General features: G+C 63.6%; 105 protein-coding genes, 1 tRNA gene and 2 pseudogenes. 73 read left to right on the forward strand and 35 right to left on the reverse strand.

Annotated features, from left to right (window positions below; translation table 11 throughout):
- Both ACT3UA_RS02515 and ACT3UA_RS02520 read right to left on the reverse strand, forming a co-directional pair.
- Window positions 1–223 (reverse strand): annotated as a pseudogene (locus tag ACT3UA_RS02515) (IS110 family transposase); the annotation flags it as partial.
- Window positions 224–533: 310 nt separating this feature from the next.
- Entirely contained in the window at window positions 534–1,034 is a 501-nt protein-coding gene (locus ACT3UA_RS02520; RefSeq protein ID WP_444615443.1) for a hypothetical protein, read from the reverse strand.
- A gap of 406 nt (window positions 1,035–1,440) precedes the next feature.
- Here ACT3UA_RS02520 and ACT3UA_RS02525 point away from each other — a divergent pair, with 406 nt between their 5' ends.
- Complete coding sequence (locus tag ACT3UA_RS02525; RefSeq protein ID WP_444615445.1) at window positions 1,441–1,920, forward strand: DUF2568 domain-containing protein; 480 nt, start codon at window positions 1,441–1,443, stop codon at window positions 1,918–1,920.
- A gap of 69 nt (window positions 1,921–1,989) precedes the next feature.
- Here the strand turns inward: ACT3UA_RS02525 and ACT3UA_RS02530 are convergent, their stop codons facing one another.
- The 6 genes from ACT3UA_RS02530 to aroA are packed head-to-tail and all read right to left on the reverse strand — an operon-like array spanning window position 1,990 to window position 6,653.
- Window positions 1,990–2,400 carry a fluoride efflux transporter FluC gene (locus ACT3UA_RS02530; RefSeq protein ID WP_444615446.1) on the reverse strand — a complete coding sequence of 137 codons (411 nt, stop codon included), beginning with the start codon at window positions 2,398–2,400 and terminating at the stop codon, window positions 1,990–1,992.
- A complete protein-coding gene (locus ACT3UA_RS02535; protein ID WP_444615447.1) occupies window positions 2,397–2,789 on the reverse strand; it encodes a FluC/FEX family fluoride channel in 393 nt (130 codons plus the stop codon). The genes ACT3UA_RS02530 and ACT3UA_RS02535 overlap by 4 nt, the downstream gene beginning before the upstream one ends.
- A complete protein-coding gene (locus ACT3UA_RS02540; RefSeq protein WP_096283957.1) occupies window positions 2,786–3,409 on the reverse strand; it encodes a metal-dependent transcriptional regulator in 624 nt (207 codons plus the stop codon). Before ACT3UA_RS02540 ends, ACT3UA_RS02535 begins: the two co-directional genes overlap by 4 nt.
- A 2-nt stretch (window positions 3,410–3,411) precedes the next feature.
- Window positions 3,412–4,206: an inositol monophosphatase family protein gene (locus tag ACT3UA_RS02545; RefSeq protein WP_444615448.1), complete on the reverse strand. Its 795-nt coding sequence runs from the start codon at window positions 4,204–4,206 to the stop codon at window positions 3,412–3,414.
- A gap of 12 nt (window positions 4,207–4,218) precedes the next feature.
- Window positions 4,219–5,313: a ribosome small subunit-dependent GTPase A gene (gene rsgA / locus ACT3UA_RS02550; protein ID WP_105554293.1), complete on the reverse strand. Its 1,095-nt coding sequence runs from the start codon at window positions 5,311–5,313 to the stop codon at window positions 4,219–4,221.
- Complete coding sequence (gene aroA / locus ACT3UA_RS02555; protein WP_444615449.1) at window positions 5,313–6,653, reverse strand: 3-phosphoshikimate 1-carboxyvinyltransferase; 1,341 nt, start codon at window positions 6,651–6,653, stop codon at window positions 5,313–5,315. Before aroA ends, rsgA begins: the two co-directional genes overlap by 1 nt.
- A gap of 202 nt (window positions 6,654–6,855) precedes the next feature.
- On the opposite strand from aroA, the gene ACT3UA_RS02560 reads away from it, so the two are divergent.
- Both ACT3UA_RS02560 and rsrA read left to right on the forward strand, forming a co-directional pair.
- Window positions 6,856–7,506 carry a sigma-70 family RNA polymerase sigma factor gene (locus ACT3UA_RS02560; RefSeq protein WP_096284260.1) on the forward strand — a complete coding sequence of 217 codons (651 nt, stop codon included), beginning with the start codon at window positions 6,856–6,858 and terminating at the stop codon, window positions 7,504–7,506.
- A 2-nt stretch (window positions 7,507–7,508) separates the two neighbouring features.
- Entirely contained in the window at window positions 7,509–7,769 is a 261-nt protein-coding gene (gene rsrA, locus ACT3UA_RS02565; RefSeq protein WP_096283949.1) for a mycothiol system anti-sigma-R factor, read from the forward strand.
- 109 nt (window positions 7,770–7,878) lie between these two features.
- Here the strand turns inward: rsrA and ACT3UA_RS02570 are convergent, their stop codons facing one another.
- From ACT3UA_RS02570 to ACT3UA_RS02580, 3 genes are all read right to left on the reverse strand, one after another.
- Window positions 7,879–7,953, reverse strand: coding sequence for a 50S ribosomal protein bL37 (locus ACT3UA_RS02570; protein WP_374954809.1), 75 nt, complete (start codon window positions 7,951–7,953; stop codon window positions 7,879–7,881).
- Window positions 7,954–8,074: 121 nt separating this feature from the next.
- The gene (locus tag ACT3UA_RS02575; protein ID WP_096283947.1) at window positions 8,075–8,680 is read right to left on the reverse strand and encodes a GDSL-type esterase/lipase family protein; all 606 of its coding nucleotides are present in this window, start codon (window positions 8,678–8,680) and stop codon (window positions 8,075–8,077) included.
- A 165-nt stretch (window positions 8,681–8,845) separates the two neighbouring features.
- A complete protein-coding gene (locus tag ACT3UA_RS02580; protein WP_444615450.1) occupies window positions 8,846–12,604 on the reverse strand; it encodes a multifunctional oxoglutarate decarboxylase/oxoglutarate dehydrogenase thiamine pyrophosphate-binding subunit/dihydrolipoyllysine-residue succinyltransferase subunit in 3,759 nt (1,252 codons plus the stop codon).
- A 431-nt stretch (window positions 12,605–13,035) separates the two neighbouring features.
- On the opposite strand from ACT3UA_RS02580, the gene ACT3UA_RS02585 reads away from it, so the two are divergent.
- The 4 genes from ACT3UA_RS02585 (at window position 13,036) to ACT3UA_RS02600 (ending at window position 17,223) form a co-directional block, all read left to right on the forward strand.
- Complete coding sequence (locus ACT3UA_RS02585; protein ID WP_444615451.1) at window positions 13,036–14,358, forward strand: hemolysin family protein; 1,323 nt, start codon at window positions 13,036–13,038, stop codon at window positions 14,356–14,358.
- Entirely contained in the window at window positions 14,351–15,421 is a 1,071-nt protein-coding gene (locus ACT3UA_RS02590) for a hemolysin family protein (RefSeq protein ID WP_096283941.1), read from the forward strand. The genes ACT3UA_RS02585 and ACT3UA_RS02590 overlap by 8 nt, the downstream gene beginning before the upstream one ends.
- Before the next feature lie 103 nt (window positions 15,422–15,524).
- Window positions 15,525–16,358, forward strand: coding sequence for a metal ABC transporter ATP-binding protein (locus tag ACT3UA_RS02595; protein ID WP_444615452.1), 834 nt, complete (start codon window positions 15,525–15,527; stop codon window positions 16,356–16,358).
- 7 nt (window positions 16,359–16,365) lie between these two features.
- Window positions 16,366–17,223, forward strand: coding sequence for a metal ABC transporter permease (locus ACT3UA_RS02600; protein WP_096283937.1), 858 nt, complete (start codon window positions 16,366–16,368; stop codon window positions 17,221–17,223).
- Between the two features lie 83 nt (window positions 17,224–17,306).
- Here the strand turns inward: ACT3UA_RS02600 and ACT3UA_RS02605 are convergent, their stop codons facing one another.
- The gene (locus ACT3UA_RS02605; RefSeq protein ID WP_444615453.1) at window positions 17,307–17,711 is read right to left on the reverse strand and encodes a Fur family transcriptional regulator; all 405 of its coding nucleotides are present in this window, start codon (window positions 17,709–17,711) and stop codon (window positions 17,307–17,309) included.
- Window positions 17,712–17,848: 137 nt separating this feature from the next.
- On the opposite strand from ACT3UA_RS02605, the gene ACT3UA_RS02610 reads away from it, so the two are divergent.
- The 4 genes from ACT3UA_RS02610 to ACT3UA_RS02625 are packed head-to-tail and all read left to right on the forward strand — an operon-like array spanning window position 17,849 to window position 20,235.
- Window positions 17,849–18,568 carry an MBL fold metallo-hydrolase gene (locus tag ACT3UA_RS02610; protein WP_444615454.1) on the forward strand — a complete coding sequence of 240 codons (720 nt, stop codon included), beginning with the start codon at window positions 17,849–17,851 and terminating at the stop codon, window positions 18,566–18,568.
- Complete coding sequence (locus ACT3UA_RS02615; protein ID WP_444615455.1) at window positions 18,565–19,398, forward strand: sulfurtransferase; 834 nt, start codon at window positions 18,565–18,567, stop codon at window positions 19,396–19,398. The genes ACT3UA_RS02610 and ACT3UA_RS02615 overlap by 4 nt, the downstream gene beginning before the upstream one ends.
- Window positions 19,399–19,418: 20 nt before the next feature.
- Complete coding sequence (locus ACT3UA_RS02620) at window positions 19,419–19,847, forward strand: HIT family protein (protein WP_105554283.1); 429 nt, start codon at window positions 19,419–19,421, stop codon at window positions 19,845–19,847.
- Window positions 19,848–19,878: 31 nt separating this feature from the next.
- Window positions 19,879–20,235: a hypothetical protein gene (locus ACT3UA_RS02625; protein WP_444615456.1), complete on the forward strand. Its 357-nt coding sequence runs from the start codon at window positions 19,879–19,881 to the stop codon at window positions 20,233–20,235.
- Here ACT3UA_RS02625 and hrpA read toward each other — a convergent pair.
- Entirely contained in the window at window positions 20,232–24,173 is a 3,942-nt protein-coding gene (gene hrpA, locus ACT3UA_RS02630) for an ATP-dependent RNA helicase HrpA (protein ID WP_444615457.1), read from the reverse strand. The genes ACT3UA_RS02625 and hrpA overlap by 4 nt on opposite strands.
- A gap of 422 nt (window positions 24,174–24,595) precedes the next feature.
- Here hrpA and ACT3UA_RS02635 point away from each other — a divergent pair, with 422 nt between their 5' ends.
- The 4 genes from ACT3UA_RS02635 (at window position 24,596) to ACT3UA_RS02650 (ending at window position 28,624) form a co-directional block, all read left to right on the forward strand.
- Window positions 24,596–25,603, forward strand: coding sequence for an ABC transporter substrate-binding protein (locus tag ACT3UA_RS02635; protein ID WP_444615458.1), 1,008 nt, complete (start codon window positions 24,596–24,598; stop codon window positions 25,601–25,603).
- 99 nt (window positions 25,604–25,702) lie between these two features.
- The gene (locus ACT3UA_RS02640; RefSeq protein ID WP_141393459.1) at window positions 25,703–26,623 is read left to right on the forward strand and encodes an ABC transporter permease; all 921 of its coding nucleotides are present in this window, start codon (window positions 25,703–25,705) and stop codon (window positions 26,621–26,623) included.
- Window positions 26,616–27,407, forward strand: coding sequence for an ABC transporter ATP-binding protein (locus ACT3UA_RS02645; protein WP_096283923.1), 792 nt, complete (start codon window positions 26,616–26,618; stop codon window positions 27,405–27,407). Before ACT3UA_RS02640 ends, ACT3UA_RS02645 begins: the two co-directional genes overlap by 8 nt.
- Before the next feature lie 188 nt (window positions 27,408–27,595).
- Window positions 27,596–28,624: a CobW family GTP-binding protein gene (locus tag ACT3UA_RS02650; RefSeq protein WP_444615459.1), complete on the forward strand. Its 1,029-nt coding sequence runs from the start codon at window positions 27,596–27,598 to the stop codon at window positions 28,622–28,624.
- A 79-nt stretch (window positions 28,625–28,703) separates the two neighbouring features.
- On the opposite strand, the gene ACT3UA_RS02655 is transcribed toward ACT3UA_RS02650, so the two are convergent.
- A tRNA-Arg gene (locus ACT3UA_RS02655) sits at window positions 28,704–28,779 on the reverse strand.
- 153 nt (window positions 28,780–28,932) lie between these two features.
- On the opposite strand from ACT3UA_RS02655, the gene argS reads away from it, so the two are divergent.
- From argS to ACT3UA_RS02755, 20 genes are all read left to right on the forward strand, one after another.
- The gene (gene argS, locus ACT3UA_RS02660; protein WP_096283919.1) at window positions 28,933–30,573 is read left to right on the forward strand and encodes an arginine--tRNA ligase; all 1,641 of its coding nucleotides are present in this window, start codon (window positions 28,933–28,935) and stop codon (window positions 30,571–30,573) included.
- Window positions 30,574–30,578: 5 nt separating this feature from the next.
- Window positions 30,579–32,000: a diaminopimelate decarboxylase gene (gene lysA, locus ACT3UA_RS02665; RefSeq protein ID WP_444615460.1), complete on the forward strand. Its 1,422-nt coding sequence runs from the start codon at window positions 30,579–30,581 to the stop codon at window positions 31,998–32,000.
- Complete coding sequence (locus tag ACT3UA_RS02670) at window positions 32,001–33,290, forward strand: homoserine dehydrogenase (protein WP_096283915.1); 1,290 nt, start codon at window positions 32,001–32,003, stop codon at window positions 33,288–33,290.
- Window positions 33,291–34,391: a threonine synthase gene (thrC, locus tag ACT3UA_RS02675; protein ID WP_444615461.1), complete on the forward strand. Its 1,101-nt coding sequence runs from the start codon at window positions 33,291–33,293 to the stop codon at window positions 34,389–34,391.
- Between the two features lie 104 nt (window positions 34,392–34,495).
- Entirely contained in the window at window positions 34,496–35,428 is a 933-nt protein-coding gene (thrB, locus tag ACT3UA_RS02680) for a homoserine kinase (protein WP_096283911.1), read from the forward strand.
- A 330-nt stretch (window positions 35,429–35,758) separates the two neighbouring features.
- Window positions 35,759–38,080: a transcription termination factor Rho gene (rho, locus tag ACT3UA_RS02685; RefSeq protein ID WP_096283909.1), complete on the forward strand. Its 2,322-nt coding sequence runs from the start codon at window positions 35,759–35,761 to the stop codon at window positions 38,078–38,080.
- A 148-nt stretch (window positions 38,081–38,228) separates the two neighbouring features.
- Window positions 38,229–39,305, forward strand: a complete 1,077-nt coding sequence (gene prfA, locus ACT3UA_RS02690; RefSeq protein ID WP_096283907.1) for a peptide chain release factor 1 — start codon at window positions 38,229–38,231, stop codon at window positions 39,303–39,305.
- Between the two features lie 18 nt (window positions 39,306–39,323).
- Window positions 39,324–40,196, forward strand: coding sequence for a peptide chain release factor N(5)-glutamine methyltransferase (gene prmC / locus ACT3UA_RS02695; RefSeq protein WP_444615462.1), 873 nt, complete (start codon window positions 39,324–39,326; stop codon window positions 40,194–40,196).
- A gap of 4 nt (window positions 40,197–40,200) precedes the next feature.
- The gene (locus ACT3UA_RS02700; protein WP_444615463.1) at window positions 40,201–40,890 is read left to right on the forward strand and encodes an L-threonylcarbamoyladenylate synthase; all 690 of its coding nucleotides are present in this window, start codon (window positions 40,201–40,203) and stop codon (window positions 40,888–40,890) included.
- Window positions 40,887–42,005 (forward strand): MraY family glycosyltransferase, encoded by a 1,119-nt coding sequence (locus ACT3UA_RS02705; protein ID WP_444615464.1) that lies wholly within the window; start codon window positions 40,887–40,889, stop codon window positions 42,003–42,005. Before ACT3UA_RS02700 ends, ACT3UA_RS02705 begins: the two co-directional genes overlap by 4 nt.
- Window positions 42,006–42,150: 145 nt before the next feature.
- Complete coding sequence (locus ACT3UA_RS02710; protein ID WP_096283898.1) at window positions 42,151–42,585, forward strand: hypothetical protein; 435 nt, start codon at window positions 42,151–42,153, stop codon at window positions 42,583–42,585.
- Between the two features lie 286 nt (window positions 42,586–42,871).
- Window positions 42,872–43,663 (forward strand): F0F1 ATP synthase subunit A, encoded by a 792-nt coding sequence (gene atpB / locus ACT3UA_RS02715; RefSeq protein WP_105554267.1) that lies wholly within the window; start codon window positions 42,872–42,874, stop codon window positions 43,661–43,663.
- Window positions 43,664–43,766: 103 nt separating this feature from the next.
- Window positions 43,767–43,979 (forward strand): ATP synthase subunit C, encoded by a 213-nt coding sequence (locus ACT3UA_RS02720; protein ID WP_013348621.1) that lies wholly within the window; start codon window positions 43,767–43,769, stop codon window positions 43,977–43,979.
- Window positions 43,980–44,061: 82 nt separating this feature from the next.
- Window positions 44,062–44,616 carry a F0F1 ATP synthase subunit B gene (locus ACT3UA_RS02725; protein ID WP_096283894.1) on the forward strand — a complete coding sequence of 185 codons (555 nt, stop codon included), beginning with the start codon at window positions 44,062–44,064 and terminating at the stop codon, window positions 44,614–44,616.
- Window positions 44,616–45,428, forward strand: coding sequence for a F0F1 ATP synthase subunit delta (locus tag ACT3UA_RS02730; protein ID WP_096283892.1), 813 nt, complete (start codon window positions 44,616–44,618; stop codon window positions 45,426–45,428). The genes ACT3UA_RS02725 and ACT3UA_RS02730 overlap by 1 nt, the downstream gene beginning before the upstream one ends.
- 126 nt (window positions 45,429–45,554) lie before the next feature.
- On the forward strand, window positions 45,555–47,192 hold the full coding sequence (gene atpA, locus ACT3UA_RS02735; RefSeq protein WP_096283890.1) for a F0F1 ATP synthase subunit alpha: 1,638 nt from the start codon (window positions 45,555–45,557) through the stop codon (window positions 47,190–47,192).
- Between the two features lie 75 nt (window positions 47,193–47,267).
- Window positions 47,268–48,161 carry a F0F1 ATP synthase subunit gamma gene (locus ACT3UA_RS02740; protein ID WP_096283888.1) on the forward strand — a complete coding sequence of 298 codons (894 nt, stop codon included), beginning with the start codon at window positions 47,268–47,270 and terminating at the stop codon, window positions 48,159–48,161.
- Between the two features lie 37 nt (window positions 48,162–48,198).
- Window positions 48,199–49,644 carry a F0F1 ATP synthase subunit beta gene (gene atpD / locus ACT3UA_RS02745; protein ID WP_096283886.1) on the forward strand — a complete coding sequence of 482 codons (1,446 nt, stop codon included), beginning with the start codon at window positions 48,199–48,201 and terminating at the stop codon, window positions 49,642–49,644.
- Window positions 49,645–49,646: 2 nt separating this feature from the next.
- Window positions 49,647–49,916 (forward strand): F0F1 ATP synthase subunit epsilon, encoded by a 270-nt coding sequence (locus ACT3UA_RS02750; protein WP_096283884.1) that lies wholly within the window; start codon window positions 49,647–49,649, stop codon window positions 49,914–49,916.
- Window positions 49,917–49,924: 8 nt separating this feature from the next.
- A complete protein-coding gene (locus ACT3UA_RS02755; protein ID WP_444615465.1) occupies window positions 49,925–50,353 on the forward strand; it encodes a DUF2550 domain-containing protein in 429 nt (142 codons plus the stop codon).
- Window positions 50,354–50,435: 82 nt separating this feature from the next.
- On the opposite strand, the gene ACT3UA_RS02760 is transcribed toward ACT3UA_RS02755, so the two are convergent.
- Both ACT3UA_RS02760 and nucS read right to left on the reverse strand, forming a co-directional pair.
- The gene (locus ACT3UA_RS02760; RefSeq protein ID WP_444615466.1) at window positions 50,436–51,644 is read right to left on the reverse strand and encodes an N-acetylglucosamine-6-phosphate deacetylase; all 1,209 of its coding nucleotides are present in this window, start codon (window positions 51,642–51,644) and stop codon (window positions 50,436–50,438) included.
- Between the two features lie 9 nt (window positions 51,645–51,653).
- Entirely contained in the window at window positions 51,654–52,349 is a 696-nt protein-coding gene (gene nucS / locus ACT3UA_RS02765; RefSeq protein ID WP_444615467.1) for an endonuclease NucS, read from the reverse strand.
- A gap of 55 nt (window positions 52,350–52,404) precedes the next feature.
- On the opposite strand from nucS, the gene ACT3UA_RS02770 reads away from it, so the two are divergent.
- A complete protein-coding gene (locus ACT3UA_RS02770) occupies window positions 52,405–52,746 on the forward strand; it encodes an ATP/GTP-binding protein (RefSeq protein ID WP_444615468.1) in 342 nt (113 codons plus the stop codon).
- On the opposite strand, the gene ACT3UA_RS02775 is transcribed toward ACT3UA_RS02770, so the two are convergent.
- Window positions 52,743–54,017, reverse strand: a complete 1,275-nt coding sequence (locus ACT3UA_RS02775; protein ID WP_255248347.1) for an AI-2E family transporter — start codon at window positions 54,015–54,017, stop codon at window positions 52,743–52,745. The two genes, ACT3UA_RS02770 and ACT3UA_RS02775, sit on opposite strands and share 4 nt — an antisense overlap.
- Window positions 54,018–54,176: 159 nt before the next feature.
- On the opposite strand from ACT3UA_RS02775, the gene ACT3UA_RS02780 reads away from it, so the two are divergent.
- From ACT3UA_RS02780 to ACT3UA_RS02795, 4 genes are all read left to right on the forward strand, one after another.
- Entirely contained in the window at window positions 54,177–55,943 is a 1,767-nt protein-coding gene (locus ACT3UA_RS02780) for a hypothetical protein (RefSeq protein ID WP_141393458.1), read from the forward strand.
- A complete protein-coding gene (locus ACT3UA_RS02785) occupies window positions 55,943–56,851 on the forward strand; it encodes a tetratricopeptide repeat protein (RefSeq protein ID WP_444615470.1) in 909 nt (302 codons plus the stop codon). Before ACT3UA_RS02780 ends, ACT3UA_RS02785 begins: the two co-directional genes overlap by 1 nt.
- A gap of 152 nt (window positions 56,852–57,003) precedes the next feature.
- Window positions 57,004–57,762, forward strand: coding sequence for an ABC transporter ATP-binding protein (locus tag ACT3UA_RS02790; RefSeq protein ID WP_096283870.1), 759 nt, complete (start codon window positions 57,004–57,006; stop codon window positions 57,760–57,762).
- Window positions 57,744–59,309 carry a transporter gene (locus tag ACT3UA_RS02795; RefSeq protein ID WP_444615471.1) on the forward strand — a complete coding sequence of 522 codons (1,566 nt, stop codon included), beginning with the start codon at window positions 57,744–57,746 and terminating at the stop codon, window positions 59,307–59,309. Before ACT3UA_RS02790 ends, ACT3UA_RS02795 begins: the two co-directional genes overlap by 19 nt.
- A 122-nt stretch (window positions 59,310–59,431) precedes the next feature.
- On the opposite strand, the gene ACT3UA_RS02800 is transcribed toward ACT3UA_RS02795, so the two are convergent.
- Window positions 59,432–61,117, reverse strand: a complete 1,686-nt coding sequence (locus ACT3UA_RS02800) for an HNH endonuclease signature motif containing protein (protein WP_176484086.1) — start codon at window positions 61,115–61,117, stop codon at window positions 59,432–59,434.
- A 265-nt stretch (window positions 61,118–61,382) separates the two neighbouring features.
- Here ACT3UA_RS02800 and ACT3UA_RS02805 point away from each other — a divergent pair, with 265 nt between their 5' ends.
- On the forward strand, window positions 61,383–61,634 hold the full coding sequence (locus ACT3UA_RS02805; protein WP_096283864.1) for a DUF3039 domain-containing protein: 252 nt from the start codon (window positions 61,383–61,385) through the stop codon (window positions 61,632–61,634).
- Window positions 61,635–61,673: 39 nt separating this feature from the next.
- Window positions 61,674–63,440, forward strand: coding sequence for a DEAD/DEAH box helicase (locus ACT3UA_RS02810; RefSeq protein ID WP_096283862.1), 1,767 nt, complete (start codon window positions 61,674–61,676; stop codon window positions 63,438–63,440).
- 62 nt (window positions 63,441–63,502) lie between these two features.
- Here the strand turns inward: ACT3UA_RS02810 and ACT3UA_RS02815 are convergent, their stop codons facing one another.
- Window positions 63,503–64,120: an isochorismatase family protein gene (locus ACT3UA_RS02815; RefSeq protein WP_444615472.1), complete on the reverse strand. Its 618-nt coding sequence runs from the start codon at window positions 64,118–64,120 to the stop codon at window positions 63,503–63,505.
- A 58-nt stretch (window positions 64,121–64,178) separates the two neighbouring features.
- Entirely contained in the window at window positions 64,179–65,477 is a 1,299-nt protein-coding gene (locus ACT3UA_RS02820; RefSeq protein ID WP_096283858.1) for a nicotinate phosphoribosyltransferase, read from the reverse strand.
- Between the two features lie 117 nt (window positions 65,478–65,594).
- Here ACT3UA_RS02820 and clpS point away from each other — a divergent pair, with 117 nt between their 5' ends.
- The 11 genes and pseudogenes from clpS (at window position 65,595) to ACT3UA_RS02875 (ending at window position 73,141) form a co-directional block, all read left to right on the forward strand.
- Window positions 65,595–65,879, forward strand: a complete 285-nt coding sequence (gene clpS, locus ACT3UA_RS02825) for an ATP-dependent Clp protease adapter ClpS (RefSeq protein ID WP_176484085.1) — start codon at window positions 65,595–65,597, stop codon at window positions 65,877–65,879.
- A 5-nt stretch (window positions 65,880–65,884) separates the two neighbouring features.
- The gene (locus ACT3UA_RS02830; RefSeq protein WP_096283854.1) at window positions 65,885–66,463 is read left to right on the forward strand and encodes a DUF2017 domain-containing protein; all 579 of its coding nucleotides are present in this window, start codon (window positions 65,885–65,887) and stop codon (window positions 66,461–66,463) included.
- A 3-nt stretch (window positions 66,464–66,466) separates the two neighbouring features.
- Window positions 66,467–67,390 carry a glutamate racemase gene (murI, locus tag ACT3UA_RS02835; protein WP_096283852.1) on the forward strand — a complete coding sequence of 308 codons (924 nt, stop codon included), beginning with the start codon at window positions 66,467–66,469 and terminating at the stop codon, window positions 67,388–67,390.
- Window positions 67,387–68,181: pseudogene (locus ACT3UA_RS02840) on the forward strand (MBL fold metallo-hydrolase); the annotation flags it as partial. The gene murI and the pseudogene ACT3UA_RS02840, both read left to right, overlap by 4 nt.
- A gap of 295 nt (window positions 68,182–68,476) precedes the next feature.
- On the forward strand, window positions 68,477–68,809 hold the full coding sequence (locus ACT3UA_RS02845; protein WP_444615473.1) for a carboxymuconolactone decarboxylase family protein: 333 nt from the start codon (window positions 68,477–68,479) through the stop codon (window positions 68,807–68,809).
- 196 nt (window positions 68,810–69,005) lie between these two features.
- Window positions 69,006–69,446 (forward strand): PACE efflux transporter, encoded by a 441-nt coding sequence (locus ACT3UA_RS02850; protein WP_444615475.1) that lies wholly within the window; start codon window positions 69,006–69,008, stop codon window positions 69,444–69,446.
- A 106-nt stretch (window positions 69,447–69,552) separates the two neighbouring features.
- Window positions 69,553–70,287 carry a ribonuclease PH gene (gene rph, locus ACT3UA_RS02855; RefSeq protein WP_096283846.1) on the forward strand — a complete coding sequence of 245 codons (735 nt, stop codon included), beginning with the start codon at window positions 69,553–69,555 and terminating at the stop codon, window positions 70,285–70,287.
- Window positions 70,284–70,919: an RdgB/HAM1 family non-canonical purine NTP pyrophosphatase gene (gene rdgB, locus ACT3UA_RS02860; RefSeq protein WP_096283844.1), complete on the forward strand. Its 636-nt coding sequence runs from the start codon at window positions 70,284–70,286 to the stop codon at window positions 70,917–70,919. Before rph ends, rdgB begins: the two co-directional genes overlap by 4 nt.
- Before the next feature lie 224 nt (window positions 70,920–71,143).
- Complete coding sequence (locus ACT3UA_RS02865; protein ID WP_255248346.1) at window positions 71,144–71,533, forward strand: GntR family transcriptional regulator; 390 nt, start codon at window positions 71,144–71,146, stop codon at window positions 71,531–71,533.
- A complete protein-coding gene (locus ACT3UA_RS02870) occupies window positions 71,526–72,455 on the forward strand; it encodes an ABC transporter ATP-binding protein (protein ID WP_444615476.1) in 930 nt (309 codons plus the stop codon). Before ACT3UA_RS02865 ends, ACT3UA_RS02870 begins: the two co-directional genes overlap by 8 nt.
- Window positions 72,443–73,141, forward strand: a complete 699-nt coding sequence (locus ACT3UA_RS02875; RefSeq protein WP_444615477.1) for a hypothetical protein — start codon at window positions 72,443–72,445, stop codon at window positions 73,139–73,141. The genes ACT3UA_RS02870 and ACT3UA_RS02875 overlap by 13 nt, the downstream gene beginning before the upstream one ends.
- A gap of 79 nt (window positions 73,142–73,220) precedes the next feature.
- Here ACT3UA_RS02875 and ACT3UA_RS02880 read toward each other — a convergent pair whose 3' ends face one another.
- The 3 genes from ACT3UA_RS02880 to ACT3UA_RS02890 form a co-directional block, all read right to left on the reverse strand.
- The gene (locus ACT3UA_RS02880; RefSeq protein ID WP_217990337.1) at window positions 73,221–73,322 is read right to left on the reverse strand and encodes a mycothiol transferase; all 102 of its coding nucleotides are present in this window, start codon (window positions 73,320–73,322) and stop codon (window positions 73,221–73,223) included.
- Between the two features lie 24 nt (window positions 73,323–73,346).
- Entirely contained in the window at window positions 73,347–73,475 is a 129-nt protein-coding gene (locus tag ACT3UA_RS02885; protein WP_255248345.1) for a hypothetical protein, read from the reverse strand.
- A gap of 67 nt (window positions 73,476–73,542) precedes the next feature.
- Entirely contained in the window at window positions 73,543–73,692 is a 150-nt protein-coding gene (locus tag ACT3UA_RS02890) for a DinB family protein (RefSeq protein WP_217990336.1), read from the reverse strand.
- A 295-nt stretch (window positions 73,693–73,987) separates the two neighbouring features.
- Here ACT3UA_RS02890 and ACT3UA_RS02895 point away from each other — a divergent pair, with 295 nt between their 5' ends.
- The 3 genes from ACT3UA_RS02895 (at window position 73,988) to ACT3UA_RS02905 (ending at window position 76,478) form a co-directional block, all read left to right on the forward strand.
- A complete protein-coding gene (locus ACT3UA_RS02895; protein WP_444615479.1) occupies window positions 73,988–74,497 on the forward strand; it encodes an SRPBCC domain-containing protein in 510 nt (169 codons plus the stop codon).
- A gap of 424 nt (window positions 74,498–74,921) precedes the next feature.
- On the forward strand, window positions 74,922–75,929 hold the full coding sequence (locus ACT3UA_RS02900; RefSeq protein ID WP_096283836.1) for an exonuclease domain-containing protein: 1,008 nt from the start codon (window positions 74,922–74,924) through the stop codon (window positions 75,927–75,929).
- Between the two features lie 51 nt (window positions 75,930–75,980).
- Window positions 75,981–76,478 (forward strand): GtrA family protein, encoded by a 498-nt coding sequence (locus ACT3UA_RS02905; RefSeq protein ID WP_444615480.1) that lies wholly within the window; start codon window positions 75,981–75,983, stop codon window positions 76,476–76,478.
- A gap of 111 nt (window positions 76,479–76,589) precedes the next feature.
- Here the strand turns inward: ACT3UA_RS02905 and ACT3UA_RS02910 are convergent, their stop codons facing one another.
- Entirely contained in the window at window positions 76,590–77,531 is a 942-nt protein-coding gene (locus tag ACT3UA_RS02910) for an ADP-ribosylglycohydrolase family protein (protein WP_444615481.1), read from the reverse strand.
- A gap of 51 nt (window positions 77,532–77,582) precedes the next feature.
- On the opposite strand from ACT3UA_RS02910, the gene ACT3UA_RS02915 reads away from it, so the two are divergent.
- From ACT3UA_RS02915 to ACT3UA_RS02925, 3 genes are all read left to right on the forward strand, one after another.
- Window positions 77,583–78,746 (forward strand): exonuclease SbcCD subunit D, encoded by a 1,164-nt coding sequence (locus ACT3UA_RS02915; protein ID WP_096283830.1) that lies wholly within the window; start codon window positions 77,583–77,585, stop codon window positions 78,744–78,746.
- Window positions 78,743–81,808, forward strand: a complete 3,066-nt coding sequence (locus tag ACT3UA_RS02920) for an AAA family ATPase (RefSeq protein ID WP_444615482.1) — start codon at window positions 78,743–78,745, stop codon at window positions 81,806–81,808. Before ACT3UA_RS02915 ends, ACT3UA_RS02920 begins: the two co-directional genes overlap by 4 nt.
- A 124-nt stretch (window positions 81,809–81,932) precedes the next feature.
- Complete coding sequence (locus ACT3UA_RS02925; protein WP_444615483.1) at window positions 81,933–83,195, forward strand: MFS transporter; 1,263 nt, start codon at window positions 81,933–81,935, stop codon at window positions 83,193–83,195.
- A 77-nt stretch (window positions 83,196–83,272) separates the two neighbouring features.
- On the opposite strand, the gene ACT3UA_RS02930 is transcribed toward ACT3UA_RS02925, so the two are convergent.
- Window positions 83,273–84,007, reverse strand: coding sequence for an IclR family transcriptional regulator (locus tag ACT3UA_RS02930; RefSeq protein WP_255248343.1), 735 nt, complete (start codon window positions 84,005–84,007; stop codon window positions 83,273–83,275).
- A 242-nt stretch (window positions 84,008–84,249) separates the two neighbouring features.
- Here ACT3UA_RS02930 and ACT3UA_RS02935 point away from each other — a divergent pair, with 242 nt between their 5' ends.
- From ACT3UA_RS02935 to ACT3UA_RS02950, 4 genes are all read left to right on the forward strand, one after another.
- Complete coding sequence (locus ACT3UA_RS02935; RefSeq protein WP_096283824.1) at window positions 84,250–85,590, forward strand: MFS transporter; 1,341 nt, start codon at window positions 84,250–84,252, stop codon at window positions 85,588–85,590.
- 15 nt (window positions 85,591–85,605) lie between these two features.
- Window positions 85,606–85,761 carry a hypothetical protein gene (locus tag ACT3UA_RS02940; RefSeq protein WP_176484082.1) on the forward strand — a complete coding sequence of 52 codons (156 nt, stop codon included), beginning with the start codon at window positions 85,606–85,608 and terminating at the stop codon, window positions 85,759–85,761.
- Between the two features lie 611 nt (window positions 85,762–86,372).
- Window positions 86,373–87,014 carry a hypothetical protein gene (locus ACT3UA_RS02945; RefSeq protein WP_141393455.1) on the forward strand — a complete coding sequence of 214 codons (642 nt, stop codon included), beginning with the start codon at window positions 86,373–86,375 and terminating at the stop codon, window positions 87,012–87,014.
- Window positions 87,015–87,033: 19 nt separating this feature from the next.
- Entirely contained in the window at window positions 87,034–87,285 is a 252-nt protein-coding gene (locus ACT3UA_RS02950; protein WP_096283820.1) for a hypothetical protein, read from the forward strand.
- A gap of 192 nt (window positions 87,286–87,477) precedes the next feature.
- Here the strand turns inward: ACT3UA_RS02950 and ACT3UA_RS02955 are convergent, their stop codons facing one another.
- Complete coding sequence (locus ACT3UA_RS02955; RefSeq protein WP_096283818.1) at window positions 87,478–88,485, reverse strand: LacI family DNA-binding transcriptional regulator; 1,008 nt, start codon at window positions 88,483–88,485, stop codon at window positions 87,478–87,480.
- Window positions 88,486–88,597: 112 nt separating this feature from the next.
- Window positions 88,598–90,286, reverse strand: coding sequence for a glycoside hydrolase family 13 protein (locus ACT3UA_RS02960; protein WP_255248342.1), 1,689 nt, complete (start codon window positions 90,284–90,286; stop codon window positions 88,598–88,600).
- Window positions 90,287–90,553: 267 nt separating this feature from the next.
- On the opposite strand from ACT3UA_RS02960, the gene ACT3UA_RS02965 reads away from it, so the two are divergent.
- The 6 genes from ACT3UA_RS02965 (at window position 90,554) to ACT3UA_RS02990 (ending at window position 97,896) form a co-directional block, all read left to right on the forward strand.
- Entirely contained in the window at window positions 90,554–91,822 is a 1,269-nt protein-coding gene (locus ACT3UA_RS02965) for a sugar ABC transporter substrate-binding protein (protein ID WP_444615484.1), read from the forward strand.
- 116 nt (window positions 91,823–91,938) lie between these two features.
- A complete protein-coding gene (locus ACT3UA_RS02970; RefSeq protein ID WP_444615485.1) occupies window positions 91,939–93,534 on the forward strand; it encodes an ABC transporter permease subunit in 1,596 nt (531 codons plus the stop codon).
- On the forward strand, window positions 93,534–94,448 hold the full coding sequence (locus ACT3UA_RS02975) for a sugar ABC transporter permease (RefSeq protein ID WP_096283814.1): 915 nt from the start codon (window positions 93,534–93,536) through the stop codon (window positions 94,446–94,448). Before ACT3UA_RS02970 ends, ACT3UA_RS02975 begins: the two co-directional genes overlap by 1 nt.
- Window positions 94,449–94,557: 109 nt before the next feature.
- A complete protein-coding gene (locus ACT3UA_RS02980) occupies window positions 94,558–95,544 on the forward strand; it encodes a hypothetical protein (protein WP_141393454.1) in 987 nt (328 codons plus the stop codon).
- A 75-nt stretch (window positions 95,545–95,619) separates the two neighbouring features.
- Window positions 95,620–96,363 carry a TetR/AcrR family transcriptional regulator gene (locus ACT3UA_RS02985; protein WP_096283810.1) on the forward strand — a complete coding sequence of 248 codons (744 nt, stop codon included), beginning with the start codon at window positions 95,620–95,622 and terminating at the stop codon, window positions 96,361–96,363.
- Between the two features lie 90 nt (window positions 96,364–96,453).
- Complete coding sequence (locus tag ACT3UA_RS02990; protein WP_096283808.1) at window positions 96,454–97,896, forward strand: MFS transporter; 1,443 nt, start codon at window positions 96,454–96,456, stop codon at window positions 97,894–97,896.
- Window positions 97,897–98,004: 108 nt separating this feature from the next.
- On the opposite strand, the gene ACT3UA_RS02995 is transcribed toward ACT3UA_RS02990, so the two are convergent.
- Window positions 98,005–98,667, reverse strand: coding sequence for a phosphoribosyltransferase (locus ACT3UA_RS02995; protein WP_096283806.1), 663 nt, complete (start codon window positions 98,665–98,667; stop codon window positions 98,005–98,007).
- Window positions 98,668–98,846: 179 nt separating this feature from the next.
- Between ACT3UA_RS02995 and ACT3UA_RS03000 the strand changes: the two genes are divergently transcribed.
- Entirely contained in the window at window positions 98,847–99,212 is a 366-nt protein-coding gene (locus tag ACT3UA_RS03000) for an META domain-containing protein (protein ID WP_096283804.1), read from the forward strand.
- A gap of 83 nt (window positions 99,213–99,295) precedes the next feature.
- On the opposite strand, the gene ACT3UA_RS03005 is transcribed toward ACT3UA_RS03000, so the two are convergent.
- The 3 genes from ACT3UA_RS03005 to ACT3UA_RS03015 form a co-directional block, all read right to left on the reverse strand.
- The gene (locus ACT3UA_RS03005) at window positions 99,296–100,393 is read right to left on the reverse strand and encodes a fatty acid desaturase family protein (RefSeq protein WP_096283802.1); all 1,098 of its coding nucleotides are present in this window, start codon (window positions 100,391–100,393) and stop codon (window positions 99,296–99,298) included.
- A gap of 175 nt (window positions 100,394–100,568) precedes the next feature.
- A complete protein-coding gene (locus tag ACT3UA_RS03010; protein WP_096283800.1) occupies window positions 100,569–102,209 on the reverse strand; it encodes an ABC-F family ATP-binding cassette domain-containing protein in 1,641 nt (546 codons plus the stop codon).
- A gap of 44 nt (window positions 102,210–102,253) precedes the next feature.
- The gene (locus ACT3UA_RS03015; protein ID WP_096283798.1) at window positions 102,254–102,898 is read right to left on the reverse strand and encodes an IclR family transcriptional regulator; all 645 of its coding nucleotides are present in this window, start codon (window positions 102,896–102,898) and stop codon (window positions 102,254–102,256) included.
- A gap of 219 nt (window positions 102,899–103,117) precedes the next feature.
- Between ACT3UA_RS03015 and ACT3UA_RS03020 the strand changes: the two genes are divergently transcribed.
- Both ACT3UA_RS03020 and ACT3UA_RS03025 read left to right on the forward strand, forming a co-directional pair.
- On the forward strand, window positions 103,118–104,215 hold the full coding sequence (locus ACT3UA_RS03020; RefSeq protein WP_096283796.1) for an isocitrate/isopropylmalate dehydrogenase family protein: 1,098 nt from the start codon (window positions 103,118–103,120) through the stop codon (window positions 104,213–104,215).
- 13 nt (window positions 104,216–104,228) lie between these two features.
- Entirely contained in the window at window positions 104,229–105,218 is a 990-nt protein-coding gene (locus ACT3UA_RS03025) for an NAD(P)-dependent oxidoreductase (RefSeq protein ID WP_096283794.1), read from the forward strand.
- A gap of 99 nt (window positions 105,219–105,317) precedes the next feature.
- On the opposite strand, the gene ACT3UA_RS03030 is transcribed toward ACT3UA_RS03025, so the two are convergent.
- From ACT3UA_RS03030 to betC, 3 genes are all read right to left on the reverse strand, one after another.
- Entirely contained in the window at window positions 105,318–106,883 is a 1,566-nt protein-coding gene (locus tag ACT3UA_RS03030) for a GMC family oxidoreductase (protein ID WP_444615486.1), read from the reverse strand.
- 23 nt (window positions 106,884–106,906) lie between these two features.
- Complete coding sequence (locus ACT3UA_RS03035; RefSeq protein ID WP_444615487.1) at window positions 106,907–108,451, reverse strand: aldehyde dehydrogenase family protein; 1,545 nt, start codon at window positions 108,449–108,451, stop codon at window positions 106,907–106,909.
- Between the two features lie 63 nt (window positions 108,452–108,514).
- Window positions 108,515–110,050: a choline-sulfatase gene (betC, locus tag ACT3UA_RS03040; RefSeq protein ID WP_096284680.1), complete on the reverse strand. Its 1,536-nt coding sequence runs from the start codon at window positions 110,048–110,050 to the stop codon at window positions 108,515–108,517.
- Between the two features lie 40 nt (window positions 110,051–110,090).
- Here betC and ACT3UA_RS03045 point away from each other — a divergent pair, with 40 nt between their 5' ends.
- Window positions 110,091–111,005 (forward strand): formylglycine-generating enzyme family protein, encoded by a 915-nt coding sequence (locus ACT3UA_RS03045; RefSeq protein WP_444615488.1) that lies wholly within the window; start codon window positions 110,091–110,093, stop codon window positions 111,003–111,005.
- A gap of 21 nt (window positions 111,006–111,026) precedes the next feature.
- Here ACT3UA_RS03045 and ACT3UA_RS03050 read toward each other — a convergent pair whose 3' ends face one another.
- A complete protein-coding gene (locus tag ACT3UA_RS03050) occupies window positions 111,027–113,003 on the reverse strand; it encodes a BCCT family transporter (RefSeq protein ID WP_444615489.1) in 1,977 nt (658 codons plus the stop codon).
- Between the last annotated feature and the right edge of the window lie 64 nt (window positions 113,004–113,067).

The following is a 113,067-nucleotide window of genomic DNA, read 5'->3' on the forward strand; positions in this document are numbered from 1 at the left end:
ACGCTGCCCCCTCGATGACCCAGAGAGTGTCGGCGTCGGCGTTGGAGCGGCGAGCGACCCATTTGATGGCCCGATTGATACCGGCCGCGGTGGTCGGGAATGACTGCGTATCCAGTAACGCGCCGTTGGCGGCGTCGAGGATGGCGTAAACATGGTTGCGTGCGTGAGTGTCGACACCCACGACAAATGGGTGGCAATGAGAGACGATAGACAAAGCGGTCACCGTGCTTTTCCTCTTGAGATGGACTTGGTTGGTGGCCGTTATTGGCCGGTACCAGTCCGGGTAGGAATCACGACGGAACAGAACTGTGAGGGGTCACGCCCGTGAGGGCGGACAATCTTCTAATCAAGCTACCGTGGTGGGCCGGACGGGTACCGGCTGCCCACCCCCGCGAACGGACAAGTCGATTCAATGACACCGTGAGGGTCAGTCCCGTAAAGAGTCACATTCGAGGGGCGGAACGGCCAGTACCTATCCTGCCAGCCAGTCCCAGACCAGCTACAAACAAGCCTCACAGTTCCGTTAGTTTCTTTCAATACAGGCCCGGGACATCCTCGCGAAGAATGGTAACGCTATTGCTACCATCCTGCGTTGTCAACGTGACGCGTTGCAGCTCCGGCGACTCATATCCCACCCCCGACATCACGGCCTCGGCGTATGCATGCGCGGCTTGAAGGTTGACCCAGAAGGCGTCCTGGACGGTGATCACGAGTAAACCTGTCTCCGGTGATTCCCAGCCGATGGTTCCGTGCTGCGGAGTCCAGCCCTTGAAAGCCGCGAAACTTCGAGCTCCCTGACCATTGAGATACTGGTTTATTTTCTCGTCGGCCCATTTCTGCGGGTCCTCCGGCGTGGTGAGCTCATTGGCGTAGTAGCGCAGCTCGGTGGAATCGGTGCTAGCTTCGGGTCTCTTCTCGACGGCGGGCATCGTCCGCGGTCCCGGGGTTACTTCATATGCGGTGCAGCCGGCGAGGGACAAGGCAACTACCAAGGGGAGCGGAGCTAATTTCTTCACGAGTTCTTCAGTAGACATCGACACGAGTGTATCGGTCGGGGACGACAATTAGTGCCCGGAGTTGCAGTACCTTAACCAACTTCTCAGAGGTTTCGTGGGCAACGCATTCGGCCGACAATTCCTGCGATCAATATACCAGCGGATAGGGCGGACGAATACCGGTCACCTATGGACTGCAATCGCGCGGAACATAGCAGTGACCAGAGTGATGATCGTTGATTGCGCAACGTTTACAACACCGAAAACTCCTGTCGCCAGCAGTCGTCGAAACACCGCTTCCAGGGCCCCTGCCATGTGTGGTTAAGATAGGTAACAAGGAGCCTTGCGAGCGAGTCATGTCGCGGGGCTATGGTTTAGCACTTAGACTTAAACAGAACGGCCAAGCCGACGGCCAGATCGCTGAAACGGAGTGAGATCGAAAACGATGGGTAAAAACGGTTCCCAGCGGGTATCACCGGTAATTTCGGCACTCTATGCTGTGGCCGCATTCCTCCTCGAAGTTGGTTTGCTTTTCGCCGCTGCGCTGGCCGCCATTGCTTTCATTCCGTGGCCGACGATTCCATCGATCCTCGTGGTCGTAGTGCCGTTGTTGATCATCTGGGCGCTGTTCTTCTCGCCTAAGGCGAAGTTCCGGCTCCGCTTGCGCACACGCTTGATGCTCATTCATCTGTTCTACCTGGTCGGTGCCTACGTGCTCTGGCTGAGCGTGGATCATTCATTCACCGATCAATCGCAAATCTGGGCGATCGCGATGCTGTCGTTGACCGGCATTAGCGCAATCCTGATCCTGGCCACCGGCGGATACGTGGTTCCACATGACCGCGAGAAGCGCGGTCCGGCCACCCCGCCCCCTGTGCAGGATGCCAAGCGCAGCCAAAATCGTGGACGCCGCGCGGCACGCTAAGTTTTCACGGCTAGTAATGAGGGGCTCGGTCAACTGACCGGGCCCTTGCTCGTACCCGCCAGGCGAGGTTTAGACGTTCAGCAACCAGCCCAGCAGCCCGGCGATTCCGGCAAATACCAGCGTGCCTAACAGGAACATGATGGCGCGGGCGCGGTTTACCTCGTAGAGCAGGTGGAAGCCGACGAAGAGGGTGCTTGCAGTGGTCAGCGAACCGCAGAACCCGGCAGTCAGCAACCATAAACGGTCCGCGGCAGATAAGGTGCCAGCGAAGCTGTCCCGGGTGAGCTCTAGTCCGTGAGCGTGCGCATAGCCAAGGAAAAGGCCCAGCGCGAAGGTGCCGATGATGTTGGCGGTGAGGATTCCCAGCGGCCAGCCACGCCAGAGGCTGTGGGTATCGTCATGGGTGGCGGGAAGCGCTCGGTCAAGCAGGTATCGTCCCACCGCGCCTAGCGCCCCAGCCAGCAGCAAGAGTCCGATCATGGGCGGCCCTTGGATGCTGGTACCAGACGGAGCATCACTCGGTGGGTGGTGAAGACCGCGGCAAGGCACAGCGTGACGGTCAGGGCCAAATAGCCCAGGTAGCCGGTGGCGCTCATCGCGGTGAAGAGCAGCAGCACGGTGGACAGGGTGGTGAATGCGCCAAAGAAACCGGTACCGGCGGCCAGCTGGAGCAGCGGATTCAATGGCCTGCGGGCGCCGTAGGCGCTCAGCCCGGCCAGGGCGGTGCTGCCCAGCACATTGACCAGCAAGGTCGACGCGGCCCACTCGTTGGCTGGCAGGAGCATGTCCATCCCGACCCGGGCGTAGGCTCCGAGTGCGCCGCCAATTGCTACCGCAAAGAGCCGGTAGACGGTCTGCCTGCGGATCACAGTTCGCGAACCCAGATCAGCGATGCCGAGATGTAATCCAAGCCGTGCGGAATCTCGATAACCGCTCCGGGGACGAGTCCCAGGTCCTTGGCGCGGCGCAGGAATTCCGGGTCCTCGTCGCTGACCCGGCAGATGACCGCGCGCGGTCCGTCGAAGCGGTCCAGCCGTTGCGCATCGCGTGCTGCGAGCACACCGGCGGCCGAGGGAATTGCGTCTCCGTGCGGGTCTACCGCCGGGTGGCCCAGCCGTGCGTGCAGTGCGTCGATGAATCGGTCGGTGACGGTATGCTCGAGCTGTTCGGCCTCGTCGTGGACCTCATCCCAGCCATAGCCGAGCTCATCGCGCAGGAAGGTCTCCAGGATGCGGTGCCGGCGCACCATGCGCAGCGCTTCGCGCCGCCCGGTGGCGCGAAGCGAGATGGCCCCGCGCGGGATATGGTCCACCAGGTTCTTAGCCGCCAGCTTCTGCACCATCGCGGTGGCCGAGGCGGGGGATAGGCCCAGCTGGTCGGCCAGCGCACCGGTGCCGACCGGGGTCTCTTCCCACTCGGTGAGCAGGTACAGCGCCTTGAGGTAGTCTTCCTCGCTGGTGGTCAGCTTGCGCGGATCATATCCGGGCATGGCTAGCCGCGGTTCAGGTAGGGCAGGATCGCGTCGTGCAATTTCGCGTTGCTGGCCAGCGCATTGCCGTCGTGGCAGCCCTCTACGCCGGCGATGGAGGTGAAGCGGCCGCCGGCCTCGCGCACGACGGGGACCAGCGCGGCCATGTCGTAGAGTTCCAGTTCCGGTTCGAAGGCGGCGTCCACCGCGCCCTCGGCGACCAGCGCGTAGGACAGGAAGTCGCCGTAGCCGCGGGTGCGCCAGGCCGTCCCAAGCAGTTCGAGCAGGCCATCGAGCTTGCCGCGTTCCTTCCAGCCGTTCAGCGAGGCGTAGGACAGCGAGGCGTCGGGCAGTTCGGCCACCGCCGAGACCGCCAAGCGGCGTTGGCCTTCGCTGCCCGGCTCGGTGACGAATGCCCCCAGCCCGGTGGCCGCATGCCAGCGGCGGGATAGCGCCGGAGCGGAAACCACGCCGAGCACCGGCTCGTCGTCGATGAGCAGCGCGATCAGCGTCGCCCACACCGGCACGCGGCGCACGAAGTTCTTCGTCCCGTCGATCGGGTCGATGACCCAGCGCCGGGACCCGGTGCCGTGCACCCCGAATTCCTCGCCGAGCACCGAATCTTCGGGGCGGTGCGCGGCGAGCTCTGCGAGGATCAGTTCCTCGGCGCCGCGGTCCGCGTCGGAGACCGGGGTCATATCGGGTTTGGTTTCCACCCGCAGGTCGTTGGAACCGTAGCGGGCCAAGGTGAGCGCATCGACCTTATCGGCCATCGCCAAGGCGAATTCAAGGTCTTGCTGCAAGGTGTATTCGGCCATGGTGTGGTGGCGCTAGAGCGCGCCCAGCTCCTTCTCGTGCGTGGTGTCCTCGGTGGTGATCAGTCGGCGGTAGGAAGCCAGCCGGGAGGCGGCGGCCGGAGGCGTTTGCGGATCCTGCACCCAGGCTTCCAGCGCGCAGCCGGCGGCGTTGGCCTGGTGGTTGCAGCCGCGCGGGCAGCCGGTGGCGATATCTGCCAGCTCCTCGAAAGCGCCCAGGATATTGTCCGGATCCACCAGGCCCAGCCCGAAGGACCGGATGCCGGGGGTGTCGATCAGCCAGCCGCCGGCGGCCTCGCCCAGGCGCAGCGCCAGCGCATTCGATGAGGTGTGCCGGCCGCGGCCGGTCACCGAGTTCACCTGCCCGGTGGCACGGGTGGACCCGGTCAGCGCGTTGACCAGCGTGGACTTGCCCACCCCGGAATGGCCGAGCACCACCGAAACGCAGCCCGAGAGCAGTTCTTCGAGTTCCTCCAGCGCGCCGACCGCGAGCCGGGCGCTGGATCCGTCGGCACCGCGCGCATCCACGCCGGTGGCCTCATCCCCGGTGGTGCGCGAGATGACTACCGGCAGTGCCAGCCCCTCGTAGTGGCCCAGGAATTCGGCAGGGTCCTTCACATCGGCTTTGGTCACGCAGAGCACCGGCTGGATGCCCGCGTCATAGGCGGCCACCAGGGCGCGGTCCACGAAGCCGGTGCGCGGCTCGGGGTTGGCGGCGGCGACCACGATCACCAGCTTGTCGACATTCGCCACGACCACCCGCGCGGTCGCGTCGGTGTCATCGGCGCTGCGGCGCAGCAGCGTGGTGCGTTCCTCGATGCGCACCAGCCGTGCCAGGGTGTCCGGCTTGCCGCTGGTGTCGCCGACCAGCGCCACCAGATCCCCGGGCACCACCGCCTGGCGGCGCAGCTCGCGGGCGCGCGCGGCGACCACGATCCGCTCCTCGGGCGTGTCCTCGTCCAGGATCGCCGTGTAGCGGCCGCGGTCCACGGTGATGATGCGTCCGATGACCGCCTTCTCGTAGGCCGGGCGCTCCTTGGTGCGCGGGCGGGAGCCCTTCTTGTTGGGCCGGACCCGCACCGTGAAATCGTCGTATTCGCTGTAGCTCATCAGCCTGCCTGACCCGGTGCGCCGGGCGCTGCGGTGCCGGCCATCTGCGCCCAGAGCTGCGGGAAATCGGGCATGGTTTTTGCGGTGGTGGCGATGTTCTCCACGCGCACCCCGTCGATGGCCAGACCCAGCAGCGCGCCGGCGGTGGCCATCCGGTGATCCTCATAGCTGTGCAGATCCGCCGCCTGCAGCGCCCCGGGTTCGATGCGCAGCCCATCCTCGGTGGCGCGCACCCGGGCGCCCACCTTGGACAGCTCGGTTTCCAGCGCGGCGAGCCGGTCGGTTTCGTGGCCGCGCAGATGCCCGATGCCGTGCAGCGTACTCGGCGCATCGGCCAGCACGCACAGCGCCGCCAGGGTGGGAGCCAGCTCGGAGGCGTCCGCGTAGTCGATCCCGTGGATGGTTCCGGAACCGCGCACCGAGAGCACCCCGTCCGCGGAGCGCGAGACCTCGGCGCCCATGGCGCTAAGGATCTGCACCCATTTGCCCCCGACCTGGGTGGTGTTTTCGGGCCAGAAAGGCACCCGTACGGTGCCCGCGGTGGCCAGCGCCGCGGCCAGGAACGGTCCGGCATTGGACAGGTCGGGTTCCACGGTGACGGTGAAGCCGGCGATGGCGCCGGGGGCGATCTGCCAGCCGCGCCCGTCGGCGTCTTCCGAGACCGCAACGCCTAGCTCGCGCAGCGTGGCCACGGTCATCAGGATGTGGTCGGGGCTGGCGATATGCCCTGCGGCGGCCCGCAGGTGCAGCCCGCCGGGCAGCGCATGCCCGATGAGCAGCATCGCGGAAATGAATTGGGAGCTGGCCGAAGCGTCGATGGTGACCGATTCGCGCGCGGCCACCGCGGAGGCATCCATGGTGAAGGGCAGCATGGAGGGCTGTGCGTGGAAATCGAATTCGACGCCGAGCGCGGCCAGCGCGTCGAGCACCGGGGCCATCGGGCGCACCCGGGCGGCGGGGTCCCCGTCAAAGTGGACCTTCGCCCCGGTGACTGCCGCCAGTGCGGGCACAAAGCGCATCACGGTGCCGGCCAACCCGCAGTCCACGCGCGGGGTTTCGGCGCCCGCGGGGCCACCGGGGGTGAGCACCACCGTGGTGGAGCCGTCCTCCTGCGCGGTTCGCTGAACGCGCACGCCGAACTGCTCCAGAGCACGCAGCATCAGTTCCGTATCGCGGCTGATCAGCGTGTTGTGGATCGTGGAGGGTGAATCTGCCAGCGCGGCCAACACCAGATACCGGTTGGTCAAGGATTTCGACGCCGGAACGCTCACCGTCGCATCCAGCGCGCCGGAGGCAAAAGGTGCCTCCCACCAGTTCAGCTCGCTTCCATGAGTGCTCACAGAGATAATCGCACTTCCTTCAAATCAGCCGTCGGACTCTTGGCACAATTCTAGCCGAGAGCGTGGCGGGAATATCCGCATAGCTACCGCGGTTGAGATAAGTGTGACGACGATTGAAGACATTCAGACGCAGCAGACGGCTTGCCCCGGTGTGAGCCGCACCCTGTCCAGCCATCGGGCCAAGCGCGTAGACTCTGTGGTGATGACTGATAACACCGTGGACACGGACTTGCCCGATGTGAGCAAGGAGACCGATCAACAACGTCGCGAGCGCTTCGAACGCGATGCGCTGGGCTATGTCGACCAGCTGTACTCGGCGGCGCTGCGCATGGCGCGCAACCCGTCGGACGCCGAAGATTTGGTGCAGGAGGCCTTCACGAAGGCCTACTCGGCATTCCATCAGTACAAGCCCGGCACGAATCTGAAGGCTTGGCTGTACCGGATTCTGACGAACACCTACATCAACCTGTACCGCAAGCGGCAGCGCGAGCCGCAACGCACCTCCACCGACACGGTCGAGGACTGGCAGATGGCCGCCGCGATGGAGCATTCCTCCACCGGGTTGCGCTCCGCCGAGGCCGAGGCCTTGGACCACCTGCCGGACTCCGATGTGAAGGCTGCGCTGCAGTCCATCGGCGAGGACTTCAGGATGGCTGTCTACTTCGTGGACGTCGAGGGCTTCAGCTACAAGGAAGCGGCCGAAATCCTCGGGGTGCCGATCGGCACGGTGATGTCCCGGCTGCATCGCGGACGCAAGTCGTTGCGTGAACTACTCGCAGATTATGCAGCCGACCGCGGCATCAAGCCGGCGGAGAGCAAAACCAAGGCCACAGCGAAGAAAGCAGAGAAGTAGCGATGGACTGTAACTCATTGGGGGATTGCGCCGATGACCGCATGGTGCGCATCTATGAATACCTGGACGGCGCGTTGACGCTGAATGACCTCAAAGACGTCAAGGCACACCTGGATCACTGCCCGGAATGCACCGAGCAGTACGACCTGGAATGCATTATCCGTTCGGTGGTGCGCCGCAGCTGCCAGGAGCATGCCCCGCAGCAGCTGAAGGCGAATATCATCACGCGTATTTCGCAGATTCGGATCGAATCCGGACACTGATTGTCGCGCTTTTGCCGCCGGCGCGAGGCGCAGGCGGCCAAGGGCATAAGAAAAACCCCGTATCCTTCGAAAACTTCGAATGCTACGGGGTTCTTTTTACTCGCATCGCTTAGCTGTTTGGGCGCTTGCCATGGTTGGCACCGCCACGCTTGCGATCTTTACGCTTACGCGAACGCTTCGACATGGTGACTCCTTTGCGCGATCAATATTTCTCTTCCCGATCTCCCGGGTCGGCTAGTAGTCTTTCACACCTTGATGTGATTTCCCTAACCAGAGGCATGGGCCGCGATCTGCTGCCCGACGGCTTAGCTGGCGTCGGGTTCGGGCAACTCCAGCCAGGAGTACCAGCCGCGGTGCAGCACCAGCCACGCCATCAGCCCATAGCCGGCCTGTCCGGGCACTCCGCCGGAAGCCGTCAGGTCGCTGCGCCACTGCGAGTGCGCCCGCAAGGGCGTGAAGGTGTCGATGTAGTGGTGGTTGCGGCGCAGGGCCACATCCGAATAGACCCGGTTCAGTTCCGCGACGCGTTCGTTGCGTGCATCATCCAAGCCCGGGGCCGGGCCGACGAGCAAGGCCTTGATGCTCATCTGCGAGGCCGAGTCGAGAATGTTTGCCAGGTTCAGCCGGCTGCGCGCGGTGGTCAGCCCGAGGTCGACGTCGCGATCGGAGAGCGCGATGACCAGACGGTTTTCCACCTGATCGCCGAAACGGCGGGAGGCTTCCCCCATCCAGCGTTCGGCCAGGGCCTCGGAACCTTCGGCGGGGCTGGCGAGCACGAAGGACTGCAAACGCAATGCCGGGTCCTGGGTCCGAGCCATCACGCGGCCAAACCAGCCCAGCGCACGCGGGTCACCATGTCCTGCAAGTAGCTCATCGCCGATGGCGGTGATGCGGATGGTGCGAAACTCCAACTTGGCGACCTTTCGTTGGGAAATCTGAATCTTCGTCAACCTTAGCAGTGTTGACTTGCCGGATCGGGGAGGACAAAGCGGGTTAAATGCCACAGCCGGCGAACCCGGCTCCGTGATGACGGGGTCGGGTTCGCCGGCTGTGCGCCGTTGAACCGAGCGTGTCGGCTAGCGGGCGAAGGCCTGCTTCAGCAGCACCGCGGCTTCGGCATCGTGGCGCTTGGCGGTACCGGCAGAGGTCGCGGCCGAGGCCGGACGCGAGACCAGGGTGACCTTCTTCTCCAGCTCCGGGGCGACGTACAGGCCGAAGAACGGCCATGGGCCCTGGTTGGCTGGTTCGTCCTGAACCCACGAAACCGTGGCGTTCGGGTACTTGGCCAGCTCGGCAGCGATCTGCTCGGCCGGAGCCGGGTAGAGCTGCTCGACGCGGACGATCGCGACCTTCTCATCCTGCGCCTTGGTGCGCGCGGCGAGCAGATCGTAGTACAGGCGACCGGAAACCAGCAGCACCTTCTCCACGGCCTCCGCATTGGCGATCGACTTGTCGCCGATGACCTCCTGGAAGCCGCCGGTGGTGAAGTCCTCCACCGAGGTGGCCGCGGCCTTCAGGCGCAGCAGCTGCTTCGGGGTGAAGACGATCAGCGGCTTGCGTGGCCGGGCGTAGGCCTGGCGGCGCAGCAGGTGGAAGTGGTTGGCACCGTTCGAAGGCTGGGCGACCACCATGTTGTTCTCCGCGCACATCTGCAAGAAGCGTTCGATGCGCGCCGAGGAGTGGTCCGGGCCCTGGCCTTCGTAGCCGTGCGGCAGCAGCATCACCAGGGAGGTGGACTGCGACCACTTCTGCTCGGCCGAGGAGATGAACTCGTCGATCACGGTCTGCGCGCCGTTGACGAAGTCGCCGAACTGCGCTTCCCACAAGACCAATGCATTCGGGCGTTCCACCGAGTAGCCGTATTCGAAGCCGAGGGCCGCGTATTCGGAAAGCAGCGAGTCGTAGATCCACAGCGGTGCCTGGTCATCGCTCAGGTGGTGCAGCGGGTACCACTCGTTGTCGTTCTCGCGGTCGTGGAAGACCGAGTGGCGCTGCACGAAGGTGCCGCGGCGCGAGTCCTGGCCTGCCAGGCGAACCGGCACGCCTTCCATGGACAGCGAGCCGAGGGCCGCCAGCTCGGCGAAGCCCCAGTCGATGCCGCCTTCGCGGGACATCTTCTCGCGGCGTTCGAGCAGTGCCTTGAGCTTGGTGTGCATGGTGAAGTCTTCGGGCACCGCCAGGTGGGCCGCGCCGATCTTCGCCAGCGTCTGCTCGCTGATCGCCGAACCGCGGGCGCCATCGACGGTGTTCTCGTCGGCGGCCTGCGCGAAAGGCTTCTCCAGGTCGTTGATGGTCGAACCCGGGGTGATGATCGGGATCGGGGAGGTCTGGGCGGCATGCGTCTCGGAGAAGATGCGCTCCAGATTCTCCTTGTATTCGGCCAGCACGTTTTCGGCTTCTTCCTGCGTGATGTCACCGCGGCCGACCAGGGCCTCGGTGTACAGCTTGCGGGTGGAGCGCTTCGCTTCGATCAGGTTGTACATGATCGGCTGGGTCATCGAGGGATCGTCGCCCTCGTTGTGGCCGCGGCGGCGGTAGCAGATGAGGTCGATGACCACGTCCTTGCCGAACTTCTGGCGGTACTCGAAGGCCATCTGGCCCACGTGCACCACTGCCTCCGGGTCATCCCCGTTGACGTGGAAGATCGGTGCCTGCACGGTGCGTGCCACATCGGTGGCGTACACCGAAGAGCGCGAAGAACTCGGAGCGGTGGTGAAGCCGATCTGGTTGTTCACGATCACGTGCACGGTGCCGCCGGTCTTGTAGCCCGGCAGCTGGCTCATCGCGAGCACCTCGGAGACGACGCCCTGGCCGGCGAAGGCCGCGTCGCCGTGCACCAGGATCGGCAGCACGTTGTTCTTCGAGCCCATGCGGTCCAGCTTCGCGCGGGTGATGCCCTCGAGCACCGGATCCACGGCTTCCAGGTGCGATGGGTTGGCCGCCAGATAGACCTTGGTGGCGTTGCCGGCGTCCGAGGTGTAGGAACCCTCGGTGCCCAGGTGGTACTTCACATCGCCCGAACCCTGGACGGAGCCCGGGGTTGCGGTGCCCTCGAATTCGCGGAAGACCTGCGCGTAGGTCTTGCCGGCGATGTTGGTCAGCACGTTCAGCCGGCCGCGGTGCGCCATGCCGATCGCGACCTCGTCCAGCTGCTCGTCGGCCGCGTCGGAAATGATCGCATCGAGCAATGGAATCAGCGATTCACCGCCCTCCAGGGAGAAGCGCTTCTGGCCGACGAACTTGGTCTGCAAGAAGGTTTCGAAGGCCTCGGCGGCGTTCAGCTTGGAGAGGATGCGCAGCTGTTCGTCGCGGGTCGGCTTCGCGTAGCCGGACTCCAGCTTCGCCTGGAACCACTCGCGTTCTTCCGGGTTCTGCAGGTGCATGTACTCGGTGCCGGTGGTGCGGCAGTAGGCGTCGCGCAGGATGCCCAGCACGTCGCGCAGCAGCGCGCGGTTCTTGCCGCCCAGTCCGCCGGCAACCCATTCGCGATCCAGATCCCACAGGGTCAGCCCATAGGTCTGGATGTCCAGGTCCGGGTGCTTGCGCTGGATGTATTCCAGCGGGTTGGTATCGGCCATCAGGTGGCCGCGCACGCGGTAGGAGTTGATCAGGTGCTGGATGCGGGCGACCTTGTTGACCGCCAGGTCGACGTCGACCTGGTTGTCGATGGCCCAGCGCACCGGCTCGTAAGGGATGCGCAGCTGCTCGAAGATCTCATCGTAGAAGCCCTGCTCGCCGAGCAGCAGCGCCTCGACCAGCTTCAGGAATTCGCCCGAACCGGCACCCTGGATGACGCGGTGGTCATAGGTGGAGGTCAGCGTGATGTGCTTGCCGATGCCCAGGGACGCGACGGTCTTCTCGGATGATCCGCGGTACTCGGCCGGGTATTCCAGCGCGCCGACGCCGATGATCGCGGCCTGGCCCTTGGACAGGCGCGGCACCGAGTGCACGGTGCCGATGCCGCCGGGGTTGGTCAGCGACACGGTGGTGCCGGAGTAGTCGTCGGCGGTCAGCTTGTTATTGCGGGCGCGCTTGATCAGGTCTTCGTAGGTGGCCCAGAACTCGTTGAAGCTCAGGGTCTCGGCGACCTTGATATTCGGGACCGCGAGCATGCGCGAGCCGTCCGGCTTTGGCATGTCGATCGCGATGCCGAAGTTCACGTGGGCCGGCTGGACGGCGGTCGGCTTCTTGTCGATCACGTCGTAGGTGACGTTCATCGACGGGATCTGCTTCAGCGCGCGAATCACGGCGAAGCCGATCAGGTGGGTGAAGGAGATCTTGCCGCCGCGGGCGCGCTTGAGGTGGTTGTTGATGACGATGCGGTTATCGATCATCACCTTGGCCGGAACCGCGCGCACGGTGGTGGCGGTCGGCACGGTGAGCGAAGCATCCATATTGGTTGCGATGGCCTTCATTGGCCCGCGCAACGGGGTGCGCTTCTCCTCGCCGTACAGCTCGGTGGAAGGCGTAGCCTTCGGAGCCTGGGCCGGAATCGGAGCAGTCTTCGGCGCTGCTTCCTTTGCTGCTGGTTCGGCTTTGGCCGCGGCTGGCGCGGGAGCCGATTCGGTGCTGCGCGCCTCGGCCGCGGCGCGTGGCGCGCCCTGGCCGTTGGCTGCAGGAGCAGGTTTCGCCGCTGCCGCCGGCGGCGCGCTCGGCGCGGCCTTGGCCGCTGGTGCTGCCGGTGCGTTGTTTTCGGTGGTGAGGGACTCGAAAATGTCCCACCATTTCTTATCGACCGAGTTCTTATCGACGAGATACTGCTGGTACAGCTCGTCTACTAGCCACTCGTTTCCACCAAACTCTTCAGTAAGTCGGTGGTGTGCTTGCTCTGGCACGTGCAACGCCTCTTCCCTGATTTCTACGTTGTTCTAGCTTGAGCCGGTGGTAGCCCGAGGACGTGAATAATGGCCACCGATACTCACAAGATTTCTAGACCTGCGCCCCAGTCTAGTGACTTTTCCAAGGGATTTGCCACGAGTCGTCAGGAATCTCACGAAAGTGGCGCTTAACACTGCCCATTTAGCTTGTTTCCCGTGCCGCTGGTCGTGCGTGCGTGGCTATTGTGCGCGAAGCAGGATCATTGGATAGAATGAGTCGCACTATGGAATCTCATTCTCCTAGCCGGACCGCCGCCCGCGGGCGCAGTGCCGGCCACCTTTGCCATCGTCCCGAAGGCTCCGCCTCCCAATTGGAGCCTTCTAGTTGCCGCTTACGGCAAATTAGACGCAACTTAACCCATCCAGCCCCGGGGCGTGGTTAGCCGCCCATGGAATGGATCTACATACTTTTCGGCCTGCTGCTGATTCTGGGCACCGGCTTCTTCGTGGCCGTGGAATTCTCCCTCGTTGCCCTCGATAAAAGCACCGTTCAACAGGCCATCGATCGCGGCGAACGCGGTTCCAAAGCTCTTTTGCAGTGCCTGACCTCGCTCTCCACCCAGCTTTCCAGCTGCCAGCTGGGCATCACCCTGACCACCCTGCTCACCGGCTATGTGCTCGAACCGGCGATGAGCAAGCTCCTGGCCCCGGTGCTCGAGAACCTCGGCGTGGTGGGAGCCAGCTCCAAGGCGATCTCGGTGGTCATCTCCATGGTGATCGCCACGCTGCTCTCGATGCTGATCGGCGAGCTGGTGCCCAAGAACCTGGCCATCGCGAAGGCCATGGCCGTGGGCAAGGCGCTGGCCCGCCCGCAGCTGATCTTCACCGCCATCTTCAAGCCCGCCATTGTGCTGCTCAACGGCTTTTCGAACTCGGTGCTGCGCAAATTCTTCGGGCTGGAGGCCAAGGAAGAAATTTCGGCCGCCCGCAGCGCCCAGGAGCTCGCCTCGCTGGTGCGCCGTTCGGCGGAACTCGGCACGCTGGACATCCAAACCGCGCGCTTCGTGGAATCGACCATCGAATTCTCCGAACGCACCGCGGCCGATGTGATGACCCCACGCACCTCGATGTCCACCATCGAGTCCGAGGCGGCACTATCCGAACTGATCCTGATGAGCGCGGACACCGGGTTCTCCCGGTTCCCGGTCACCGAGGGATCGAGCGATGACATCCAGGGCATCTGCCATGTCAAGGCCGTGGTCTCGGTGCCGCGCGAACGCCGCGCGGCGCTGCAGGTCGGCGAATTTGCGCGCGATGCGCTCTACGTGCCGGAAACCATCCACCTAGACGTGCTGCTCGAGCAGCTGCGCGCCGCGGAATTCCAGGTGGCCATCGTGATGGACGAGTACGGCGGAACCGCCGGGCTGGTCACCCTGGAAGATCTGGTCGAAGAGATCGTCGGAGAGGTCTCCGATGAGCACGACGAGGACGAGGAAGAGGCGGTCACCCAGCCGGACGGCAAGTGGCTGTTCCCCGGCATGTACCGCCCGGACCAGGTCAACGAACACTTCGCGAGCGATATCATCGCCGACGATTCGGCCTACGACACCATCGGCGGGTTCATGCTCTCCGAGCTGGGGCGTTTGGCCGAACTGAACGATGCGGTGCAAACCGAGGCGGGAATTTTCACGGTGACCGAGCTCGATGGCCGCCGGATCGCCCAGGTGCGCTTCGAACCTGCCACGCACACCAAGGAGGAGACCAATGAGTGACTTCATCGGGCTGGCCTGGCTGGTCGTGCTGCTGGCGGTCAATGCGTTTTTCGTCGCCGGCGAATTTGCGGTGATGTCCGCGCGCCGCTCGCAGATCGAGCCGCTGGCCGACGAGGGAAATAAGCGGGCGAAGATCGCGCTGTATGCGATGGAGCACGTCTCGATCATGCTCGCGGTCTGCCAGCTGGGCATCACCGTCTGCTCGCTGCTGATCCTGAACATCTCCGAACCGGCGCTGCACCACCTGCTGGAGGTGCCGATGACGGCGCTGGGCATGCCGGAGCAGATCGCGGACACCGCCGCCTTCCTCATCGCGCTGGTGCTGGTGACCTTCCTGCACGTGACCTTCGGCGAGATGGTGCCGAAGAACATCTCGGTCTCCGTCGCCGACAAGGCGGTGCTGGTGCTTGCCATGCCGCTGGTGGGCGTGGCCAAGGTGCTCAAGCCGATCATCTCGATGCTCAACGGCGCGGCGAACCTGTTCCTGAAGCTCTTCGGCGTCGAGCCGCAGGATGAGGTGACCAGTTCCTACACCGCAGCGGAGGTCCGCTCGATCATCGACACCTCCTCCCAGGAGGGCACGCTGCGCAACGAGCATGCGCTGCGGCTGACCAAGGCGCTGGAATTCTCCACCGTCACGGCCGCCTCCTGCATGGTTCAGGTCGATGACCTGTTCACCCTGGAGTGGGGGCAGACCACCGCGCGCGAATTCGAGAAGAAGGTCGGCAAGACCGGCTACTCGCGCATGCTGATCACCCGCGACGAGGTGCCGGTGGGCTACTGGCATGTCAAGGACGTGATGCTGATCGACGACGCGCACTCCACCGCGCCGCTGCGCGACCTGCCGCTGCACCCGCTGGGCGTGGTCAAGCAGGACGCGGAAATCGAGGAGGCGCTGGAGAGCATGCGCCAGGAGGGCAACCACCTCTCGGCCGTGGTCGACGAGGCGGGGCACACCATCGGCGTGCTGTTCCTGGAGGACATCATCGAGGTGCTGGTCGGCGAGATCAGCGACTCGACGCAGAAGCGCCACGCTCCACCGAGCAAGGCGAACGGCAATTAGTCTCACAGCCAAACGCGTAATGCGAACCAGTCGCAACTGGTAGGATTGACTGCGGCACCGCTTCAGCGGTGCCGCAGTCTTCTTTAAGCGCGAAAGCCGGTTCATGAGCACATCCCCGATTGTCACCTTCGACGCCGCACGCCTGGCCTTCGGGTCCCGGGTGCTGTGGGAGGGGCTGGACTTGCAAGTGCAGCCCGGGGAGTTCTTGGCGGTGCTCGGGCCCAACGGCTCGGGCAAAACCAGCTTCATCAACACCATGCTCGGCACCACGGCCCTGAATGCCGGTACCGTGTCCATCGCCGGGGACCCGGTGCGCCGCGGCTCGGAGCTGGTGGGCCTGATCCCGCAGCAACGCCCCTTCGGCGACAACGTGCCCCTGCGCGCCCGCGACCTGGTGGCCCTGGGCGTGGACGGCAACCGCCCCGGCATCCGGCTGGCCCGCCGAAAGGTTCACGCGAAGGTGGACGAACTGCTCGAGCTGGTCGGCGCGCAGGACTACGCGCACCGCCCGGTCTCCGATCTTTCCGGCGGCGAACAGCAGCGCCTGCGCGCCGCGCAGGCGCTCGCAGGGGATCCGCGCGTGCTGCTCTGCGACGAGCCGCTGCTCTCCCTGGACCTGCACCACCAGCAGGCGATCAGCGAGGTGATCCACCGCCAGGCCGTGCAGCACGGGGCCGCGGTCATCTTCGTCACCCACGAGATCAACCCGATCCTGCCCTATGTGGACCGGGTGCTCTATCTGGCCGAGGGCAAATTCCACCTGGGCAGCGTCGACGAGGTGATGCAATCCGAGGTGCTGAGCGCGCTCTATGGCGCCCCGGTGCAGGTATTGCGCGTGAACGGGCGGATCGTGGTGGTCAGCGGCGACGGAAACCGGGCGCTGCCGCCGGATGGGCATGAGCACCCCGAAGACCACGAACTAGAGACCGGAAGGTAGGCGCGCGATGAATTTCGCAGACTTCCTGGAGCGCACGCTGAATTTCGAGGACTACGCGCAGCTGCTGCCGCTGGTGACCAACTCGCTGATCGCCGGGGCGGCGCTGGGCATCGTCGGCGGGCTGATCGGCATCTTCATCATGATGCGCGATATGGCCTTCGCGGTGCACGGCATCGCCGAGCTCTCCTTCGCCGGGGCGGCCTTCGCGCTGCTCATCGGCGTGGATGTGGTCACCGGCTCGGTGTTCGGCTCGCTGGTCGCGGCGCTGGTGCTCGGCGTGCTGGGTACCCGGGCCAAGGACCGCAACTCCATCACCGGGGTGCTGATGCCCTTCGGCCTGGGACTCGGGATCCTGTTCCTCTCGCTCTACGAGGGGCGCAGCGCCAATAAGTTCGGCCTGCTCACCGGGCAGATCGTCGCGGTGGACGATGTGCAGCTTTCCGGCATGCTGGCGCTATGCGCGGTGGTGGTGCTCGCGCTGCTGGTCGTCTGGCGGCCGCTGACCTTCGCCTCGGTGGACCCGGTGCTGGCCAACGCCCGCGGGGTGCGCACCGGCGGGCTGTCGATAATCTTCATGGTGATCCTCGCCCTGGCGGTGGCCGTGGCCATCCAGGTGGTGGGCGCGCTGCTGGTGCTGGCGCTGCTGATCACCCCGGCCGCCGCGGCCCTGCGGATCAGCTCCAACCCGGGGCTCACGGTGTTCCTGGCGATTCTCTTCGCCGAGATTTCGGTGCTCGGCGGGATCCTGCTGGCGCTGGCCGGCTCGCTGCCGATCAGCCCGTATGTGACCACCATATCCTTCGTGATCTACCTGGTCTGCCGGGGGATCGAGGCGCTGCGTTCCCCGCGCAAGCACCTGGTCTAGTCCACCGGCCCGCTCGGCGCAGCGCGAAGGCCGCCCACCGTAAATGGCGGGCGGCCTTCGCATTTGGGGTTCGATGGAGCCGTTCAGCTGGCCTTGCGGCGGCACTCTTCGCAGAGCCCGTAGATTTCCACGGTGTGCTCCGGGTCGGTGAAGCCGTTTTCCTCCGCGACGCGCGCGGCCCAGCGCTCCACCGCCGGGGCGAGCACCTCCACGGTCTTCGAGCACACCCGGCAGACCAAGTGGTGGTGGTGCACCTCGGTGAGGCACTGGCGGAAGCGCGCCTCGCCGTCGCCGCTGCGCAGCACATCCACCAGCCCGTCGTCGGCCATGGACTGCAGGAGCCGGTAGACGGTGGCCAGCGAGACCTTCTTCTGCGTATCCACCAGCCAGCGGTGCAGTTCCTGGGCGGTCGCAAAATCATCGACCTCGCCCAGGGCCTCGGCCACCGCGAGCCGCTGCTTGGTGACGCGGGTTTCTGGCTGCACCATCGACTTGCACCATTCCTTCTGAAAAGCTGTTGCGGGCGAAACGCGTTCGGCCCCGTTCCACCCAATTTTAGCCAACTTTTCGGCCGAGTGCGTGTCAGTGGCTGGCCGAGGGCGCGCCGTCGGCCTAGGCTGAAGCTATGCGCATCACATTACGCGGGCATTCCTGCTTGGAAGTCACCACCATCGACGGTTCGCTGCTGCTGGATCCGGGCAGCTTTTCGCAGCTTCAGGGGGCCTTCGCCGGTGTCAGCGCCGTGCTGCTCACCCACCAGCACCCCGACCATGCGGACCAGCGCCAGATCCTCGCCGCGGTGCAGGACAGCTCGCTGCTGCGCGTGTATGCCCCCGAGGCGCTGGCCCAGATCCTGCGCGAGCAGCTGCCGGCGCCCAAGCGGGCGCAGATTCTCACGGTGGCCGCGGGGGAGGACTTCGTGGTCGGCGGCATCCGGGTGCGCACCTTCGGCGGAACCCACGCCAGAATCCACGGCTCGATCGAGCTGGTGGCCAACGTCGGCTACCTGCTGGGCGACGAGCAGCTCTTCCACCCGGGGGACAGCTACCAGGTGCCGATCGGGATCCGCCCGCAGGTATTGCTGCTGCCGCTGATGGCCCCGTGGGCGAGGATCGGGCAGACCATGGACTTCGCCACCGCGCTGAACGCGCCGGTCTGGGTGCCGATCCACGACGGGCTGCTCAACGAACGCGGGCTGAACCTCTTCGACACCATGCTCGGCGCCCGCGCCGAAGCCACCGGCAGCGTGCTGCGCCGGCTGGAGGCCGGCACCACCCACCTGCTCGACGAGCTGGCCGAAGGCAGCGGGCAGAATTCCGGAACACCGGCGGGAGACCGAAAATGAAACCGCTGATCAGCGCCGGAGAACTCACCGCCAGGCTAGCCGATGAAAGCCTGGTGCTGCTCGATGTGCGCTGGGTGCTCGGCCGCAAGGACGGGCAGGAGCACTACGCCTCCGGGCATATCCCCGGCGCGGTGTTCGTCGAGCTGGAGACCGAGCTTTCGGGGGCGGCCGGAGCGCATACCGGCCGCCACCCGCTGCCCGACCCGGCCGACTTCGAGGCGGCCGCGCGCCGCTGGGGGATCGGAGGGGATTCCTTCGTAGTCGCCTACGACGATTCCGGGGCGCTGGCCGCCGCCCGCGCCTGGTGGCTGCTGCGCCATGCCGGCTTTGAGAACGTGGCCGTGCTCGACGGCGGGCTGGATGCGTGGAAGGAACGCGGCGGCCACCTGGCCACCGGGATCGAGACCAGGGAGCCGTCGGAGGTGGCGCTGAGCTGGGGCGGGATGCCGGTGCTCGAATACCAGGAGCTGACCAGCTACTCCGGCACGCTCATCGACTCGCGCGCCACCGCCCGCTACCTGGGCATCCAGGAGCCGATCGACCCGGTAGCCGGGCATATCCCCGGGGCGCGCAACCGGCCGACCACCGACAACCTCGACGCGCAGGCCAGATTCTTTTCCGCCGAGCGGCTCGCGGCGGCCTTCGCCAAAATCGCGCCGGAGAACCTTCCGCTGGCGGCCTATTGCGGCTCCGGGGTCACCGCCGCGCACCAGGTGCTCGCCGCCGAGCACGCGGGCCGCACGGCCGCCCTCTACCCGGGCAGCTGGTCGCAATACTGCTCCTACCCGCAGTCTCCGATCGCCACGAGCGATGAACAACACCGTCACTAACCGAGCCGAGAAAGGCCGCCATGAGCACGCTCTTCACCAAAATTATCGACGGCGAGATCCCCGGACGCTTCATCTGGTCCGATGAGAGCTGCGTCGCGTTCCTGTCCATCGGACCGCTGACCGACGGGCACACCCTGGTGGTCCCGCGCGCGGAGATCGACGAATTCACCGACGCCGACGAGGCGCTGCTCAGCCACCTGAACCTGGTGGCCGCGAAGATCGGCCGCGCGCAGAAACGCGCCTTCAACGCGCAGCGCGCCGGGCTGATGATCGCCGGTTTTGAGGTGCCGCACCTGCACGTGCATGTATGGCCGACGAACTCGCTGGCCGATTTCGACCTGTCCAACGCGATGCTGAACCCGGAGGCGGCACGCATGGACGCGAGCGCGGCCAAGCTGCGTGCGGCCCTGCGCGAAGACGGGCACAGCGAATTTGTGCCCGCCGATTGAGCCTGCGCGGTTCATCCGCTACCAGTCGCTGGTGCCCAATCAACGCGGGGTGCACCCCGGCATTTTCGCGCTGGTCAACAAGCTGGGCGCACAGGGGGAACTGAGCCCGGCCGAGCACGCGCGCTGGCGGGCCGGAAACGACTGGTACAACGCGGCCTACCCGAATCCGAGCCTCAGCGACCCGCAGGTCTACGACCGGGCGCTCAACCCGGGCGCGGCCGCCTGGTTCAAGCACGGCGCCGTGCACCTGCTGGCGCGCGTGGAGCCCTACCTGCTGCTGCTCGATGCGCACCAGATCCGTTGGGAACGGCTGGAAACTGCCGATCCGGGCCGCATCGTCTACGAGGACCCGGTGCAGGTGATCGCCGCCGGCGGGCCCCGCGGCTAGAGCGCCGCGAGCCCGTCCTTGATGGCCTTGCGGATGCGCTTCTCGCTGACCGAATAGGCGGTGCCCAGCTCCTGGGCGAACAGCGAGATGCGCATCTCCTCGAGCATCCACTTCACCTCGCGCAGCCCGGCCGGGGTGCGCGCGCCCTCCGGCACCCGCCCCAGCGCGCCGTCGTAGTCGTCCTCCAGCTTCTGGATCACCGTCAGCGACTGCCCGTCGCGGGTGACCGCCCCGGAATTGAGCTTCACCAACCGCGATTCGATGCCCGCCAGGTAGCGCGGCAGGCGCATCAGGTGCGCGGCCCCGGTGGCGGCGATGAACCCGGGGTAGATCAGCTGCTCCAGCTGCGAGCGGATGTCGCTGACCGCGGCGTACATCGCCAGCGACTTGGTGGACTTCAGCGCATTCGCCACCCGGGTCGCGGCGCCGAACACCTGGGAGATCACCGAGGTGATCGAGAAGACCGTGTCGATCTGCTCGGCGCGCACGGTTTCGAAGAGCTTCTCGTAGCCCGCCTCATCCATCGGTAGCGCCTCGGGCACCAGCTTGTCCACCGCGGCCATGGTGCAGTCGGCGATCAGCTCGTCGATCGACCCGTGCGGGTTCTGGCTGAACGCCAGCCGCTCGGCATTGCTCAGGTGCCCGATGACGAACTTCGCCGCCGGGGGCAGGCGCAGCATCAGCAGCCGGATGATCCCGGCCCGGTGCGCGGCATCGCGTTCGGCCGCGGTGCGGTAGACGCTCAGCGCCGCATCCTTGCCGGCGTCGTGCAGCCCCGGATAGGCGGTGATCTCCTGGCCCATCACCGTGGTGGTGACCTGGGCCGGCAGCGCGTTCCCGGCCGTGTGCAGCTTCGGCCAGCCGGTCAGCCCGCGCTGGTCCCACTGCCCGGAGCCGGGCGCCGACTTCGGAGCCTTGGCCGGCGGGGTGCCCTTGGATCCCTTCGCGCCCTTGGCCTGCGCCGGGGCCGCGGCGCGCACGGTGGCGGGGGAGTTGACCTGGCTGGACAGCGCGGCCCGGTTCGCCGCGGCCAGCTTGTACTGCAGGGCGGCGAGGTCATCGCCGTGCCCCAGCGGCTTGCCCGCGGCGTCCACCACCTCGAAGCCGAAGCGCAGGTGCGCGGGCAGCGCGGAGAAGTCGAAGATCGCCGGGTCCACCACGATGCCGCGCAGCCGGCGCAGCACCAGTGCCAGGGAGTCGGCGAGGTCGTCGCTGCCCGGATCGAAGTCCGCGTCGAGCATGGCCAGCGCCTGGCCTGCCACATCCGGGGCGGGCACGAAGTTCTTGCGGATCGCCTTGGGCATGGAGCGGATCAGCGCGGTGAGCAGCTCGTGGCGCAGCCCCGGGATCAGCCAGGCGAAGCGCGCCGGATCGAGCTGGTTGAGGAACACCACCGGCACCTGCAGGCTCACCCCGTCCCCTTCGGCGTCGGCGGCGGCCGGGTTGTACTCGTAGCTCAGCGGCAGCGCGATGGACCCGTGGGACCAGGTGCGCGGGAACGCGGTCTCATCGAGCTGCTGTGCGTCGCCGGCGAGCACCGCGGCCGGATCGAAGTCCAGCAGGCCCGGATCCTTGGCCGCCGCGCGTTTGAACCAGCGGTCGAAGTGCCGCTCGGAGACGACCTCTTCGCCCAGCCGCGCATCGTAGAAGTCGAACAGGTCTTCGTCGGAGATGCGCAGATCGTGGCGGCGCATCCGGGTTTCGAGCTCCTCCACCTCGGCGAGCACCGCCCGGTTGCGCTCGAAGAACTTGTGGTGGGTGCGCCAGTCGCCCTCCACCAGCGCGTGCCGGATGAACAGCTCGCGGGCCAGCGGCTTATCCACCCGCCAGTAGTGCATGCGGCGCTTGAGCACGATCGGCAGCCCGAAGAGCGTGACCTTCTCGTAGCCCATCACCGAGCCCATTTTCTTGGACCAATGCGGCTCGGAGTAGCTGCGCTTGAGCAGATTCGGGGCGAGCTCCTCCACCCAGGCGGGGTCGATGACCGCCGCGGTGCGCGCCCAGAGCCGGGAGGTCTCCACCAGCTCGGCGGCCATCACCCAGGTCGGGGACTTCTTGAACAGCGCGGAGCCGGGGAAAATCGAAAAGCGCCCGCCGCGCGCGCCCTGGTAGTCGCGTTTGCGCTCGTCATAGAGCCCGATATGCCCCAGCAGCCCGGAGAGCAGTGACTTGTGCACCGCATCCTCGTTGGCCGCCGGGTCCACCGGGGCCGCGGCGACGGTGATGTCCAGCGACTTGGACAGTTGGCGCAGCTGGGTGAACAGGTCCTGCCATTCGCGCACCCGCAGGTAGTTGATGTGCTCGGCCTTGCACAGCCGGCGGAAGGCGGAGGAGGACAGCTCCTTCTGCTGCTCCTGCAGGTAGGCCCAAAGATTCAGCAGCCCGATGAAGTCGGACTTCTCGTCGGCGAAGCGCTTATGCAGTTCGGCGGCGCGTTCGCGCTGCCCGGTGTCCTCGCTGGGCCGCTCGCGCGGGTCCTGGATGCTCAGCGCGGCGGCGAGCACCATCAGTTCCTTCGCCACGCCGCGCTCCGCGGACTCCAGGATCATCCGGCCCAGGCGCACATCCAGCGGCAGTTGGGCGAGCTTGCGGCCGATCTGCGTGACCTGGGCGCGCTTGTCTTCGCCCAGCGCGCCCAGTTCGCGCAGCAGATTCACCCCGTCGGAGATCGCCCGCGCGTCCGGCGGCTGCACAAAGCCGAAGTCGGCCACGTCGGCGGCGGTGGCCACCACGCCCATGGAGATCATCTGCAGGATCACGCTGGCCAGCGAGGTGCGCAGGATCTCGGGGTCGGTGAATTCCGGGCGCGCGGCGTAGTCCTCTTCGGAATACAGCCGGATCGCGATGCCCTCCGAGACGCGCCCGCAGCGGCCCGAACGCTGGTTCGCGCTGGCCTGCGAGACCCGCTCGATGGGCAGGCGCTGGACCTTGGTGCGGTGCGAATAGCGCGAAATGCGCGCGGTGCCGGTGTCGATCACGTACTTGATGCCCGGCACGGTCAGCGAGGTTTCGGCCACGTTGGTGGCCAGGATCAGCCGCGGCGCGGACCCCGGATGGAAGACCCGGTGCTGTTCGGCCAGCGAGAGCCGGGCGAACAGCGGCAGCACCTCGTAGCGCGGCAGCCGCTTGTTGCCGGCCACCATCGCGCGCAGGGCGTCGGCGGCGTCGCGGATCTCGCGCTCCCCGGAGAAGAAGATCAGGATGTCTCCGGGCTCCTCGGCGGACAGCTCGCGCACCGCGTCGGTCACCGCATCCAGCGGGTCGCGCTCCTCTTCCAGCGCGTTCGCATCCGCCTCGTCCGGCTCTTCACCGCCGGCCTCCAGCGGCCGGTAGCGGATCTCCACCGGGAAGGTGCGCCCGGAGACCTCGAGGATCGGCGCGGGCACCAGCGCACCTGCAGCGTCCCGGGTGCCGAAGTGCGCGGCGAAGCGTTCGGGGTCGATGGTTGCGGAGGTGATGATGATCTTCAGCTCCGGGCGCTGGACCATGATCTGCTTGAGGTAGCCGAGCAGGAAGTCGATGTTCAGGCTGCGCTCGTGCGCCTCGTCGATGATGATCGCCGAGTACTTCTTCAGCAGCCGGTCGCGCTGGATTTCGGCGAGCAGGATGCCGTCGGTCATCACCTTCAGCTTCGTGTTGCGCGAGACCTCCCCGGTGAAGCGCACATGGAAGCCCACCTCGTCGCCGATGCTCGTGCCCAGCTCCTCGGCGATGCGCTCGGCCACGGTGCGCGCGGCCAGCCGGCGCGGCTGGGTGTGCCCGATCATGCCGTGCTTGGCCAACCCGAGCTCGAGCAGCATCTTGGGCAGCTGGGTGGTCTTGCCGGACCCCGTTTCACCGGCGATGATCACCACCTGGTTCTTGCGCACCGCATCGAGGATGTCGGCGCGGCGGGCGGAAACGGGAAGGGCTTCGGGATAAGAAATGGTGAGGGCCATGATGAGCCCATTCTATTCCGGCCAGACAGCTGCCGGCAGACACCGCGACTCACCACGCCCGCGGGGGCGCAAAACCGGCCACGCGCCGGCAAAATCCCTTGATTTGCGTCACAGCATGGCGATGTCAATTTTTTAATCCGTCCACCGAAAGGCCGGCAGCCTCTCGCCCCCGAATACGGATGTGCGCCCGAGAGCACGCCAAATGCCCACTTGTGTCCGGCATTGGCCGTTTCAAGGGGCAAACGTCTTTGGCATCACCGGGTTCATGGGCGAAGTGAGGTCTTTCACATGTAAGATCGTGGGTAATCACCTGCACGTGGTTCGGGCAGTTCCCGGTTCGCTTGTCTTCGCCGATGAGCTGGCTACCGGGCCACCGTGCACGGGGACATCACTCGCACAGGGAACTTGTTGAAAGGATCACCATGAAGCGATTCACCGCTTTGAAATTAGCCGCAGTGGCCGCCACCGGCGCGCTGGCATTGACCGCTTGCGGAGGGGGCACCGGCAGCGAGGGTTCCGGCGACGGCGGAGCCGCCGCCGAAGGCCCGGTCAAGATCGGCATTTTCCAGTATGTCTCGCACCCATCCCTTGACGCCGTCACCAAGGGCTTCAAGCAGGGCATGGAAGACGCCGGCTACACCGGGGACAAGATTTCCTACGACGACAATAACGCGCAGGGCGACCAGGCCACCAACGCCTCGATCGCCGGCAAGCTCGCGGCCGACAGCGACATCGACCTGGTCTTGGCGATCGCCACCCCGTCGGCGCAGGCCGCGGCCCAGTCGATCACCAGCATTCCGGTGCTCTTCTCCGCGGTCACCGATCCGGTGGACGCGAAGCTTGTGGCCTCCAACGAGGCTCCGGGCGCCAACGTCACCGGCACCTCGGACAAGAACCCGGTCAAGGAGCAGCTGGAACTGCTCAAGACGCTCTCCCCGGATGCGAAGAAGGTCGGCATCGTCTACTCCTCGGGCGAGGCGAACTCCGCCATCCAGGTCCAGTGGGCCGAGGAAGCCGCCGGCGAGCTCGGCCTGAGCATCGAGAAGTCCGCCATCTCCGCGCCTTCCGAGGTGCAGCAGGCGGCCAACTCGCTGGACGTCGACGCCTACTACGTGCCGACCGACAACGCGGTCGTCTCCGCGCTGGAAGGCCTGCTGCAGACCGCGCAGGGCAAGAAGGTCCCGGTGATCGCCGCCGATGGTGACTCCGTAAAGCGTGGCGCCACCGCCACCTACGGCATCAACTACGAGAAGCTCGGCGAGCAGACCGCGGTGATGGCGGACAAGCTGCTCAAGGGCGAGGCGGAACCGGCCACTATGCCGGTGGAAACCCTCACCGAGGTGGAGCTGTACCTGAACGAAACCGCCGCGACGAAGATCGGCATCGAGTTCTCCGAGGAACTGAAGTCCGAGGCGGTCGAAACCTACTAGGGCCAAAGCACCACCCACCTGCGAGGAAGGCGAGGCGAGCACGTAGACGCCTCGCCTTCCTCGTGACCAAGAACCTTCTCACAACTCAAGGATCCAATTATGATCACAGCGGTTGAACTCGGGCTCATCTACGCCCTGATGGCGCTCGGGGTATATCTGACGTTCCGCATCCTGGATTTCCCGGACCTCACCGTCGACGGCAGCTTCACCACCGGTGCCGCCGTCGCCTCGGTGGGCATCGTGAACGGGATGAACCCCTGGCTGGCCACGCTGCTCGCCTTCTTCGCCGGCATGGTCGCCGGCGCGATCACCGGCCTGCTGCATACCAAGGGCAAGATCGACGGCCTGCTCGCCGGTATTCTGACGATGATCGCCCTCTACTCGATCAACCTGCGCATTATGGGCAAGGCGAATACGCCGCTGCTGGGCGAGGACACGCTGATCAGCCCGCTGCGCACGGCGGGAATTCTCGGCTCCGCGGGCTCGATCCTCATCCTCTTCGCGGTCGCCTTGGTCTTCGTGGCCGCGATCGTCTGGTTCCTGCACACCGAAATGGGCATGGCGATGCGCGCCACGGGGGACAACCACGAGATGATCCGCTCCTTCGGGGTGAGCACCGATAGCCAGAAGATCCTGGGCCTGGCCCTGTCCAACGGCTTTGTCGCCCTCTCCGGCGCGGCGATCGCCCAGTACCAGGGCTTCGCCGATGTGGGCATGGGCATCGGCGTGATCCTGATCGGGCTGGCCTCGGTGATCGTCGGCCAGGCCATCTTCACCCAGCGCTACATCTGGCTGGCCGCTCTGGCCGTCGTCTTCGGTGCGGTCATCTACCGGCTGGTCATCCAGTTCGCGCTGGTCGCCGGGCTGGAGGTCAACGACATGAAGCTGATCTCCGCGGTGCTCGTGGTGGTGGCGCTGCTGCTGCCGAAATGGAAGGGCTTCCAGAAGATCGTGAAAACCTTCAAACGCAAGGATTCGGACGCCGCGCCGATCCAGGAAGAGGTGCGCAGCCATGCTTGAAATTTCCAACCTCTCACGGACCTTCTTCCCGGGAACCGTCAACGAGCGCAAGGCGCTGCGCAATATCAACCTGAACCTCGGGCCCGGCGAATTCGTCACCGTCATCGGTTCCAACGGCGCGGGCAAGTCCACGGTGCTGAATATGGTCGCCGGCAAGCTCTTCCCGGATACCGGGACGGTCACCGTCGACGGCAAGAACGTCACCAAGATGGCCGACTACACCCGCGCCAGGTACATCGGCCGGGTCTTCCAGGATCCGATGGCCGGCACCGCGCCGACGATGACCATCGAGGAGAATATGGCCCTGGCCCACGCCCGCGGCCGCTTCCGCGGTTTGGGCATGGGGGTGGGTGCCAAGCGCCGGAAGCTGTTCGTCGAGGAGCTCAAGTCCCTGGAGCTGGGGCTGGAAAATCGCTTGAAGACAAAGGTCGGGCTGCTCTCGGGTGGCCAGCGCCAGGCGCTCAGCCTGCTGATGGCCACCTTCTCCAAGCCGAAGATCCTGCTGCTCGATGAGCACACCGCCGCGCTGGATCCGCAGCGCGCGGCCTTGGTCTCGCGGCTGACCAACGAGATCGTGCAGCGCCATGCGCTGACCACGCTGATGGTCACGCACAATATGGAACAGGCGCTGGCCCTGGGCACCAGGCTGATAATGATGCATGACGGGCAGATCATCCTGGACCTGGACCAGGAGGCGAAGAGCAAGATGACGGTCAAGGGCCTGCTGGGCGAATTCGAGAAGATCAAGGGCGCGCAGCTCGACGATCGTACGATGCTGCAGTAGCTTTTGCCGCTTTGCCTTTCCGCTGGCCGCCGGCTCTCCCCGTATTCCGGGGTTCGCCGGCGGCCATCGGTGCTTTAACCGGACAACGCGGCGGCGCGCGGCGTACTAGGGTGGGAGCGGTTGAAGAATTTCCCGCTCGCGGCTTCCGCAGCACCGGCGAGCACCGCATGAAAGGTCCAGGTGGATAGATGGCACGCAGGCAGATTCCGGTGATCGCGCTGACCGGATACTTGGGGGCCGGCAAAACCACCGTGCTCAACCACCTGCTGCGCACCCCGGGGGCGCGGATCGGGGTGGTGGTCAACGATTTCGGGGCCATCAATGTCGACGCCGGGCTGATCACCGGGCAGGTGGACGCCGCGCAATCCATCACTGGCGGCTGCGTGTGCTGCCTGGACGATTCCGGGGGACTGGACGAGGCCCTGGCCAGGCTCGCCGCGCCGCGGCTGCGGCTGGACGTGATCATCATCGAGGCCAGCGGGGTGGCCGAACCGCTGTCCCTGGCCCGGCTGATCCGCTTCAGCCAGGCGAAGAACATCCGGCCCGCCGGGCTGATCGAGGTGGTGGATGCGGCGAACTACTTCGAGACCGTGGACACCCATGCCGATCCGCCGGCGCGATTCGAGGCCGCCTCGCTGGTGGTGCTGAACAAGCTCGACCAGCTCGGACAGGAAGCTCACCCGGGCGAGGATAAAGCCGACGTCCTGGCGCGCATCGCAGAGCGCATCGCACTGCGCAATCCGCGCGTTCCGCTGGTGCGCGCGGTGCGCGGGGCCATCGACCCGGAGCTGGTATTCGACGTGGCCCTGGCCGAAGACCCCGAAGACCAGCTGCCGCTCGGCGCGCTGATGCGGGCCGAGCACGGCTCGCATACCCACCAGCATGCCGCCTCGGTGAGCGTGGCCGCCGCCGCTCCCATCGCGGCCGGCGCGCTGCTGGACCTGCTCGAGCGCCCGCCGTCCGGGGTCTACCGGCTGAAGGGGGTCGTCCAGGTGGCCACGGCCCGCGGCGCGAAATCCTGGGCGGTGAACCTGGTCGGGCGCCATATCCACGTGGCCGCGCATGCTTCAGGCGAGGCAGCGGGGCTGGTGGCCATCGGCGTCGGGATCGACGAACATCTGGTGCGCGGGGCACTGGAAGAAACGGTGCAGCCAGCACCGGGTCCGGACGCGGAGGGGATGCGCCGGCTGCAGCGCCACGCCCGGCTGAGCGGCTGAGCGCCAGCCTCGGCGGCGGGGCAGCGACCCGGCACCGCGGGGAAAAGAAAAAGGCCCCGCAACTGCGGAACCTTTTTGCTGGTGCCCCTGAAAGGAATCGAACCTTCGGCCTTCTGCTCCGGAGGCAGACGCTCTATCCACTGAGCTACAGAGGCAAGTTGCTGGGCAACAGGAAAAATACTATCAGGTGAAAGCGCCATCTGCGCAATTGGCCCGGCGGCGCGCCAGCGCGGGGGATGCCTGCAGCATCACAGGGTGCAAAGTCATCAATGCCGAAGATGCCTGCGAAAAACCGCTATTCTTGAACGGTGACTCCTGAAGAACTCTCCGCTGCCATATCCGCATGCCTGACGCAGGCCGTAGCCGCCGGCGAAATCGCCGTCGAGGTACCCGACACCGTGCGCGTCGAGCGACCCAAAAGCCGTGAGCACGGCGACTGGGCGACCAACATCGCGCTGCAACTGGGCAAGAAGGCCGGCATGGCCCCGCGCGACTTCGCGCAGATGCTGGTGCGACGGCTTTCCGAAGTCCCGGGCGTCGGCGCGGTGGAGATCGCCGGACCCGGCTTCCTGAACATCACCCTGGACGCGGCCGCCGCCGGCGAGCTGGCCCGCTCCATCGTCGAGGCCGGGGCGAGCTTCGGGCACAACCAGGCGCTGGCCGGGCACGTGGTCAACATGGAATTCGTCTCCGCCAACCCCACCGGCCCGCTGCATATCGGCCACACCCGCTGGGCGGCGCTGGGAGACGCGATCGCCCGCGTGCTGCGCGCCTCGGGCGCCGAGGTGACCAGCGAGTACTACATCAACGACGCCGGCAACCAGATGAACGTGTTCGCCCGCTCGGTGTACAACCGCATGCATGGCCTGCCGGTCCCCGAGGGCGGCTACCCGGGGGAGTACATCAAGGAGCTGGCCGACATCGTGCAGGGCGCCGCCCCGGAACTTGCCGAGCAGGACGAGGCCACCGCGCTGCCTAAGCTGCGCGAACTGGCGTACACCGCGCAGCTGGCGGACATCAAGTCCACGCTGGCGGACTTCGGCGTGCACTTCGATGTGTTCTACTCCGAATCCACCCTGCATGACGGTGGCGCGGTGGCGGACGCCGTCGCCCGGCTGCGCGAACAGGGGCATATCTTCGATCTGGAGGGCGCGGTCTGGCTGCGCACCACCGACTTCGGCGACGACAAGGACCGGGTGCTGATCCGCGCCAACGGGGAACCGACCTACTTCGCCGCCGATGCGGCCTACTACCTGTCCAAGAAGGACCGCGGCTTCAGCGAGAAGATCTACCTGCTCGGAGCCGACCACCACGGCTACGTCAACCGGCTGAAGGCCATCGCCGCCTGCGCCGGGGATGACAAGGACAAGAACATCGAGGTGCTGATCGGCCAGCTGATTTCCGTCAACGGTGCGAAGCTCTCCAAGCGCGCGGGCAATATCATCGAGCTGCGCGATTTGATCAACTGGATCGGCGCCGACGCGCTGCGCTACTCGCTGGCCCGCTACCCGGCCGATTCCCCGATCGCACTGGATCCGGAGCAGCTGAAGAAGAACACCAACGACAACCCGGTGTTCTACGTGCAGTACGCCCATGCGCGCTCCTTCGGCGCCTCGGCGAATGCGGTCGCCAAGGGCGTCACCCGCGAGAGCTTCGACGCGGCGCTGCTCACCGACCCGAGCGAGAACGAACTGCTGGCCGTGCTCGGCCAGTTCCCCTCGGTGGTCGCCGGGGCCGCGCAGTCGCGCGAACCGCACCGCATTGCCCGCTACCTGGAACAGGTCGCCGGGGCCTACCACTCCTGGTATGCGGCCACCCGCGTCACCCCGCTGGGCGACGACCCGGTGCAGGAAGTGCACCACACCCGGCTGTGGCTGAACGACGCCACCACCCAGGTGCTGGCCAACGGACTCGGATTGCTGGGCGTTTCGGCCCCGGAGAGGATGTAATTCTTATGACCGCTTCACCACTGGCTCCGGCCTGGCTCAGTTTCCCCGCCGACCCCAACGCGCTGCGCGAAGTGCAGTGGGCCTCCGGAGTTTCCCGCGATGCCCACGGCGAAGTGGCCGTGCAGGGCGTGCCGGTCTCGGAGCTCGCCAGGGAATTCGGCACCCCGCTGTTCGTGCTGGACGAAAACGATTTCCGCGCCCGCGCCCGCGGCTTCAAGACCGCCTTCGACGCCGCCTTCGCGCAGCTGTGCGGCGAGGTGGACGTGTACTACGCCGGCAAGGCGTTCTTGTGCACCGAGGTGGCCCGCTGGGTCACCGCCGAGGGTTTGCGCCTGGACACCTGCTCCGGCGGCGAGCTCGCGGTGGCCCAGGCCGCCGGCGTGCCCGGGGCGAATCTGTCGCTGCACGGGAACAACAAGTCCGTGCCGGAGATCTCCCGCGCCCTGCGCATGGGCGTGGGACGCATCGTCATCGACTCGCTGGACGAGCTGGAACGCGTGATCTTGGTCGCAGCCGCGGAGGGGATCGCGGCGCAGGTGATGCTGCGCCTGACCCCCGGGGTGCACGCCTCCACCCACGAGGCCATCGCCACCGCGCACGAGGACCAGAAGTTCGGGCTGTCCATCCAGCCCGGGCCCACCGGCACCTCCCCGGCGCTGGCGGCCATCGCCCGCGCCCTGGAAGCCCCGGGCATCAACCTGCTCGGCCTGCACGCGCATATCGGCTCGCAGATCTTCGACGCGGAGGGCTTCGCCATCGTCGCGCGCACGATGCTCGGCATCCTCGCCGAGGTGCGCGAACGCCACGGGGTCACGCTGCCCGAACTGGACCTGGGCGGCGGCTACGGCATCGCCTACACCGAGGCCGACCGCCCCTCCACCCCGGCGAAGCTCGCCGGGCAGATGGCCGAGGTGGTCGCCGCGACCTGCGCGCAGCTGGGCATCGACTGCCCGCGGCTTTCCATTGAACCGGGCCGCGCCATCGCCGGGCCTTCGACCTTCACCCTCTACGAGGTGGGCGTGCGCAAGGACGTGTTCGTCGAAGACGGGGCCGGGGGCACGGCGCCGCGGCGCTACGTGTCGGTGGACGGCGGGATGAGCGACAACGCCCGTCCGGTGCTCTACGACGCGGACTACAGCGCCGTGCTGGCCAACCGTGTGACGCAAAGCGACGCGATTATTTCTCGCGTAGTTGGGAAACACTGCGAGTCGGGTGACATAGTCGTGAATGACGTTTACCTGCCCGAGGACGTAGCCGCCGCCGATTTGCTGGCGGTTCCGGGCACCGGCGCCTATTGCTGGGCGCTGTCGAGCAACTACAACTACCTGACCCGTCCGGCGGTGGTTGCGGTGCGCGACGGCCAAGCCCGTCTGATCGTGCGCAGGGAAACCGAATCCGATTTGTTGGCCCGTGACATGGGAGTTTAAGTGAGCGGTGAAAAAAGCCTGAAGGTCGCCCTGCTGGGTTGCGGCACGGTAGGTGCCCAGGTGGCACGAATCCTGATCGAAGACAGCGGCGCCCTGGCGGCCCGCTCCGGCGCGAGTCTGGAACTGACCGGGATTGCCGTGCGCAACCTGGAAGCCAAGCGCGATGTGCAGCTCGACCAGCAATTGTTCACCACCGATGCCAACGCGCTGATCGATGGCGCCGACGTGGTGATCGAGCTGCTCGGCGGCATGGAGCCGGCCGGGGAGTACATCTCCCGGGCCTTGGCCCGCGGGGCCAGCGTGATCACCGGGAACAAGGCGCTGATCGCCGCCCGGGGCGCCGAACTGAACGCGCTGGCCGCCGCCTCCGGCGCCCAGCTGCGCTACGAGGCCGCGGTGGCCGGGGCGATTCCGATCCTGCGCCCGATCGCCGATTCGCTGGCCGGGGACCACATCACCAAGGTGATGGGCATCGTCAACGGCACCACCAACTTCATCCTCGACGCGATGGACACCACCGGCGCCGCCTTCGACGATGTGCTCGCCGAAGCCCAGGCGCTCGGCTATGCCGAGGCGGATCCAACCGCCGACGTGGGCGGGCACGATGCCGCCGCGAAGGCCGCGATCTTAGCCTCGCTGGCCTTCCACACCACAGTCTCCTCGGACCAGGTGCACACCGAGGGCATCACCGAGGTGTCCGCCGCCGATGTATCCGCCGCCGCCGCGGCCGGCTACGTGATCAAGCTGCTGGCCATCGCCGAGAAATCCAAGCAGGGCATTTCGGTGCGCGTCTACCCCGCGCTGGTCAACCGCAGCCACCCGCTGGCCACCGTGCACGGTGCGTTCAACGCGGTGTTCGTCCAGGCGCAGAACGCCGGGGACCTGATGTTCTACGGCGCCGGGGCCGGCGGCAACGCGACCGCATCGGCGGTGATGGGCGACGTTATCGCCGTCACCCGCCAGCTGGCCGCCGGGGCCCCGCTGCCCAATGGCTCCGCGGATGCCGCCGCGAACCTGATGGACTTCTCCGCGATCACCACCCGCTACTGGATCGGGTTGACCGTCTCCGACGAGCCCGGAGTGCTCGCGCGCATCGCCGCGATCTTCGGCGAGCATGGGGTCTCCATCGAATCCATGAACCAGCAGGCGGCGCAGCCGGATGCGGCGGCCCAGCTGCGCATCCTCACCCACCAGGGCACCGAGGCCGCGCTCAGCTCCACCGTGGCGGCGCTCACCGCGCTGGACGCGGTGGATTCAGTCCTATCCGTAATGCGAGTTGAAGGAAACTAAGTGGCGCATCAGTGGCGTGGAGTCATCCGCGAATATGCCGACCGACTGCCGGTCGATGAGAACACCCAGGTCATCACGCTCGGCGAAGGCGGGACCCCGCTGGTCTTCGCTCCGGCGCTGAGCGAATTGACCGGATCGAGCGTCTACCTCAAGGTCGAGGGAATGAACCCGACCGGATCCTTCAAGGACCGCGGCATGACCATGGCGATGACCGCCGCGGTGGCCGCCGGCGCCAAGGCCGTGGTCTGCGCCTCCACCGGCAACACCTCCGCCTCCGCCGCGGCCTACGCCACGCAGGCCGGGCTGAAGTGCGCGGTGCTCGTCCCGGAGGGCAAGATCTCCATGGGCAAGATGTCCCAGGCGATTGCGCACGGGGCCGACATCATCCAGATCGACGGCAACTTCGACAACTGCCTGGACGTGGCGCGCAAGCTGAGCGAGAACTACCCGGTGTTCCTGGTGAACTCGGTGAATCCGGCGCGCATCGAAGGCCAGAAGACCGGCGCGTTCGAGGTCGTCGACTTCCTCGGCGACGCCCCGGACTACCATGTGCTTCCCGTCGGGAACGCGGGCAATATCACCGCCTACTGGAAGGGCTACAAGGAGTACGCATCCGAGTACACCAACCAGGCCGGCGGCAAGCTCGCGGCGGTCTCCACGAAGACCCCGATCATGTGGGGCTTCCAGGCTGCCGGCGCCGCGCCGATCGTGCTGGGCCACCCGGTGACCGAACCGGACACCATCGCCACCGCGATCCGCATCGGCAACCCGGCCAGCTGGGAGCAGGCCGAGGCCGCGCGCGATGAATCCGGCGGACAGATCGATTCGGTGACCGACGAGGAAATCCTCGCCGCGCACCGCTGGCTCTCCTCCCGCGAGGGCGTGTTCGTGGAACCTGGTTCCGCCGCCGGGGTTGCCGGGCTGCTCAAGCACCACGGCGCCGGAAACGTGCCGAAGGGCAAGAAGATCGTCATCACCGTCACCGGCCACGGCCTGAAGGACCCGAACTGGGCCCTGCAGAACCCGGACGGCACACAGGTGGAACCGACCAAGGTCGGCTTCGACGTGGTCGAAGTCGCCACCGCCCTGGGCCTGGCCTAAAAAATGCAGCATCGGCCCGCCGCATCATCTTTCGATGCGGCGGGCCGAGCACTATCCGAGCCAAGATTGATACGCCGATGAACCCCGAACTTCTCGAAGGAACCATGACGCAGCAGATCGCCCTGGGCCAGCACCTCATCGTGGCCCCGCCGGCCACCAGTGCAAACCTCGGCCCGGGCTTCGACTCGCTGGGCCTGGCGCTGGAATACCGCGACCGCCTCGAAATCCGCACGGCCGAGCAGAGCTCCGTGACGCTCACCGGGCAGGGCGCCGACACGCTGCCCACGGACGAGTCGCACCTGATCATCGCGCAGATGCACGGCTACTGGAAGGCGCGCGGTTTCGCTCCGGTGGGCATCGAGCTGAACGCGGAGAACAATATCGAGCATGCCCGCGGCATGGGCTCCTCCGCCGCGGCCATCGTTGCCGCCTTCGCCGCCGCCGACGCCTTGCTCCCGGAAGAAGCGCGCGGCGGGATCGACGCCATTTTCCAGGCCGCCGCCGCCTGGGAGGGGCACCCGGATAACGTGGCCCCGGCCGTGTACGGGGGATTGAGCATTTCCACCACCGATGCGGCAGGTAGCTTCAGCACCGTGGCCGTGCCGCTGCATCCGGCGGTGCGCGCGGTGCTCGCCGTGCCCTCGAATGGGCTTTCCACCGAGGCCGCCCGCGGGGTGCTGCCCGCGCAGATCGACCACGCGCAGGCCTCGGCGAATTCCGCCAGCGCCGCGCTGCTCATCCACGCGCTGAGCAATGACCCAAGCCAGCTGCTCGGCGGCACCCGGGACTACCTGCACCAGGACTACCGGGCGGTGGCCATGCCCGAAAGCGCCGCGCTGCTGCGCGCCTTGCGCGGGAATTCTCTGGCCGCGGTGGTCTCCGGGGCCGGTCCCACGATCTTGACCTTGGTCTCCGATGAGGCCCAGCTGCAGGCCGCCCGCGCGGTAATCGAGTCATTCGCCACAGGATCTTCGGTGTCGTGGAGCATTAAAGTGCCCGAACTGGCCAAGAACGGTGTTACAGTAGAAGTGCTGTAACACTCACGGCAGACCGGATTGCTGAGCGCATTGCGCAGTAGTGAATCCACTTGGCCAGTGTTGATCGGGCGAAATCGGTTTACCGTACTTTCGTTCGTCCAGCCGTTCCGGATCTTTTCTGCAGTTCGCAGCACCTCTGATATCCCACGTTTGTGCACTCCTCGTGCCGTCGAGATATCAACCTTTTAAGTCCAGCGTTTGCCTTACACAATCTTTTAGCGTGAGCGGCCTGGATGGCGTGATGACCATCGAATCTCGGTCGTGACGCCTATACATACGGCACAGTGGGTTGCTTGAACCAGCCCATCCTACGAGTCAGAAGGAACTTTCGTGACCGAAACCACAAGCCTCAACGAAGGCGTGGACACCAAGACTTCCGAAACCAAGAGCGCCGGCCTGGCCTCTTTGAAGATGACCCAGCTCCAGCAGCTGGCCTCCCAGCTAGGTATTACCGGCGGATCGCGCATGCGCAAGGCCGATCTGGTGAAATCCATTGGCGATCATCAGCGCGGTGGCTCTGTAGCTTCCAAGGAAACCGGCAAGGAATCCGCCAAGGCAGCTAAGGCTCCGGCCAAGGAGCAGAGCGAAACCGCGGAAAAGGCTCCTGCGAAGAAGGCGGCAGCCAAGGCCCCGCGCGGTCGTCGCGCACCTAAGGCCGAGGCCGAGGCGCCAGCTCAGGGCGAGGCTTCGACCCAGGCGGCAGCTCCGGCTGCTGCAGAGCCGAAGACCGAGCAGACAGAAAAGCCTGTGCGGGCACGTCGCACCTCGCGTCGCGTCACCGATTCGGGCAAGGTCACCGCTCCGGCAGCCGAAGGCGGCGAAACTCCTCAGCCAGCGGCCGAGCAGGCTCCGGCCGCGAAGGCAGAGCAGACGCAGGCTCCGCGCCAGCGACGCAACTCGCGTGCCAAGGCCGAACCGGTCGCCGCGGAGAACACCGAAACCGCTGCGGAAGCCAAAGCAGATGCTGGCGCATCGGCCCCGGCCGCCGAGGGCGAAAACCAGCCAGAGGCCCGCGAAGAGCGGCGCGAACGCGGCAACCGCCGCGAACGCAATTCCAATCGTCGCGAGCGCAACGCCGATCGTGGCGAGCGCGCTGAGCGCAGCGAGGCCGACACCGATCGTGAAGAGCGCGGCAACAACCGCAACGATCGTGAAGAGCGCGGCAACAACCGCAACGATCGCGAAGAGCGCGGCAACGACCGCAATGACCGGCGTGAGCGCAACAACGACCGCAATAGCGACCGCAACAACGAGCGCAACGACGAGCAGGGCGCAAACGACTCCGAGGACCGCAATGAGCGTTCCAACGATCGCAACGACCGCAATGCCGAGCGCAGCGAACGCAACCGCAACCGCCGCGAACGTAACCGCGGGGATCGCAACGATCGCAACGACCGCAGCGATCGTAACGACCGTAATGATCGTAGCGACCGCAATGATCGCAACGACCGGAACAACCGCAACCGCCGCAACCGCCGTGATGACCTGGACGAGCCACAGCTGAGCGAAGACGATGTCTTGCTGCCGGTGGCTGGCATCCTGGACGTGCTGGAGAACTACGCGTTCGTCCGCACCTCCGGTTACCTGCCGGGCCAGAACGACATCTACGTCACGCTGGGCCAGGTCAAGAAGTACAACCTGCGCAAGGGCGACGCGATCGTCGGTGCGGTCCGCGCTCCACGCGATGGCGAAACCCCGAACCCGCGCCAGAAGTTCAACGCCCTGGTGCAGCTGACTTCGGTGAACGGCAAGAAGCCCGAAGACAACAAGGAGCGCGTCGAGTTCAACAAGCTCGTTCCGCTGTACCCGACCGAGCGCCTGCGCCTGGAAACCGATCCGAAGCTGGTCGGCCCACGTGTGATCGACCTGGTCGCCCCGATCGGCAAGGGCCAGCGTGGCCTGATCGTCTCGCCTCCAAAGGCCGGCAAGACGCTGATCCTGCAGGCCATCGCGAACGCGATCACCATCAACAACCCAGAAGTGCACCTGATGATGGTGCTCGTTGATGAGCGTCCCGAAGAAGTCACCGACATGCAGCGCACCGTGAAGGGTGAGGTTATCGCCTCCACCTTCGACCGCCCGGCAGATGACCACACCACCGTCGCAGAGCTCGCCATCGAGCGCGCCAAGCGCCTGGTGGAAATGGGCATGGACGTCGTGGTCTTGCTTGACTCGATGACCCGTCTGGGCCGTGCGTACAACTTGGCTGCTCCGGCCTCCGGACGTATCCTGTCCGGCGGTGTGGATTCGGCCGCGCTGTACCCGCCGAAGCGCTTCTTCGGTGCCGCCCGCAATATCGAGAACGGCGGCTCGCTGACTATTCTGGCTACCGCGCTGGTGGAGACCGGGTCCAAGATGGACGAGGTCATCTTCGAGGAGTTCAAGGGCACCGGCAACATGGAGCTGCGCCTTTCGCGCAAGCTCGCCGACAAGCGCATCTTCCCGGCGGTCGACGTCAACGAGTCCTCCACTCGCCGCGAAGAGCAGCTGATGAGCGCCGAAGAGGTGCGCATCATGTGGCGTCTGCGCCGGATGCTCTCGGGCATCGATCCGCAGCAGGCCCTCGAGGTGCTCACCGGCAAGATTCGCGAAACCGAATCGAACGCCGAATTCTTGATGCTGGTCAATAAGACCACTCCCAACAAGGATTAGCACCCCTGACCGCCATGGCGTCCAGGCAGTTGGCATTTCACGCCGACCGCCTGGACGCCATCGGCGCGTCACACGACATAGACTTTGACTACAGCGCGCGACGCACGATCCGTGAGCCGGGCAACGCATAACAGGAAGAACAGCCAACATGTTTGAATCCGTCAAGACGCTACTTGAGGAGCACGCCGCGATTCAGGCGGAGCTTTCAGACCCAGCGGTCTACGCCGACCAGGCCAAGGCCCGCAAGCTCGGACGACGTTCGGCTCAGCTCAAGGGCATCGTCGACGCGTACAACAAGTGGAAGCAGGCCACCGAGGATCTGGAAGCCGCGCAGGAAATGGCCGATGAGGATCCGGAGTTCGCCGAAGAGGTCGAAACCCTCAAGGCGGACCTGCCCGAGCTGGAGGAGAAGCTGCGCCGCCTGCTGATCCCGCGCGACCCGAACGACGCGCGCGACGTGATCCTGGAGGTCAAGGGGGGCGAAGGCGGCGACGAGGCGGCCCTGTTCGCCGCGGACCTGCTGCGCATGTACACCCGCTTCGCCGAGCACAAGGGCTGGAAGGTGGAGATGATCTCCTTCAACGAGTCCGATCTGGGCGGCTACAAGGATGCCCAGGTGGCGATCAAGGGCAAGTCGAACGACCCGGCCGAAGGCGTTTACGCGCAGCTGAAGTTCGAGGGCGGGGTGCACCGTGTGCAGCGCGTCCCGCAGACCGAATCCCAGGGCCGCATCCACACCTCGGCCGCCGGCGTGCTGGTGCTGCCCGAGGTGGACGAGCCCGAAGAGGTGGACATCCACGCGAACGATCTGAAGGTCGACGTGTACCGTTCTTCCGGCCCCGGCGGGCAGTCCGTGAACACCACCGACTCCGCGGTGCGCCTGACCCACATCCCCACCGGCATCGTGGTTGCCATGCAGAACGAGAAGTCGCAGATCCAGAACCGTGAAGCCGCGATGCGCGTGCTGCGCTCGCGTCTGCTGGCCCACCAGCAGGCCATCATCGACGAGGAGAACTCGGCGGTGCGCGCCAGCCAGATCCGCACCATGGACCGTTCCGAGCGCATCCGCACCTACAACTACCCGGAAAACCGCGTCGCGGACCACCGCACCGGCTACAAGGCGTACAACCTGGACGCGGTGATGGACGGCGAGTTGGCTCCGGTGATCGAATCCTGCATCCAGCTCGATGAAGAAGAGCGCCTGGCGGCGCTGGGCGAACGCTAAGCGGCAAAGAGCCATAGCGTGGAGCAGCTCAATACCGCGCGGCGGGACGCCGCCGCGGTTCTCTCCGGCGCCGGGGTGCCAAGCCCCGGCGTCGATGCCGACCTCTTGCTGTGCTTCGTCACCGGGGACAGCCGTGCCGAGCTCAAATTGCGTGAGCTGCGCGGGGAGAACCTCGACGAGGCACAGTACGCACAATATCTGGACCTTGTAGCCCGACGGGCGCGGCGCATCCCGCTGCAGCACCTGACCGGCGAAGGCCATTTCCGCTACCTGACCCTAAAGGTCGGGCCCGGGGTGTTCTCTCCGCGTCCGGAAACCGAGTCGGTGGTGCAGGTGGGCCTGGATTTCCTCGGCTCGCTACAAGGTTCACGTTGTGTAGACCTGTGCTCCGGGTCCGGGGCGATCGCCGCCGCGCTGGCCACCGAACTGCCCGCATCCACCGTATGGGCGGTGGAACTCTCCGCCGAGGCGATCGGCTATACCCGGGCGAACTGCGAACCGCTGGGCGTGCACGTCCTGCACCAGGACGCGGCACGGCTGCCCGCAGCCCTGCACGGAACCATCGACCTGGTAATTTCGAACCCGCCGTACATCCCGCCGAACGCCATCCCGCGCGAGGCCGAGGTGCGTGAGCACGACCCGCAGATGGCGCTGTACGGGCTGGGCAGCGACGGGCTGCAGATCCCGCGGGCGGTTTCCGCCGAAGCCCTGCGCCTGCTGCGCCCGGGTGGCATGTACGTGATGGAACACGCGGAGGTGCAAGCCGAAAGCGCCGCCGCGATGCTCGCCGCACTGGGTTTCGAGGCGGTCACCGGGCACCAGGATCTCACCGGACGGGCACGAGCCACCAGCGGCCTTGCCCCGTTATCCACCGACCGCATGAAAGAATAAACCCGTGAGCACAACATTTGATGTCAGCAACGCAGAGCAGCGCGCCGCAGCGATCACCGCAGCCAAGGAAACCCTCGGCGAGAAGCGCTGCATCGTCCTACCCACCGACACCGTCTACGGGATCGGCGCCGACGCATTCAGCCCGCAGGGCGTCGCCATGCTGATGGCCTCCAAGGGCCGCTCGCGCAATATGCCGCCTCCCGTGCTGATCGCCCAGGTCGCCACCATGGACGGGCTCGCCCGGGACATCCCCGATGAAGCCCGCAAGCTCGCCGAGGCCTTCTGGCCCGGCGCACTGACCCTCATCCTGCAGGCACAGCCCTCGCTGACCTGGGATCTGGGGGAGACCCGCGGCACCGTCGCGCTGCGCGTGCCCAACGACGACACCGCGCTGGAACTGCTCGGCGCCACCGGACCGCTGGCCGTCTCCTCGGCCAACCGCACCGGCCAGCCGGCGGCGACCACCGTGGACGAGGCGATCGCGCAGCTCGGCGAGAGCGTGGACGTGTACCTCGACGGCGGCGCGCGCGGCAGCTCCGATGGCGGCGCCACCCTGCCTTCGACCATCGTCGACGCCACCGGCGAGACCCTCCGCGTGGTCCGCGCCGGCGCCATCGACATCGGCGAACTGCGCGTCGTGGTCCCGAACATCATGGATGTGGAGGAGCCCCAAGCTCCGAGCCAGGACGCATGAGAAGCTACGTCCTGCTGATCGCGTTCAGCTTCGCCACCTCCTTTTTGCTGACCCCGATCATCCGTTCGATCGGCCACCGCTTCACCCGCAGCCAAATGGTGCGCGAACGCGACCAGCACAATGCGCCGATCGTGAAATTCGGCGGGCTGGCCATCATGATCGCCTTCGGCGCCGGGCTCTGGCTGGCCAGCCACTTCAGCTTCTTCGCCGGGGTCTTCGAAAACGGCCTGACCATTCGCGGCATCGCCATCGCCCTGGTGATGATCGCGCTGCTCGGGCTGTGGGATGACGTGGGCGACCTGCGCTGGTACTACAAGGCGGCAGGCCAGGTGGCCATCGGCGCGGTGATCGCCGGACACGGCATCCTCATCCGCTCGCTGCCGGTTGGCACCTGGCGGATCGAGGAGCCCTGGGCGCAGGGAGCCCTGACGGTGTTCCTGGTCGTGCTGACCATGAACGCCATCAACTTCTCCGACGGGCTCGACGGGCTCGCCGCGGGTCTGGCCGCTATTGGTGCGGCCACCTTCTTCCTCTACTCCTACATCCTGGCCACGCATGTGAGCGCCGATGACTACGCGAATGTCGGCGCGCTGCTTTGCGCTCTGTTACTCGGTGCATGTGTGGGATTCCTGCCACATAATTTCAACCCGGCGAACATCTTCATGGGGGAGACCGGGGTGCTGACCATCGGGCTGATCCTGTCGGTTTCGGCCATCGCGGTCACTGGCGACGTGCAGGGGCTCGATGCGCATCGTTTCCGCAATGTGCCGGCCTACATGCCGATGGTGCTGCCGATGGTGATCGTCTTCCTGCCGGTGCTCGATCTGAGCCTTTCGGTGGTGCGCCGCCTGCTCAACAAGCGCTCGCCCTTCTCCCCGGACTCCAAGCACATCCACCACCGCATGCTCTCCCAGGGCCATTCGGTGCGCAAAAGTGTGGTGTTGCTCTACATCTGGGCGGCGCTGGTGGCCGCTACGGTCGTATCGATCGCCTTCATACCCCTGGTCATCCTGATTCCGGTCATCGTGATTCTGGTTATCGGAGCCGCCTTGCTCACCTGGTGGCCGCTGGTCTCGGTACGTTTCGCCAACCTTCGAGCCAAGCTTGGGAAGTAACCAGAACCCAAGCAGTTTCTATCTCGTGTAGAATTCATGATGGATCATCTCCCACGCGGGCAATAACCGCGCGGGGGAAATGAGTATCATCAGCATCATCCGGTGCCCGATGGATCGTCGAAAGTGAACAGAGGAGGATGCGGAGATGAATTCACGTTCTGACCGCATAACCGCCTCTGCCGCTCCGAAGTCCATCTGGCTGCCAATTCTTGGTATCTCCTTGCTGTACTCGTTGATCGCAACGGCCGCATTTTTCCTGATTTCGTGGCTGCTTGCTGATTTGCGATATGCACTTTCCGGGGCGTTTGCCGCCGGCTTAGTGATCGGCTTCTTCGCCGTCAGCATCTTGATTGCTGAGGCTGCCGGACGAATCCGCAGCACGTGGGCGATGCCCGCGTTTCTGGGAACATTCGTCATCAAGGTATTTGGCATTGCCTTCGTGCTGTTGAACCTGGGGTTGCCCGAATGGGTCAACCGTCAGGGATTCGTGCTCGCAGCTGCGGTCTCACTCGTTGCCTGGCAGGTCGGCGAGGTTCGCGCCTTCATGAAGACGCGCCTTGCCATCTACAACGAGTCATAGACATATAGCCCGCGACGTTTATGTCATGGGTGAGCTGTGAGTTTGATAGGCTTACTACGGGTCATTTTCGGCAATTCGTTTAAATGCGAGGGGCCGTCTCCGAAAGGCATCTTCAGGGGATCCTGAGGGTGGCACTTCATCAACGTCGATGTGCTATGCAGAAGCGCTGATGGAACCCGTTTGATTTTTTCTTCACAAGGTGAGAGGCAGTTACCGCCAGTCACCGCCTTTTGCCCGTGACCGTTACTGCAGAGAGGACAGCGCGTTGTTCGCGTTTGCGCTCCCAATGGCCTCAGAAGAAGGCGGATTCATTCCGCCATCCGTATCCGATACCCACCTCCCAGATATTTTCCCTTGGATGGTTGAGTACGGCACCGGTTTCGGCAAGCAGATGCTCATGATCGTACTTTCGATCGTGCTCATTACTTGGTTCTTCACCGCGGCCATCAAGAACCCGAAGCTGGTTCCAAGCAAGACGCAGTACCTCGCCGAGTCCGGCTACGCCTTCGTGCGTAACGGAATTGGCCGCGACATCATTGGTGAGAAGAACTTCCGTCCTTGGATTCCTCTGCTGTTCGCGACCTTCTTCTTCGTCCTGCTGAACAACCTCTTCGGAGCAATTCCGTTCCTGCAGATTCCATCGTTCTCACACGCTGGTTCTGCATACGCGATGGCCATCATCATCTACGGCACCTGGATTGCCGTGGGTTTGAAGAATCATGGTATTCGCTACTTCAAGTTGGCCGTCGTTCCATCCGGTGTTCCGGGCTGGATCATGCCACTGATGATTCCACTGGAAATCATCTCTAACTTCATCGTTCGCCCACTGACGCACTCGCTGCGTTTGATGGCAACGATGCTGGCCGGTCACATGATCGTGATGCTGGCAGCTGCCGGCGCACGTCACCTGATCGTTGTTCAGGATTCCTTGGCTATGAATGGTCTTGGCATCTTGGTCATCCTCGGATCGGTCGCAATGTACTTCCTGGAACTGCTGATCATGGTGCTGCAGGCGTTCGTTTTCGCCTTGCTCACCGCGATCTACCTCCAGGGTGCAATTGAAGCCGACGCCCACTAAGGCCAACACTTCTTCTAACCACTAAAGATCTTCCTTGAGTCGCTCAAGGAATACCTCACAACCTACCGGCAAAAGTCCGGTATCTTGAAAGGAACATAATCACATGTTGCATGGCTCCCTGAATATGATCGGCTACGGCCTGGCTGCAATCGGTTCGGCAATTGGCGTGGGCTTGATCTTCGCTGCTTACATCAATGGTGTTGCACGCCAGCCAGAAGCTCAGCGCATCCTGCAGCCAATCGCAATGCTTGGCTTCGCACTTGCCGAAGCACTTGCAATTTTGGGCCTGGTTTTCGCTTTCGTTATCGGCGCCTAGTCTTTTCGCGACTGTAGTAGTGGCCTCGCCACTGTTGCGAGGCGTACACACATGCGGAAACTAGTAGATAGGAATAGTGAGAATGAACAGCACTGAATTCATCCTCGCTGCGGGCGAATCGGTTAACCCGCTGTTGCCGAACCCGTGGGAGATTCTCGTCACGGGCGTTGGCTTCGCGGTATTGCTCTTCATCGTCATCAAGGTGATTGCTCCGAAGTTCGAGCAGTCCTATGAAGATCGCGTCACCGCGATCGAAGGTGGACTTGAGAAGGCTGAGGCCGCTCAGAAAGAAGCAGAGGAGACCTTGGCTCAGTACAAGGCCCAGCTTCTGGAAGCGCGCACCGAAGCTAACCGCATCCGTGAGGAAGCACGTAGTGAAGGTGCACAGATCCTTGCCGATCTGAAGACCAAAGCAACCGATGAGGCTACTCGTATCACCGAGCAGGCTCAGCGTCAGATCGAAGCAGAGCGCACCAGCGCCCTTGCTTCGCTTCGCAGCGATGTTGGCTCTTTGGCCACCGAGCTTGCAAGCAAGATTGTTGACGAAGCTCTGCAGGACGATACCCGTGCACAGCGCGTGGTTAATTCGTTCCTGACCGATTTGGAAGCTCAGCAGAATGCAGGTGCATCGAACTAATGGCAAGTGTATCGAGCGAGTCATTGGCAAAGGCCTTGGAGTTCTTGGAACCAAAGCTGGCGCAGGCATCTGTTGATCTGCCGAAGGATCTGTTCGCGGTCCTGGAAGTACTGGATGCAAATGCCGGTCTTCGCCGCGCATTGACTGATCCAGCACGTGAAGCTGCCGCTAAGGCAGGCCTTCTGGCCCAGCTGTTGCACGGAAAGGTTTCGGCTGACGCCGAAGCAATCGTCGCAGAGCTGGCTTCGTACCGCTGGAGCTCGGAACGCGACATTAGCGATGCGCTCGAAACGCTGGCAGTCACCGCGGTAACCGCGGTGGCAGAGCAGCAGGACGGCGCTTCGGGGCTGGCCAAGCTGGAGCAGGATCTGTTCTCCTTCATCGAGGTAGTTCGTTCTAACCATGAACTACAGCGTGCGTTGGATGAGGCGCAGGCCCCAGCCGAAGCAAAGAGCGCCCTGGCGCTCAAGCTCGTGCCTAACGCGTCGCGAACCTCGAAGGTATTGATCCAGCAAGCGGTGGCAGCTCCTCGTGGGCTCAAGCCAATGGCCTTGGTGGAACGTTTCGTTGAGTTGGTGGCCAAGCGCCAGCAGCGCTGGATCGCTACGGTGACCAGCTCTGTCCAGCTTTCCGAGACTCAGCTTCAGCGACTTCAGCAGGGCTTGAACAAGTTCTACGCTCGCGAGCTGAACCTCAACACCTCCATCGACCCAAAGTTGGTCGGCGGTTTGGTGGTCAAGGTTGGCGACGAAGTTGTCGACGCTTCCGTGGCATCACGCGTGGCCGATTTGCGCCGCGCACTGGCTAGCTAGGAATTTTCGGTGGGGGAGCGATCCCCGCACCGAAGTCCTAGCTAACCAGGACCACAACAGACTTCATTCATATTCGATTCGTAGTCTTTTTCTACGGATCACAATTTAGGAGAGCAGGGACTGCAGATGGCCGATTTGACCATCAATGCCGACGACGTCCGTAATGCCCTAAACGAGTTCGCTACTTCCTACGAACCGGGTAAGGCAGAGCGTACCGAGGTGGGACGCGTCGTCAGCGCGAGCGACGGCATCGCCAAGGTGGAGGGTCTTCCTTCCGTCATGGCCAACGAGTTGCTCAAGTTCGAAGACGGAACTCTGGGCCTGGCCCAGAACCTAGACACCCGCGAAATCGGTGTTGTCGTGCTTGGTGACTTCACCGGCATCGAAGAGGGCCAGAAGGTTGAGCGCACCGGCGAGATCCTTTCGGTTCCAGTAGGCGACGCCTTCCTGGGCCGCGTGGTTGACCCATTGGGTGAGCCAATGGATAACCTGGGCCCAATCGAGGCCGAGAGCCGCCGTGCACTGGAACTCCAGGCACCAGGCGTCACCGAGCGCAAGAGCGTGCACGAGCCAATGCAGACCGGTCTGAAGGCTATCGACGCCATGATCCCGATCGGCCGTGGCCAGCGTCAGCTGATCATTGGTGACCGCCAGACCGGTAAGACCGCTATCGCGGTTGACACCATCTTGAACCAGCGCGCCAACTGGGCCACCGGGGATGAGACCAAGCAGGTTCGCTGCATCTACGTAGCGGTTGGACAGAAGGCATCGACCATCGCTGCCGTACGTCAGACCCTCGAAGAGGCGGGCGCTTTGGAGTACACCACCATCGTGGCCTCCCCGGCATCCGACCCAGCTGGCTTCAAGTACCTCGCCCCATACGCAGGCTCGGCCATCGGCCAGCACTGGATGTACGGTGGCAAGCACGTGCTGGTCGTCTTTGACGATCTGTCCAAGCAGGCCGAAGCATACCGCGCCGTGTCGCTGTTGCTGCGCCGTCCACCAGGACGCGAAGCCTACCCGGGCGACGTGTTCTACCTACACTCCCGCCTGCTTGAGCGTTGTGCCAAGCTCTCCGACGAACTCGGTGCAGGTTCGATGACCGGTCTGCCGATCATCGAGACCAAGGCAAACGACGTGGGCGCGTTCATCCCGACCAACGTGATCTCGATCACCGATGGTCAGATCTTCTTGCAGTCGGACCTGTTCAACGCCAACCAGCGTCCGGCCGTCGACGTGGGTATCTCCGTATCCCGCGTGGGTGGTTCGGCACAGGTCAAGGCCATGAAGAAGGTCTCCGGTACGCTGAAGCTCGAATTGGCCCAGTACCGCGACATGGCGGCCTTCGCCATGTTCGCTTCGGACCTGGATGCCGCTTCCAAGCAGCAGCTCACCCGTGGTGCACGTCTGATGGAACTGCTCAAGCAGGGCCAGTACCAGCCGTACCCCGTGGAAGATCAGGTTGTATCGGTTTGGGCCGGCACCAACGGCTACCTGGACGATGTTCCAGTGGAAGACGTTCGCCGCTTCGAGACCGAGTTCATCGATTACCTGCGTCACCGCACTCAGGTGCTGACCGTTATCGGCCAGACTGGCAAGCTGGAGAACGAGACCGTGGAAGCCATGAAGGCTGCCGTAGTCGACTTCAAGGCTGGCTTCTTCGGTGAAGGCGATGACCAGCTGGTTGCAGCCGGCCACGAAGAGCATGACGCTCTGAACGCCGAGTCCGTCGACCAGGAAAAGATCGTCAAGCAGAAGCGCTGACATTTTCTTTACGCAGGGGTGGGGCGCTGCTAGCGGCGCCACGCCCCGATCGTAAGGAATAAGGAAAGGACACACATGGGAGCCCAGATTCGGGTCTACCGCCAGAAGATCGGTTCGACTTCGTCGATGCGCAAGATCTTCAAGGCGATGGAACTGATCGCTGCATCCCGCATCGGCAAGGCACGTGCGCGTGTTTCGGCTTCACTGCCGTATGCCAATGCGATTACCCGTGCAGTAACCGCCGTCGCGTCCCAGGCCGATGTCGATCACCCATTGACCACCGAGCCGGCGCAAGTTCGCCGCGCCGCGGTCTTGGTTATGACGTCGGACCGAGGCCTCGCCGGGTCCTACTCCGCCAGCGTTCTGAAGCAGGCAGAGCATCTCGTGGAACTCCTGCGTGAGGAAGGCAAGGAAGTCAAGACCTATTTGGTCGGCCGCAAGGCTCAGGCTTACTTCGATTTCCGTTCGCGCGAGTACGCCCGAGTGTGGACCGGGGACACCGATTCCCCGCGTTTCGAAACCGCACGCGAGCTGCGCGAAATCCTCCTAGAGGACTTCGCTACCGATTACGAGCAGGGCGGTGTGGAGGAGATCCACGTCGTATACACCCAGTTCAAGTCGATGGTCACGCAGGAACCGACGGTCATCCGTCTGTTGCCGTTGGAGGTAGTCGAGGATGAGACCGAGACGCCAACCGACGAGTTGTTGCCACTGTACGAATTTGAGCCATCGCCGGAGGAAGTGCTTGACGCGCTGCTTCCGCGGTACATCGATTCGCGATTGTTCAACGCCCAGCTGCAGTCCGCAGCCTCGGAGCTCGCTGCTCGTCAGCGTGCGATGAAGGCTGCCGGCGACAATGCTGGCGAACTAATCAAGAAGTACAAGCGATTGCTCAACAATGCCCGTCAGGCTGAAATCACCCAGGAGCTTTCGGAAATTATTGCCGGCGCTGACGCGCTGAACAGCTAGTTTCCGAATTACTCCGACCAGACAAGAAGTGAGAAAGATGACTGCCCAACTCAACGAGCAGGTTACCGCAGGGGCCACCGGTCGTATTGCCCGCGTGATTGGCCCGGTCGTGGACGTCGAGTTCCCTGCCGATGCACTGCCTTCAATCTACAACGCCCTCACCGCCGAGCTAACCCTCGCCGGTGTAACCAAGACCATTACCTTCGAGACCAGCCAGCACCTCGGTGACAACATGGTCCGCGCGGTATCCCTCCAGGCCACTGACGGCCTGGTACGCGGTACCCAGGTAATCGACACCGGCGCTTCGATTTCCGTCCCTGTTGGCGACGGCGTCAAGGGCCACATCTTCAACGTTTTGGGCGAAGCCCTGGACGTTGACAACTCGGAGATCCAGGTCACCGAGCGCTGGCCAATCCACCGCCAGCCACCTAAGTTCGCAGACCTTGAGGGCTCGACCGAGATGCTGGAAACCGGCATCAAGTCGATCGACCTTCTCACCCCTTACATCAAGGGTGGCAAGATTGGTCTGTTCGGTGGTGCAGGTGTGGGTAAGACCGTGCTGATCCAGGAAATGATCACCCGTGTGGCACGTAACTTCGGCGGTACCTCGGTATTCGCCGGTGTGGGCGAGCGCACCCGTGAAGGCAACGACCTCTGGGTCGAAATGGAAGAAGCCAACGTTCTGAAGGACACCGCCCTGGTGTTCGGCCAGATGGATGAGCCACCTGGAACTCGTTTGCGCGTGGCGCTGTCGGCACTGACCATGGCGGAGTACTTCCGCGATGTGCAGAACCAGGACGTGCTGCTGTTCATCGACAACATCTTCCGCTTCACCCAGGCCGGTTCCGAGGTGTCGACCCTGTTGGGCCGCATGCCTTCGGCCGTGGGTTACCAGCCGAACTTGGCCGATGAGATGGGCCTGCTGCAGGAACGCATCACCTCGACGAAGGGCCGCTCGATCACCTCGATGCAGGCTGTTTACGTCCCGGCCGATGACTACACCGACCCGGCTCCAGCTGCAACCTTCGCTCACTTGGATGCAACCACCGAACTGTCGCGTGAAATCGCGTCGCGTGGCCTGTACCCGGCGATCGATCCGTTGACCTCGACCTCGCGAATCCTGGATCCGCAGTACATTGGTCAGGCTCACTACGACACTGCCATCCGCGTGAAGGCTATTCTGCAGAAGAACAAGGAACTGCAGGACATCATCGCGATCCTCGGCATTGACGAACTGGGCGAAGAGGACAAGATCGTCGTGTCGCGTGCACGCCGCATCCAGCAGTTCCTCTCGCAGAACACCTACACCGCAAAGCAGTTCACCGGTGTCGAGGGTTCGACCGTTGAAATCAAGGACACCATCGAAGGCTTCACGGCCATTTGCGATGGCGACCTGGACCACATCGCAGAGCAGGCGTTCTTCAACATCGGCGGTCTTGATGACGTCGAGCGCCAGTGGGCCGAAATCCAGAAGGCCAGCTAATTATGGCCGAGCTTCAGGTCGAAATCGTCGCGGCGGACCACTTCGTGTGGTCCGGCGCAGCGAAGCTGGTCAAAGCACGTTCGGTTGACGGCGAGATCGGCGTTCTGCCCGGTCACGTCCCGATGCTGTCGGTGCTTGCCGCTGGGGATCTGGAAATCGATCCAGTTTCCGAAGCGCGCTTCTCGGTGCAGATCGACGGTGGCTTCTGCTCCGTCGATTCGGATCGCGTAGTGATCGTCGCCGATAACGCTGTGATTGGTACCGCAGCGTAGGCATTGAATTGATCGAGATAACCGCACCAGTTCTGATAGCGCTGCTGGTACTAACCTGCATCGTGTTGTTCTTTGGTGCCATGGGGGTGCGCCGCATTCAATTGCGGCGCACCCTGGGCACCTTCGACACCTCCATCCGCACGCCCAAGGGCCGCTGGATGATGGCGATCGGCCGCTACGGCGGGGGACATCTGGACCTGTTGCGGTTTTTCTCTGTCTCCCCGGTGCCCAGCTACGTGCTGCAGCGCCGCGGACTGGAGATGAACGGGTGGCGTCGGCCCAGCGAGGATGAAGCGATGCAGATTCCTCCGGGGTTCGTCATCGTGCAGCTCACCCAATCGGGCGAAGAGCAGCTGCTGGCGATGGACTACCGCGACTACACGGGTTTCTCCGCCTGGCTTGAAGCCGGGCCGATCGCCGGTAGTTGGCAAATCTGAGCCAGCACCGCAAAAAGCGCATCCCGCCGCTTCCACCCATTGGGTGGACACGGCGGGATGCGCTGTTTAAACCGGGTGCGGGCTAGAGGACCTGCCCGTTGCGGATCACCTGCTGCAGCTGCAGCTTCGGATCCAGCATCACCACGTCGGCGCAGAAGCCATAGTGGAGGCTGCCGACCTCGTCGGCCAGGCCGATCAGCGCGGCGGGGATGGAGGTGGCGGACTCGATCGCCCGGGTCAGCGGGATGCCCGCATCGACCGTGCAGCGCAGCACCTCTAGCAAGGTGCTGGTGCCTCCGGCCAGCGAACCGTCGGCCAGGCGGGCCTGCGAGTCCTTGACCTCAACCTGCGCCGGGCCCAGCGAGTAGTGCCCGTCGCTGAGCCCCGTGGCGGCCATCGAATCGCTGACCAGCACCACATGGCGCCCGCCGATCAGGTTGAATACCAGGCGGACCGTATCGGGGGACAGATGCACATCATCGGCGATGAGTTCCACGAAGGCGTTGCCGCGCGAGGCCTCCTCCAGGCAGGCGGCCACCGGACCGGGCTCCCGGTGATGCAGCGGAGGCATGCCGTTGAACAGGTGGGTGACGGTGGGCTTCTCGGTGAAGCCGTCCACCCCGGCGTTGCTCAGCTGGTCGCGGGCGTAGCGCAGGGAGGCGGCGGTGACCTCGGCGCTGGCATTCGTGTGGCCCAGGGAGGGCACGACGCCGAGGATCACGAGCTGTTCGATCAGCTCCTCGCAGCCGGCCAGCTCCGGGGCGTAGGTCATGGTGCGCAGCTGGCCGCGGCTGGCGGCCACGAGCTCCTCGACGAATCCGGGATCCGGGTCGGTGAGGTAGCGCGGATCTTGCGCCCCGCAGCGCGCCGCGGACAGGAACGGGCCTTCGGCGTGGATGCCGGCGATCTGGCCCGCCTCGGCGAACTCGGCCAGAATTTCTGCCGCCCGAGTCATTTCGCCCTGCTCGGCGGTGACCAGCGAGGCGAGCAGGGTGGTAGTGCCGGCGCGGTGCAGGTACTCCAGGGCGTCGGTGACCTGCCCGTGTTCCGGGGCGGCGAAATCGGCGCCGAGGGCCCCGTGGCAGTGCAAATCGATCAGCCCGGGGATGAGGATGGTGCCTTCGGGCACCGGATAGTCGGTGAATTCTTCCGCCTCGGGCAGGGCGAGCCAGTCGTCGCGGTTGCCCGCGAAACGGATTCGATCGTCCTCGATGGCCAGAACACCATCGCTGACTTCCTGTCCATCGGAGACGAGAGTGGCGAAAATGGCGTAACGCGAAGCGGTATTCATGTACCTAGCTTAGAAGAGTCTGCCCGCAGAGTCATCGACTCCGCGCATTGCATCGTAATCCAGGGTCAGGCAGCGGATCCCGCGGTCCTCGGCCAGGGTGCGCGCCTGCGGCTTGATCTGCTGCGCGGCGAACACGCCGGTCACCGGTTTGAGCAGCGGATCGCGGTTGAGCAGCTCCAGATAGCGGGTGAGCTGCTCGACACCATCGATGTCGCCGCGGCGCTTGAGTTCCACCGCCACTGCGGCGCCGGAGGCGTCGCGTGCCAGGATGTCCACCGGGCCGATGGCGGTCATGTATTCGCGGCGCACCAGCCGGTGACCGTCGCCGAGCAGCCCGATCTGCTCCGCCAGCAGGCGCTGCAGATCGGCCTCCACGCCGTCCTTGATCAGCCCCGGGTCCACGCCGAGCTCATGAGCCGAATCGTGCTCGATCGAATGGAAGCTGATGGTCAACTTGTCATCGGTCTTCGCGCTGGCCACATGCCAGACGCTGAGCGCGCCGAGGGCGGCGGCGTCCTCATCGGGACTCGCCTCACGCAATACCAGCGGCGGATTCATCCAGTTCAACGGCTTGTAACTGCCGCCGTCCGAATGGATCAGCACCGAACCATCGGCCTTGACCATGATCAGCCGGGTAGCTAGGGGGAGGTGGGCTCGAAGACGGCCCTCGTAATCTACTGAACACTTTGCAACCACTAAACGCACCCGACCCACTTTACCGGTTCGTGCCGCCGGTGCGCGATACGGCATGATTAAAGGCATGCCACGTTCGAACCGCCCGCGCCGCAAATCAGGATCCGCACCGAATGCTCGGTCGCGGTCCAACGCGCCCCAAGGCAATGACGAAGATTGGATGCAGCGCGCCCGCTATGGGGTGGTGCGCCTGCAGGACGCCCCGGACGGCCAATGGCATGTGCGCAAGGTGTCTCCGCTGAACGCGGTGAAAACCTACACCTGCCCGGGCTGCCACCGAATGATCACCCCGGGCGTGGCGCACCTGGTGACCTGGCGGGCCGATCATTGGTCCGGGGACGATGCGGCCGCCGCCAATCGCCGGCACTGGCATCCGAACTGCTGGGAATCGCGCTCCTACCGCTACTAGAGCCGGTCCTGGCGGGCGATGAACACCTCGCGCAGCAGGATCATCGCCGAGGCGGCGACCGGGATGGCCATCAGCGCCCCGGTGATCCCCACCAGCGTGCCGCCGGCGATCACCGAGATCACCGCGACGGCCCCGGGCACCGCGACGGCCTTGTTCATAATGCGCGGGGAGACGAAGTAGGCCTCCAGCTGCAGGTAGCCGAAGTAGCAGACCGCGTAGATCAGCGCCGTCTGCCAGCCCAGGGTGAGGGTGACCAGGGTGACCAGCACCCCGGCGATCACCGCGCCGACCAGCGGAATGAAGGCCAGCATCGCGACCAGCAAGGTCAGCAACGCCGCGAAGGGGACCTCCAGCAGGGTCATCAGCGCCAGCGCCACGAGCGCGTTGAGCACCGCCACCGAGGCCTGGCCCATGACGTAGTTGCCCACCGAGCGGGTGATGCGGGTGGCGATTTCGCTGGCGCGCACCCGCTTGGAGCGCGGAACCAGGCGCATCGAAAACGACATCATGCCCGGCAGCGAGGCGAGGAAGTAGATCGCCAGCACCAGCACGATGAGCACCCCGAACATCGACTGGGCCACCGTCTGCGAGACGCCCAGCACGCCGCCGAACACATTGGTGACCGCGCCGGAATCGCCGAAGAAGCGCTGCACCTCGGTATTAACGCGCGCCGAGAGCGCATACTGCGCATCGATCTGCCTGACCCATTGGCTATTGAGGAAGTTGTCGGTGATTTCCGGGGCGCGGGAGATGAATTGGGTGATCTGGGTGACCAGGGTCGGGATGATCAGCGCCATGAACCCCGCGAAGATCGCCAGCAGCCCGACCATCGTGGAGGTGACCGCCAGCGGCCGGTTCAACCCGCGGCGCATCAGGAACCGCACCACCGGGTCAAGTCCCAGGGCTATGAATAAGGCGATCGAAATCCAGGTGATCAGCGAGCCGACATTGGTCAGCAGGTAGTAGCCGGCCAGCGCCAATCCCACGCCAATGGTGCCCAGAAAACCCATGGAGATCGGGTGCAGGGCGGGAATCGGCTCGGGGGCCTCCTGATCGGTGGCATCGGGGAGTTCACCGAACGCATTGGGGCGCCGCGGGGATTTGAGTAGTGCGTTCACCTTGGCGGCAAGCCGGCGGGCCCACTGCGCGGTGGGGGAATCGGGCTCGGCGGAACCCGGTTCGCGCCGCCCGGCGGCCGGCCCGGTGGCGGAAGGATGCGCGGGGTTAGTCGCCGGGTCCGGAAGCTCATTGGGCGGCTGATTACTCTCCATGGCACCGAGCATACCGCCGGAATGGGTTCTGAAAGTGCTCTATGACACTCCGACATGGTCATTTGAGTCACTTCACAGGTAGCCCGCGGAACCATTGGGGCGGTGGACTCGTTAGACTTGTGAAAGAACAGCTGTGACCGTTGGCGAATAGGTGAAGTCGTGCGAAAAGTTATCTCCGTGATCGCGATCCTGCTTGGGGCCGTTGCCCTGGTGGTAGGGATCGGACAGAAGACCTTTTGGGCTCCGCCCGAAACGGTCACCGCAAGCATGCCAGAATTTGAATCCGAGGCACCGCTGACGGTTATCCAACCGTCGGTGCAGAACGCCAACGCCGAACCGGTGGAGCTGGTGATCAGCGCAGAGGGCGAATTCACCGCCTCGCTGGCGCGCAGCTACGACGTCGAGGCGTGGGTCGACGACGCCTCCCATGTGGAGCTGACCGGAGTGGACCGCGAAAACCACCAGCTGGTCGCCGAACTGCTCGACGGGGAGAAGAAGACCCCGAACCCGGCTGGCGATGACCTGTTCTTCGACTCGCAGAAGGCCGATGGCACAATGACCTACCGCTGGACCGCGCCGGATGACGGCGACTGGTCGCTGCTGCTGGCCGCCGATGGCACCAAGGCGGCGCCAACCGATATTTCGGTCACCTACGCCAACGACGATGCCATGCCATGGGCGCTGCCGCTGATCATCATCGGCGCGCTGCTGCTCGTCTTCGGTGTGGCCCTGCTGCTGATGCGCGTAATCAAGCCTTCCAAGCCTGCACGCCGCGCCGAAGCGGCGTCCCCGGGCACCAAGGGCGGCTCGACCACGCAGAACTCGCTGGCCATGGCCGCGGTGCTCGCGTTGGCCGTGGGCGGAGTCAGCGTGCCGATGGCACCCTCGGAAGACCAGCCAGCCGAATCGGCCAAGGCCTCGGACTCCGCGAAATCCGAGGAATCCGAGCCGGCCGAGGAATCCAAGCCCGCCGACGACTCGAAGCCTGCCGAAGAATCGACGTCCGCGGAAGCCGAACCGGATAGCTACCCGGTGCTCACCGAGGAGCAGCTGCAGCGGATCCTGGGCGACGTGGAGAAGCAGATCGGCAAGGCCGACGAGAAGAACACGAAGAAGGACCTGGATGCCCGCGCTTCCGGTGCCTTCAAGGACCTGCGCACCAAGCGCTACGACATCCTGAACGACGACATCGAGATCGCCAAGCCGCTGGCGCTGAAGACCGCGGTGATTCGCTCGGCCGCCGTGCCGAATAGCTCCGAGGCAAAATTTCCGCGCGTGATCTCCGTGGTGACCGCAAAGGACTCGGATCCGGCCACCTTGCCGATGGCGTTGACCCTGAAGCAGGACAGCGCTCGCGATAACTACAAGGTCAGCTTCGCCGCGCAGATGCTGCCGAACTCGACCTTCCCGGGCATCGCGGTGGGCGACCCCTCGATCCAGCAGCTGGGCAACAACGCCGAAGGGCTGAAGGTCAAGCCGGAAGAGGCGCTCGACCAGCTGGCGGACGTGTTGACCAACGAGAAGTCCAAGCACAAGGGCAACTTTGCGGAATCCGAATTCATCAAGGCGATCCACTCGGGGCAGAAGAAGGAAAAGGAAGAAGCCAACGAGGCGAATGTGAAGTACTCGCGCTCGGTCACCAAGAACGACACGCAGGTGATTTCCACCCCCGATGGCGGCGCGATCGTCACCGGCCGGCTGAACCAGAAGGCAGTATTCGAGCGCACCGAGGATGCAGATCCGCTGGAGAGCGCCGACGAGCTGACCAAGAAGTTGCTTGGATCGAGCACCTCTACCGGTAACGTAGAGATCACGTACGCCGAACCGGTGATGATGTACATCCCAGCGTCCGGCAATGACGACAAGATTCAGCTAGTCGCCAGCGAGGTAGTGTTGCTGAGCGTCAAGCAGGCGGAGGAGAACTAATGACCGAACCACATATTCCCTCGGCTCGTGGAGCCATCGATTTAGGCTCCCTGGCCGCCAATGGCCCGCAGGCCACCGAGGAGAGCGCACCCGGCGCGGCGGCTAGCTGGACGCTGACCCTGGACGAGGCGGCATTCCAGCAGTTTGTCGGGCTCTCCCAGCAGGTGCCGGCGATCGTGTCCCTGGGTTCGCCCCGCGTGCAGGTCTCCGCAGACCTCGACACCGCGCTGAAAACCCTCGTGGATCGCCGCGCCGGCAAGATGGTGCTCGGCCTGGTGGACGCGGAGAAGTACCCGAATATCGCCCAAGCGTTCAAGGCGGAGCAGATCCCGATGGTGATCGCGCTGGTCAACGGCCAGCCGGTCCCGCTCTTCCAAGGCCCGGCAGCTGCCGAGCAGATCGACCAGGTGCTCAATCAGCTGGCCGAACTGGGTGTGCAGCAGGGCTTGGCCGGGAGCGTTCCGGCCTTCTCCGGTGGAAGCGAAGAGCAGCCATTGCCGCCGCTGCACCAAAAGGCGGTGGATGCGATCGACGCCGGTGACTACGCCGCCGCCGAGGCCGCCTACCTTGAAGCGCTCAACGAAAAGCCCAACGATCAGGACGCCCAGGTCGGCGTCTACCAGGTGCGTTTGCTCTCCCGCACGCAGAGCCTGGAACTGAACGAGGCGCGAGCCGCCGCGGCAGAGAACCCGGATGATCTCACCGCGCAGCTGAACGTCGCGGATCTGGACTTGGTCGGCGGACATGTGGAAGACGCCTTCGCCCGGCTGGTTTCGCTGATCTCGCGGTTGGCCGATGAAGACCGCGAACGGATCCGCCGCAGGCTGATCGAGCTCTACGCGGTGATCGGCAACGCGGATCCGCGTGTGGCCGCATCGCGCCAGAAGCTGGCCCGCGTGCTGTTCTAAGCACCCGCAGCCCATGGCGGCCCACTCTCATTGCTCAGGCGATGAAAGTGGGCCGTTTTATTTTGCCTGAATGCTTCTACCACGGGCCTGGGCTACGAGATTAACTCCAAAGGATGATGCGTCTTGACTTGGCAGGTTGATATTCTCGACACATGAATAGCATGGCGCTCGAAATAAGGAACCTTGCCAAGCAATTTGGTGACAAGGTTGCGGTGAACAATGTCAGCCTCCAGGTGCCCGCCAAGTCCTTTTACGGACTAGTTGGCCCCAATGGCGCAGGCAAAACGACGATGCTTTCAATGGCGACCGGATTGCTGCGCCCGGATCAGGGCAGCGCGCTGGTCAACGGGGTGGACATCTGGGCGGAGCCGCACACCGCCAAGCGGACCCTGGGCGTGCTTGCCGACGGGGTGCGACAATTCGACCGGCTGACCGGCCGGCAGCTGGTGACCTACGCCGGCCTGCTGCGCGGCATGGACCGCGAGGAGGTCACCACGCGCACCGAAGACCTGCTGCGCGTGATGGATTTGAGCGCGGATGGAGACAAACTCGTCGTGGACTACTCCGCGGGTATGACCAAGAAGATTTCGCTGGCGACCGCGATGATCCACTCGCCGAAGCTGCTGGTGCTCGATGAGCCCTTCGAAGCGGTGGACCCGGTCTCCGCGGCGAATATCCGCGACATCCTCAACGACTACGTCGCCTTCGGCGGCACCGTGATCGTTTCTTCGCACGTGATGGACCTGGTCCAGCGCATGTGCTCGCATGTTGCGGTCATCGACGGCGGCGTGCTCAAGGCCTCGGGCACGGTGGACGAGGTACGCGACGGGATGTCCTTGGAGGACCGCTTCGTCGATCTGGTCGGCGGCCGTGGCACGAGTGAAGGGCTGTCATGGTTGCGTACATCCTAAAGCTGAAGCTGCGGCTACTGGCCAACGGCTTCAAGCGCAGCCCGTGGCAGCTGGCGGGCGTGATCTTCGGTGGGCTTTACGCGCTGGGCATGGTGGTGATGCTGTCGCTGGCCATGTGGTTTAGCGCCGATAACTTAGAGGCGCGCGGCTGGGTGAGCGTGCTGGTCGGTTCGGTGATTGTGCTTGGTTGGGCCGTGGTCCCGCCGATGATCACCGGTGTGGACCTGACCCTGGAGCCACAGCGCTTCGTCCACTTCGGCATCGAGGCCAAGGCCTTGGCCCGCGGGCTGATCCTCGCCGGATTCATCTCGGTTCCGGCCATTCTGACGATGCTTGCGGTGCTGGGCTTTTCCACGATCTGGCGACTGGATCCATTGACGCTCATCGTTGGGCTGCTCTGCGCGATCGGCACCTGGGTGATGGCGATTCTGCTCTGCCAGTACCTGACGATCATGGCCACCGCGCTGCGCGCCAAGCGCCGTTTCCGCGAGCTGTCTTTCGGCGTGCTGTTCTTGCTGTTGATCAGCCTGGGCCCGATCATCACCACGATCGCCACCAACGTCGAATCGATCTTCGACCTGCTGATCCCCGCCACCAAGGTCCTTGCGTTCACCCCGCTCGGTGCCTTTGCAGCCGTACCAAATGACTTTGCCACCGGTCAGTTCGCGGCGTTGGGACTGCACCTCGCATTGGCGCTGGTCTACCTGGCCGGGCTGTATCTCTTGCTGACCCGAGCCACCGGCAAGGCCACGGTGACTCCGCCGGCCGCGCAGCGTGCATCGAGCGCGAAGGGATTGGGGTTCTTCAAAATCACCCCGGCCACGCCCAGCGGTGCGGTGGCCGCGCGCGCCCTGACCTATTGGTTCAAAGACCCGCGCTATGCGTTGAGCGTGATCATGGTGCCGATGCTCCCGATCATCTTTTACTTTGCCAGCGGAACCACGGGAAACTACTCCATGATGCTGCTGCTCGGTCCATTGATCGGCATTCTGATGGGATTCTCGATCTCCGCGGATGTCTCCTATGACAACACCGCTTTTGCGTTGCATGTGCTCACCGGTGTGACGGGCAAGGACGATCGTTTGGGCCGCGTGCTGGCGTGCTTCGCACTGGTCATCGTGCCGCTGGTCCTGGCCGCAGTTTTGCCGGCAGCGCTGATCGGTCAGCCGTGGCGTATTCCCGGCGATTTGGGAATGTCCTTAGGAGCGTTCCTGATTGCGTTGGGCGTCGCCTCGATCGCTTCGGCGCGATACACCTACGCGGTGCCGCTGCCGGGGGACAATCCGATGAAGACTCCGCCAGGCAATGGTGCCCGCGTGGCGCTGACTCAGCTGGCCACCTTTGGCATCATGGGTGTGCTGCTGATTCCAACGCTGGTGCCATATATCTTCGGTTGGGTGACCCAATCGATGCTGGCCGGATACATTACCGTCGCGGTCGGCCTGATCACCGGTTCCATCATGCTGTTCCTTGGGATCAAGATTGGTGGCAAGACCATGGACGCGCGTCAGCCGGAGCTGATGCAAGCGGTGCTGGTCAACCGCTAGACAGTCAACACTGCAACGCCCGTATCATTTGAACCGCAGAAATCTGGTTCGACTGATACGGGCGTTTTTGTGCTCGGGCGCTTGATTAGCGTGGGGCGGCGGAGGGCAGAGTCGATACGTGGTTAGTCCCAGTAAGCATTACGCCGTGGCAACTGCAGCGGATCGATATGCTTGGGCATAATCACGTGCGGCAACCCGTCGACCATCACGATCTTGATCCGCCCCGAATCCGCGTCCATATGTGCGCCGCGGCAGAGGCCGCCGAGATTGCTCAGCTTCGTCTCCCCGCCCAACCAGTAGGCCAGAATATGGTGGAATTCGATCTTCTCAGGCGGCTCGGTGCATCCAGGCACAATACACCCCCGATCACGCGCCAGCACGGCGCGTTTAAGTTTCTCCGGGACCAGCCGCTGAGCTCGGCCGTAATCGAGCAGTTCGCTCTTCGAATTGAACACCGCGGGGATGATGTCCGCTTGGCATAAGAGCCGTCTCAAATCCCCGGGTGGCAAATGCACCCCGTGCGCGGTGCGGGCATTGCCTGCGGCGAGATCATGCAAATCTTCGAGCTTCAAATGGACGAGGATTTCGGGCCTGATCCGTGAGCTTCCCTCCCCGGTGCCGTTGGGGAGCATGGTGAGGATGTCCATGAGGGCGTTCAGTGCGCGTTCGGGGACGGTGGCCACGGTTTCTGGGGTTTCTGGTTCCCATTTCGCTTCGTTGCCGACGCCCTCGGGTAGGAAGTCCGGGTATCCCGTTTCAGGTGTTGCAGTCTGCTCAGGTGCTAGCGCTTCTGTTTCTGGCTCCACTGCAAGCTCGGGTTCGCTGGCTGCAGAATCCGGGCTGGAAGCCTGCTCGGGGGCCCTAGTGTCCACCGGTGGCCGGTTGATGCGAGCCTGCGCGCCGGCACGGGTGCGTGAATTGTTGGACTTCGCAATCAACGAATCAAATAATTCACCTTCCACAGTGGAGACCCGGAGCAAGAATTCACGGCTCAACGAGTTTTTCACCGGCAACGCATAGAACCCACGCTGCAGCGAGGATCCGGTTGAGGTCCCTTCGGTGGTACTCACACTGGTGATCAGCTCGTTAACTTGTTTGTTGGTTTCAGACACACTTTGTCCGGCGGAGAGCAGAGTGGCTGCATGTTCTTCGACCGGGCGCCCATCGGCATGGAACAGGGTCGGTTCGGTGGCCGCACCGTCAAAGGTCAGGTCTTTTGGTTCGCGTTTTGCTAGTTTCTGGCTGGTCTCCCGCACCACAGCCGGATGAAGCGCCGGGTCCGGGGTGGCGAACAGGGTGGCCAGGTGGGTGAAGCGCGGTGGGACTTGGTTGCCTGCCATGTCTCGTCGGCCAATGAGGTCGCTCGCGTCGTTGATGAGCTTGTTCGCATCCGCGAAGGGGATGCGTATCCAGGAGGAGAGCAGCGCTGCGGGGGTTTGGAAGCTGGCTTTGCCCGGGCAGCGGATCGCCTCGCGGGTGGTGTCTGGCGGTTCAGCGCGGAGTTTGTCCAGTTCTGTCTCGTGCAGGGTGTGGGCGTTGGTGGCGGCCAGTCGGTCTGCGGCGGTGACGCGCATCCGGGCTGCTTCGTCTTCGAGCCTCTGGCCGGTGGTGGCTAGTTCCAGAGCGAGGCGAGGATCGGTGGTGGTGGAAAGGTGTTTGCGCAGGAAAGTGAACAGGGCTGCGCCGGCGTTGGAGAGAGTGCGCAGGGTTTCACCGCTGAGGTTTTCCGGCTCACTGGTAGCTGCGGTCAGCTCGGTGAGCGTCGCATGCAATTCGGTGAGGGCATCCTCATGGGCGGTGGTGTTCATGAGTCGAGTATGCGCGCGGTTGCGCGGATGACACTGGAGGTGGGGCCGACTGTGGATAAGGCAGACACACCCGGTGGCATCGGGGGTTTGAAATGCGCTGAGCCCGGAGGGGCAGGGCGGCGGCGGAGGCGGATAAAGGTGCTGGTTGCGCGGGTATTCATGCGCGTCCTGCCGGGGCGGCAGGCGAGTCAAGGGGAAGGCAATGTGGATAAGCTCCCATCGCCGAGGGTGCCGTGCCCGGCGTTGGCGTACTAGAATTGGTGGCATGGTGGAACAGTCTGAAGAAACCCGTGGTGGAACATCAACGATCGAGCGCACTGACACGAATCAAAGTGTCGAAGCCGGCGATCATGAGCGCTTTGCGCACTATGTGCAGAAGGAAAAGATCATGGAGTCGGCGCTGTCCGGCGAGCCGGTGATCGCGCTGTGCGGCAAGGTATGGACGCCGGGCCGTGACCCGAAGAAGTTCCCGGTCTGCCCCGAATGCAAGGAAATCTACGAATCCATGATGGGTTAAGTAGCGGGACAACCAGCAGGAACCATCGGGAAAAGGTAAATGACCGAGACACTTTTTGATTTTGGTGACAAGCTTCCGCTGGAAGACAAGCTCCCTCCGGCGTACCCGGAACGGGCGGCCTGGGGGACCGGGCCGAAGCTTCGCGCCTGGCAGGCCGAGGCGCTGGCAAAATACTTTGATGCCGAACCACGGGACTTCATGGCCGTGGCGACCCCCGGCGCGGGTAAAACTACCTTCGCGCTGCGCCTGGCGAAGGTGCTGGTGGATTCGGGCAAGATCAACCGGATGATCGTCGTCGCGCCCACGGACCACCTGAAAAAGCAGTGGGCCGATGCCGCGGCACGTGTGGGAATTGCGCTGGATCCGAACTACAAGAACTCTGATGGGCGGCACGGCTCGCACTACTTGGGCGTCGTGGTGACCTATGCGCAGGTGGCGCAGAAGCCAGCGGTGCACCGGGCGAAAACCGAAGGTGCGCGCACGCTGGTCGTGATGGACGAGGTGCACCACGCAGGTGACGCGCTCTCCTGGGGAGACGGCATTCGCGAGGCCTTCGAGCCGGCCACCCGCCGCCTCGCGCTGACCGGTACGCCGTTCCGTTCGGACGCGGCGCCGATTCCGTTTGTGCAGTATGCGGACGAGGGCGATGGCATCCGTCGCTCGAAGGCGGATTACACCTACGGCTATGGCAAGGCGCTGGCAGACCACGTGGTGCGCCCGGTGCTGTTCATGGCCTATTCCGGGGCGATGCGTTGGCGTACCGCGGCGGGCGAGGAGATGGAAGCCGAGCTCGGCGCCGGATTCACCAAGGATGTCACCGCGCATGCCTGGCGCACCGCCTTGGACCCGCACGGGGATTGGATTCCTTCGGTGCTGCGTGCGGCGGATCGCCGGCTTTCCGAGGTGCGGCGCACCGTGAAGGACGCCGGTGCCCTGGTGATCGCCACCGACCACGAGGATGCGCGCGGTTATGCCACCCAGCTGGAGGCGATCAGCGGCGAGAAGGTCACCACGATCCTCTCCGATGACCCGAAGGCTTCGCAGAAGATCGACGATTTTGCCGCCTCCGATTCGCGCTGGATGGTCGCGGTGCGCATGGTGTCCGAGGGCGTGGACGTGCCCCGGCTGTGCGTGGGCGTGTATGCCACTTCCACCTCGACCCCGCTGTTCTTCGCGCAGGCCGTCGGGCGTTTTGTGCGTAGCCGCAAGCGCGGCGAGGTCGCCAGCGTGTTCCTGCCCTCGGTGCCGGTGCTGATGGCGCTGGCCAACGAGATGGAGATCGAACGCGACCACGCGCTGGACCGCGAAGGGGAGAAGCTCGAAGACGGCCTGGACGACGCGTTCCTCGAAGAAGCGAATCGCGAAGAGAAAGCCAGCGACGAGCTGAACAAGGCCAAATTCGAGGCGCTGAACTCCCAGGCCTCCTTCGACCGGGTGCTCTTCGATGGCGGCGAATTCGGCACCGGTGCGGAGCTGGGCAGCGATGAGGAGCTCGGCTTCCTCGGGATTCCCGGTCTGCTGGACACCGAGCAGGTGTCCGCGCTGCTGCGCGAGCAGCAGAACAAGCAGATTTCGCGCGGGGCCACGAAGCCCGAACCGGTCAGCGACCACCGGCGGATGATGGACCTGCGCTCGAAGCTGTCGAAGAACGTTTCGGCCTGGGCCTCGCGCACCGGCGTGCCGCATGGGCAGGTGCACAACAAGCTGCGCAGCGTGTGCGGCGGTCCGGCGGTGCCCCAGGCAACCGCGGACCAGCTGCAGGCGCGCATCGACAAGCTGCAGGACTGGTTCGTCGGGCGCAAATAGGGCCGGCGAACGTGCAACGGCGCCCCGCATCATGCGGGGCGCCGTTGGCGTCTAACGAATGTTCAGGGCGCGGGGCTGACCGGTTCCAACCCCAAGGTGAGCACGATGGCTCCGGCCTCGCGCAGCTGGGTGTAGACCGCGGGCAGATTCTCCGGGCTCACCGCCGCGGTCAGCGGGGCGAGCACGGTGGTGCTGAATCCGGCGCGGGCGGCATCCAGCGCGGTGGCGCGTACGCAGTGATCGGTGGCGATGCCCACGATGTCCACCGTGGTGATGCCGCGCTCGCGCAACCAGTGACCGAGCAGGGCGCCGGACTCGTCCTCGGGCGCCGCGCCCGGATCCAGGACCCGGGCCTCGAATCCGGAGTAGGCGGCGGTGAAGCGGCCCTTGGCGAAGTGCGCGTCGACTTCCAGCGCGGCGATGCTTGGGTGCAGCTCCGCGCCTGCGGTTCCGGCGACGCAGTGCACCGGCCAGGACTCGGCGAAGTCCGGGGCCTCGGAAAAATGGGCTCCCGGATCGATATGCCAATCCTGGGTGGTGATGATCGCGCTGTAGGACTCGCGGCGGGCCATCACATCCTCGGCGATCGCGGCAGCGACGGCGTTGCCGCCGGCCACGGCCAGCGGGCCGCCTTCGCAGAAATCCGGTTGGACATCGACAACTAGCAGGGCTCGACTCATGTTTTGCTCCTAATCATTGCGAGTGAATAGGGTTTTAACCATAATACTGCCTCGGCGCTCAGTCCTCGCGGATGATCGTCGGGATGACCGGCTCGCCGCGCTGGAGCTTGCGTGCCACTCCGGGCATTTCCTGGATCGAGGCGTGGTGGCGCGCCCGGGCCTTTTCCACGCCGGCCGCGCCGATGAAGGACTCATCGATCCGGCCCGCGGTGACGAAGGGCACCGAAAGCTGGCGCTCGGGCCCGCCGGTGCTGTACTCCTCGAGCGAGACGATCTCCGCGGTGGCACGGTTGCGATCGTTGAGCTGGCGGACCGCGTGCTTGCGCCCGCCTACGCTCGCCTTGTTCGCCGAGGCCTTCGCCACCGGAATCCAGCTGCCGGCCGAATCCTGCCGGGCGACGAGCTTGTAGACCATCGAGGCGGTCGGGTGCCCGGAGCCGGTGACCAGGGCGGTGCCCACGCCGTAGGAATCCACCGGTGCGCTGCCCAGGGCCGCGATCGCGTATTCGTCCAGATCCGAGGTGACGGTGATCTTGGTGTTCCAGTTGCCCAGGTCGTCGAGCAGCTCGCGCACCCAGCCGGCCTGCTGGACCAGGTCGCCGGAGTCCAGGCGCACCCCGCCGAGCTCGGGGCCGGCCACCTTGACCGCGGTGCGCACCCCGGCCTCCACCTCGTAGGTGTCCACCAGCAGCGTGGTGTCTTTGCCCAGCGACTGGATCTGCGCGGCGAAGGCCTGCTCTTCGGTGTCGTGCAGCAGGGTGAAGGAGTGCGCGGAGGTGCCCACCGTCTTGATGCCGTAGCGTGCACCGGCCTCCAGATTGGAGGTCGAATCGAATCCGGCGATGATCGCGGCGCGGGCGGCGGCCACCGCGGATTCCTCGTGGGTGCGCCGGGAGCCCATCTCGATGCACGGACGGGTGCCGGCCGAGGCGATCATGCGCGAGGCGGCCGAGGCGATGGCCGAATCGTGGTTCAGGATCGAGAGGATGTAGGTTTCGATCACGCAGGCCTCGGCGAAGGTGGACTGCACGGTGAGGATCGGGGAGTGCGGGAAGTAGAGCTCGCCCTCGGCGTAGCCGGTGATGTCGCCGGTGAACCTGAAATTCTCCAGGTAGTCCAGGGTTTGCTTGTTCACCACCTTGGTATCGGCGAGGAAGCGCAGCTGCGTCTCGTCGAAGTGGAAGTCTTTGAGGCCTTCGAGCAGGCGCCCGGTGCCAGCGACCACGCCGTAGCGTCGTCCCTCGGGCAGCCGGCGCGAGAAGGCTTCGAACACCGAGGGGCGGTGAGCGGCGCCGGAGGCGAGGGCCGCCTGCAGCATGGTCAGCTCGTAGTGATCGGTAAAAAGGCTGGTGAGCATGTGGTGCTCCTGATCGAAAAGTGGATGGACCGGCCTTTACTGTATAACGCCTCACGCTTGCGGTGATATTCACAACGCACCGCGTCTCCTGGCAAGATGGGGCGTAAAATGGGAATTATGACCGCTATGCCCGATGTAATGACGAACCCCGAGGCCCTCAAGGCGCAGGATAAGGCCTGGCGCCTGATCGTGTGGAACGACCCGGTGAACCTGATGAGCTATGTCTCCTATGTGTTCCAGTCGTATTTTGGTTTCACCCGCGAGCGCGCCGAACAGCTGATGCTGCAGGTGCACAACGACGGTTTTTGCGTCGTGCGCAGCGGCGCCCGGGAGGCGATCGAGTCCGACGTGCATGCGATGCACGGCTTCGGATTGCAGGCAACCATGACCCAGGAGGCCTGAACCCCGTGGCAAAGGCCTTTAAATCCGGCGCGCGCGGAATCACCGGTACGCTGCACGCCTCGGAACGGAAACTGCTGCGCGAACTCTTCGGCGACGTGATCACGGTGCTCGAAGAGCGCGCGGCGGTGCACGAGCTGCCCGGCGACATCGATCCGCTCTACGCGCTGACCGGGATGCGCCCGAAGAGCGCAGATCTTCCCGAACCATCGGACGCCGCGGTCAAGCGGCTGCTTCCGGATGCCAGCGAGGACAAGGCAGTGGCCGCGGAATTCCGCCGGCTGACCGAAGCGGATCTGATCGCCGAAAAGACTTCTTTATTACGCGAGGCCCAGCTCTTGCTGGAGACCGAGAAGCTGGTGCTCCAGATCCCGGCCGCCCAGCGCTTCGCGCGGGCGTTGAACGATGTGCGCCTGGTGCTCGCCGAGCGGCTGGACATCCGCGACGAGGCGGATTCGGAGCGCATCGCCCAGCTGGTTGATGCCGCGGCCGTGCAATCGCCCCAAGAGTATCTGGGGTTGGTGTACAACCTGGTCTCCTGGGTGCAGGACACCTTGATGCAGGCCCTGATGAATGCGGAGCGCTAGGCGATGAACTCCTACTTCGCCAGTTCTCCGCTCAGCGCGCCAAATGCCAATACCCCGATCGGGATCTTCGATTCCGGGGTCGGCGGACTGACCGTGGCCCGCGCGATCATCGACCAGCTGCCGGGCGAATCGTTGATCTACGTGGGGGACACCGCAAACTCGCCCTACGGCCCGCTGCCGATCGCCCAGGTGCGGGCCAATGCGCTGGGTGTAATGGACGAGCTGGTGGACGCCGGGGTGAAGCTGCTGGTGATCGCCTGCAATTCGGCCTCCTCGGCGGTGCTGCGCGATGCCCGCGAACGCTATACCGCGCGCTACGGGATCCCGGTGGTCGAGGTGATCCAGCCGGCGGTGCGCCGTGCGGTCGCGGCGACCAAGAATGGGAAGATCGGGCTGATCGGCACCCAGGCGACGGTGGGCTCGCGTGCCTATGAGGATGCCTTTGCCGCCGCTCCGTCGTTGCAGGTGCACGCGGTGGCCTGTCCGCGGTTTGTCGAATTCGTGGAGTCCGGGATTACCGCCGGGGCCGAGCTGCTGGCGCAGGCCGAGGAATACCTGGCCCCGCTGAAGGCCGCCGAGGTGGACACGCTGATCCTGGGCTGCACCCACTATCCGCTGCTCACCGGCGTGATTTCCTACGTGATGGGGGATTCGGTCACCCTGGTCTCCAGCGCCGAGGAGACCGCGAAGGATGCATTCCGCGCCTTGACGACCCATGAATTGGTACGCGAGGACCAGCTGGCGGCGCGTCACGAATTCCTTGCCACCGGGAACGCTGATAGTTTTGGGGTATTGGCTCGCCGATTCCTCGGACCGGAAGTAGTGCAGGTGCGCCATGTGGACCATGTGGCCGCCCACTATCCCACCGGTGCGATCACCAGGCTAACCCCGGAACTGATTGCCGCGGCGAAAGCGAGTAAGCAATGAAGCTGACCATTATCGGGTGCACCGGGTCGTTCCCGGGCCCGAGCTCCCCGGCGTCCTGTTACCTGGTCACTGCCTTTGATGGCACTCGCGACTGGAAGATCCTGCTCGATCTTGGCTCCGGCGCCCTGGGCGTTCTGCAGCGCTATACCGATATCAAGGACCTCGATGGGATCATGATTTCCCATCTCCACCCGGATCACTGCATGGACCTGTGCGGCATGCACGTGGCCATCCGCTGGGATCCAAACGGCTGGAACCGCGAAAGAATGCTGGTTCACGGGCCGGCGGATACCGCCAATCGGATCGAGACCGCCTACGGCCTGCCCGAGGGCGACACCATGCACAAGGATTACGACTTCCGCCAGTGGACCGCACTGCAGCCGGTGAATATCGGCCCATTCACTATCACCCCCTACCCGGTGCGCCACCCCATCGAAGAGTCCTACGCCTTGCGCGTGGAGGCCCGCGAACCGGGCCCCGACGGGGAACTGCTGACCAGTGTGCTGACCTACTCGGGGGATACCGATACCTGCCAGGGGCTGGTGGATGCCGCCCGGGATTCGGATATCTTCCTCTGCGAAGCGGCCTTCGAGGAGGGCCGCGACGACGCGATCGACGGAGTGCATCTGACCGGCAAGCGCGCCGGGCAGATGGCCGCCGAGGCGGGTGCCGAGCGCCTGCTGCTGACCCACATTCCGGTGTGGACCGATATCAACAAGGTCGTCGACGAGGCGAAGGAAACTTATGACCGCGGGATCGCCGTGGCAATTTCCGGGGTGACCTATGGGGTCTACTCCGGCTCCCTGAAAGAGGACAAGCACCCGATGCTGTTCAAGGGCGACCGCGGAACCGACTACCTCAAGTCCCGCACCGGCTCGCTGCCGAAGATCAACTATGAGAAGGTCCGCAAGTTCCCGCTGCTCAAGCGCAAGAAGTAGCGGGCAGCCCAACGAAGGAACCGAACTAGGCCATCGGCACCGCGAAACGGCGTAAATCTGGGCAAACAGCATCCCGAGGCTTACCAAGAGCCCTGATCGAGTTGAATGCGCAGCCGAAGCGGCGCTGGCGGCCTGCGGCCTGGACCCGATGCTGGGTGAGCTGGTCAAGATCCGTGTTTCGCAGTTCAACGGTTGCGCCTTCTGCCTGCGAATGCACACTCGCGATGCGCTGAAACTCGGTGAGAGTTCCGACCGCTTGGCGGCGCTGGCTACGTGGTGGGAATCGCAATATTTCAGCGAGTTGGAGTCCGCGGCGCTGGCCTTGGCCGAAGAGGTCACACAGCTTGAGGTGCCGCCGTCGCGCGCCGAGGACACCGCGGTGCTCAGCGCGGAGCAAGTCTCCGCGATCAGTTGGCTTGCCATCGTGATGAACAGCTGGAATCGGAGCGCGATTCGCAGCCAATACCCCGTCGCACCCTGACTACCAGAAATCACCGCGCGGCTGAGGGGCCAGCCAGCTAGGCCGGTGATTTCACTCACCGAACTCTAGCGAGCAGAATTGCCGCGTGCTAGCTTGGAAAGCACACCCCGCTGAGGCTTCGCGGGGCAAATCATTAGCTGCACCATGGACGCGAACCCGCAAGGACTTCCTATGGACTACTTCTAAGGAGTACCTCGTGTCCTCGGTTCTTCGGCGCATTATTTACGTCTTTTCCTATGAGCTCTTCGCCATTGTGCTGACCTCCGTGGCCTTGATCCTCTTGGGGTTTGGCGGCGGGCATTCCGGTATTGTCGCGGTGGCTTCATCGGTCGTGGCCCTGATCTGGAACTACATCTGGACCTCCCTGTTCGAGGCATGGGAACAGCGCCAGGAGTCCCAGGTGCGCACCGTGGCCCGCCGGATTGTCCACGCGCTCGGCTTTGAAGGCGGATTGGTACTGATTCTTGTGCCGATTCTCGCCTGGATCCTCTCGGTTACGCTGCTCGAAGCGTTGGTGCTGGAAGCCGGATTGCTGGTGTTCTTCTTGATCTACACCTTCGTCTTTGCCTGGCTTTTTGACCGTGTTGTACCGGCCACAAAATCCTCACCTGCCGAGGTTGAAGAGCCGGTGATCTAGCACCGGCCGCCGGCCAAATAGGGTTGGCTGCCTGTTGGACTAAACACCCTGGCATCTGGTGCTGTCACAGACCCGGAAGCCGGGGTGTTTTCGTTAGGATGGAAGCATGACTTTACGTGCCGACGGCCGCAGCGCCGCGCAACTTCGCGACATCACCATCACCCGTGGATGGTCCACCCAGGCCGAAGGATCGGCTCTGATCGAATTCGGAAATACCCGCGTGCTGTGCACCGCTTCCTTCACTCAGGGCGTGCCGCGCTGGCTCAAGGGTGAGGGGACCGGTTGGGTTACCGCGGAATACGCGATGCTTCCACGTGCCACCAACACCCGTAACTCCCGCGAAGCGGTCAAGGGCAAGCTGTCGGGCCGCACCCATGAGATTTCCCGGCTGATCGGCCGCTCGCTGCGCGCGGTGGTTGACACCAAACAGCTGGGCGAAAATACCATTGTGCTCGACTGCGACGTATTGCAGGCCGATGGCGGAACCCGCACCGCCGCGATCACCGGCGCCTATGTGGCGCTGGCCGAAGCACTGGAATGGGCCCGCAGCGAGGGGATCCTGAAGGCCAACGCGAAGGTGCTTTCCGATTCTGTCGCGGCGATCTCCGTGGGCATCATCGACGGAACCCCGATGCTCGACCTGCCTTATGAGGAGGACGTTCGCGCGGAGACCGACATGAACGTAGTGGTCACCGGTTCCGGTGACTTTGTCGAGGTGCAGGGCACCGCGGAGGGCGCACCGTTTAAGCGTGCAGAGCTCGACGCACTGCTGGACCTTGCCTTGATCGGGACCACGGAGCTGGCCCAGATCCAGACCGAGACCCTGCGAAACGCCAAATGAGCAAGGCAGTTCTCGTCCTAGCCTCACGCAACCAGGGCAAGCTGCGCGAACTGCGCGAGCTGCTGCGCGGCCAGGTGCCTGGTCTGGATGTTGACACCCAGGTGATCGACGCGGCCACCGCCGGCGCCCCGGACCCGGTCGAAGACCAGATCACCTTCGAGGGCAATGCGCTGAAGAAGGCCAAGGAGATCAGTGCCGCCACCGGGCTGATCGCGCTGGCCGACGATTCGGGATTAAGCGTTGAGGTCTTAGGCGGTGCACCAGGGATCTTCTCGGCTCGCTGGTCCGGGGCGCACGGTGATGATGAGGCGAATATCGACCTGCTGCTGGGGCAGCTCGGCGATATCGCCGAGGAGCACCGCGGGGCCGCGTTCGTCTGCGCCGCGGCCCTGGCTACACCGAGCGGTGCGCAGCATGTGGAACTCGGCAAACTTGTCGGCCGGTTGCGCCGCGAGCGTGCCGGCGAGCATGGCTTCGGCTACGATCCGGTCTTCCAGCCCAAAGATTCCAACCGTTCTCTGGCGCAGTTCTCGGCAGAAGAAAAGAACACGATCTCGCATCGCGCCCAGGCCTTCAAGCAGTTGCTGCCAGCGATTATCACTGAGGTCAGCAAGGTATTAGCCGTCAAATAAGCGACAGCGTGACTTGGCGCAGATAGCCATCTGGCTTCTGGCGAACCGGCCGGTTCTCCGCATTTTCCCGACATGGGAAAAGCGGAGAGCCGGCCGGTTTTTTCGTGTCCGGAAGCCGAGGGTATTGCGTAAATCCCAGCCAGGTTCTATGGTTAGTTACATGAGTAATGAACCAATGAACTTGTTGGGAGATTTGGTTCCACTGACGAGGGGAAGTGCATGGCGTGATCGATGATTCGAAACCGATTTTCATGCAGATCGCTGAGCTGATCGAAAATGACATTTTCGCCGGCGTGCTTGCCGAAGAGGCCCAAGCGCCATCGACCAACGAATTCGCCGCCTTTTACCGGATCAATCCGGCAACTGCGGCCAAAGGAATTAACAAGCTCGTTGAAGAAGGGCTGTTGTATAAGAAACGGGGGATCGGGATGTTCGTAGCACAGGGCGCGCCGGAACGGCTGAGGCAAAAGCGTCGACAGAAGTTTAATGACCTGTACGTCCAGCCGCTGACGGCCGAAGCGGGGAAGCTTGGCATCGGTGTCGAGGAACTGATGGACATGATCAAATCCGCACATCCACTGGATTCGAGCCACGGAGGTATGAGCGATGTCTGAGAAAATCGCAGTCTCGGCGCACCGGCTGACCAAGACGTTCAAGGACGTCAAGGCGCTGGATGACGTTACCCTGCAGCTGGAATCCAACAAGATCTACGGTCTGCTCGGACGCAACGGCGCTGGCAAGACGACCCTGATGTCCATCCTCACCGGCCAGGGGTACCCCGGCAGCGGCGAGATCGAGATCTTCGGACACGCGCCTTTTGAGCATGATGCAACGCTGTCCCGTATCTGCTTCATTCGTGAATCGCAGAAGTACCCCGATGAGTACAAGGTCTTTCAGGCGTTCAAAGCAGCGTCCCTCTTCTTCGAAAATTGGAACGAGGCGCTAGCCCAGGAGCTGATTGCCGACTTCAACTTGCCGATCAAACGCAAAATCAAGAAGCTCTCCCGTGGCCAGCTTTCGGCCGTTGGAGTGATTATCGGACTGGCGTCGCGGGCCGAAATTACCTTCTTCGACGAGCCATACCTGGGCCTGGATGCGGTGGCTCGACAGATCTTCTACGACCGGCTGGTTGAAGATTTCTCGCTCTACCCGCGCACGATCGTGCTCTCCAGCCACCTGATTGACGAGGTCGCAAATCTCCTCGAACACGTGATCATCATCGATGGCGGTCGCATCGTGATGGACAGTGATGCTGAATCCCTGCAAGGTTCGGCGGTGACGGTCAGTGGCAACGCGAGCACGGTGCACGAGTTTATCGACGGTTACCCGGTCATCCACCGAGATTCTCTGGGAACGCTGGCGAGCATCAGCATCCGAGCGCGGCTGACGGAGAGGCAGAAAACCGAAGCGCGAGAGCTGGGTCTTGATCTAAGCCCGGTTTCACTACAGCAACTGGTCGTACGGACTGCACTAGGGCAGCCGGTGCAAAGCGCTACACCCGAGGGTGAAGAGGAGGCAAAGCAATGGAGCGTGTAATAAAGGTAGTGCGCATGCAACTGATCAACAAATGGGTCTTTATTGGCCTCCCGCTGTTGATTCTTGGCTGCTCTTTTCTTTTCTCGCTGGCGATCTTCTGGATAGTCCGCGAAGCCGGAGCCGAAGGAGCCGTTTATGGCGGCGGAGCTCAGGCGCCCATGTGGTATTTCTTGGCGTTGGGTATCCAGGCATTGACCTTAACCTTCCCCTTCTCTCAGGCCATGAGTGTCTCGCGACGCAGTTTCTATCTCGGAACGGTCCTCTTGTTCTCGGCCTGCGCGCTGGCGCTATCGATCTTCTACTACCTGATGGGACTGGTGGAAAAGGCGACCGGTGGTTGGTGGCTGGATTCCCGGTTCTTCGCCTTGGAATGGATCGCGGACAACAACGCGGCGGTCCAGGTAGGTTTCTATTTCGTGCTGATGGTACTGCTCTTCATGATTGGCTTCCTGATCGCCACGATCTACATGCGCTGGAAGACGACCGGCATGGTGGTCTTCTTCATTGGGCTAGGAGTTGCGCTCCTCGGAGTTGCCGCGCTGATGACCTTCAGTGATTTTTGGGACAACTTCTGGAGCTGGGCGCTGACTTGGACTGCGGCCGGGGTGACCCTGTGGGGTGGCGTCGTAGCGGTGCTGATGGCCAGCGGCTCGTATCTGACCTTGCGTAAGGCAACAGTGGCCTAGCCGTAAGCTAAACGGCCTGATACCCAGGGAGCGAATCACTCGCTTCTTGGGTATTTTGCTACGCGGCGGCGCGCGACCCCTATCCCATTGACTTCGCGCCGTCGCTGGACTCGCGGATGATGTCGGGGTGACCGGCATGCTGCGAAGCCTCTGAACCGATGTGCAGTAGTGACCAGCGCATGCGAAGGCTCACACCTGGTTCGTTCTATGGGGCCAGCGGTAGCTCGAATCGCCGGGCAAAGTCTGCAACGGTGGCCACCACGACCACCGCGGTGCGGACGGTACAGGCATCATAGTCAACAATGATTTCCGCCAGAGTCTGATCTGCCGCCATTGACCGACTGGGCCACCATGCCTTCGACGACAAAACGCGCCCAGGAATCCTCAGTGGCGGTAACGTGCTAAGTGATTCCTCCTAGGCAGAGCACATTAGCCGTGGGGCGAAGCCTAGCCTGATCATCGCTCAGCCCGCGGGTCGTATTCTTCGGGAAGAAACATGCCTCCGCCAGCAGGCCCAAGATGTCATGGCGTTCGGGAGAAAGCGAAGCCATGGTGCTCCTTGGAAGGGGCAATGCCTGGATGGGAAATGCTGTGCCAAACGATAGGGCGCTCCGCCGCTGAGCAATCGATGAGCTTGAAATAGCGCTTTTCCCGCGGTGGCTCTGGCCGCCAAGGCAGGGATGCGCCGAACAGCCACAAATCATTTCTCGACCTTGAGCGAGCATGGCAAGGTGTTTCTTCTCCACTGACGGATGGCGCCTTTCTTGCTACCCTACATACACTGCTGTCGAGCCCAACGGATACAGGATCCACCTCGGCGACTCAGGGAGAATCAGGAGAGTGGCCATGAACGCCCTGCCGACCGGAACGCGCGCCCCCGATGGCGCATTGGAGCTGCGAAGAGTTTTCACGGTGCCAGCCGCAGAACTTTGGACCTACCTTGCTGCTTCGGATCGAACTGCCTTGTGGTTCGGCAGTTGGCAGGGTGACCCGCGCAGCGGGGCAGTGGAAGTGGCTTTGACTGCCGAGGAAGGAACGCCCCGCGAGAAAGTCCAGATCCAGAGCTGTGACCGGGCTGCTTATCTTCTGAGCGTCAGCACCGGGGAGGGGGAGGAAATGTGGCGGTTGGAATTATCGATTGAGGAAGTTACGGACGGCAGCCAGCTGGTGTTCAGAATGCCGGGGCTCGATCCGGCGATGGCCGGCTCGGTGGGTCCTGGATGGGATTACTACCTGGATCGGCTGGTGGCAGCCGTTTCCGGTGCCAATGCCGATGAAATCCGGTTCGAGCCGGACTATTACCCGGCACTTAGCAGCTACTACGAGTCGCTCTTCACACCCTCGCCCGGGCAGTAACCGACTGCGTATATCGGGCATGCAGGCGACGCGAGCAACCAATACCGTGTTCGGTGCAACTCACTGGGCCATTCGCTGGCTAAGCCCGGAAGTGGGATTGCCGTCGTGTGGACGATGCGTTCTTGTAGGGACTCTGGGCGAACGGAGACAGCAAGGGGAATTGGCAATGCGCAGGTTGAGCGGTACGCCATCAGAATGCGTGAAGCATTACGGTGCGAACCGCTGAAACTGCAGTGCCTTCCCATGTGAGCTGTCTTGCTCTCCCTATTTTGCGGCGAATCGAATCGATTCTTAATAGACGCAGGTCAAGGACGTTTTTACCGAGATAAGTAAGGCGGTGGCAGAAGGAAGCCCTGTAGTCGAAAGCTGCCGTCGAGGGGACACCGATGACGTTGATTTAGGGAAAGGGAGTAAACTGGCAGGCGTGTCATTGGACTTCACAGCGCTAGATTTTGAAACGGCAAACGGATTTATCGGCTCGGCCTGCTCGGTCGGCCTGGTAAAGGTCCGTTCCGGACGTATCGTCGAAACCGAACAGTGGTTGCTTCGGCCTCCGGAGGGTTTCGATCATTTCGACCCACGCAACGTCTCGATTCACCACATCACCGAGGATATGGTCGCAAACGCTCCACGCGTCGGCGAGAAGCTCGGCGACCTGCTGGAATTTGTCGGTTCAGATGTTCTCGTAGCCCACAACTCGGCTTTCGACTCGGGCGTCATTCGGGCAGCTTCCGAAGCCAGTGAGCTATCGGTACCGCAAATTGCCCACCTATGCACCGTCAAGCTTTCGCGCAAGGCCTATGATCTGCCGAGCTATTCGCTGCCGTTCGTCGCCGAAGAGGCCGGGCACCCCATCGAAAACCACCACGAAGCCTTAGCTGATGCCGAGGCCTGCGCGTGGGCGATGATCGACATAACACAACGCAGCAATGCGAGCACCGTCTTGCAGGCAGCCGATCATTACAAGGTCGGGCTTGGATTGACTGCCGCGTGGAACCCTGGCGAAGAGTTTTCCCGCGCTACCCGTGACGCACAAGGCTGGATAGCCAGCGGCCAACCGCTGCCGCCCCAAGACGCCTTCGGCTCATGGCCGCAGGAAGGCGATAATCCCGAACCGAATTCGAGTGCCGATCCCACGCATCCGTTATACGGACAGGTGATGGTCTTTACCGGCAATCTCTCCGTGCCCCGACCCAAGGCAAAGCAATGGGCCGCTAACTACGGTGCGCAGACCGCCTCGCGGGTCACCCGGGCAACGACCGCGCTGGTCGTCGGAGATGGATTTGTGCCGCAGGATCTCTCCAACGGGCGGCTGACCAACAAGGCCAAGCACGTACTGAAACTGCGTGACAAGGGCCAACGTGTGGAAATCATCTCCGAGGGTGAGTTCATGCAACTGGTCGAAGGCTTCGGAATGGCCGTCCAGGGTTAAATACGGCCATCCGCAATAACTTCTTCACCCACTAACAACCACGGAGTAACTGTGAGCGACAATAATCGCGTGCTAACGAGACTTATGCGTTTCGTCGGCGTGGGCGGTTTCTGCTTTCTGGTGACACTAGTGGTGAATTACGGTCTGAAATTCACGGTGCTCGAACCGCACCCGACGACCGCTTTCATCATTGCCAACTGTGTTGCGACAATCGTTTCCTTCGTCCTGACCCGGCAGTACACCTTCCAGCATCAAAACAATGCCTTCCGCAAGCGCATCCAGGCCAGCGGATTTTTCGCGGTTTCGCTAGTTGGCATTGGCATCAACTCGGCTCCGCTGTATGTGTCCCGCTGGATCCTGGGATTTCACTATCCCCAGGTTTCCTTCCTGAGTCAGGAAATCGCCGACTTCGTTTCAGGGCCGATCATCGGCACGCTATTGGCCATGATTTTCCGCTGGTGGGCGCTGCACAAATTTGTCTTCCCAGACGCTGAGAAGGACTCCACCGCTGATGAGGCTCAAGAATTGGTTTCGGTCTCAAAGCCCTAGGATCTTCGCGCAGAGCCGAAGGTCCACGCATGGCGTGCGGCCTTCAACATCAAAGGGGCAGTCCGGAACCAAATAGTTGGTTTCGGACTGCCCCTTTGAATCTCTGCGTGATTAGACGATCAGGGCCATCCAACGGTCATGCAGCTCGGAGATGATGTCATCCAACGCGGAGGCCGGACGGTCGCCGACTGCATCGGAACCATAAACGGCAGCCAGCAGGGCTACGGCGTAGGCATCGGTTTCCGGGTCACGTGAGCTGCTCTCGTCCTCCGCTGGTGCCTCTTCGGCTTCGACATCGGATTCTTCTTCAGTCTCGGCGGGTCCCTTGTCCGCGAAGTAGGCGGCGTAGGCATCGGTCGGGGACAGGTCCAGCGAATCCCGGACGATCGAAACGACCTGGCGCAGGGCCTCGGCCGAAGGACCTTCCAATCCTTCAAGCATGCCTTCCCATTCGGCGGCGGAGCCTTCGGAGCGTTCCATGGCCGAACGAATGATCTTCGCGGCGGCGATGGCCGTATTGGCAGCTTGGGTATCGTGAGTCAAGAATGCGGCCGAGCGGGCCACGGCAACCGTGGTGTCCACGGGTACGCGGGCCAGCAGTGCGGCAACGGCCGCACGCGGAAGCACGCCGGTAGAGTCGGCGTTGGGACCCGTGGGGCGAACGCGCTGGCCCATATCGGCGGAGTTCAGTCCGGCGATATTTTGCGGGTCGCCGGGCAGGACGCCTTCGTGCAGTTCAACCTTGGCGAACTCGGCATCGATCCACCGTTTCAGCGGCTCGGGCGCGCCGGTCGGGAAAGACCCGGTCAGCTGTGCGTAGCCGCGCAGCGAGGCGAGCCACATGCAGGCCGCTTCGTCGCTGCCCACACCGTCGTTGGCCCATTCGAGGGCTTCGAGCAGCCCGTCGGCCATATACAGCGGGAGTAGTTCGGTGGCGCCGGGATCGATATCGTCGCGGGCGTGGGTTGCGCCGTCGGCTATGCCGAGCAGGATCGCGAACACCTTGTCTGAGTAGTTCTCTGGCAGGAGTGCAATTTCACCGGTTTCATTCACACTCCACATTCTAATGCTCATTCTGTCGGAGCAAGTGCATAAGGTGGATTCATGCGATTGCTTCACACCTCTGACTGGCATTTGGGACGGACCTTCCATGGTGCGTCGTTGCTCGAAACCCAGCGCAGCGTACTTCAGGAGATCATCGACATCACCCGCGAACGGCAGGTGGACGCGGTGCTGGTGGCCGGTGACATCTACGACCGGGCGCTGCCGCATGTCGATGCGGTCCGCCTCTGCAACTGGGCTCTGGGTGAACTTCGCAAGACCGGGGCGACGCTGATCCTGACCAGCGGCAATCACGATTCCGCCTCACGCCTGGGCTTCGCCTCGGCACTGCTGGATTCCGCCGGGGTGCACATCTTCGCCGAACCGGCACGCATGCTCGAACCGGTGCTGCTCGACGGCGAAGACCATCAAGTGGCCGTCTACGGCATCCCGTACCTGGAGCCACGCATGGTGATGGACGAGCTGCAGGTCGACCGGGCCAGCCATGAAGCGGTGGCCGGCGCCGCGCTCGCGCGCATCGAGGGGCATCTGGCCGAACTGCGCCAGCAAGGATCGCCCGTCGTCTCCGTAGCCATGGCCCATCTCTTCGCCGCCGGTGGACAGGGCAGCGACTCCGAACGAGAGCTGAGCACCGGAAATCTGGATGTGGTGCCCGCGCACCTGTTTGAGAACTTTGACTACACCGCGCTAGGACACCTGCATGGCCGGCAACGCATTACCGAACACATCCGCTATTCGGGATCCCCCTTGGCCTACTCGTTCTCCGAGGTGAACCAGCGCAAGGGCGTGTGGCTGATCGACACCGGAGCCGAAGGCATCACCGGATACCAGGAGGTCATCCTCTCGGTGCCTAAAAAGCTGGCCGTGCTCCGGGGGAACTTGGATGATCTGCTCGCCGATGAGTCCCTCGAATATGCCCAGGACGCCTGGTGCCAGGTGACCCTGACCGACCCCGAGCGTCCGGCCGATGCGATGAGCAAGGTGCGGACCCGATTCCCGGACACGGTGGTGCTGGCTTTCGACCCGCAAGGCGGCAAGGCGAAGGAAAAGTCTACCTACTCCGAACGCATGGCCAAGGCGACCAGCACCGCGCAGGTCTGCTCGGACTTCATCGAGCATGTCCGGGACCGGCACCCCGACGACCTCGAACGCGAATTGCTCGAATCGGTCATCCGCAGCACTCGTGAAGCACAGGTGAGCAAATGAGAATCCATCGGCTGAGAATCCAGGCTTTTGGCCCTTTCGCGGGCGTCGAAGAAGTCAATTTCGACGAGCTGGCCTCCGGCGGCCTGTTCTTGCTCGATGGCCCGACCGGTGCCGGGAAATCCAGCATCCTCGACGCGATTTGCTACGGCATCTATGGATCCTTGCCAGGGAATCGAGCCGGCAGCCGGCAGATCCGTTCGGACCATGCGGCACTGGGAGTCGAACCACAGGTCATCTGCGAATTGACCATCGGAGACCGGCGATTCGAGGTCACCCGTTCGCCGGCCTGGATGCGCCCGAGCAAACGCGGCAAGAATGGCACCACCGAGCAAAAGGCATCCAGCGCGTTGCGCGAATTGGTCAAGGGGCAATGGGAAGCTCTCTCCACACGCAACGACGAGGTAGGCCAGGTCCTCGGGGGCCTCTTGGGACTGGACCGCGATCAATTCACCAAGGTGGTGATGCTGCCGCAAGGTGGTTTCGCCGACTTCCTGCGCGCCAAGGCTTCCGCCCGTGAAGAGCTGTTGAGCAACCTCTTCGACACCAGCGATTACGCGAAGATCGAGGAGGAATTCAACATACGGCTTGGCGAGGAACGCAAGAAGGCTGCCGATGTTGAAGCGACGCTCAGCGCGCGCGAAAATGGCATCCGCGAGGAAGCCACCGAGTACTTGGCGGTCCACGAAACGGCGGACCCGGAAGAGCCCGTGGAAAACGTGGAGGAACCACCAGGTTTAGCTGCAGAATTTGCCGGTTACGACGCCCGAATTTTTGCTCTAGCCACGGCGCATCAGGAAAACTCCGCCAAGCAACGGGTGCAACGCGACAAGGCGCGCAAAAACCAGCAATTCTTGGACGAACGCCGCCGCGTATTTGCCCGCTACGCCGAACTGCTGACCCTGGAGGCAGAGCATGAACGCATGCATCCCGCAGCCGTTCTTGCCGGACAGGGCCTTGAGCACCATGGGCGGGCCGCCGGAATCCGCGGCTATGAGGCTCAACTCAAAGACACGCAACGTGCGCTGAAAGAGCGAACAGCACCGTGGGAAGACAGCAAAGCCCAACTGCTGAAGGAACACGGACTGCAGGTCCAGCCCAACGCCGAAGACCTTGAGACTCTTCGAGTGCGCACGCTGAAATTGAACAATCGGCTCGCGGTCCTCAAGGCGGCGGTGAGCGATGAGGCCAAGCAGAAGCGCCTTCGCCAAGAACTCAAAGAATCGATCGAACTGGCCGCGAAGCAGCTGGAGTTCCACAGCGACGCGGAGAAGATTCTAGAACAGCTGCGCCTTGGACGCGATGAGCTTGCTGCGGATCCGGAAAAGCTCGACGCGGTAGCCGCCGCCACGGCAAAACAACGGGCATCCGAAGAACTGAAGGCCGCGCAGGAACTGGTAGGGCAGGTCAAACTCCGCGATAAGCTCCGAATTGCGCTGACCAAAGCGGACATTGAGTATGCCGAACAGAGCCTGAAGCTCAATGCCGCGGAAAATGCGCACATCGCCGCGCAACGCACCCAACTTGAACAGAGCGCCCTGCGTCTGGCGGCCGCGCTCGAAGACGGGGCGCCCTGTCTGGTGTGCGGTTCGCTGGAACATCCGCGGCCAGCCCGGGCCGCCGCCGGTGCCGAACTGATCGACGACGAACGGCTCGAGGCGCTGGAGAAAGAAGTCCAGAATGAACGCGACCTCCAGCAACGCAAGGCCAAGGCCCGCGACATCGCGACCACCAAATTCGAGGCAGCGGCCGAGGACGCCAAGGAACTCACCATCGAGGAGGGCCAGGCCAAGGCCGGCGAAGCGCAGGAAGCACTTGATGCGGCCGTCGCGAAACAAACCGAGACCGCCGAGCTGGTACGAAAACTCGAATCGCTGCGCAACCGCATCGAAGAAGAGACCGCGAAGGTCGCCGAGGCAGCGATGGACCATGCCGCGAGTACCAAGCAAGTGGAGTCCCTGAACACGCAGATTTCCGAGCTCGAGGAGGAACTCAGGGCGCTGCGTGAAGGCAGTGATTTGGGCATCGATGACGTAGTGCTGGAGGTACGCGCAGAATTCACGATCTTCAATCGCGCCTTGAACACGCTCAATGACTACCTTGCGGCGGTGGATGCCGCGCAGAAGGCCCAAGAGACCTGGACTCGTGAACGCGAAGAGGCCGGATTCGCGGAGGACGCGAAATATGCGGCAGCGCTGCTGTCCACGGAGGCGCGCGAGGAATTCGAGCGCGTCCAACACCAGGACACCGTACGTTCCAGCGCCATTGCAACGCTGAAGGGCTCCGAAGACTACCGGCGTGCCCGGGAATTCAGCGCCGCGGGTATCGAGGCACCGAGCGAGGAAGAACTGCACGAGGCAGGGGAGAACGCCAAGTTGGCCGAGGAGCTGTTCGAGACCGCACGCCAGGACGAGGTGCTCGCGCAGACCCAACTCGAACGGCTGCGCAAATCCGTCACGGCACTGGCCGAGTATCGTTCGGATTCGGGGCCGGTGATCGACGCATATCGGCGGCTTCGCGACCTTGCCGAGGTCATTCGTGGCGGGGGAGAGAACAGGTACAAAATGACGCTGAGCACCTATGTGCTGGCGGCGCGCTTGGAAGAAGTCGCGGCGGCCGCGACCGAGCGGTTGATGATCATGTCCTCGAATCGCTACTCCTTGCACCATGATGATTCGACCCGCGGCAACTCGAAGTCCGGTCTGGGCTTGCGTGTGCGTGACTCATGGACCGGCAAGGAACGCGATACCCAGACGCTGTCCGGCGGTGAAACCTTCATGGCCTCGCTGGCGCTCGCGCTGGGTCTGGCCGACGTCATTTCCCATCACAGCGGTGCCGTGGACATGCAGACGCTCTTCGTCGACGAAGGCTTTGGCTCCCTCGATGCGGAGACCCTGGAGCAGGTTATGGAAGCGCTGGAGTCGCTGCGCGCAGGAGGGCGCATGATCGGCTTGGTTTCACACGTTTCCGAGATGAAACAACGCATTTCCAACCGTGTCACGGTCACCAAGACGCAGCATGGGTCCACCATCGATATGACTCCGGAAGTGATGCTCGCTATATGAGCTAGACATTGCCGAAGACGCTGGTATGTTGAAAGTAGTGCCAGCAGGCATGTCTGGGAAATTTTGTGTGTCGGGGGGCGTGGGACGACACACGCTTTGTTGTGGAGAATTGTTGACTCAACATATGTTGTCCAACGAACCAAACGAAATCATCGAACCTAAACCAGGTTTTGCATCATTGGTTCCGATGGTTGGTACCGCGTACCTTCCGTTATCTTTTTTTGCCCGGCTTCCGCTGGCAATGCTCACCATCGGGTCCATGACCCTGGTGACTGCCTCCTCGGGATCCTATGCACTCGGCGGCCTGAGCGCCGCCATGGTCGGCTTGGGCTCGGCGATCGGCGGACCGACCCTCGGCTATCTGGCTGACCGCTTCGGCCAGCGCCCGGTCCTCATTCCGGCTGCGATCCTGCACACCATTTTGCTGCTCATACTCACCTGGTATGGAAACAGCGGTGCGGGCATGGTGGTCGGCGTGCTCGTGCTGATTTCCCTGCTTGCCGGGGCCACCGGACCGCAGGTCGGCCCGATGTCGCGGGTGCGCTGGATTTCGATGACTCGCCAGCAGAAGAAAAACCCGAAGGTGCTCACCGCCGCGCTCAGCCTGGAATCCATGCTCGACGAGCTCGGCTTCGTCTTTGGCCCGGTGGCCGTTGGCTTGCTGGCCTCGCTGCTGCACCCCACCTTGCCATTGTTGATTGCCGCGGTACTCACCGTGGTGCTCGTCCCGGTCTTTGCCAAGCACCGCACCGGTGACGCAGTGAAGCTGCACGCCGCCACCGCGCCGACCGGAAAGGTCCGTATCGGTCGTGCCCGGCTCGCTGCGATCGGCGCACTGGTTTTGGGCATGATCGGCTTGGGCACCGTCTTTGGCTCTTCGGCTGCGGGCACCCTCGCCTTTGCCGGGGCCCAGGGGGACTCGAACCAGGGCGGACTGCTCTACGGCGCGATGGGTATTTCCAGCGCCTTGGCTGCCGTGTCCGTGGCCGCCTGGCCGCAAGGGTTCAGCCAGATCAACCGCTGGATCACCTGCGGTCTAGCGCTGACTATCGCCAGCTTCGGCCTTCATTTTGCCGCAACCATCCCATGGATGCTGCTGGCCTTGTTCGTCGCGGGCTTTGCGGTGGGACCGGTTATCGTGACGGTGATGACCCTCGGCGGCGAGGTCGCTCCGCCGAAGCTGCTGTCCACCGTGATGACGCTGCTGTCGGCGGGCATCGTGGTGGGTACCTCGATCGGCAACGGACTGGCCGGGCTGCTCGCCGATTCGGCAGGCTACCTCGGAGCCTTCTGGGTCTCCAGCGCGGCCGCATTCCTGATTCTGCTCGCGGCCCTGGCGATGAAGCTGATCGTTTCCCGTGCGCCGTCCTTGTCACGCGTGCGCTAGCGCAACGTTGAGATCAGCGAAGGCTCCTTCCCGCACGGGAAGGAGCCTTCGCTCATCTGCGGTGCTTTGTGCTTCCTTTAGTCCAGCTCGTCACCGATGTTCAGCGCAGCTTCCTTGAGCGCGCGGACAATGCGTTCGCGGTCATTGACGGTGCTGGTGGCGAAGACTACCGCGATCGCCGCAGGGGTTGGCCCGTGGTGGGTGATGGGCACCGCAATGGCCGTGACCCCCTGGATCACTTCATCCTCACTGGTGGCGTACCCCTCGATGCGTGCGGTGCGTGCTGGCTCCCGATACTCGATACCGGTTTGCATCGCGTCCCATTGGCCGCGCGTGTATTTGGACTGGATCGCGATCCCCGGGGCTCCGATATCCATGCCGTGGACCGAACCGGGGCGGTGCACGATGGCGCGGTGCGAGTGCAGCGGTTCGACCGACTGCAAGGTGGTGCACATGTCATGCTCCCAGACGGCGATGAAGGCGGTCATCGATAGCTCGTTGGCGATCTTGGTCAGCTCCGGCATCGCGGCGGTTTGCAGGTCGCGCTGCACCGACCGGGCGAGCACGGCTAATCCCGAGGCGGTTCGAATCCGGCCGGCGTCGTCGCGGCTGAGCAGGCGGTGCTCTTCCAGGGTGCGCAATATCCGGTAGGCGATGGAACGGTGCACGTCGAGCTCGGCGGCGATTTCCGCAATGGTCAGATTGACCGTGGAGTCCGCAACGATTTCCAAGACCCGGATACCACGAGACAAAGTTTGCGAGGATGACATCTTCTTCATTCCGGCGCTGCCGCCGGAAATACCGAGGGACAAATCGCCTTGGGCTCGACGCTAGTAGTTCTCACAGCGAGTCTAAGGGTTCTCTATCCGAACGGCGAATTCTTTTTCTGAATTCCCTGGCCTAGCGGTCTGCTGAATCCTCCGTGGCGCAACAGCCCGAAACGTGGCCCGCACCTCGTTGGCTTGTGAGGATGATCACTCGTAATCTACTATTGGTTTGTTACCCGTCCGAACGGTCGGTATTTACTCGCATCTCCAGCTGAGGACACTCGCACATGTCTACAACCGTATCCCGCACCCAGGAAGAACGGCGCGTTCTCGCCGGCACCCTGGTCGGTACCACCATCGAGTGGTATGACTTCTTCATTTTCGCTCAGCTCACCGCAACGCTGCTGACTCCGCTGTTCCTGGAGCCGCTGGGTGAATCGAACCCGGCGCTGGCGCAGATCCTTTCCTTCGCCATGATCGGCATTTCCTTCTTCTTCCGTCCGCTGGGCGCCGTCGTGGCGGGCCACCTGGGCGACCGCTACGGCCGCAAGAAGATCCTGGTGCTGACCCTGATCCTCATGGGCGTGGCCACCTCGCTGATCGGCCTCTTGCCGACCTATGCTGCGATCGGCATCGGCGCACCGATCCTGCTGGTGCTCTTGCGTGTGGTCCAGGGATTCTCGGCCGGTGGCGAATGGGGCGGAGCGGCGCTGATGGCCGTGGAGCATGCACCGAATGCCCGGCGCGGCTACTTCGGTGCCTTCCCGCAGATCGGTGTGCCCATCGGCATGATTCTGGCCACCGGGCTGCTGTTCATCCTGCGTGTGTCGATGACTCCCGAGCAGTTCCAGTCATGGGGCTGGCGCATTCCATTCCTGCTGTCGGTGGTGCTGATTATTGTCGGCTACATGATCCGCCGCGCCGTGGAGGAATCCCCGGTCTTCAAAGCCATGGCACAGCGCAAGGCTTCGGAGCACACGCCGCTGCGCGAGTTGATGAACACGAACCTCAAGCAGGTACTGCAGGCGGCGCTGATCTTCGTCTCCAACAACGCCGCCGGATACCTGGTGATCGCGTTCTTCATCTCCTACACCACCAAGGTGCTGGGGATGGAGCTCGCGCCGATCCTGCTGGCGACCACCATCGGCTCGGTCGGCTGGCTGATCTTCACCCTGGTCGGCGGCTGGCTTTCGGACAGGATCGGACGCCGCAATACCTTCGTGATCGGCTATGCGCTGGTGTTCGTCTGGATGATCCCGATGTTCCTGCTGGTCGACACCGGAAATATTGTGCTCTACGGTGTTGCGATCTTCGTGCTGACCGTTGGCCTGGGCCTGTCCTACGGTCCGCAGTCGGCAATGTACGCCGAAATGTTCCCAGCACATATCCGCTACTCGGGCATCTCCATTGGCTATGCCATCGGTGCCATCCTCGGCGGTGCCTTCGCGGCTACCGTAGCGCAGATCCTGCTGGAGACCACCGGCGCTTCGATCTCGATTGCCATCTACATCATGGTGCTGACCGTGATCTCCGTGGCAGCGGTGCTCTGGGTGGGCGAGACTCGTGGACGCAACCTGCACGTGGAAGAAATCGAGGGCGAACAGGCCGACTCGCGCGTGGCGCACTAGTTTCGCGGCAGTACAATGCCCGCGCAGGCAAGCGATCAAGCGATCCTGGCCCGCGCGGGCATTTGCGCGTCTGGCGACCGGTGGTTTGCCGATCAGTGGGCGGATGCGGCGGTGGGAGACCGTTACAAGATCGCTGGTCCACAAGGAATGCTCCCGGAACTTGGACTGTGAAATTGCCCCCACGATCGCAGTGGATTTTCATGCGTGTACGCGGTATTACAACCCAGAAACCACGGGATTAGCTAGTTGAATCATTCGAGGACATCCGTCGCATACTGGGTTGCATCCCGCTAGCTGACTTTAACCGCTATCTGGAGTTGCGAATGACCAGATTTTGCAATCTGCTTGTCGCAGCAAATGGATGGTGGTTGTTCGACTGCTGAGCACACCAAGGCTTCTTTCCGGATCAGTGATAGACGCCGTAGCAGAGAAGGCTCCACTTACGAGCTGGTCGGACAAGTGCCGAGGGCTTCGTAAAGAGCATGTCACCGTTCTGAGAAATCACGGTTGCACTCTTAAGGCTTCATAGTTAAATACATCAAATTCGTTGATTGTGTTGCTTTTTAGTCGCTGACAGTCTGACATGCTTGTTTTAAGGTAGAGATCTGTATATGATTCTGAAAGTTGATATATTTCGATAGTGGAGGGCCTGCAACCAGGCTATGGGGCATCGACCTATATTGGCACACTCGCAAACGGTAAGCACGTTTGCTAGGCCCAATGATGAGTCTTGGGCCCATGACAGAGAGTCTTGGTATGAATAATCAACGCCGAAAAAAAGCGTGGCAATAAGCCTGATCGTTGCGCTTGGAATAGCAATGATAGGCACGTCACCCGCTATCGCAGGTGAAAAATCTGGGAAATCCTGGGAGGCTCAGATAGGTACGACCGCGCCTCTTACGGCGGACCTCTCGGATTATGACAACGTGACCGTCACACCCGAAGAAGAACGAGCTTTCATTGAGCAGTCGGCAAAAGAATTTGCGGAATTGGATGCTACGGGAGGTGTCACGCTTCCTGACGGTTCTTTCTACAGGATGGACGTAGATCAACTTGTTCAGAAACTCGCTATGGCTGAAGATGGTTTGAGCGTCAGTTCAAGCCAGATCGCTGCCGGAGGTCAAATAGGTCGTGCTGCCGTATCCTGGGATTGGAATTCCTTCGGCTCGTGTGTTGCGAAAGAAATGGGAATCAAAGCCGCAGTTGAGCTTGCCAAAGTATTCGCAGAACCAAAAGTGCGCAAGGCACTCAAGAGTAAGCAGTGGCGGAAAGCTTCATCAATTGCTTACGAAAGACTTAAAAAAATTTCTCCTAAGGTTGCCAAACTGATCATCAAGAAGGCGGCAAATTCAGTGCTTCCCGGTGGCATCGTGACGGTCATCGCAATACCGGTAGGAAAATGTGCTATTAAGGAACTTTTCTAACTCCTGAAGGGATAGACGAATGAAAGATTTTTTCCGGTCGTTGTCGAAAAGAGCAACTGCGATTCTCATTGCTGTTGTGATACTCGTCCTGATTGCAGTGCCAACGGCATTGTTGTCTGGGCTCCTCAGCGGAGTATTCGAAAGTCCTGCTGAGGGCATTCGCGTATTCTTCATTATGGTTGGTGCTGGCGTGCTATTCCTGATTGTCGAATTGTTCATCGAGAACGGCCGCGAACGCAGGAAGAAGAAAGCGTCATCAGCCCAAAAATGAACTAAGCTTCGAGACTTGGATTAGCCACAAGGCTATAACCGAGCTGTGGGGCATGGCAACGATATTCCATCGTTGGCATGCCCCTTTGATCATTTTTAGCAGTTTGCCCAGCGGCTAAGAGCGATGTAGGACAACGAGAGGTCAGCGTCGATTTGGCAACCGGCATGCGGGACCCGGGAATTCCTGGGCCGGTTACTGGGCGGGGCGGGTGGTGGAGGAACGCACAATCAGCCGATGATCCAATTCATGGGCCTGTGCCGGCTCTTCACCGCGAATCGCACGCAGCAGCATGGCAACCGCCAGCTGCCCTTGTTCATGCGGCCGCTGCTCCACCGTGGTCAAGCCAAAGAGCTCGGCAAGATCGTGGTTATCCACGCCGATTACCGACAGGTCGCGAGGCAATTGCAAGCCCAGATCGCGGGCGGCCAGAATCGCGCCGACTGCCATCTCATCGCTGGCGGCAAAGACCGCGGTAGGCCGGGAAGCAGGATTGCCCAGCAGCTGCTTGGCCACCGCATAGCCCTGGGTCATGGAGAAATCGGCGCTCACGATCAGCGACTCATCGATAGGCAACCCTGCCTGCTCCAGCGCCTGCTCGTACCCGGCGCGGCGGTGGGTGGGAATCATGAAGTCCACATCGGTTTCCGCGTTGCCGCCAATAAAGCCAATGCGTTCATGGCCCAAAGAAATCAGGTGCCCGGTGGCCAGAGCCGAAATCGCTTCATCATTCACGTGCAGCGTTGGCACCCCTGGAAGCGGGCCGCCGACGCCAACCAATGGCTTGTCCACAGCCAGCAAGGCTTGGACCTCCTCATCGGCTAATTCGACGTTGACCGCGATTACCGCGTCAACGCGCTGGCGCAGCAGGAAATCGGAGAAGATCTTCTCGCGCTGGGCACGGTCCTGGGTCAGCTGGTAAAGGGTGGTGTCGTAGCCCTCATCCATCAGCCGGCTGGAAATGCCTTCCAGCACGCAGGCATAGAACCAGTGGTTGATCACCGGAACGAGCACACCGATATTGCGGGTGCGCCCCGAAGCCAGACCGGATGCAGAGGAAGAGACCACGTAGCCCAATTCGGCGGCGGCGCGCTGCACTGCCTCCTGCGCGGCAGCTGAGACCGAACCACGTCCAGATAATGCTCGTGAGACGGTGGCAATGGATACTCCAGCGGCTTGTGCGACGTCTTTGATCCCGGCCACTTCTCTTCCTTCCTTCACGGGCGAAGCCGTGGCTGGGGGAAACGCTTCCCATAGCCACGGCTACTGCCCAACAATACCCGGTGCGGCTGCTGCCGGTACTTTCAGTTACCGACTAGTCCAGCTGGAACCAGATGGTGGTTTCGCCCGGAATCATTCCAGCTTCGGCCGAATCCAGCTCCTGGCTGCGCACCAGCTCGGTGGCTGCCTGCGCCTCAGCTGGCAATGGCAGCGGGGTCTGTGCGTAATTGGCTACCACCAGCACGTTGCCGTTGGCGAAGGCCAGGACATCGTCCTCGGTGCCTTCGACCCAGTTCAGCGAACCGGTGCCCAGTGCGTGATCCTGGCGCAGCTGCAGCAGGCGGCGGTACAGGTTCAGCGTGGAGGACTTGTCATCAACCTGCGCGTCGCGGGCGTAGGAATCCCAGTTCGCTGGCTGCGGCAACCAGCTTTCGCCGCTGTCACTGAAGCCATAGGCAGGCTTGCGGCTTTCCCATGGAAGCGGCACACGGCAACCGTCACGGCCATAGCGTTCGCCGTTGGTACGGAACCAGGTTGGGTCCTGGCGTGCTTCATCTGGCAGGTCGATGGCTTCTGGCAGACCCAGTTCCTCGCCCTGGTAGATGTAGGCGCCACCCGGAAGGGCAAGCATCAGCGAGCTCGAAGCACGCGCACGGCGCAAGCCGACTTCAGGTGCTGGCAGGTTTGGAGTGCGCGGGCCGATGCCATCACCCTGCGGGTTATCGGCGCTCAAGGCCAAACGGGTGGCGTGGCGCACCACGTCATGGTTGGAGAGCACCCAGGTGCTCGGGGCTCCGACCTTGCCGAATTCTTCCAGGGACTCATCGATGGTGTGGCGGATCTGCTGGGCATCGAAGTCGCAGGAGAGGTACGGGAAATTGAATGCCTGGTGCATTTCGTCATTGCGAACCCACTTGGCCATCAAGGACAGGGGGTTGACCCAGGCCTCGGCGCAGAGCACGCGATTGCCCTCGTATTCGTCCATGACTTTGCGCCAGTCGCGGTAGATCTCGTGCACGCCTTCCTGGCCCCACCATGGAGCCAGTTCCTCGGTGCCGCCCATGGATGCGGCGGTGGGGTCCGGGGTGAAGTCCGGAAGCCCATCGGCCTTGATCAATCCGTGGGCCACGTCGACGCGGAAGCCATCGGTGCCGCGGTCCAGCCAGAAGCGCAGGACATCGCGGAACATTGCGCGTACTTCCTCGTTGTGCCAGTTGAAGTCCGGCTGCGAGGAATCGAAGATGTGCAGGTAGGACTGGCCGGTGCTGCCATCAGCATTTTTGGTTTCGGTCCACATCGGGCCGCCGAAGACGGATTCCCAGTTATTCGGGTGGCCGGTTTCCGGGGTGTCCTTGAAGACGAAGCGATCGCGTTCAGGAGAGCCCGGAGCTGCCTTGAGTGCGGCCTGGAACCATGGGTGCTGGTCCGAGCAATGGTTAGGGACCAAGTCGATGATGACGCGCAACCCCAGTTCGTGGGCTCGGGCCACCATCGTGTCGAAGTCTTCCAAGGTTCCGAACAGCGGATCAATGTCGCAGTAGTTCGAGACATCGTAGCCGCCGTCCTTCTGCGGGGACGTGAAGAATGGCGAGAGCCAAATGGCGTCGACCGAAAGCTGAGCGATGCTTTCCAGGCGCTGGGTGATGCCACGCAGGTCGCCCATGCCATCGCCATTGGAATCGGCGAAGGAACGCGGGTAGATCTGGTAGATCACCGAGGAGCGCCACCACTGGGAATCTTCGGGCTGCACAGGGGAATCTGCTGTGGAAGGAATTGAAGTCATGACGGTAACGATAAATGATTCCACGGAGAATGTAAACGTTTGCAATTTTTCTTGCAGATTGACCTCGATGTGAGGTCTTGATCTATATTCACTGGGTGTTTAAAACTGATTTCATCGGCGTTCTTGTCAATTTCCATGATCTGTGACACGCTGTAAACGCTTACAACAAATGTGTAGCTCGCATCACACTTAGACCCGACCGGCGAAAAAGCGGAACACGCTGCCAGACAGGTCCCTCAGGACGCAGTTGTCACGAAAGGACATCCCATGAAGGTGAATAAGAACCCTTGGCTTCTCGGCGGAGCGCTCACGGCCATTGCCGCACTCTCGCTCACCGCTTGCGGCGGGTCTGGCTCCAACGCGCCAGCAGCTTCCTCCAGCCCCGCAGCGGCTGAATCCTCGCCAGCTGCGGCCTCCGGCGGCAAGCTGACCGTCTGGGTCGATGCCAACCGCGAGCCAGTGCTCAAGGAAGCGGCAGCTGACTTCGCGAAGCAGTCCGGGGTCAAGGTTGACCTCGTGATCAAGGACTTCTCCAAGATCCAGGAAGACTTCCTGCGCCAGGTTCCAACCGGCAAGGGACCGGATATCACCATCGGTGCCCACGACTGGCTGGGCAACCTGGTCAACAACGGCGTAGTCCAGCCAGTTGAGCTGGGCGACAAGGCCGGCGAATTCCAGGACGTCGCCGTGAACGCGATGAGCTACGAAGGCAACACCTACGGCGTTCCCTACGCCACCGAGAACCTGGCCCTGCTGCGCAATGCGGATCTGGTCAAGGAAGCTCCCAAGACCTTCGATGACATGATTGCCGCCGGCGAAAAGGCCGACACCGAATTCCCATTCCTGGTCCAGGTCACTGACGTAGGCGATCCATTCCATGCCTACCCATTCCAGACCTCCTTCGGCGCACCGGTCTTCGGCACCGATGAGTCCGGGGCCTACGACCCGGCAGACCTGCAGATCGGCAATGAAGGCGGCATTGAATTCGCCAAGTGGCTGGCTGAAGAAGGCGAAGAAGGCAACCTGAAGACCTCCATAGATGGCGATATCGCCAAGGAGAAGTTCGTCTCCGGAGACTCGCCGTTCTTCCTGACCGGACCATGGAACGTTGAAGCAGTTGAAGATGCTGATATCAACCTGGAAATCGATCCGATCCCGTCGGCCGGTGGCGAAGAAGCCCAGCCATTCGTAGCAGTCCAGGGCTTCTTCGTTTCGGCGAAGACCGAGAACCTGCTGGCAGCTACCGAGTTCCTGACCAACTACATCGGTAACGAAGAAGTCCAGACCGAACTGTACGAAGTGGGCAACCGTCCGCCAGCAAACAAGGCAGCTTTCGAAGCCGCGAAGTCCGATGAAACCATCGCCGCTTTCGGTGAAGTTGGCGCCAACGGCGTGCCCATGCCGAACATCCCGGAAATGGCTGCCGTGTGGGAGTTCTGGGGCGTAGCCGAGGCTGAGATCATCACCGGCAAGGCTGATCCAGCTAAGCGCTGGAAGCAGATGACCGAAGATATCGAAAAGGCCATCTCCAAGTAGTACCGCCTGCCACCAGGCCCAATATTCAGTGCTGGAGCCCGAAGGAAAGCCTTTTGGCTCCAGCACCATGAATTCACCAGCACCATCTGCACTTGATCGACAGGGACATCTTCACGATGACAAAGACTGCCCGCCAGGGCGCGCAATCCGGCACCGAGACCCAGAAGCCGCCGCTCTCGCCAACAGCCCGGCGTTTCGCCAACTCCACCAATACTTCGGTTGGCGCCATGCTCGCCAAGATCATCCTGGTGGCGATCGTTGATGCGACCGCAGTGTTCGCGATCTTCACCGCCTTGGGACGCGAAGCCTGGGTGATCGCCTCGGTTATCGCGGTGATTACCGTGGCTATCAACGTGGTCTACTTCAAGCGCGGCTGGTTGCCGGCAAAGTACCTGCTGCCGGGCACCATTTTCCTGCTGATCTTCCAGGTGTTCGTCATCGGCTACACCGGGTACATTGCCTTCACCAACTACGGTTCAGGGCATAACTCGGACAAGGACGATGCAATCAGCGCCTTGCTGCAGTCCAACCAAAACCGCGTCGAAGGATCGGCCGGCTACCCGGTGTCCATCCTTGAGGGGCAGGACGGGCTGGCCATGCTCATCGAGCGCGATGGCCAGCAGCTGCTTGGCGATGCCGATGAACCATTTGCCCCGGTAGACCCGGCGGGACTGGGGGACTACAGCGAATTGGCTTTCGCCGATTTGCTGGGGCGCCAGCAGGAAGTGACGTCGCTGACCGTTCCCTTCACCGAGAACCCGGCAGATGGCACCTTGCGCACCAGCGATGGCCGCACCGCCTACCAATACACCTCGTCCATCAAATACGACGAGGCCGCCGACACCATGACCGACAAGGCCACCGGTGTGGTGTACAAGGACACCGGAGTCGGCGCCTACACCGCCGAAGACGGCTCGCAGCTGATGCCCGGCTGGTCCATCAACGTCGGATTCGATAACTTCACTCGGGCGATCACCGATTCCTCGATTCGCAACGCGCTGTTCTCGGTCACCGTGTGGACTTTTGCCTTCGCGTTCCTCTCGGTCGCCACCACCTTCTTCCTGGGACTGTTCCTGGCGATTGTCTTCAATGACATGCGCATGAAGGGACGGAAGATCTACCGCGTCATCTCGATCCTGCCCTACGCATTCCCTGCGTTCCTCGGCGGCCTGGTCTGGGCTGGCATGCTCAACCGCGACTTCGGATTCGTGAACCAGGTGCTCTTCGGCGGGGCCGAAATCCCCTGGCTGACCGATCCCTGGCTGGCGAAGTTCTCGGTGCTCTGGGTGAACCTGTGGCTGGGCTTCCCATACATGTTCCTGGTGTGCACCGGAGCCTTGCAGTCCATCCCCAATGAACTCTCCGAGGCGGCCACCATTGACGGTGCCAAGCCTTTCCAGATCTTCCGCCTGATCAAGCTGCCGTTGCTGCTGGTCTCGGTCGCGCCGCTGCTGATCAGCTCCTTCGCGTTCAACTTCAATAACTTCAACGTGATCTACATGCTCACCGAGGGCGGCCCGCGCTTGCAGGATGCGGGATTGAACGTGGGTTCCACCGACATCCTGATTTCCATGGTCTACAAGGTGGCGTTCGTTGGCTCCCAGCGTGACTACGGGCTGGCCAGCGCGTTCTCCATCATCATCTTCGTGATCGTCGCCATCATCTCGATCATCAGTTTCAAACAGACCAAGGCACTAGAGGAGCTGAACTAATGAGCACCGAAATCATCGGGAAGGAAGCAGGCAGTGCACCGGCACCGCGTGCACCACGCCAGAGCTTTGGCAAATGGTTCACTTCCACCGGCTGGCGGCACCTGATCGGTGTGGCGCTGTGCATCTACGCGGCCTTCCCGCTGCTCTATGTACTCTCCGCGTCGCTGAACCCCAACGGCACCTTGCTCTCCTCCAATGGCTTCTTCAGCACCATCGGCTTCAACAGCTATGTGGAGCTGTTCCAAAATGAGCAGCGTCCCTTCGGCGCCTGGTTCGTGAACACCTTGGTGATCGGCTTGACCACGGCGGCTGCCTCGGTGTTCCTCGGAGCCCTGGCCGCCTACAGTTTCTCGCGCATGCGCTTCACCGGACGCCGCTTTGGCCTGGTCAGCTTGCTGGTCGTGCAGATCTTCCCGCAGCTGCTGGCCGTGGTGGCAATCTTCATCCTGCTGTCCTCCCTGGGCGATGTCTTCCCTGTCTTGGGCATTGATAACCAGATCGCACTGATCATGGTGTATCTCGGTGGCGCACTGGGTGTGAACACTTACCTGATGTACGGATTCTTCAACACCGTCCCGGTGGAAATCGATGAGGCGGCAAAGATCGATGGTGCAGGCCATGCCCGCATCTTCTTCACCATGATCCTGCGCCTGGTCGCTCCGATCCTGGCTGTTGTCGGGTTGTTGTCTTTCATCTCCAGCACCTCGGACTTCGTGATCGCCTCGGTCATCCTGGTCTCCCCTGAAAACCAGACCCTGGCGGTGGGCCTGTACTCCTACGTTTCCGAGGAGTTCACCTCAAACTGGTCGGTGTTCGCCGCCGGTGCGGTGCTCGCCGCGATCCCGGTGATGGCGCTGTTCCTTTTCCTGCAGAAGTACATCGTTGGCGGGCTGACCGCAGGGGCCGGAAAATAGGCGCCTGCCGATCGCCCTGAAAAGGGACTGCCACGTGATGGGACACTGCAAACGCGGTGTCCCATCCGCCTTCGCGAAACTGGCCGGTCCACCGCGTAAAGTAAGCCCCATGAAGTCACGCCTTCCCCGAGCCTCGCGCAAATATGTGGAGCAGCTGCGCCACGAGTTGAGCCACCTGACTCCTGCGGAACGAAATAAGATCATCGAGCAGACCCGAGCAAAAATCCACAAGCTCCCGGGGCGTGGCCGCACCCAGGTTGAGCTGATCGAACAGCTGGGAACCGCGGGCATGCGCGCGGCGAAATTCCAGCGCACCGCACCCGAGGCGCTCCAGGTGCGCAGCGGCAAGGAATTCCTGAACCGCATCCTCGGCTGGCCGATCCTCGCCTTCGCGCTGCTCACCACCGTAGTGGTGTACTTCGGCCCCATTGCGGCACCGGGAAACGCCGGCGACTGGACGCCCTTCGCCGACGGCGCGAACGGGGGACTAGCGCGGCTCGAAGCGCTGGTCGGAGCGCAGGTGATCTGGGTGGCGATCCTGCCGGTGCTGCTCAGCGTGGTGGGCCTTTACCTGCAGAACATTTTCTCCACGGTCATCGGGTTGCTTGGCGCGAGCTTCATGACGCTCGTGGTGGTCGTGGGGTCCTCGGGCATCGGACTCTTCTTCCTGCCCATCACCGTGCTGCTCTGGGCGCAGGTGCTCACTCCACTGATCATGATGCGCGGCTCCATGGCCCGGCCCGGCCCGCTGTGGCTGATCGCCGGGGCATTGCTCGTGCTGGCCACCGGGGTCTGGGTGGTTTCCGCGGGGCTGCGCACCAGTGAGCTGAACGGCTGGCTGATCATCGGTCCGGCGAGCCTGCTCGGCCTGCTCGCGGTGCTGCTGCCCACCCGCCAATGGTGGGCGCACATCCTCTTGGTCAGCGTCGGCATTCTGGTGATCGCCGCCGGCCTGGTCGCCGCGTTCAACTCCATCGGCTCGCTGGCGCTCATCGGCCCATGGGCTTCCGGAGGCGTCGCGTTCGCCGTAGGGCATCTGGCGCTCGCCGGAAATCTCTGGCACGAGCGGGCACGCAAGCTGCTGGCGCTGTATTAGACCCATTGTTGCGATAAAAACCGGTAGGCCGGCGAGATACCGAAAGCGGGCGCTGTCTAGGCCTAGACTGTTGCTATGAGCGAAGCCACAAACCAGCCACCGGAGATTTCTGCAAAGCGCGGGCGCGGCCGCCCACGCAAGGATTCCAACTGGACCACATTCGCCCGCGAGGATCTGGTCGAACGGGCGCTGTCCATCGCCGGGGACGAAGGCTTCGCGGCGGTGACCATGCACCGCCTGGCCGCCGAGTTCAACGTGACCCCGCGCGCGCTCTACAACTACGTCAAGGACCGCCAGGAAATCATCAACCTCGCGGTGGAGCTCTTCTTGGACAAGGCGCCGCTGATCGATTTTGATCCGGCGCACTGGCAGGCGAGCGTACGCATGGCCTATGCCGAATCGCGCCGGCTCCATCGGGCGTTCCCGCGGGCCTCACTGGTGGGCATGGAGGAAAACGTCAATGTGACCATCGGTCCACGGCATGCGCTGCTGGTTGAGAGATTGCTCCAGTTCTACGTAGATATCAACTTGCCGCTGAACACCGCGGTCACCATGGTTCGCGCACTGGAACAGGATGTGCTCGGCTTCGGGCTGCGCTTCGACTACACCTATGACCGGCTGCCCGAAGAGCATAAAGAACTTGTCACCCGCGTGATGCCAGAATCGCGGCTGGATGCCGCCGCGCAGGTGGCCGCGCCGCAATGCCGCGCGGCGCTGCAGCTGCCCGGCCAAACCAGCGACGAAATGTTCGAGGACCTGATCGAACTGCGCATCATCGCGATCGAAGCAATCCTGGCCAAGAACGTGGCCTCCCACTAGGGAATAAGTTCTCGACTCCGTGCGCTGAACTACTTGTGCACGCCATCCGGCCACCGCCGCTGGCGCAGCTAAATCGTGGAAAGTTGGACTATGCCCGAGCGATCTTTGACGGTACCGGAACCGCTGTCGTCCGGCGCGCGCTGGCGACTGCTCTGGGTGCTGCTGGCGACCATGTTCATGTCCCTGGTCAGCGTCAGCATCGTGAACGTGGTGCTGCCATCGATCGAGACCACCCTCGGTGCCTCCGAAGCCGATATGCAGTGGGTGCTGGCCGGCTACGCGCTGACCTTCGGTGTGGTGCTGGTGGCCGCCGGCCGTGCCGGAGACGTGCTGGGCCGCGGCGTGGTGTTCGTTGCCGGCGTGGTCATCTTCACGCTCTCATCCATCCTCGCTGGCCTGGCGCCGGACCCAACGAGCCTGAACATTGCCAGATTCATTATGGGCTTGGGATCCGGGCTGCTCAACCCGCAGGTGATGGGCATGATCCAGCAGCATTTCAAGGGCCCCGAACGCGGACGCGCCTACGGGCTGCTCGGTACCGTCATCGGCGTCTCCGTGGCGATCGGCCCGGTGCTCGGCGGCTTCCTCATCGGCTGGCTCGGCCCCGATGCCGGGTGGCGCTGGACCTTCTTGATCAACGTACCGGTGGGCATCATCGCCGTGCTCTTGGCCCTGCTGTGGCTTCCCCGACCGCTGCTCGTGCGCGGCACCGGAAAGCTGGATCTGGACCCGGTGGGCGGCATATTGCTGGCGGCCGGCCTTCTCGCCTTCCTGCTGCCTTTTGTGCAGGGGCGCGAAAACCCCGCCCTGTGGGCGCTGCTCGTCGTGGGCCTGGGGATCTTGGTCTTCTGGGTGCACTGGGAGAAGAAGTACAAGGCGCGCGGACGCGCCCCGATGGTCGAGTTGTCCTTGTTCAAGATTTCCAGCTTCACCAACGGAAGCCTGATCGCCGGGCTGTACTTCATGGGAGTCAGCAGCGTCTGGGTTCTGGTGGCCATCTATGTGCAAAGCGCGCTGGACTTCAGCGCCCTGCAGGCGGGGCTGATCTGCCTGCCGGCGGCCTTGCTCTCGGCAGTCAGTTCCCAGCTGGCGGGAAACTACGTGATGAGTGTCGGACGCAAGCTGATCGTCTTCGGCGCCGGCAGCGCGTTGTTCGGCCTGCTGGCCACGATTATGGTGGTGGAGCTCGAAGCACGGGGTCTGCTCAACATCTGGTGGATGATGCTCTCGCTGGCCTTCATCGGCATCGCGCAGGGATTCATTATTTCCCCGAACCAGACCTTGACGCTGATGGAAGTTCCCGTGGAAAACTCCGGCAGCGCCGGAGGGCTCATGCAGACCTCGCAGCGTGTCGGCACCGCAGTGGGCCTGGCAATGATCACCGCGATCTTCTACGGTGTGAACCATCTGTCCGGCTGGACCAACGCGATGAGCTTCTCCTTCGTAGCCATCGCGCTGCTGGTGCTGATCACCATGTTTGTCGCCATTATCGATCAGCGCAAAGGGCACCGGGACCTGATCTCGATCGCCTAAGCGACCGCTCGAAAGCGCTGCTGCCGGCTTCATCGGCTTGCTGCTGAAGTTCAACTTTGTGGAGGCCTCGATCACCCCGGGTCGGGTGATGGCAGCTGTCGTGCGTGCTCAACTTGTTGCGCGCAGGAGGGCGAGCGCTTGTTGCTCGCTGGTGGCATCGAATCGGTCGTAGAACCGGCCCACGGCGCCAAAATACTGCGGGAGGTGCAACGCGAAGTACTCATCACAGAATTCGGCCAATTCCTCGGGCGACGTTGCCGGGGCCACCGGCACGGCGGCGATCAGCCGGTGGGCGCCGAGCCGGTGGGCGAGCAGCAGGGCCGCCTTCATCGTGGCCCCGGTGGCCAGCCCGTCGTCGCATAGGACGAGGGTGGCTCCTGCTAGCGGGGGAGCGTAGTCGGCGAAGACCCGTGCTAGCCGGTCGGCCTCGGTGCGGGCGCGGCCTTCCACCTTCTCCACCGTGGACCGTCCGAAGTCGGCGAGCACCTGGGCATGGATCGCGGGGTTGAGGTAGGTTGCGAGGCTGCCGCGATAGCTGGCCAGCGCGCCGAAGGCCGTCTCGGCAAAGCCCGGAACCCCCAATTTGCGCACCGTCATCGCGGCCACCGGGGCACCTAACGCCTCGGCGACCTCGGCGGCGATCGGCACTCCTCCGCGCAGCAAGCCGGCGACCAGGTAGTTTGCCGGCGGCAGGTTGCTGGCGAGCCGAACTCCCAGCTGCCTGCCGGCATCGTGGCGATCGGCGAACATCGGTGCTGCTTCGGTACCCATCCTCTTAGTCTGCGCGCTTCTGGCCAAGGGCGAAAGGGGGCCGAAAGAACGGGCGAAGAAGTCCTTGCGCCCCGGGCGCAGCCGGCCAAGCTGGGCAATCCATCGGGGTGTGCCGGGTGCGGGCCACGAATTATTGCTACTTCGTTGGATCGCCGCCCGCCTCGTTCTACGCTGGGACTATGAAGCGATTTCTAGCAGTTCTAGTGATGCCGCTCCTTGCGGTGAGCCTTGCCTCCTGCGCCGGTAGCTCCGGGGCGGGCGCGGACCCTGCCGGGCTCTGGGGCGAGCAGGCGCAGGGCAGTCCGTGGCTTGAGCTGGCCGAGGATGGAATGGTGTCGGGCAACGATGGCTGCAATCGGATCGCCGGGCAATGGAGCGAGGCCGACGGCGAGATCCGCTTCGAGCAGCTGAGCAGCACCAAGATGTATTGCCCGGGAATCGACCCGTGGTTGGCTTCCGCGGTGGCCGCCCAGGTCTCGGGCGATAATATGCTCGTCCTGGACGCGGATAATGCGGAGGTCGGCACGCTGAAACGCGGTGAGTAGCCAAGGGCCCAAGCGGCGGCAAAAAGCCTCAGGGGAGGATCCGAAATGGATCCTCCCCTGAGGCTTTGCGTGGTGCGGGAAAACTAGATGGTTCGGAAACCGGTGACCATCGGGCAATCGAATGGGTCGCGGGCCGAGAGGCCAACCTTGTTCAGGTAGGTGATGACCTGGGAGTAGGACTCACGCACGGTGGCGATGGTGTACGGAACCTGGTGGTCCTCGCAGTACTGGCGTACGATCTTGGACACGGCAGCCAGGTTGGCGCGTGGCATCGACGGGAACAGGTGGTGCTCCACCTGGTAGTTCAGCCCGCCATAGACATGCGACAGGATGCGGTTGCCCCAGGTGGACTTCGCCATGATGTTACGCCCGGTCAGAACCTGCCGGGAGAAGAAGTCGATGCGTGCGGTCTGCGGAATCATGGGCATGCCCTTGTGATTCGGTGCGAAAGACGCACCCATGTAGACGCCGAAGACTGCCAGCTGTACGCCGATGAAGGCGAAGGCCATGCCGATTGGCAGGAAGTAGAAGATCGCGGCCAGGTAGATCACGATGCGCAGCGCGATGGAGAACATTTCACGTTTGCGGTTTTTCACCCGGTTCGCGCGGAACAGGTACTTGATCGAGAGCATGTGAAGGTTGAGGCCTTCCATGGTCAGCAGCGGGAAAAACAGGTATCCCTGACGCTCGGTGATCCACTTGAGCACACCACGCTGGCGCTTGGCATCTTCGGTCTGGAACGAGATGGTGTCCCACTCGATATCCGGGTCCTTGCCGATGGTGTTCGGTGTGGCGTGGTGCTTATTGTGCTTGTTCATCCACCACTGGTAGCTGATGCCGACCACAATGTTGGCCAGGAACTGGCCCAGCTTGTCATTGCCCTTTGACGAAGTCAGGATCTGGCGGTGCGCCGCTTCGTGGGCGAGGAAGGCGAATTGGGTCAGCAAGAGGCCCAAGGCGCCGGCCATAAGCAGCTGGAACCAACTGTCTCCCAGCAGGACGAATCCGGCAATCGTGCCGCCCAGCAGGACGGTTAAGACGATCGCCACGCCGAGGTAGTGGCCGCGGCGGCGCTGGACCAAACCGGCATCGGCGACGAGCTTCTTCACGTGGAAGAAGCTTTTCGGATCACCGGGTTTGACCGAAGGTGACGTGGACTCCATGACTGAACTGCTACTCATGTAAATATCCTTGGGGTATAGGCGTCGACCTTACAGTCGAAAGAACTGAAAAACTCGGCTCCCATATTTAAAAGCTTACGTTGAATATCTGTGAACTGACTGTCCGGCGGGCAGAATTCCGAATTGTTTCGATCGTATTTGCTGCCTAAGCCAGTGGCAAGAGGACCGCGCCCGGTCAGTGGCGCACGGTGAGCTGGCCGTCGGAGATTTCCCAGCGCGCGTCCAAACGAACATTTTCCAGCATCCGTCGATCGTGGGTGACCAGCAGCAGCGCGCCTTCGTAGCTTTCCAGCGCCGCTTCGAGCTGTTCGATGGCGGGCAGATCGAGATGGTTGGTGGGCTCGTCGAGCACCAGCAGGTTCACCCCGCGCGCCTGCAGCAGCGCCAAGCCGGCCCTGGTGCGTTCCCCGGGGGAGAGCGCGCCGACCAGGGCGGCCGAATGGTTGGCCTTCAACCCGAATTTCGCCAGCAGGGTGCGTGCATCGGCCGAGGTCATCTCGGGCACGGCATTTTCGAAGGCGGTGCCCAGGGGCAGCTCTTCAGGCAGGTAGCTGCGCGCCTGGTCGATCTCGCCGATGGCTACCGAGGTGCCCAGCGTCGCGGTGCCCGAATCCGGGGTCAGCTTGCCCAGCAGCAGGTTCAGCAGCGTGGATTTTCCGGCGCCGTTGGGTCCGGTGATGCCGATCTTCTCCCCGGCGTTCAGCTGGATGGACAGCGGGCCGAAGCTGAAATGCCCGCGCTCCAAAGCGACCTCGTTGAGCGTGGAGACCACGGAGGAGGAGCGCTCGGCCGCGGCGATCTCGAACTGCAGCACCCATTCCTTGCGCGGTTCGGCCACCTCTTCCAGGCGCTTGATCCGCGATTCCATCTGGCGCACCTTCTGCGCCTGCTTCTCGGAGGACTCGTTGGAGGCCTTGCGGCGCAGCTTGTCGTTGTCCGGGTTCTTCTTCATCGCGTTGCGCACTCCCTGGGAGGACCATTCGCGCTGGGTGCGGGCCCGGGAGACCAGATCGGCCTTCTTGCCGGCGAACTCCTCGTAGGCCTCGCGGGCATGGCGGCGGTTGATCTCGCGTTCCTCCAGATAGGAGTCGTAGCCGCCCTCGTAGACCGCGACCTGGTTCTGCGCCAGATCCAGCTCCACGATGCCGGTGGTGCAGCGGGCCAGGAATTCGCGGTCGTGGGAGACCAGCACGACGCCCGCGCGCAGCGAGGTGATAAAGCTTTCCAGACGCTGCAGTCCGGCCAGGTCCAGATCGTTGGTGGGTTCGTCGAGCAGCACCAGATCGAAGCGCGAGAGCAGCAGGGCGGCCAACGCGATGCGCGCCACCTGCCCGCCGGACAGCGCGGTCATCAGCGAGTCGATGGGCAGCTCGAAGCCGAGCTCCGCCAGCACGCCCGGGGCGCGGTCCTCCAGGTCCATGGCCCCGGAGGCCATCCAGTGCTCGAAGGCCACCGCATAGGCGTCATCGGCCCCGGGATCCCCGGAGCCCAGCGCCTCGGCGGTGGCTTCCATGGCGGCGGTGGCCTGCGCGCAGCCGGTGCGGCGGGCCAGGTACGCGGCGATGGATTCGCCGGCGATCCGCTCGTGCTCCTGCGGCATCCAGCCGATGAACGCGCCGTCCGGGGCGGTGGATACGCTCCCGACCATCGGCTCGTCGACCCCCGCCAGCAGCCGCAGCAAGGTCGTCTTGCCGGCGCCATTGGCGCCCACGATGCCATAGACCTCTCCGGGGGAGAGCGTGAAGCTGAGATTGGAGAAGAGGGTTCGATCGGCGTGGCCCCCGGCAAGGTCCTTGGCCACCAGTGTTGCAGTCATGGCTTCAAGTTTAGGTTCTTCTCGCCGCGCGCTCGCGCACGCCCCTAGCGTTGGTTGGCGAAGGCCTGGGAAATCTGCGCGGCGGTGTGGGCCACCAGCGCTCCGTGGTCCGCGCCGGGGGAGACCGCGCAGCGCGAGAGCGGCATGGCCAGGCAGATGGAGGCCACCACGTGGTCTTTCTGGGTGATCGGCGCGCTGACCGAGCCGAGGCCCGGGGTGCGCAGTCCCACCGATTCCACCCAGCCGTTGGCTTCCACCGCGGAAATGGCCGCGGCATCGAAGGCCAGCAGCCGGCCGCTGGAGCCGTGGGGCAGGGCCAGGCTGGCGCCGACGGGCAGGGTGGCTTTCAGCTCGTGCCGCGAGTCGACCGAGGCGACGCAGACGCGCGAGTCTCCGCGGCGGATCCACAGCTGCGCGGTCTCCCCGGTGGTGTCGCGCAGCTCGGTCAGGTAGCTGAGCCCCACGATTTCCAGGCGGCTGCGCACAAAGCGCCGGCCGAGGCTGAAGCTGCCCGAGGGTTCGCGGCGCAGGAAGTCGTATTCGGCCAGATTCAGCGCCAACCGGTGTGCGGTGGAGGTTGACAGCCCGGTGCGTCGGGCTAATTCGCTGGCCGTGGCGTCGCCGAATTCCAGCGCGTCAAGAATCAGGCAGATGCGGTCGAGCTGGCGGTTTGCGGTGGTCTCGGACAAGTGCTTGGCCTTTTCACTGGAGGGAAATACCGTCCCGGTCGGCGGTTATTGCCACTTGGAGGTAACTAGTTCCTACTGTATGGGAAATCGAGGGGTGCAATCAAGAGCGGAAATGCCGCGCTACGGGCTGGTGATTCCCCTCACCCCCTGCTATCGTGTTCCCACTAAATAGCAACAATTTCCCATAAGGTGGGAATGATCGTCGAAGGCAGGAAAGTTATGGCGCAGTACGAAATTTCGGTGATCCCCGGCGACGGGATCGGCCCCGAGGTCCTAGACTCCGCACTGACGGTGCTCGGCGAATGCGAAAAGCAGTTCGACCTGAAGCTGAATTACACCACCTATGACTTCAGCGCCGACCTCTACCGACGCACCGGACGCAAGATCACCGCGGCGGACATGGACGTGATAGGCGAAACCGATGCGGTGCTCTTCGGTGCCATGGGACTTCCTAGCGTGCGCGACGAGCACGGCCTGGAGCTCGGCGCCCAGGTGGAAATGCGCGCGCACTACAAACTCTTCGCCAGCCTGCGCCCGGTGAAGCTCTTCGCCGGGGTGCCTACCGCGGTGAAGGCCGAAAGCGTGGACATGCTGGTCATCCGCGAGACCTCCGAGGGGATGTTCGCCGGGCTCCACGATGCCCACGAGCCCAGCGATGAGCAGGCCTCCGACCGGATGACCATAACCCGCGCCACCTGCGAGAAACTCTTCGACGTGGCCTTCGCCGAGGCCCGCGCCCGGCGCACGCGCGGCACCCCGGGACGGGTCACCCTGCTGCACAAGTCCAATGCGCTGCGCAGCAATGTGCTGATGGAGAAGGTCTTCGACGAGGTGGCCGCGAAGAACACCGACATCGAGAGCAACAAGTTCTACATCGATGCCGGCTCGATGTACCTGGTCACCGATCCGGAACGCTTCGACGTGATCGTCAGCGAGAACATCTTCGGCGACATCACCTCGGAGATCGCCGCCGGGCTGGTCGGCGGGCTGGGCGTGGCCCCCTCGGCCGATGTGAGCCTGAGCCACGGGGTCTTCCAGCCCTCGCACGGCAGTGCCCCGGATATCGCCGGGACCGGCATCGCCAACCCGATCGCGATGATACTCTCCGCCGCGATGATGCTGAACTGGCTTGGCGAACGCCGCGCAGATGCCGCCTGCCTGCAAGCCGCACGCCACATCAACGAAGCGGTGGAACAGGTGCTGGCCAGCGGGCCGCGCACCAAGGACATCGGCGGCACCGCCAGCACCGGACAAGTCACCGACGCGGTGCTCCAGGCATTGAAGTCCACCGCCAAGCTATCCACCCAGAGCTTCTAGAAAGGTACGGAAGATGAATCAGAAGGTACTTTTTCTGAACCCGCTGAAGGACTACATCGACGGGCTGGAACGCTCCACTCCGGCGGGGTTCCAGCTGACCGTGCTGCCCGCCGGCACCTCGGTCCAGCGCATGTGCCGCGAAGCGGCGGAAGCCGACTTCATTATCGCGGGCATCGAAATCCCCGAAGAAGTCTTCCGGGCCGCGGGAAAGGCGAAGTTCATCCAGTACATGAGCTCCGGCTACGGGCAATTGCCCTTGGAGGTGCTCAACGACCTGGGCATTCCCGTCGCGCAGATGAAAACCCACTCGATCTCCGTCGCCGAGCACGCGCTCACCCTGATCCTCACCCTGCTGCGCCGCATCCCGGCCTCCACCGCGGCGCTGCGCGAAGGCAAATGGCGTCAAGACCTGGACGAAGCCTCCTACTCGGAGCTCTACGGCAAGACCGTGGGCATCGTGGGGCTGGGAAATATCGGGCGCTGGGTGGGCAAGGTGGTGCATCACGGTTTCGGGGCGAACGTGGTCTTCTACGACAACGCCGAAATCCCGCTGACCGTCTCCGAGCTGATCTCCGCCAAGCAGGTCTCGCTCGATGAACTGCTGCGCGTCTCGGACGTCGTCTGCGTGAATCTTCCGCTGAACGCCGACTCGGAGAAGCTGATCGGCCGCGAAGAACTGGCCAAGATGAACGCGCGCAGCGTGCTGGTCAACGTCGGGCGCGGCGAGGTGATCGATGAGGAAGCGCTGATCCAGGCGCTGCGCGAAGGGCGAATCGCCGGAGCCGGACTGGACGTGTTCGCAAGCGAGCCACTGAGCCTGAACAGCGAACTGCTGGAGCTTCAGAGCGTGCTCTGCACCCCGCATATGGCCGGTGTGGGCTGGGAAAACGTGGCGCGGCGCATCGAGACCGTGTGGGAGAACCTCGATGCGGTGTTGCGTGGGGAGGTCCCGCGTGGGGTGATCACGGCGACCAAGCGTGCGCCGGAGATCCAAGCGGTTTAGCGGCCGCAAGGCCAACGATCAATTGGCCGTTGGCAATGGTGGCACAACTTGAAGCGGGGGTGCCGCCGGGCCTCCGGCGGCACCCCCGATTGCCGCGGATCAGCTGCCGCGGATCAGTTCGGCGCAGCGCTCACCGATCATCATCACCGTGAGATTCGGATTCACCGTCACCAACTCCGGCATCACCGACGCATCGGCCACCCGCAACCCGGACACCCCCTTAACCCGCAGCTGAGGATCCAACGGCGACATCACATCCTCCACAGCCCCCATCCGCACCGACCCGGCCGGATGATACACGGTGTTATGCGTGCGCTTGAGGTAATCGAAGATCTCCGCATCGGACTGCACACCCTGGCCCGGGAACTGCTCCACCCCAGCCCAACCGGCCATCGCCGGCTGCCCGATGATCTCCCGGGCCTTGCGGATCCCGGCGATCATCACCCGCGCATCATGGCCCTGGACGTCGGTGAAATAACGCGGATCGACCTTCGGCTTGTCACGGAAATCGCAGCTGCGCAACCGCACCGTACCCCGGGATTTGGCATGCGTAACATTCGGAGTCAGACAGAAGGTGTTCTCCCCGGTCGGATACCCCTGGCGCAGGGTATGCATATCAAAAGGCACCGACCCGTAGTGGAACATCAGATCCGGACGATCCAGCCCCTGCACCGTGGGGGTGAAGATCCCGATCTCCCACCACTGGGTGGAAGTTTCCACCATGGGCTGCTTCGCCTCCCACTGGATCACCCCTTCGGGGTGGTCCTGCAGATGCTCGCCCACCCCCGGCGCGTCGAGGAGCACCTCGACGCCCACCGACTCCAGATGCTCGGCCGGCCCGATCCCCGAAAGCATCAGCAGCTTCGGCGAATCGATCGCCCCGGCCGAGAGGATCACCTCGCGGGCCGCGTGCAGCGTGGTAGTGCGCCCGAACGCCCCGTCGACCACGTCCACCCCGGTGCAGCGCTTGCCCGCATCGAAGTTCAGCTTCCGCGCCTGCAGCCCGGTGAGCAGCGTGAAGTTCTCCCGGCCCATAATCGGGTGGATATAGGAGACCGAGGAGGAGGACCGGGTGCCATCGGCACGCCGGTTGATCTGGAAGAAGTTCGCCCCGTTGAGCACCGTCTCATCGTTGTTGAACTTCGCCCGCGGAATCCCGGCCTGCGCGCAGGCCTCCAGCAGCGCCACCCCGCACGGATCGGTGCCCGGCACATTCATCAGGTGCACCGGACCCGAATCCCCATGGTGCGGGGCCGCCGGCCCGGCGTCCTCATTGCTCTCCAGCTGCTGATACAGCCGGTAGGCCATCGCCGCATTCCAGCCGGTGGCCCCGAACTTCGATTCCCATTCATCCAGGTCCTCGCGCGGCGCCCAGAACGCGATGCAGGAATTATGACTCGAGCACCCGCCCATCACCTTGGCCCGGGAATGGCGCATGAAGGAGTTCCCGTTCTCCTGCGCCTCGATCGGGTAGTCCCAGTCGAGGCCTGATTCGAGCAGTTCCATCCAGCGGTTCAGCTGCAAGACCTCCTCGATGCCCCGGTCATCGGGGCCGGCCTCCACCAGCGCGACACGCACGGCCGGGTCTTCACTCAGCCGTGCGGCCACCGCGGCGCCGGCCGAGCCGCCGCCGATGACGATGTAGTCGAAGTCTGTGTTCTCCATGTTCACGTTGCGCCCTTTCTTGCTTATTTCTCGGTGAACCAGCCGGTGACCGCCGGGGCCAGGTTCTGGTAGATGTGCTTGGCTTCCTGGTATTCGCCCAGCCCGGTCGGGCCCAGCTCGCGGCCGATGCCGGACTGGCCGAAGCCGCCCCATTCGGCCTGCGGCAGGTAGGGGTGGAAGTCGTTGATCCAGATCGTCCCGTGGCGCAGGCGTGCCGCGATCCGCTGGGTTTTGGACGCGTCCTGGCTCCACACCGCCCCGGCCAGCCCGTAGTCGGTGTCGTTGGCGGTAGCCACCGCCTCATCTTCGGTGCTGAAGGTTTCCACGGTGACCACCGGGCCGAAGGCCTCCTCGACCACAACGGACATGCCGCGGGCCACCTGGTCAAAGACGGTGGGCAGGTAGAAATGCCCGGCCCCCAGCCCGGGGCCGTCCGCATCGGTGGCTGCCCGGCCACCGCAGCGCAGCCGGGCGCCTTCGGCGAGCCCGGACTGCACATACGCCTCGACCTTTCCCAGGTGCTCCGCGGAGATCAGCGCCCCGGTTTCGGCGTGCTCATCAAACGGGCCGCCGAGGGTGATCTGCTCCGCGCGGCGCACCAGCTCCTCGACGAACCGCTCCGCGATGGATTCCTCCACGATGATCCGCGCCCCGGCCGAGCAGACCTGCCCCGAATGCACGAACGCGCCATTCAGGGCGTTGTCCACCGCGGCGTCGAAGTCCGCGTCGGCGAAGATCACGTTCGGGTTCTTCCCGCCCAGTTCCAGGGCGACCTTCTTCACCGTTCCGGCCGCCGCGGCCGCGACCTTGCGCCCGGTGGCCAGGCCGCCGGTGAAGGAGACCAGATCCACGTCGCGGTGCTCGGAGAGGACCGCGCCGACCTGCGCGCCGGTGCCGGTGACCAGGTTCGCCACCCCGGCCGGCAGGCCCAGCTCATCGAGCACCTCCATCATCAGGATCGCGGTGGACGGGCTCAGCTCGGCCGGTTTGAGCACGAAGGAGCAGCCGGCGGCCAGCGCCGGGGCGATCTTCCACGCGGCTTGGAGCAGCGGGTAGTTCCACGGGGTGATCATCGCCGCGACGCCGACCGGTTCGTAGACGATGCGGCTGAGCACCATCGGGTCCCCGGCGTCCACGATCCGTCCGGCATCGGTTCCGGCGAGCTTGCCGAAGTAGCGGAAGCAGTTGATGATGTCGTCCATGTCCAGCTCGGATTCGACCAGGCGCTTGCCGGTGTCCAGGGTTTCGGCCAGCGCGAATTCGTCCTTGCGTTCGGCCAGCCGGTCCGCGACGCGCAGCAGGAAGTCACCGCGGTCCGGGGCCGGGATCTGGGACCAGATCCCGGTGTCGAAGGCGCGGCGGGCCGCGGCGATCGCGGCCTCGGCGTCCGCGGGCCCGGCCTCGGAGACGAGGGCTACCGGTTCGCCGTTGGCCGGGCAGAAGATCTGCCTGGTCGCGGCGGAGCTGGCCGGCCCAAAACTGCCGTCAATGAACAGGGTTTTGCCGCCGTGCAGGCGCGGATTCTGGTTGTCTGGAAGGGACGTGGTGGGCTGCGGTTGCAGGTTCATATGTTCTCCAAAGAAATTTTCGAAGGTAATCGGTTGCGGCATCGCCGGGTGCGGCGCATTGCCCTAGCGTTCGGGGTCCGTGATGGTTCCGTATTTCAGCGCGTTCCAGAAATCGCCGCGAACGTAGCGCTGTTCGGGCTCCGGATTGTAGTCCCAGTGGTTCACCTTGCCCTGCTGCAGCGAGGTTGCGACCACCCGGCGGCTTGACTGGCTTGCCAGGATCCTGGACTCCAGCCGGGGCAGGTCGTACCGGGATTCCAACGCGCCGCGCAGTGCCGCGACGGTCTCGGCATGCTGCGGGTCTGCGGCCGCATTGCGCAGCTCATCGGGGTCGGCCGCCAGATCGAAGAGCTGGTCAGGGTCTCCCGGGCAGAGCACGAACTTGTAGTTCCCGCGGACGATGGTCAGCTGCGGGCGCAAGGTCCCTTCGGCCAGGTATTCGATGACCACGTCGCGTTCCCCGGCGACGGCTTCGCCGCGCTGCGCGCGGCGCATCGATTCCGTCAAGGAGCTGCCCGGAAGCTGCGCCGCTTCCATGCCGGCCAGGTCCAGGAGCGTCGGGGCGAGGTCGAGCAGGGACACCGGCTCGGCGAAGCGGCCGGTGGGCACCAGATGCGCCGGCCCGTGCATGATCAGCGGGACCCGCGAGGACTGCTCATAGGGGGACATCTTGAACCACAGCCCCTTTTCACCCAGCATGTCGCCATGGTCGCTGATCACGATGACCACCGTGTTCTCGGCCAGGCCCAGTTCCTCCAGCTGCGTGCGGATGCGCCCGATCTGGTCATCGATGTAGCTCACCGCCGCGTAGTAGGCCCGGCGCGCCCGGCGCACGCCGTCGATATCCGGATAGCGCTGGTCGAAGCCGCTCATCGCGCGCAGGCGATGGCTATGCGGATCCTGGGCGCGGTCGGGAACCTCGGGGTGTGCCGGGTCGGGAATCCCTTCGTCGGCAAACCGGTCCCAGTGCTCGCGCGGCGGCTCATAGGGGTCGTGCGGGTGGATGAAGGAGGTGACCATCAAGAACGGCAGGTCCTCGCCCGCGGCCTGGTTGGCCCGCACCCGGTCGTTGAGATGGCGCAGGGACCGGAAGGTGACCTCGTCGTCGAAGTCCTGCTGCACACTTGCCTTGGACACTCCGGCCTCGAAGACCGCGGCGGCGTCGTGGTACCACTGCAAGCGCTGCTCCAGCGGGCGGGTCCAATCCGGGATCATGTCCAGATCGGCCGGGTAGACATCCGTGGTGAGCCGCTGCTCGAATCCATGTTGCTGGTCCGGTCCGATGAAGTGCATCCGGCCAATCAGGGCCGTGTGGTAGCCGGCCCCGCGCAGCCGGTGGGCGAAGGTGGGAGCCGAGGCGGCGAAGTCGTCGCCGTTGTCGAAGCAGCCTAGATCCGAAGGCATCTGCCCAGTCATCATCGAGGCGCGTGACGGGGCGCACAGCGGGGTGTTACAGTAGGCGCGGTCGAAAACCGCCCCGGATTCGGCCAATGCGTCGATATTCGGCGTCTTGGCCGCCTGATCGCCGTAGGCGCCAAGCGCCTGGGCGGCCATCTGGTCGGCTTGGATAACAATGATGTTAGGTCGTTTGATTGACATCGTTTCTTCCTTTCGTAGTTACTGAAATTGGAGCTAGTTGATGAGTGCATGCTGTGGAGCCCAGCGTTCGGGAAATACCCCTGATGCGCGGCCGGCGCCGGCTGCGGCCCAGCAGGCAAGCGTGCTGGAGACCCTTGCGGCCCAGGCTCCGGAACAGCTGCGCCTGCTCGGATTGGCCGGCGGCACCTTCCTGATGGGCAGCGAGGACGAACTGGCCTACGTCGAGGATGGCGAGGGCCCGGTGCGTCAAGTCGCCGTGCCGCCCTTTGCCATCTCCGCCACCGCGGTATCCGTTGCGGAGTTTGCCGCTTTTGCTTTGTCCACCGGATACCGCAGCGATGCAGAAATCCACGGGGATTCCTTGGTGTTCGCCGGGAATTTGTCGAGCGCAACACGCAAGCTTGCAACGCCCGATGAGCATGCGCCGTGGTGGTGCACGGTCCCCGGAGCCGCCTGGCACCGCCCCGAAGGCCCGGATTCGGATGCCCTGGAGCGGGCGAACCATCCGGTGACCCACGTGTCCCTGCGCGATGCCCGAAGCTACGCGCAGTGGGTCGGCGCCCGGCTGCCCAGCGAGGCGGAGTGGGAGTTCGCCGCCCGTGGCGGATTGGAACAGCAGCCTTATCCCTGGGGTGCCGAATTCGAGCCCGGGGGACAGGCCCGGATGAAGACCTTCGCCGGAGAGTTCCCGCACCGCCCCACCAGCCCGGTCGGCACCGTCGCGGTGTCCGAATTTTCGCCCAACGGATTCGGCCTCTACAACATGACCGGCAACGTCTGGGAGTGGACCTCGGGGATCTTCTCCGCCGTAGATCCGCGTCCCGCCGTACGCGGCGGTTCGCACATGTGCCACGCCTCGTATTGCCGGCGATACCGGACCTCGGCACGCACCGCCGTCACCGCCGAAACCTCGCTGGCCCATACCGGATTTCGCTTGGCCGCCGACGTTCGCTGAGCGGTGCCGGCGGCGATCGTCTCAACGCCGCGGATCGCCGCCGGGTCTATCCGGGGAGTCCTCCGCCGGCTGCAGTGAAATCTCCCCGGTTTTCGGATCCCAGCCGTCGGCCCACTCGCCCGTGGCGTAGCTGTACCCCACCGGCACTCCGTTCTCGTCCGTGCGCTGATACCACTCGGTGTATTCCTCGCTGGTGGAATCCACATCGGCCCCGGCTCCTTCGCCGGGTGTCGTGGCGACCACCTGCAGCGCGAAGTCATCCCCATAGCGGTCGACACCTTCGAATACCGCATTGTTGATCGCATTTTCGGCGTAGTGGTGCCGCAGCGCGAACGGATCGGTCCGCAAATCGCGGAACCACGCGACGATGATCAGCAGCATGATGAGGGCGAAGGGGACCGCGCTGACGATGACCAGTTGCTGGAGCCCCGCCAAGGCGGAGGAATCGCCGAGCAAGAGCATGACGACGGCGATCCCGGACATCACCAGACCCCAGAAGACCACGATCCAGCGGCTGGGTTCCTGATTGCCCCGGGAGGTCAAGATGCCCATCACCACCGAGGCGGAGTCTGCGGAGGTGATGAAGAAGATCGCCAGCACCACGATGGCCACATACGGCAGCCACTGCAGGTACGGAAGGTTCTCGATCATGGTGAAAAACACCTGCGGGGCGGGCATCTCGGCGCTGAACCCCGGCAATCCCTGCTGGTACATCCAGATCGAGGTGCCGCCCATGATGCCGTAGGCGACAAAGAGCAGCGATGAGGGAATGAGGATCGTGCCCAGCAGGAACTGCCGGATGGTCCGCCCCCGCGAGATGCGTGCGATGAACGATCCGACAAATGGCGACCAGGAGATCCACCAGGCCCAGTAGTACACGGTCCACACGGACTGGAACTCCTGGGTTTCCCCGCCCCAGGACAGCGAGCGTCCCATCAGCTCGAACATCGAACCGAGATATTCCATCAACGACGAGGGCAGCAGATTGAGCAGGAACAGGGTGGGGCCAAGGAACAGCACCAGCCCGACGATGCCCACGGTGAGGATGATGTTGATGCTCGACAGATACCGGATGCCCCGCGAAACCCCGGAAACCGCCGAGATGATGAAGGCAACCGTCAGCAGGAGAATCAGGATGACCAGCATGTTATTGGTCAGTTCACCCGCGCCGGTGACGATGGTGATGCCGGTGCCGATTTGCATTGCCGCAATGCCGAGAGCCGCCGCGGTGCCAAACAGGGTGGCCACGATCGCGAACACATCGATGAGCTTTCCGGCGAAGCCTTCCGAATATCGCTGGCCGAAGAGGGTGCGGAAGATGGAGGACATGAGCAGTGCCCGGCCGCGGCGGTACGCGGCATAGGCAATGGCTCCGCCAACCAGCGCGTACATGGCCCAGGCGTGGAAGCCCCAGTGGAAGTAGGTCTGCGCCATGGCCCCGTGCATGGCCTCGGTGGTTTCCGCTTGGTGCGTCAACGGCGGCGGGGCAATGAAATGCGTCAGCGGCTCGGACGGGCCGAAAAACAGCACCCCGATGCCGATGCCGGCCGCAAAGAGCATCGCGACCCAGGAGAAGGTGCTGAATTCCGGCTTTTCCCCGTCCTTGCCGAGGCATATTTTTCCATAGGGAGAGATCGCCAGGCCCAGCAGGGAGACCAGGGTGATGATGGCGACGGTATTGAACAGCCAGCCCAAATTCAGCGTGGACCAGGAGAATGCGGCGGAAGCAATATGGGCAACTCCAGCCGGATCGAGGATTCCCCACAGGACGAATCCAATTGTCAGCGCCCCCGTGAGGCAGAGGACAAACTTGCTCACCTGGTAGCGCCGGCGCTGTTCGTCGATTCCGATACCGGGAACCAGCGCCGGGTGGATATTATGCGGATACCCCGGACGGCGAAAATCCAGATTGGGCAATCGCCGCCGGGACTTTTTCCGTTGTCGGGCCTGTGCGGTTTCCGCCCCGGGGACGGGCCGGGTTTCATCGGTTTTGGACATGGCAAATCTACCTTTGGTGATGCAGGGTCACCCCGACGGCGTGGGAACAGACATGCTCAAGGAG

Source organism: Glutamicibacter sp. 363 (assembly GCF_052379505.1).
GTDB lineage: Bacteria > Actinomycetota > Actinomycetes > Actinomycetales > Micrococcaceae > Glutamicibacter.

What these genes read in the sequence shown, in the direction of transcription:
- ACT3UA_RS02520 (WP_444615443.1), bottom strand. Translation starts at nt 1,034, where the DNA reads ATGTCTACTGAAGAACTCGTGAAGAAATTAGCTCCGCTCCCCTTGGTA.
- ACT3UA_RS02635 (WP_444615458.1), top strand. Translation starts at nt 24,596, where the DNA reads ATGAAGCGATTCACCGCTTTGAAATTAGCCGCAGTGGCCGCCACCGGC.
- ACT3UA_RS02805 (WP_096283864.1), top strand. Translation starts at nt 61,383, where the DNA reads ATGGTGGAACAGTCTGAAGAAACCCGTGGTGGAACATCAACGATCGAG.
- atpD (WP_096283886.1), top strand. Translation starts at nt 48,199, where the DNA reads ATGACTGCCCAACTCAACGAGCAGGTTACCGCAGGGGCCACCGGTCGT.
- ACT3UA_RS02875 (WP_444615477.1), top strand. Translation starts at nt 72,443, where the DNA reads ATGGAGCGTGTAATAAAGGTAGTGCGCATGCAACTGATCAACAAATGG.
- betC (WP_096284680.1), bottom strand. Translation starts at nt 110,050, where the DNA reads ATGTCAATCAAACGACCTAACATCATTGTTATCCAAGCCGACCAGATG.
- atpB (WP_105554267.1), top strand. Translation starts at nt 42,872, where the DNA reads ATGGCCTCAGAAGAAGGCGGATTCATTCCGCCATCCGTATCCGATACC.
- murI (WP_096283852.1), top strand. Translation starts at nt 66,467, where the DNA reads ATGAACTCCTACTTCGCCAGTTCTCCGCTCAGCGCGCCAAATGCCAAT.
- ACT3UA_RS02950 (WP_096283820.1), top strand. Translation starts at nt 87,034, where the DNA reads ATGAAAGATTTTTTCCGGTCGTTGTCGAAAAGAGCAACTGCGATTCTC.
- ACT3UA_RS02730 (WP_096283892.1), top strand. Translation starts at nt 44,616, where the DNA reads ATGGCAAGTGTATCGAGCGAGTCATTGGCAAAGGCCTTGGAGTTCTTG.
- ACT3UA_RS02770 (WP_444615468.1), top strand. Translation starts at nt 52,405, where the DNA reads ATGCCACGTTCGAACCGCCCGCGCCGCAAATCAGGATCCGCACCGAAT.
- ACT3UA_RS02525 (WP_444615445.1), top strand. Translation starts at nt 1,441, where the DNA reads ATGGGTAAAAACGGTTCCCAGCGGGTATCACCGGTAATTTCGGCACTC.
- ACT3UA_RS02720 (WP_013348621.1), top strand. Translation starts at nt 43,767, where the DNA reads ATGTTGCATGGCTCCCTGAATATGATCGGCTACGGCCTGGCTGCAATC.
- ACT3UA_RS02920 (WP_444615482.1), top strand. Translation starts at nt 78,743, where the DNA reads ATGAGAATCCATCGGCTGAGAATCCAGGCTTTTGGCCCTTTCGCGGGC.
- ACT3UA_RS02965 (WP_444615484.1), top strand. Translation starts at nt 90,554, where the DNA reads ATGAAGGTGAATAAGAACCCTTGGCTTCTCGGCGGAGCGCTCACGGCC.
- ACT3UA_RS03000 (WP_096283804.1), top strand. Translation starts at nt 98,847, where the DNA reads ATGAAGCGATTTCTAGCAGTTCTAGTGATGCCGCTCCTTGCGGTGAGC.
- ACT3UA_RS03005 (WP_096283802.1), bottom strand. Translation starts at nt 100,393, where the DNA reads ATGAGTAGCAGTTCAGTCATGGAGTCCACGTCACCTTCGGTCAAACCC.
- ACT3UA_RS02895 (WP_444615479.1), top strand. Translation starts at nt 73,988, where the DNA reads ATGAACGCCCTGCCGACCGGAACGCGCGCCCCCGATGGCGCATTGGAG.
- ACT3UA_RS03010 (WP_096283800.1), bottom strand. Translation starts at nt 102,209, where the DNA reads ATGACTGCAACACTGGTGGCCAAGGACCTTGCCGGGGGCCACGCCGAT.
- ACT3UA_RS02545 (WP_444615448.1), bottom strand. Translation starts at nt 4,206, where the DNA reads ATGGCCGAATACACCTTGCAGCAAGACCTTGAATTCGCCTTGGCGATG.
- ACT3UA_RS02600 (WP_096283937.1), top strand. Translation starts at nt 16,366, where the DNA reads ATGAATTTCGCAGACTTCCTGGAGCGCACGCTGAATTTCGAGGACTAC.
- ACT3UA_RS02815 (WP_444615472.1), bottom strand. Translation starts at nt 64,120, where the DNA reads ATGAGTCGAGCCCTGCTAGTTGTCGATGTCCAACCGGATTTCTGCGAA.
- ACT3UA_RS02760 (WP_444615466.1), bottom strand. Translation starts at nt 51,644, where the DNA reads ATGAATACCGCTTCGCGTTACGCCATTTTCGCCACTCTCGTCTCCGAT.
- ACT3UA_RS03030 (WP_444615486.1), bottom strand. Translation starts at nt 106,883, where the DNA reads ATGGAGAACACAGACTTCGACTACATCGTCATCGGCGGCGGCTCGGCC.
- ACT3UA_RS03020 (WP_096283796.1), top strand. Translation starts at nt 103,118, where the DNA reads ATGGCGCAGTACGAAATTTCGGTGATCCCCGGCGACGGGATCGGCCCC.
- ACT3UA_RS02645 (WP_096283923.1), top strand. Translation starts at nt 26,616, where the DNA reads ATGCTTGAAATTTCCAACCTCTCACGGACCTTCTTCCCGGGAACCGTC.
- rph (WP_096283846.1), top strand. Translation starts at nt 69,553, where the DNA reads ATGACTTTACGTGCCGACGGCCGCAGCGCCGCGCAACTTCGCGACATC.
- ACT3UA_RS02585 (WP_444615451.1), top strand. Translation starts at nt 13,036, where the DNA reads ATGGAATGGATCTACATACTTTTCGGCCTGCTGCTGATTCTGGGCACC.
- ACT3UA_RS02915 (WP_096283830.1), top strand. Translation starts at nt 77,583, where the DNA reads ATGCGATTGCTTCACACCTCTGACTGGCATTTGGGACGGACCTTCCAT.
- ACT3UA_RS02985 (WP_096283810.1), top strand. Translation starts at nt 95,620, where the DNA reads ATGAGCGAAGCCACAAACCAGCCACCGGAGATTTCTGCAAAGCGCGGG.
- ACT3UA_RS02975 (WP_096283814.1), top strand. Translation starts at nt 93,534, where the DNA reads ATGAGCACCGAAATCATCGGGAAGGAAGCAGGCAGTGCACCGGCACCG.
- ACT3UA_RS03025 (WP_096283794.1), top strand. Translation starts at nt 104,229, where the DNA reads ATGAATCAGAAGGTACTTTTTCTGAACCCGCTGAAGGACTACATCGAC.
- ACT3UA_RS02705 (WP_444615464.1), top strand. Translation starts at nt 40,887, where the DNA reads ATGAGAAGCTACGTCCTGCTGATCGCGTTCAGCTTCGCCACCTCCTTT.
- ACT3UA_RS02790 (WP_096283870.1), top strand. Translation starts at nt 57,004, where the DNA reads ATGAATAGCATGGCGCTCGAAATAAGGAACCTTGCCAAGCAATTTGGT.
- lysA (WP_444615460.1), top strand. Translation starts at nt 30,579, where the DNA reads ATGACCGCTTCACCACTGGCTCCGGCCTGGCTCAGTTTCCCCGCCGAC.
- ACT3UA_RS03050 (WP_444615489.1), bottom strand. Translation starts at nt 113,003, where the DNA reads ATGTCCAAAACCGATGAAACCCGGCCCGTCCCCGGGGCGGAAACCGCA.
- ACT3UA_RS02980 (WP_141393454.1), top strand. Translation starts at nt 94,558, where the DNA reads ATGAAGTCACGCCTTCCCCGAGCCTCGCGCAAATATGTGGAGCAGCTG.
- ACT3UA_RS02590 (WP_096283941.1), top strand. Translation starts at nt 14,351, where the DNA reads ATGAGTGACTTCATCGGGCTGGCCTGGCTGGTCGTGCTGCTGGCGGTC.
- atpA (WP_096283890.1), top strand. Translation starts at nt 45,555, where the DNA reads ATGGCCGATTTGACCATCAATGCCGACGACGTCCGTAATGCCCTAAAC.
- ACT3UA_RS02785 (WP_444615470.1), top strand. Translation starts at nt 55,943, where the DNA reads ATGACCGAACCACATATTCCCTCGGCTCGTGGAGCCATCGATTTAGGC.
- ACT3UA_RS02800 (WP_176484086.1), bottom strand. Translation starts at nt 61,117, where the DNA reads ATGAACACCACCGCCCATGAGGATGCCCTCACCGAATTGCATGCGACG.
- ACT3UA_RS02620 (WP_105554283.1), top strand. Translation starts at nt 19,419, where the DNA reads ATGAGCACGCTCTTCACCAAAATTATCGACGGCGAGATCCCCGGACGC.
- hrpA (WP_444615457.1), bottom strand. Translation starts at nt 24,173, where the DNA reads ATGGCCCTCACCATTTCTTATCCCGAAGCCCTTCCCGTTTCCGCCCGC.
- ACT3UA_RS02885 (WP_255248345.1), bottom strand. Translation starts at nt 73,475, where the DNA reads ATGGCGGCAGATCAGACTCTGGCGGAAATCATTGTTGACTATGATGCC.
- ACT3UA_RS02560 (WP_096284260.1), top strand. Translation starts at nt 6,856, where the DNA reads ATGACTGATAACACCGTGGACACGGACTTGCCCGATGTGAGCAAGGAG.
- ACT3UA_RS02610 (WP_444615454.1), top strand. Translation starts at nt 17,849, where the DNA reads ATGCGCATCACATTACGCGGGCATTCCTGCTTGGAAGTCACCACCATC.
- ACT3UA_RS02725 (WP_096283894.1), top strand. Translation starts at nt 44,062, where the DNA reads ATGAACAGCACTGAATTCATCCTCGCTGCGGGCGAATCGGTTAACCCG.
- ACT3UA_RS02990 (WP_096283808.1), top strand. Translation starts at nt 96,454, where the DNA reads ATGCCCGAGCGATCTTTGACGGTACCGGAACCGCTGTCGTCCGGCGCG.
- ACT3UA_RS02810 (WP_096283862.1), top strand. Translation starts at nt 61,674, where the DNA reads ATGACCGAGACACTTTTTGATTTTGGTGACAAGCTTCCGCTGGAAGAC.
- rsrA (WP_096283949.1), top strand. Translation starts at nt 7,509, where the DNA reads ATGGACTGTAACTCATTGGGGGATTGCGCCGATGACCGCATGGTGCGC.
- ACT3UA_RS02820 (WP_096283858.1), bottom strand. Translation starts at nt 65,477, where the DNA reads ATGCTCACCAGCCTTTTTACCGATCACTACGAGCTGACCATGCTGCAG.
- thrB (WP_096283911.1), top strand. Translation starts at nt 34,496, where the DNA reads ATGACGCAGCAGATCGCCCTGGGCCAGCACCTCATCGTGGCCCCGCCG.
- prfA (WP_096283907.1), top strand. Translation starts at nt 38,229, where the DNA reads ATGTTTGAATCCGTCAAGACGCTACTTGAGGAGCACGCCGCGATTCAG.
- ACT3UA_RS02970 (WP_444615485.1), top strand. Translation starts at nt 91,939, where the DNA reads ATGACAAAGACTGCCCGCCAGGGCGCGCAATCCGGCACCGAGACCCAG.
- ACT3UA_RS02740 (WP_096283888.1), top strand. Translation starts at nt 47,268, where the DNA reads ATGGGAGCCCAGATTCGGGTCTACCGCCAGAAGATCGGTTCGACTTCG.
- rsgA (WP_105554293.1), bottom strand. Translation starts at nt 5,313, where the DNA reads ATGAGCTACAGCGAATACGACGATTTCACGGTGCGGGTCCGGCCCAAC.
- ACT3UA_RS02710 (WP_096283898.1), top strand. Translation starts at nt 42,151, where the DNA reads ATGAATTCACGTTCTGACCGCATAACCGCCTCTGCCGCTCCGAAGTCC.
- rdgB (WP_096283844.1), top strand. Translation starts at nt 70,284, where the DNA reads ATGAGCAAGGCAGTTCTCGTCCTAGCCTCACGCAACCAGGGCAAGCTG.
- ACT3UA_RS02960 (WP_255248342.1), bottom strand. Translation starts at nt 90,286, where the DNA reads ATGACTTCAATTCCTTCCACAGCAGATTCCCCTGTGCAGCCCGAAGAT.
- ACT3UA_RS02845 (WP_444615473.1), top strand. Translation starts at nt 68,477, where the DNA reads ATGCTGGGTGAGCTGGTCAAGATCCGTGTTTCGCAGTTCAACGGTTGC.
- ACT3UA_RS02540 (WP_096283957.1), bottom strand. Translation starts at nt 3,409, where the DNA reads ATGCCCGGATATGATCCGCGCAAGCTGACCACCAGCGAGGAAGACTAC.
- ACT3UA_RS02615 (WP_444615455.1), top strand. Translation starts at nt 18,565, where the DNA reads ATGAAACCGCTGATCAGCGCCGGAGAACTCACCGCCAGGCTAGCCGAT.
- ACT3UA_RS02775 (WP_255248347.1), bottom strand. Translation starts at nt 54,017, where the DNA reads ATGGAGAGTAATCAGCCGCCCAATGAGCTTCCGGACCCGGCGACTAAC.
- ACT3UA_RS02650 (WP_444615459.1), top strand. Translation starts at nt 27,596, where the DNA reads ATGGCACGCAGGCAGATTCCGGTGATCGCGCTGACCGGATACTTGGGG.
- ACT3UA_RS02890 (WP_217990336.1), bottom strand. Translation starts at nt 73,692, where the DNA reads ATGGCTTCGCTTTCTCCCGAACGCCATGACATCTTGGGCCTGCTGGCG.
- ACT3UA_RS03045 (WP_444615488.1), top strand. Translation starts at nt 110,091, where the DNA reads ATGAGTGCATGCTGTGGAGCCCAGCGTTCGGGAAATACCCCTGATGCG.
- ACT3UA_RS02795 (WP_444615471.1), top strand. Translation starts at nt 57,744, where the DNA reads ATGGTTGCGTACATCCTAAAGCTGAAGCTGCGGCTACTGGCCAACGGC.
- ACT3UA_RS02940 (WP_176484082.1), top strand. Translation starts at nt 85,606, where the DNA reads ATGCCCGCGCAGGCAAGCGATCAAGCGATCCTGGCCCGCGCGGGCATT.
- ACT3UA_RS02880 (WP_217990337.1), bottom strand. Translation starts at nt 73,322, where the DNA reads ATGCGCTGGTCACTACTGCACATCGGTTCAGAGGCTTCGCAGCATGCC.
- ACT3UA_RS02605 (WP_444615453.1), bottom strand. Translation starts at nt 17,711, where the DNA reads ATGGTGCAGCCAGAAACCCGCGTCACCAAGCAGCGGCTCGCGGTGGCC.
- ACT3UA_RS02530 (WP_444615446.1), bottom strand. Translation starts at nt 2,400, where the DNA reads ATGATCGGACTCTTGCTGCTGGCTGGGGCGCTAGGCGCGGTGGGACGA.
- ACT3UA_RS02595 (WP_444615452.1), top strand. Translation starts at nt 15,525, where the DNA reads ATGAGCACATCCCCGATTGTCACCTTCGACGCCGCACGCCTGGCCTTC.
- ACT3UA_RS02870 (WP_444615476.1), top strand. Translation starts at nt 71,526, where the DNA reads ATGTCTGAGAAAATCGCAGTCTCGGCGCACCGGCTGACCAAGACGTTC.
- ACT3UA_RS02640 (WP_141393459.1), top strand. Translation starts at nt 25,703, where the DNA reads ATGATCACAGCGGTTGAACTCGGGCTCATCTACGCCCTGATGGCGCTC.
- ACT3UA_RS02925 (WP_444615483.1), top strand. Translation starts at nt 81,933, where the DNA reads ATGTTGTCCAACGAACCAAACGAAATCATCGAACCTAAACCAGGTTTT.
- clpS (WP_176484085.1), top strand. Translation starts at nt 65,595, where the DNA reads ATGACCGCTATGCCCGATGTAATGACGAACCCCGAGGCCCTCAAGGCG.
- ACT3UA_RS02935 (WP_096283824.1), top strand. Translation starts at nt 84,250, where the DNA reads ATGTCTACAACCGTATCCCGCACCCAGGAAGAACGGCGCGTTCTCGCC.
- ACT3UA_RS03035 (WP_444615487.1), bottom strand. Translation starts at nt 108,451, where the DNA reads ATGAACCTGCAACCGCAGCCCACCACGTCCCTTCCAGACAACCAGAAT.
- ACT3UA_RS02995 (WP_096283806.1), bottom strand. Translation starts at nt 98,667, where the DNA reads ATGGGTACCGAAGCAGCACCGATGTTCGCCGATCGCCACGATGCCGGC.
- ACT3UA_RS02750 (WP_096283884.1), top strand. Translation starts at nt 49,647, where the DNA reads ATGGCCGAGCTTCAGGTCGAAATCGTCGCGGCGGACCACTTCGTGTGG.